The organism is Parasutterella secunda (assembly GCF_024733725.1).
Classification (GTDB): Bacteria; Pseudomonadota; Gammaproteobacteria; order Burkholderiales; family Burkholderiaceae_F; genus Aphodousia; species Aphodousia faecalis.
The window spans coordinates 57,672-173,014 of record NZ_JANRHP010000004.1 but is presented as its reverse complement, the minus strand read 5'-3'; the positions used below and the strand labels follow the sequence as shown (position 1 = coordinate 173,014).

The window sequence follows — 115,343 nt, the reverse complement described above, 5'->3', positions numbered from 1 at the left end:
GCACCGGATGCTCTCATGCAGGGCAGATGCCTGCTTGACTATTTCGAGCGGCAAGGTTGGTTATAAATAACGATTTTTTCTCTCTTTTGTGTTCATTGATATGGTTTCCGATACAATCAAAAAACAAGAAGTGATGGCCGAAAACCCGTTGATGATGAAGCCTGCGACAATCGAACAAGATGAGTCGCTTGAGGCGGCTGTTCTTCGTAATTTGCAAAGTTACTTCAAAACGCTCAACGGGATGCGTCCGCAGCACGAACTCTATCCTATGGTTATTCAAGCGGTGGAAAAGCCCTTGCTTGAATTTGTGATGAAACGCACGGGACACAATAAATGTGCGGCGGCGCAGCTTCTCGGCATAAACAGAAACACGTTGCACAAGAAGCTACAGTTTTACAAGCTCATCTGATGGCTGAGGATGGGCCGGAAGGTTTTGTTTTTTCGTTTTTTAACTTTTAAGGACAGCAATTATGCGTAAACAAGCTTTGTTGAGTGTGTCTGATAAGACCGGAGTCGTGGAGTTCGCTCGCGAACTCGCCGCTTTGGGTTATCACCTGCTCTCCACGGGCGGTACCGCCAAACTGATCGCTCAGGCAGGAATCGAAGTTCAGGAAGTGGCCGATTACACAGGTTTCCCTGAAATGCTTGACGGTCGTGTCAAAACACTCAATCCGAAGATCCACGCGGGTATTTTGGCTCGCCGCCCCGATCCGGCTCATATGAAAGCTTTGGCTGACCACAACATTGATCCGATTGACATCATTGTTGTGAACCTCTATCCGTTTGAGGCAACGATCGCTAAACCCGATTGCACATTCGAAGAAGCCATTGAAAATATCGATATCGGTGGTCCGACCATGATCCGCGCTGCGGCTAAAAACCATGAAAGCGTGGCAGTCGTTGTGGATCCGGCCGATTACTCCTCAGTGTTGGAAGAATTAAAGCAAAAGGGCGAAGTGACGGCCGAAACCCGTTTGCGTTTAGCAAAGAAAGTGTTCTGCCACACCGCTCGCTATGATGCCATGATTTCCAACTACCTCACGGCCTTGGACGAAGACAAGCAAAAGAAGGATTTCCCGGAAAGCTTCACTCGTCAATTCGTGAAGGTTCAGGACATGCGTTACGGTGAAAATCCTCACCAAAAGGCGGCTTTCTACCGTGAAGTGCATGTAGGTAAAGGCCTTTTGGCAAGCTACAAACAATTGCACGGCAAGGCTTTGTCCTACAACAATATTGCCGACAGCGATGCGGCTTGGGAAGCTGTTCGCCAATTTGCAGAACCCGCTTGCGTCATTATCAAGCACGCCAATCCTTGCGGTGTAGCTGTGGGTGCTGATAGCGCTGAAGCTTATGCCAAGGCCTTTAAGACAGACTCAAAGAGCGCTTTCGGTGGTATTTTGGCATTCAATACGCCGGTAACGGCCGCTTGTGCTGAAATGATTTCCAAGCAATTTGCCGAAGTGATCATGGCGCCTGCTTTTGATGCCGACGCTTTGACTATTCTCGAAAAGAAACCCAATTTGCGTCTTTTGACGATTGAAATGGGTGACGATCACAATGACTTTGACTTCAAGCGCGTGGGCGGCGGCCTTCTCGTGCAAACGCCGGACTTGCAAGTGGTCTCTGAAGAGGCTTTGCGCGTGGTAACGAAGAAGCAGCCCACGGCTCAACAGCTCAAGGACATGCTCTTTGCCTGGCGTGTGGCCAAGTTTGTGAAGTCCAACACGATTGTCTTTGCCAAAGACGGCATGACGATGGGTGTGGGTGCCGGTCAGATGAGCCGTGTGGACTCTGCCCGAATCGCTTCCATTAAGGCCGAAGAAGCCGGATTAAGTTTGAAGGATACGGCAGTCGCGAGCGATGCCTTCTTCCCGTTTAGAGACGGTTTGGATGTCGTGGTGGATGCCGGTGCAAGCTGTGTGATTCAACCGGGCGGTTCGATCCGCGACCAAGAAGTCATTGACGCTGCCGACGAACGCGGCATCGTTATGGTCTTTACCGGTGAACGTCACTTCCGCCACTAATTCGGCTGTTTGGTTACGTCAATCGTAACCAATCGAAAAAAAGGGCGCCAATCGCTCAGACTGGCGCCTCTTTTGCTTTAAAATCAAAGCACTTTAGTTGACTTTTTGTGATATCCGTTTTAAGGGATTGATCATGCAGATTAACCGTCGAACGTTGCTTGCCGCTGGTGCCGGTTTGGTGTCCGGGGCAAGTTTGCCCGCTTGGGCTCAGCTTCGCATTGAAATTACGGGGGTGGGTGCCAATCAAATGCCGATTGCCATCCCCCAATTTCAGGGAACCAATAACGCACCGTTGGACTTGTCAACGGTTGTCACCGCGGACCTCGAAAGAAGCGGATCCTTTCGCGCACTCAAAGTAATGGGTGAGTTGCCGGCCGAGGATATCGAAAAGCCTCGTGCTAAATTCTGGCGCACGATGGGAGCGACCGCACTGGTTATGGGCACTATCGAAAAGTTGCCCGATACTCGCTATCGCGTCAATTACAGGCTGTTTGGTACGGTTGAGGACAAAGTGATTGACGAAAAGCAGTTTGTGGTCAGTAGCGGCGATCTGCGTTTGACGGCTCACCGTATTGCGGACGCTGCTTATGAGCGGCTCACTGGTGAGTCAGGCATTTTCGCTTCGCGCTTGGCCTACGTTTTGCAAAGGGGACCCGCGTCATACGAATTGGTTGTCAGCGACAGTGACGGCGCCAATCCACAGACTGCGCTCAAGAGTAATCAGTCCATTATTTCTCCGATGTGGTCTCCCAACGGACTGCTGCTCACCTATGTGTCCTTTGAAGCCAATAAGCCCGTTATTTATTTGCATGATGTTCGATCCGGAGAGCGCCGCTTAATCGCCAGTTTCAAGGGCAATAATTCGGCTCCGGCTTTTAGCCCTGACGGCAAGACAATGGCTGTGGCCTTGTCTATGGGCGGCGGCACGCACATCTACCTTATGAGTACAAACGGTACGAATGTCAGACGTTTCACCAATAGTCAGGGCATTGATACCGAACCGGTTTTCAGTCCCGACGGTCAATACGTCTATTTCACATCTGACCGCGGCGGCTCGCCTCAGATCTACCGTCAGGCTGTGGCGGGAGGCGCTGCTGAACGAATCACCTATAGTGCCGAGTACGCCATTAGTCCAGCCATCAGTCCCAAGGGAGATAAACTCGCCTTCATCTCCCGCTTCAATGGGGCTTTCCGTGTGACGTTGTTGGATTTGCTGACAGGGACACAGTTGGTTTTGACCGATACGATGCGTGATGAGTCTCCCACCTTTGCTCCGAATGGCAAGATTTTGGTTTATGCCACCGAAGAAGGCGGACGCGGCGTGTTGGCAACGGTAAGCCTTGACGGTCGCGTCAGGACGCGCCTTACCGGTCCCAACGGTGATATCCGAGAACCCTCTTGGGGACCGCTTTTACAGTAAAACTTAATTTTTAGTTATTGGATGGAGTTTTAAATGCAATTGAAAAGCAAAATTTTGTTGGTCAGTTTAGGTCTGGCCGGTGCTCTTTTAACCGGTTGCTCGTCCGTAGATTTAAACCCCAACGGTCCTGATGCTCAGTACGCCGGCGACCCGTTTTCTAACCCCAATTCGCCTTTGAGCCAACAGAGCATCTATTTTGCCTTTGACAGTTACACCGTGCCGGCTGAATCACAAGCAATGATTGAAGCTCACGCTCAGTATCTTGCTACACACCCGAGCGCAACGGTCGTTTTGGAAGGCAACACGGACGAACGAGGCGGTCGTGAATACAACTTGGCCCTTGGTCAAAAAAGAAGCGACAGCGTTGAAAATCGCCTGCAACTTTTAGGCGTTCCTTCGGATCGCATGGAAAGCGTGAGTTTCGGTAAAGAACGTCCGCGTGCCATGGGTCACGATGAAGAGTCTTATCAACAAAATCGTCGTGTCGATATTATCTATCGCACCAAATAAGAATTTGTTTGAGACAGGCGCCCGTTGATCGGGCGCGCTCTGTTTTCGGTCCGATTAGAAATTAAGGATAGTATGCGTCAAACTTTATTGGCAGTCATGATGTTGGCCGTGGCCGCTCAAACGGGAACGGCTTGGGCCTTCGCCGATGATGAAGCAAGAACGGCCATTTTGGAATTGCGTGAACAATTAAAGGCCAGCCAGCGTGCACAGGTTGATTTGATGGGACAGGTTGAAGCCCTTCGAGCGGAAAACCAGCGCATGATCGGTCAAATGCAGGAGCTCACCCGTCAGGTTGAAACGATGGATAAGCGGTTGGTGGAGGTGGAGCCGGCCCGTGTTGAATTAAACGGTCGGGTCATTAGCGTGAAGCCTGCCGAGCGTCGAGACTTTGAAAAGGCGGTGGAACTTTTCAGAAATCGTGATTTTTCCAATTGCCTGAAAGCCTTGAATACCTTTAAAAAGACGTGGCCAAAGTCTGCCTATATGGCCGACGTGGATTACTGGCGCGCAAGCTCCTACTATGCGCTCAACAATTTCAAGAGCACGATCACGGTAACCAATAATTTGTACCGGGTTTATCCGAGCTCGCCTAAAGCCCCCGAAGCTTTATTGCTGAAGGCTTCCGCGGAATTAAGTGACGGCGCGATTGATGAGGCTAAAAAGACTCTCAATACCCTGATCAAACGTTATCCGAAATCGGACTCTGCCAAAACCGCTAAGAGCCGTTTGGCACAAATTGAAAAACTTGGTTGACAAGAAAAGTCTAAAATTAAGCTTTGTATTTTCCTGAGGAGTAATCCTCGTTTTTTCTTTTGAGATACTTGAAAATGACTTGCTCTCGCTGCGGACAGGATATCCTGCGTAATCCGCTTCAAAATCGCGGTTCGGCTTTCACCGAAGAAGAAAGAGACCAAATGGGTATTCGGGGCCTCTTGCCCTCCCGAGTGGAAACGCTTGAAGAACAGGCTCGCCGTTCGGTGGCCTTCATGCGCACCTTCCCCTTGCCCATCCAACGTTATTTCTACCTCGATGCTCTGCACAATACCAATGAAACGCTTTTCTTCAAAGTGGTGTGCGATAACATCGAAGAGGTGATGCCGATTATCTACACGCCGACGGTTGGTGAAGCGTGCCAGAAATTCAGCCACAATTTCCTGCAAGCCAGAGGGCTTTTCATTTCCATCAAAGACAAGGGCCAAATTCTTAAGATTTTGGATAACGTCAAGCAAGATGATGTCGAAGTCATCGTTGTGACCGATGGCCAGCGTATTTTGGGTTTGGGTGACCAAGGCGTCAACGGCATGGGCATTCCGGTCGGCAAGCTTGCGCTTTACACGGCTTGTGCCGGTGTTGCTCCGGAAAAAACATTGCCGGTGATGATTGATGTTGGCACCAATAACCCTGCCTATCTAGCCGATCCCCTTTATATGGGCTTACGTCAGGAACGTGTGGCCGGTGCCTGCTATGACGAATTGATTGATGAATTTATGATGGCCGCACGCAAGCGTTGGCCCAATGTGCTCATTCAGTTTGAAGACTTCGGCAACGCTAACGCTTTCCGTTTACTCGGGCGTTGGAAGGATAAGAGCCTGTGTTTTAACGACGATATTCAAGGGACAGCCTGTGTGGCCTTGACCGGCTTTTATTCCGCTTTGCGTGTAACGGGCGGTAAGTTAGCCGATCAACGAGTGCTTTTCTTAGGAGCGGGCGAAGCCGCAACCGGTATTGCCAATCTGATTGCTGAAGCTATTGCTGATGAAGAAGGCATTTCTATCGAAGAAGCTCGCACGCGTTGCTTCCTCTTTGACTCCAAGGGGTTGGTCGTTGCGCAAAGAACCGGCTTGTCTGCTCACAAGCGTCAATTCGCTCACGATGCTCAGCCCGCAGAAAGTTTCCTGCAAGCCATTCAGCAGTTGCGTCCGACCGCCATCGTTGGTGTGGCCGCTCAGCAAAATGCCTTTAACTCCATGGTGATTGGTGAAATGAGTGCTATTAACGAACGTCCGATCGTCTTCGCACTCTCTAATCCGACCTCTAAGGCTGAATGCACGGCCGAGATGGCTTACCAATTCTCTGATGGTCGAGCTCTCTTCGCTTCGGGCTCTCCCTTTGACACAGTGAACTACAACGGTCAAACCTTTGTGCCGCGTCAAGGTAATAATTCCTACGTGTTCCCGGCTTTGGGGCGCGCTGCCACGTTTGTGAAGGCAAAGACGATGCCTACGGGCATGTTCTTGGCCGCTGCTCGTAAGTTGGCAGAACTTGTCAGCGAAGACGATCTCAAGCGCGGCAGTCTCTATCCGTCACTCAATGACATTCGCCCGATTTCTGAGGCAATTGCTGTTGCGGTGGCTGAATACGCGTTTGAAAAGGGACTTGCCGGCATCGAAAAACCGCAAGATTTGCATGCTGCGATTAAAGCGAGCATGTACACGCCCGCTTACTAAGCTGCTTATAGGCTGCTGATATCGGGGCGGGGATAAATCCCCGCCTCCTATTTTCAATAGAATCGCTGTGAATCCGAACGCTCTGATTGACGTCGCCCCCGAATTAATCCCTGATACAACTCCGGCCGTTGAGGACGTGGTGGCGGTTGCTCGCCTAAAAGGTGAGCCGTTACTGCATTTTCCGGATGATTTGTACATTCCGCCTGAAGCTTTGCGGCTTTTTTTGGAGTCATTTGAGGGACCGTTTGACTTACTGCTGTATCTGATCCGCAAACAACGCTTGGACTTAAATGAAATTTCAGTGGCTGCGGTGACAGATCAATACATGGAGTATGTTGAGCAAATCCGCGCTCAGAATATGGAATTGGCAAGCGATTATCTCGTTATGGCGGCCGATCTCATGATGATTAAAAGCAGGCTTCTTTTGCCGGTGCCGGTGAGTGACGATGATGAAGAAGAGGAGGATCCAACCGCTCGCATTTTAAGAGAAGTCGCTGAATACGAAAAAATCCAAGTCGCCGCTCAATTACTCAACGCTTTGCCAACCATGGGTGATGGTTTCTGGCGTGGTTACGTCGCCATTGAGGAAGATGAGGCGCCGGAACCGGAGGTTTTACCGCAGGAATTGGCAAGAGTCTGGTTAAGCGTTGTTAAGAATGCCAATTTAAAAATCAATCACACTGTATCGCGACAGGAGCTCTCAATTCATGAATTTATGTCGGCGATTATTAAGCGGGTCGAGCAAGAGCGATTTGTCAGTTTTGATGAACTGGTGCAAGATCACGGCACAATGCAGGAAAGAGTTGTGAGTTTCTTAGCTATTCTTGAACTCTCTCGTGAAGGCTTGATTTCTATCACTCAGGCTGCGCCCTATGCGCCGATCTATTGTGCGAAGAAATTTTTGAGTTTGTCTTCGCAAGAAGGTGAAAACGTAGCCTAACTCAATATTTTTTTCAAAATTTAATTCTCTGTTCATACAAATTCATTAAACTGTAAAAAATCAATTTTTTTTATAAGGAAACAAGACGTTATGGAATGGTTGACCGAGCTGATTACAACGATGCACTGGGGTGCCGTGGCTCAGATCATCATGATTGATATTTTGTTGGGGGGTGACAACGCGGTGGTAATTGCCTTAGCTTGCCGCAATTTGGATCCGCATCAACGTCGACAGGGAATTTTCTGGGGTGTATTTGGCGCGATCGCCTTGCGTGTCATCCTGATTACTTGTGCCGTTTATCTCCTGCAGTTGCCGCTTTTGAAAGTGGTGGCCGGTCTCCTTTTGATTTGGATTGGTGTGAAATTGCTGATTCCTCACGATGAGGAAGATAAGCACATCGAAGCAAGCACAAAAGTGCTCTCCGCAATTAAGACGATCATTGTGGCCGACCTTGTGATGAGTATCGATAATGTGATCGGCATTGCCGGTGCCGCCCAAGCGGCTCATGAACATCATCAAACGTTATTGATTATTTTCGGTTTGATTGTCAGTGTGCCTTTTATTGTGTTCGGCAGCCAGATTATCTTGAAGGTGTTTGACCGTTTCCCAATCATCATAACCTTGGGCGGAGCCCTTTTAGGTTGGATCGGCGGCGGTTTGGTTGTAAGTGATATCTTCATGGTTGAACACATTCCGCAAACGAATGCTGTTCATTATGGGGCTTGTATTATCGGAGCCGCGCTAGTAGTACTTCTGGCCAGAATGTGGGTGAAGCGGCAAAAAGCTAAAAAGGCAGCTGGTTAAAAACTTCACCACCTAAAATAAAAACGATCTATCGGTGCACGGCTGATAGATCGCTTTGCTTTAAGGACTAAAAAACAGGGATCTGAGAAAGATCCCAGAAGTCTGAATTAGACGATATCTTTTAATTCTCGGCGCAGAATCTTACCGACAGCCGTCTTGGGCAAAGAGTCCACAAAGATGATTTGTTTAGGAATCTTGTAGCCGGTTAACTGTGTACGGCAATATTTCACGACGTCTTCTTTGGTGATAGATGGGTCTTTCAAAACGATAACGGCCTTCACGGTTTCACCAGATCGTTCATGAGGCACACCCACCACACCGCACTCTAAAACACCGGGCATTGAGGCGATAACGCTTTCCACTTCATTGGGATAGACGTTAAAGCCAGAGACCAAAATCATGTCTTTCTTGCGGTCCGTAATGGTGATCTTGCCGTCAGCGGCCATAAAGCCCACATCACCCGTACGAAGCCAGCCGTCTCTGAAGACGCCGGCCGTTTCCTCGGGTCTGTTCCAGTAGCCCTTCATGATTTGCGGGCCCTTCACACAAATTTCGCCGGTGTGAGAGTCAATTTCTTCAGGATTGTCACACAATCCTAAATCCTTAAAGCCATCGCCGCGAATGCTCACTTCAGTATTAGGAAGGGGATAACCCACAGAACCGTCCCAGGGAGCATCGGGTAAATTGCCGCAGACACCAGGGGAAGCTTCCGTTAGGCCGTAGGCTTCCAAAATGCCGACGCCGGTGGTTTGCTTCCAGCGTTCGGCGACCACTTTCTGAATTTGCGTGCCGCCCGCAACCGCCATCTTCAATCGAGAGAAATCGACGGAAGCGAACTCGGGATTGTTCAAGAGGGCGTTATAGAGGGTGTTGACACCCGTATAAACGGAAAACTTCCAGTGTTTGCATTCATTAACCAATCCTTTGATATCGCGGGGATTGGTGATCAGAACACTGCGTGCCGTCCAATTGAGGAAAGCCAGTGTCGCCGTGAAGGCAAAGATGTGATATAGCGGCAGAGCGCACATGGCCACTTCTTCACATTCCTTAAAGGAAACACTGATCCAGCTGCCGGTTTGTTCAACGTTGGCCAGAACATTTCGGTGCGTGAGCATGGCACCTTTGGATACGCCGGTTGTGCCGCCCGTGTACTGTAAAAGCGCAACATCTTCATTGGAGAGTTCGACCGGCGTGAAGCCTTTGCCGTGTCCAATTGACAATGCGTCACGGAAACTGACTGCACCGGGAAGGTTCCACTCAGGGACCATCTTTTTAACGTACTTCACAGCAGCGTTGACGATGGTGCGTTTCATGAAGGGGAACAAGTCACCGACCTGTGTGGTGATGATGTGCTTGACCGGTGTACGAGACAGAACTCTTTCAAGAGTCTTTGCAAAGTTTTCAATGATAATGATGGCTTTGGCGCCGGAGTCTTTCAATTGATGTTCGAGTTCTCGCGCTGTGTACAGCGGATTGACATTCACAACAATGAAGCCTGCTCGCAAAATGGCAAATAGAGCTACCGGGTACTGTAAAAGGTTAGGCATCATCACGGCAATTCGATCGCCTTTTTGCATGTCGGGCAGCGATTGGAGGTAGCCAGCCAGATCAAAGGAAAGCGCTTGAGCCTCTTTGGTCGTGAGGGTAACGCCCATATTTGTGAACGCAGGGGCATTGGGATGCTTTTCGGCAATACCGTCAAGCAGAGCAGGAATATTGGCGACGCGATCCGGATTAATTTGTGCGGGAACGCCTTTAGGATATTTCGCGAGCCATGGGAAATCGGTCATTGTTGTAAATCCTGTTTTCTTATACACAAACCATTATTGTAAACAAAAGAAGTCGCCCTCAGAGGGGCGACTTTTGATGATTTTGCGTCTTGTGACAAGAAAGTGACTATGCAAGCGTCAAGCAATGACGGGCATAGCTCTTAACATCTTCCCAATCCGTGTAGTCAATCACTGCATCCATGGAGGTCGGTCCCTTTGTCATCTTCATGATGAGTTGAATCATCTTGGCATCAAGCCAACCCCAGTTCGGATAGTCCACCTTACCGGCGATGCATTTGACATCGCGGGGTTTCCAGGGAGAGTTTTGCAGGAACTTTTGCATGTAGCGGTTGCCTTCGGGCGTCGCTTTAATCGGGGTGCGAGCGACCACAGAGACGTTAAAGAAGCTGTGGGGCTTGGCATCGAGTTCATTTTTGTGTTTGGCAAGGAAGCTGTAGAACACTTTGGGGTAGGTACCGTACAACACGGGGCAACCCACAATAAAGAGATCGTACTTGTCCCATTGCACGCCTTCACGGTCGGCTTCCATAACACTCATCATGTCGGCTTGGTTACCTTCGGCGATAACCGTTTCCCAAATACGGCGGGCGACACGAGCCGTATGTCCGCTTCGGCTGTGATAGAGCACGAGCACAGATTTCATTTTTTTCTCCTATTCTCCCGTCCGAGTTCTTTTTAGGCGGGAAAAACACAAATACAAAGCTTAAAGAGAGAAGCGATAAGTGAAGAGCGAAGATTTTATCGTTTTCCCTGTTTTTCAGTCTTTACCCTTAATTCTTTCGGGTACGTCGGCCATTGTAGTGCAGAAATATTGCTTCAATCTTAAAGCCATTATTTAGCCGATAAGACTTTCAGCCAACCGATGAGCTCTTGCGGGTGATGCGCAACAAGGTGGGTATGCCACTCATCAATTGGGAAGTCTTGTCTGAGGTAACCCCAAGTAGCCGCGGCAAAAGGCATTCCTAGGGTTTGAGCAACTTTGGAGTCGCGGATGTCATCGCCAACGTAGGGCGTTTCTTGCGGTAAGGCGCGCATTTTATTTAAGGCGACCAACATGTTGTCGGGATGGGGTTTGAGTTTTCCGGTTTCATCCCCACTAATAATGACGCAGGCTCGATCGTATAAGCCCAGCTTTTTCATGATGGGAATGGTGAAATTGCTGAATTTATTGGTGACGACACCCCATTGCCAACCGGCTTGTTCTATTTCTTCGAGTGTTTGTTCGATGCCATCAAAGCAGCAAACTTTTTCTGCACAGTGATTTTGGTAGTCCGACAAAAATCGTTCTTTGAGTTCAGGAAAGCGAGGATCTTGGTCAGTAATGTCAAAGCCAATCTTAAGAAGCCCTCTTGCTCCAGAGCCCGCGTATTCTCTGAGTACGTTGTAAGGAAGAGGGGCCAGATTTTCCGATCGACGGATACGGTTTAAGGAGGCGCAAAGATCAGGGGCACTATCAACAAGTGTGCCGTCCAAGTCAAACAAAACCAGAGGCATTATTTATCCCATTTCAAGACGTTCACTAAAAAAGGCGCTCCAAAGCGGAGCGCCTTTTAATTCAAATCAATGAGACTGTCTCATTAATTATTGAGCGCGAGTGCCGACCACTTCAACGACAGCGCGGCGGTTCGGAGCCAAGCAGGCAACCAAATCAGCCTTAGAGCCGGTGTCTTCGCAGGTCACGACAGGATCAGCGGAGGCCTTACCTTCGGTTTGGATCTTGTCAGCCGGAACGCCTTGGGCGACCATGTAGGACTTAACGGCAGCAGCGCGGCGTTCGCTCAACGTTTGGTTGAAGGAAGCCGGGCCCGTCACGTCGGTGTAACCGGTAGCCATCACGACGTCAACGTTCAAGCCGGACATACGAGCGACCAATTCGTTGAGCATCTTGACGCCTTCGGGCTTAACCTTGGCGGAGTTCAAGTCAAAGAGCGTATCAGCAGCCAAAACGATCTTGCCGCTGTTGGCGATGTCAGCGTCGCATTCGATGCCTTCGGCAAGAGCAGGCGTCCAGAAGCCGGTACGCCAGCAGAGGTCGTAGTTGCTCATCACGGTTTGACCGGTCGTGGACTTAACATACGGGAAAACGTCGGCAGCGCTGGCCATGCCACTCGTAGCGAGCAAAGCGGCCAAGGCGGCGCTCAAAGCTAATGTTTTTTTCATAATTATTTTCTCCAATTGGATTTACTGCGGTAAACAACAGACGACCGCACACGTCCGGCTCATATCCCACCGCCCTCGCGAGTGGCCTTTTGGGGACACTTACCTAAACTAAATTCTATTCTGCCACGTTTTTGTTATTTTCTGTGCATTTTCTCGACTCAAAGGTCGGAGACCTTCCTGTTGTTGCTTTTTGACAACAATTTTGCCATTAACCCAAACGTGACTGATATCTTCGCGTCCCGCGCTATATAAAAGCTGCGAGGCGGGATCGAAAACGGGCAGCGCATCAATGTTGCCGAGGTCAACGGCTATTAAATCAGCGTCTTTGCCTTTTTCGAGCGAACCGATCCGGTCATCCCAGCCCAAAGCTTTAGCGCCTCCCATGGTAGCCGCATAAAGCATATCGGCCACTTTCATTTGAGTGGTGTCCTGGCATACGGCTTTGCCCAACATAGCCGCCAGACGTGTTTCGCCTAAAAGGTCCACCTTGTCATTGCTGGCAACTCCGTCAGTGCCCATCGAAACATTGATGCCGAGAGCCATCATTTTGGCAACAGGAGAAAAGCCGCTTGCTAATTTCAAATTTGAACACGGGCAGTGCACGACGCTTGCTCGGGCGCGGGCAAGAAGTTCTAATTCAGCATCATCGGCACAAACCGTATGCACGGAAATAAATCGTTCATCCAATAGTCCCAAATTTTGAAGGCGCTGCAACGGGCGGACGCCATATTGCTTGAGTGAACCTTCAATTTCGGTCTGTGTTTCGTCCACATGCATGTGGATTCGTGCGTTATGTTTGTGAGCTAAATCACGCACTTTAATGAGCGCATCATCATCGACCGTGTAGGGTGCGTGAGGACCAACGGTTACTCTGACATTGGGATCGTTGGCAAAACGCTCGAAAAGCGCTTCGGCACACTGGATGTATTCATCCGTGTTTTTCGCCATGGCCGAAGGAAAGCCGATCACAATTCCGGAGACGGAACACTTAATTCCGGCTTCAGTAAGACCGCGGGCAACATCCTCACTGAAAAAATAGTGGTCGCTTGCGCACGTGATACCGGATTCAACCATTTCGGCCCCGGCAATAAGAGAGCCTTCATAGCAAAATTCAGGACTCATGAGTTTGCCTTCGGCTGGCCAAATTTTTGTTTGAAGCCAATCCATTAAGGGAAGATCCGCGCCCATTCCTCGCAATAAGTGCATGGGAGCGTGTGTATGGGCGTTTACAAAACCAGGTAAAACAATGTGATCCGGCAAGCGGACGATTTCTTTGGCTTCGATCCCTTGAGTTTCTTCGGTAGGAACAACCGCCACAATTTTTCCTTCGTCAATCAGAACACTGTGACGGGTCAAGAGTGCGCCTTTGGGGGCCATGGGCATTACCCAGCCCGCTTCGATGATGGTGTGAACGTGCATAAACAGCCTTTTCTAACCTATAGATGTCGTACGACGAATTGTATGTCAGACTGACAAAATCTGTCCTTTTTGCCGTTTTTCGTTATTTTGAACATTTTGACGTTGCCTAACCCATTGAAAATAAAAAGAAAAATAACTCTTTCGATACAGGCATTTTTGAGAAAATCCTGATAAAATCAACAGGTTAAAAATTTCAAACGATGGATAGTTAATCGATGTCTGATAACGAAGATATTAAGAATAACGAAGAGAACGTAACTGCCGAAGAATCGAACGATTCCAACATTCCGGGCTCCATGCTCAATATTGCACAAGAGTTATTACCGGTTTCTTTGGAAACCGAAATGAAGCGTGCTTATTTGGATTACGCAATGAGCGTGATTGTGGGCCGCGCTTTGCCGGACGTTCGGGACGGTTTGAAGCCCGTTCACCGTCGCGTGCTTTACGCGATGGAGCAAATGGGTAACACTTACTCTCGTCCCACCAAGAAATCTGCTCGTGTTGTCGGTGATGTGATCGGTAAATATCACCCTCATGGTGATACAGCCGCCTACGATACGATTGTTCGTCTGGCTCAACCGTTCTCGCTTCGCTATCCGCTGGTTTACGGTCAGGGTAACTTCGGTAGTCTTGACGGTGACTCGGCCGCGGCCATGCGTTACACCGAAGTCAAGCTTCAAAAGCTTGCCGGCGAAATGCTCGCCGACATTCGCAAAGACACGGTTGACTTTATTCCTAACTACGACAATACCGAAAAAGAACCTACGGTTTTGCCGACCCGCTTGCCGCACTTACTCATTAATGGCAGCGCGGGTATTGCTGTTGGTATGGCCACCAATATTCCACCGCACAATTTGCGTGAATCGATTGACGCCTGCGTGCATTTACTCAATCACCCGGATGCCACGGTTGATGATCTGATTAAATTCGTGCCGGCTCCGGACTTTCCCACCGGGGGCATCATCTTCGGTCTCAAGGGAGTGATTGAAGGTTATCGTACGGGTCGTGGTCGTGTTCTTATGCGTGCAAAAACGCACTATGAAGAATTTGATCATGGACGTCGCACACGCATTGTGGTCGATGAAATCCCGTATCAGGTCAATAAGCGAGTCTTAGTTGAAAGCATCGCTCACCTCATCAACGATAAGAGAATCGAAGGTATCTCCGATTTACGCGATGAAACCGACAAGGACGGCGTGCGTGTAGTGATAGATCTGAAGGCAGGAGTTGTGGCCGATGTGGTTTTAAATAACCTCTATAAGCTCACTCAGCTTCAAGATTCCTTTGGCATCAACATGGTGGCCTTGGTTGACGGTCAGCCGCAGTTGCTTAACCTTAAGCAAATTATTGAAGCTTTCCTTATGCATCGCCGCGAAGTGGTGACTCGTCGTTGTCTGTTCGATTTGCGTGAAAATCGCGCACGCGGTCACGTTTTGGAAGGTTTGGCGGTCGCTTTAGCCAATATTGATGAATTTTTAGCCATTATTCGTGCAGCTCCAACGCCGGACGTCGCCAAAGCCGGCTTAATGGGCCGCGGTTGGAACTCTGCCTTGGTCGGTGAGTTGCTTGACCGGGCCGGCGAACATAAAAATGATTATCGACCCGAAGGGCTTGATCCGCTCTACGGACGTCGTCCCGATGGTTTGTACTATTTAAGTGAAACCCAGGCCGATAATATTTTGCAGATGCGTCTGCAGCGCTTAACGGGTCTGGAACAAGACAAGATCATTCAAGAATATAAGAGCGTTGTGGATATCATCGCTGATCTTCTGGATATTCTTGATAAACCGGATCGTGTTCGTCAGATCATTGAAGACGACTTAATCGAAATTAAGAATGAATATGGTGATGACCGCCGTTCAGAAATCGATCCGACCGGTGATCCCAATTTCAACCCGCGTGATTTAATTCCGCGCCGTGAAATGGTGGTGACCATGACACGTGACGGCTACATTAAGAGCCAACAGCTCTCTGACTACCAGGCTCAGCGCCGCGGCGGTCAAGGTAAGAAGGCGGCGACGATGAAAGAAGGCGATATGATTGATCAGCTCTTTATCGCCAATTCGCATGACCGAATTCTTTGCTTCTCCGACTTCGGTCGTATGTATTGCTTGGATGTGTATGCGTTGCCTGAAGGCTCAAGAACCTCCAAAGGACGGCCGATCATTAACTCGGTTCCGTTGTCTGAAGGTGAACGCATTACGGTTGTGCTGCCCATCGAAGATTTTGATGACAAGCATTACGTCTTTATGGCCACGGCCAACGGTGTGGTCAAAAAGACGCGTTTGAAGGATTTTGCCAATGTGCGCCGCTCCGGCATTAATGCTGCAGGGCTTGATGATGGCGATCACCTGATCGGCGTGGCGATCACCGATGGTGAGCACGATGTCATGCTCTTTTCCGATGCGGGTAAGGCCGTTCGTTTCAGCGAAGCCGATGTTCGTCCGATGGGGCGTGGTGCCCGAGGAGTCAAGGGCATGGCGCTTGAAGACGGACAGAAAGTGATTGCCATGCTCGTGGCAGACAGCGAAGAGCAGACCGTCTTGACGGCCACCGAAAATGGTTTCGGTAAGCGCACGCTGGTGAGTGAATACACTCGTCATGGTCGCGGCACCAAGGGCATGATTGCTATTCAAACCAGTGACCGAAACGGCAAAGTGGTGGCAGCGACGCTTGTTAATGACGCCGATGAAGTCATGCTCTTGACTCAAAAAGGCAAGATTGTTCGCACTCCCGTTTCGGATATCTCTGTTTTGAAACGGGCTACACAGGGTGTGACACTTATTGGCTTGAAGGATGACAGCTTGGTTGCTGTTCAGCGTATTGCGGAAGAAGATGTTGAGGAAGAAAAGTCCGAAGAAGCCCAAGAGGCTGCTAAGGCTCCTGCGTCTTCCGAAGCAGATCCTGTCCAATCCATTTAATAAATGATTGATGGGCCCGACCGAAAGGCGGGCCCTTTTATGCAAAATGATTCCAGTAATTACGATTGATGGGCCGACAGCTTCAGGTAAAGGAACCGTGGCGGCCAGGGTGGCTCGAGCTCTGGGTTTTCATTACCTCGATAGCGGCGCTCTTTACAGACTTTGCGCCTATAAAGCCTTAAAGGAAAAAATTGACTTGACCGATGAGTCAGCCTTGGCTCAGACGGCTGCCAATTTGGCTCCCTTGTTCGAAGACGGAAAGATCTATTTAGATCGTGAAGACGTAACCGACAAGATTCGAGCCGAAGAAGTCGGAGTGGCCGCTAGCAAAGTTGCCTCTTTGCCGGCAGTGCGCCAAGCGCTTTTGGATGTGCAAAAACGGGCTCGTCGCCTTCCTGGTTTAGTCGCCGATGGGCGCGACATGGGCAGCGTGATTTTCCCGGATGCACCGCTTAAAGTTTTTTTAACGGCAAGTGCTCAAGCACGTGCGCAAAGACGCTTTAATCAGTTGAAAGAAAAAGGAATTGTTGCTAATATCGACACCCTTACCCGGGATCTAGAGGAGCGGGATCGGCGCGATATGCAACGTGCTGTGAGTCCTCTTGCGCCCGCAAAAGATGCCAAAATCCTCGATTCGTCAGAATTGACGATTGAAGCAACGGTGGGACAGGTGCTGCAGTGGTACCGGTCTCTTACCAAATAGGTTGGTTCTTGCAGCCAACCGCCCGGCAAACCGGCAATGGGGCCGGCCCGGTTTTTTAACCCGGTGCATTTTCCACTTACTGGAAGAGCACTGTATTTTTAAATTAACTCATGTCTGAAAATATTAACCAACCCGAGTCTTTTGCTCAGCTTTTTGAAGAAAGCTTAGCTCGTCAAGAAATGCGCCAAGGCGAAGTCATCACGGCTGAAGTAGTGCGCGTGGACTACAACTTTGTGGTCGTGAACGCTGGCTTGAAGTCCGAAGCCTATGTGCCTATCGAAGAATTCAAGGACGATCGCGGTGAAGTCACCGTGAAGCCGGGTGATTTCGTGGCTGTGGCGATTGAACAAGTCGAAAACGGCTACGGTGATACGATTTTGTCTCGCGACAAGGCCAAGCGTCTTGCCGCTTGGATGAACCTTGAAAAAGCCCTCGAATCCGGCGAACTCGTTACCGGTACGATCACGGGCAAGGTCAAGGGCGGTCTCACGGTTATGACCAACGGTATCCGTGCCTTCTTGCCGGGCTCCTTGGTTGACACCCGTCCTGTTAAGGACACCACGCCCTACGAAGGCAAGACCATGGAATTCAAGGTCATCAAGCTCGACCGCAAGCGCAACAACGTTGTTGTTTCCCGCCGTGCCGTGGTTGAAGCCAGTATGGGCGAAGAACGCGCCAAGCTCATGGATACGCTCAAGGAAGGCGCCATTGTTAAGGGTATCGTTAAGAACATTACCGACTACGGTGCCTTTGTTGATTTGGGCGGCATTGACGGCTTGTTGCACATCACCGATCTCGCCTGGCGTCGTGTTCGCCATCCGAGCGAAGTGGTTCAAGTCGGTCAAGAACTCGAAGCCAAGGTTCTCAAGTTCGATCAAGAAAAGAACCGTGTGTCTTTGGGCTTGAAGCAATTGGGTGAAGATCCTTGGATTGGTATCGCTCGCCGCTATCCGAAGGGAACGCGCTTATTCGGCAAGATCACCAACATCACCGACTACGGTGCCTTTGTTGAAATCGAAGCCGGCATCGAAGGTTTGGTGCACGTCTCCGAAATGGATTGGACCAACAAGAACGTTGATCCGAAGAAGGTTGTCCAATTGGGCGATGACGTTGAAGTGATGGTTCTCGAAATCGACGAAGAACGTCGTCGTATCTCCTTGGGTATGAAGCAATGCAAACCCAATCCTTGGGAAGAATTTGCTCAAAGCCACAAGAAGGGTGACAAGGTTACCGGCCAAATCAAGTCCATCACCGATTTCGGTGTGTTCATTGGTTTGACGGGCGGCATCGACGGTTTGGTGCACTTGTCTGACCTCTCTTGGACCGAACAAGGCGAAGAAGCTGTTCGTAAATACAAGAAGGGTGACGAAGTTCAAGCCGTTGTGCTCGGTATTGATACCGAACGTGAACGCATCAGCTTGGGCGTGAAGCAATTGAGCGGTGACCCGTTCAGCAACTTCACGAGCACGCATGAAAAGGGTTCCGTTGTTACCGGTACGGTCAAGAGCGTTGACGCCAAGGGCGCCGTGATTGACTTGGGCGATGAAACTGAAGGTTATCTGCGCGCCTCCGAAATCTCTTCCGAACGCGTTGAAGACGCTACGACGCAATTGAAGGAAGGTGATACGGTGACGGCTCAAATCATCAGCATCGACCGTAAGAACCGTAGCATCCAATTGTCTATTAAGGCTAAGGATGCCAGCGAAGCTCGCCAAGCCTTGGATCGCATGAACCAAGACGCTCAAGGTGCTTCCGGTACGACCAACTTGGGTGCCTTGTTGAAGGCTAAGCTCGAACAAAAGTAATCGGAGAAGCATGGTGGATGCCATGACGAAATCCGAGCTGATTGAACGGCTCGCAAATAAAAACGCGCGGTTGACTGCGCGTGATGTTGACGAATCCGTTAAGGCGGTTCTTGATGCGATGACTTTGGCTATGGCCACGGGCAGCCGCATTGAGATCCGCGGTTTCGGCAGTTTTTGCCTGAACTACCGCCCTGAACGCTTGGGACGCAATCCCAAGAGTGGAGAAAGCGTGGTGGTACCGGCAAAATATGTGCCGCACTTTAAAGCGGGCAAAGAGATGCGTTTGCGAGTGGACGGCGCTGTGCAAGAAGCTTAAGCGTTTCTCTACGTCAACCTAAGTTCAGATGGAGGATTCCGAAGTTTTTCGGAATCCTCTTTCCATATGTGTCAACAATTTCCTTTTATTTGTATTTCTTTTCTCTCTATTCAGATTTTTTCCTAAGTGATCATGCTTAGGAAACCTTCATAACTAGGTTAATTTCACTAGAAAGCCCGTCAATCAAGGCAAAGGCCCTTACATATAATGAAATGAGGCGTCGCTTCATGAAAGATGTCTCATTAATTGGTTGACTATTGAAAGAGTCTGTTATGTATAACTTTTTAGCTGCATTCTGTATTTGTGGTTTCATCGTGATCATCGGTGAACTTGTTTCCACTTGGACCAAAGCGTGGATTCCATCGGTATTCGTTTCAGCCTGCTTGTTGTTGGTGGGCTATTGGACCGTCATTCCCTATGATTTGGTTAAAGATTCATTCCTGACGCCCTTTGGCGCCACGTTGGGTATTTACTTGTTGATTGTTCACATGGGCACGGTCATCAGCCTGAAAACCTTGATGGAACAATGGAAAACGGTGGTGATGTGTCTTGTGGGCTTGGCGGGTATGTGTATTTTTGCCTTGCTTTTGTGCCCGCTCTTTATGGATTGGGCTTACATTGTGGCCGGTCTTCCGCCGCTCACCGGTGGTATTGTCGCCGCAACGATTATGCAGCAAGCGGCCACTGAACACGGTTTAACGTCTGCGGCTGTGTTTGCCATTACGATGTACTGTGTTCAGGGTTTTGCCGGTTATCCTTTGACCGCTATTTTCATGAAGGCTGAAGGCGCCAAGCTCTTACAAGAGTATCGTTCGGGTGAACGCGTTACCAAAGACGAGCTTTCTGCCGCAAAGAATGTGACCTCTTTGCCTTCAAGCGAACGTCGTGGTCCTTTGGCATTGCCTGATTCATTAAATAGCCCGATTGTGATGCTCACCAAGATTGGCATGGTGGCATGGTTATCCATGATGGTGGGTGGCTTCACCGGTATTAGCGGCGCTGTGTGGGCTTTGATCTTTGGTGTGGTTTTCTGCTCTTTAGGCTTTTTGGAAACCGATATTTTGCACCGTTGCAATTCCTTTAATATTTTGATGTTCGCCTTGACAATGTTCGTCTTCGAAGGACTTAAGGATTGCACGCCTGAAATGTTGACCTCCATTATTTTGCCGATGGTTGGTTTGATTGTGGTTGGCGTCTTCGGGATGGCTGTTTTCGCTTGGGTTGCTGCCAAAGTTATGAAGCTCTCCTTCCCGTTGAGTTTCTGCAATTGTTTGACCGCGCTCTATGGCTTCCCGTTTAATGCCATCATTACGGAATCGACCTGTAAGGCGATGGCTAAGACGCCTGAAGAACATGAATTCTTGATGAGCAAGATGTTCCCCTCGATGATCATTGGCGGTTTTGTCACTGTGACCATTACTTCCGTGATCTTGGCCGGCTTCTTTGTGAATCTGTTCTAATTTACTTGTCACCAAGGCGCTTGCTGGCGCCTTGGTTCATTTTGAAAGGATGACAAAATGGATATTCAAGCACTTGGTAAGAAATACCACGATTATCTCATTGAACAACGTCGTTGGTTTCACGCTTATCCTGAAGTAAGCGGACAGGAGTTCGGTACCGCCAAGCATATTCGTGAAGAGTTGGATAAGCATGGTATTCAATGGCGTGAATGTGGCATGAAGACGGGAACGCTTGCCACGATTAAGGGGGCTAAACCCGGTAAGACCATTTTGCTTCGTGGTGACATTGACGCATTAACCGTCAATGAAGAAACCGGCTATGAATTTGCCAGTAAAAATCCCGGTGTGATGCACGCCTGCGGTCACGACTGCCATATCTCCATGCTGCTTACAGCTGCTTTGATGCTCAATGACATCAAAGATGAATTGGCAGGCACCGTAGTTTGTGCTTTCCAACCTGCCGAAGAAATCGGTAAAGGCGCCTGCTCAATGATTGAAGAAGGCGCGCTCGATGGCGTGGACGCAGCGTTTGGTATGCACGTTTGGTCTGATATTCCGAGTGGAAAAATTTCTGTTCGCGAAGGCGCCACGATGGCTTCGGGTGATCGCTTTGAAGTCAATATTGAAGGCAAGGGCGGTCACGGTGCAACACCGCATTTGTGCGCAGATGCCATTGTGATGAGCGCAGCCATTGTTCAAAACCTGCAAACGGTTGTAAGCCGTGAAATTTCTCCGGTTGAAACGGCGGTTCTGACTGTGGGTACGATTGAAGGCGGTACTCGTTGGAATGTTGTTTCCGGCTCAGCGAAATTAACCGGAACCACGCGTTGCTTCAGCAACGAAGTGCGCGCTCAATTCCCCGAAGCCATGAAGCGAGTTGTGGAAGAAACGGCAAAGGCCATGCGCGGTAAAGCAACGTTGACATATGAGGAATTGGTGCCACCCACGATCAACGATGTCAAATTGGCTCAGTCCGTTCGAGCTAGCGCCAAGAAAATTTTGGGTGACGATTTCTTCTGCGACTATCCGATTACGATGGGCGGAGAAGACTTCGCTTACTATCAGCAAAAAGTGCCGGGTGTGATGGCTTTGTTTGGTGTCGGCAATCCCGCTTGTGACGCTGTTCATGCTCAACACTCTGGCTGCTACAAAGTGGACGAAGATGCTCTGATTAACGGAGCGATGACTCACGTGCAAGTGGCCTATGACTTTCTTAATAACTAAGAAAACGTTGACAAACTGATTAGACTCGAAAGCCTCGGCCTAATGGTCGGGGCTTTTGCGTCTGCGGCACGTATAATAAAAATTTCCATTGATCTAAATAAAGCAAAAGATGTTAGTTGAACGCAAAGATTTGAAAGACGCCAAACGCATCGTGGTGAAAGTGGGCAGTAGCACCATTACACACGCCAACGGTAAATGTGATTTTGCCCGCATTGATAAATTGGCTCGTGAATTGGCTGATTGGCAAAATCAAGGTAAGGAAATGATTTTGGTCACGTCAGGCGCGGTGGCCGTTGGTGTTGATCGTTTGGGGTTGCCGGAAAAGCCGAAAACGATTCCGGGTAAGCAGGCAGCGGCTGCCGTGGGTCAAGGCATTTTGATGCACACCTATGAAAAAATCTTTGCTGAATATGGGCAAGTGGTCGCTCAAGTGCTTTTGACCCGCATGGAGACAATTGACCGCCACCGTTATACCAATGCCCGAAATACATTTATGGAGTTGCTAAAACGCCGCGTCATTCCAATCGTCAATGAAAATGACGTCGTCGCACTGGATGAATTAAAAATCGGTGATAACGACAATATGAGCGCTTTGGTAGCAAGTATTGTTGATGCGGATTTGGTCATCATTTTGTCCGATGTGGATGGCCTTTATACAGCCAATCCGCAGACGCATCCCGACGCCCGATTGGTCTCTCGGGTTGAAGAGATTACGCCGGAGATTGAAGCGAGCGCCGGAGGCGCCGGCAGCTGCGTTGGCACCGGTGGCATGTTTACAAAAATTCAGGCTGCAAAAAATGCCACAACATCGGGCATTAATTTAATCATTGCTTCCGGTTCGCAAAAAGATGCCATCAGTCGCATACTCGAAGGCGAAGAGGTTGGTACGCTTTTTGTTTCCCGAGAAAATCGCTTGCAGTTCCGTAAACGCTGGCTGGCGTTCGGAGCCCGCATTATGGGAAGCGTGACGGTGGATGAAGGCTGTGAAAAAGCCATTAAAAAAGCGGGAGGCTGCAGCATCCTGCCCGTTGGTATTGTGGCCGCAGAAGGCAACTTTGAAGCCGGTAATACCGTGAGCGTTAAAAATAAAGAAGGACGTGAAATCGCCCGCGGTTTGTGTCACTATTCTTCTGAAGAACTTCAAAAAATTATTGGCTGCCAAAGTGCAGAAATTGAAAGTTTAGTGGGACACAAAGCTTTTGATGAAGTGATTCATCGAGATGATTTGGTCATTTTGAATTAGGAGACCTATCTATGAGCACGACAGAAGTATTGGTTCGTCAAAAAGCTCAGACGGCTCACAATGCGGCTGTCAGGATGGGAACGCTTCGCAGCGGACAGAAAAATAAAGCCCTGCTTGCCATGGCTGCCGCGCTTTTGAGTCATTGCGACGAGATTCTTGAAGCTAATGAAAAGGATATGCTCAACGCAAAGACCAACGGTATGCGGGAATCCATGCAGGATCGTCTTCGCTTGACGCCCGCACGCATTGAGTCAATGGCTGAAGGTTTACGGCAGGTTGCTCAGCTCAAAGATCCGATCGGAGAGGTGATTGGAGGTTCCACGCTAGCCAACGGGTTAAGTTTGACCAAAGTGCGCGTGCCTATTGGGGTTGTCGGCATTATTTACGAAGCGAGACCGAATGTTACGTCTGATGCCATTGGCTTGTGCCTGAAATCGGGTAACACGGTTGTGCTCAAGGGAGGAAGCGAAGCGCTTCATTCTAATCAGGCCATCGCCTCTATTCTTTCAGAGGCCGCTCAAAAAGAGGGGGTGCCGCAAGGCGCTATTCAGTTTATTGACGTGACAGATCGTCAGGCGGTAACCGATTTAATCCGCATGAACGGTTTAGTTGATGTCGTCATACCCAGAGGTAGCGCCCGTCTGATTCAAGCCGTTGTTCAAAACGCGACAGTGCCCGTTATTGAGACCGGTGCTGGGGTGTGCCACACTTTCGTTGATGAGTCTGCCGATTGCGATATGGCCCGCCGGATTGCTTTTAATGCAAAAGTACAAAGACCATCGGTTTGCAATGCCATGGAAACACTGCTTGTGCACGAAAAAGTAGCTGATGCGTTTTTACCCCAAATGTTGAAGGATTATTTCAGTGCGGGCGTGACGATTTTCGGTTGCGAGCAGACTCAAAAGTTTGACTCCCGAATTCAAGTCGCCACAGAAGAGGATTGGGCAACAGAGTACGGTGATTTGCGCTTATCTGTAAAAATCGTCCGTGACTTGGATGAGGCTTTAGCTCATATTGCCCGATACAGTACCCGTCACTCGGAATGTATCGTCACGCGCAATATGGAAAATGCCCGACGCTTTCAAGCGGAAGTGGATGCGGCCGTTGTTTATGTTAATGCTTCAACTCGTTTCACCGATGGCTTTGAGTTCGGCTTTGGCGCGGAAATCGGCATCAGCACCCAAAAGCTTCACGCCAGGGGTCCGATGGCTTTGCCTGAATTAACGTCCTATAAGTACTTAGTGACAGGAAACGGGCAAATCAGAGGTTAAGCGCCGATTGTATTCAATAAAACAGACGGGGAAGTGCCCAAAAGGCATATCCCCGTTTTTAAATGAAAGGCTAAAAGTTAAAGATCAATGTCGATGAGCTCGTAGTTATCCTTGCCCATGCCGAGTTCATGCATGTAGGACAACTGGCGCAAACCGTGGCGTGACTCAATTCGTTCAACAAGATCGTGGTTTTTATCTTTGCCTAACGAATAAACTAAATCCACACATGCTTGGTCGATTGCCAAAATATCTGTGGAGGCAACCATGCCAATATCAGGAATGGTGGGTTCTGCGGCGCTCAGCCCCGCGCAGTCGCAATCCACAGACATGCGGCGCATGACATTGATAAAAACAATGTGTTTGCCAAAATGGTCGCACACAGCTTTAGCAGATTCCGCCATCGTTTCCATCAGGTGTTCTTTTGCCGGCCATTCATCCCAAGGAGCATTGATATCCTTTACGGCGTGAACTTGAGCCTTCCCGATTTTGCCGTCAGCGCATCCGATGGCGATATTTTTCATGGAGCCACCGAAGCCGCCCATGGCGTGGCCCTTGAAGTGCGTAAGAACAACCATGGAGTCGTAGTTGACGATATTTTTACCCATGGATACTTCTTTAAAGTGCTTGCCGCCTTTCACAGGAAGCATGACGGTGCCGTCTTCATCCATGATGTCAACCGGACAAAAAGTCCAGCCATTGACTTCCAAGGTCTTACGATGTTTTTCAGTGGTGTCCCGATCGCCGATATAGAGCGTGTTGGTTTCAACAATGTTGCTGTTGGGAATACTTTGTTGGAACGCTTTCACCATGTCACGGGGCAAAATATTCGGACCGTTGCGCTCTCCGGTATGTAATTTGATAGCGACTTTGCCTTTTACTTCATCATTGATCAAGGCGAACAGTTTTTTGAGATGCTCGGCATCAATGTTGCGAGTAAAGAACACTTTGGCCTTTTCGCCCTTGAAGTCGGCTGTCACTTTTTTACTACCGATAACCGGCGCTTGTGTTTGGGTGGTTGCGGCGTTGGCAAGCGAACTTAAAACTGCGCCTGTCATAATACCTCCCATTGTTTTTAAAAAAGCGCTGCGGGAACATTTAAATTCAGACATAAAAACCCCCTCATCATTCAAGGATTTAACGGGAAAATTTTATCAATTCACATTCACGATACTTTGCCTAAAATCGTTTATAAATTTGCCTGCTTCTACTGTTTGAGTTGACACTATCTCTAAGAAATAGTTGTAACAACCTAGACGAATTAACTTATATTCCCCTAAAGAATTAGCTTTTCTAATCTATCTCACTTATGAGCAAATGATTCTTCATCCATAAAATAAAAAAATATTTTTATAAAAAGAGAAAAAATATGGATAAGAAAGTCGCTACAAGATACATCCCGATCGGTTTGATGCTGTTTGCTCTTTTCTTTGGCGCCGGTAATTTGATTTTCCCGGCTTCCATGGGTCAGAACGCCGGCGTTAATGTTTGGTATGCCTTAATCGGTTTTTGTATTACCGGCGTGGGTATGCCACTTTTGAGCGTGATGGCTATGGGTTACTCCGGTTGCAATGATTTGCAGGAAGCTGCCGGACGCGCTCATCCGCTCTACGGATTGTTTTTTACGATTGTGGCGTATTTGGCGATTGGTCCTTGCTTTGCTATTCCTCGTACCGGAACGGTCGCTTTCGAGATCGCCGTCAGTCCCTTCTTGGATAAAGAAAGCATCGAGTTAGGTTTGCCTATTTTCTTGGCGGTGTTTTTCTTGATTTCTTTCTGGTTGTCGGCCACGCCTCAAAAGTTGGTTGACCGCATCGGTAAACTTTTGACCCCTGCATTAGTGCTGACGATCGTTTTGTTGATTGTGCAGTCATTTGTTTCTCCTTTAGGAGAACCTCAAGCTCCAACGAAGGCCTATGCAACGCCTGTGATTGCTGCTGTTCAGGGTGTTTTGGATGGCTACAACACGTTGGATGCGATCGCCGCTTTTGTTTTCGCAACTCTTGTGATTAACGTTGTTCGCGAGGACTGCGGTTTGACCGATCGTGCAGAGATCACTAAGCAGGTCTACAAGTCCGGTATTGTGGCTGTTGCTCTGTTGGCCTTTATTTATATTTTTATCGCCAAGATTGGAGCAGAAAGTGTTCCGGCAATCGGCATGCAAACGACCGGTGCTCCGGTGTTGGCTGAGTCTGCCAAAATCCTTTTTGGTAACGCAGGTGCCATTATTTTGGCTGTCATTGTGCTTTTGGCTTGTTGGTCAACGGCCATCGGGTTGATTACTTGCTGCGCAGCCTATTTCTTGAAGTTAACGGGTCGCTTTACTTACCTCTATTGGGTGACCATTTTCTCAATCGTGTCGTTTTTGGTTGGGATGTTCGGTCTTGAAACCATCATTACCTCAACGGTTCCGGTGCTGATGTTTATTTACCCGTTGGCTGTTGTGTTGATTGTGCTTTTGTTTACTGACAAGTTCTTTAACGGCAGACAATGTGTTTATGCTTTCACCGTTGGCTTTACATTCATTATGGCTTTGATCAACGGTATGGAAACCGCCAATATCAAGTTTGAAGCATTGGAAAATGTTTTAACCACTTACTTGCCGATGCATACATTGGGATTGAGTTGGATTTGGTTTGCATTGGTCGGATACATTTTGGGTCTGTTGTGGATGAAATTTGTGCCGGCTAACAATAGCTAAACAAATACCTCCGTAAGTCTTATTGTCTTGGCCTGAAAAAGTCTCCCTCCATGTTTGATAGGCAAAGAGCCTATCAAACATGTGTGGCCAGGCCCTAATTCCAAAGAAAGAAATATTGCCGATTTGCGTCATAAATTTTCTCCGTGCGCAGATTCGCTTAAACCCGATCAACCTCAGCGAGGTCTCCGCGGGCTAACATGCGCAGCTCGTGCGTTTTCATAGTCGCATTTCATGGATTTAATTTTCGATTGTCTTGGTTGATTCTCTTTAGACTTTTAACCAAGCAAACGTATTTGAAAAGATCTAGACTCATGAAGAACGTTTATTGAAATGGGTTTGAATTAGAACCTCTATAATCCCTCTATTTACTATTTTCTCGAGGTTTCACATGTCGATTTTGATGCCGGAACCTAAAAATACTCTGCTAGGTAAGGATACAGTCTATAGTGATCAATATAACCCTGGCTTGTTGCAGCCGATTTCTCGCGCTCTAGGGCGTGATGCAATCGGAGATCATCATTTCAAAGGGGTAGATATCTGGCGTTTATATGAACTGTCATGGTTAAACAGCCAAGGCGTGCCGCAAACGGCGGTGGCTGAGTTGTTTGTGCCGGCCTCGACTCATTCAATTGTTGAATCGAAATCGTTAAAACTGTATGCTGGCTCATTCGCTATGACGCAGATGGGTAGCCAAGAGGAAGTGGCAAACCGCATGTCTGATGATCTGTCGCTTCGCTTAGGAGGCACGGTTAAGGTAAAGCTTTTCAGCATTCAGAATTATCCGGGACAGGTGAAAACGATGCCCGGGCTATCCCTTGACCATTTAACGCTTCCTGCGGGCGGTGAAATTTCAACCTATGAAACAGAACCGGGACTTCTTGAGTTTGATCCGCACTCAAGTGAAATAATTCAAAAGACTTTCTCGACAACCGTTTTTCGTTCTTTGTGTCCGGTGACCGGTCAGCCGGATTTGGCCAGTGTCATGATTAACTATAAGGGACGCGCTATTAGCCCAGAGGGTCTTTTAAAGTATCTCGTGTCGTATCGATGCCATAAGGGGTTTCACGAGCAGTGTGTTGAGCAGATTTATCACGATATGCGCACAGTTTTTCAGCCAGAATTACTCGAAGTGTACGCATGCTTTACCCGACGCGGAGGGATAGATATCAATCCGTTTCGTTCATCGGTTCGAGAGCAGCCGGACGAGGTTATTCGCGAAATGCGTCAATGAGGGTTTAAGGTGTGGAGCGCCTGCAACTTGATTGATTTCTTGCTGTCAGTCAAGAAGTTACTTGTCGGTTTTATCAGAAAGAACGTGATCTCCGTCGAAGTGCGGAATAAATTTGGCACTATCCGTGCGCCCCACTTGTATAAAACCCTTGGTGATACCAATGTTTCTCGCATGACGTACAACTTTTTGATATTCCAGTGTTGTCAGCGGACGGTTGATTTCCGGATGTCTGCAGGCTTTAAAGAGCGGCATGTATTGATTCATAATCGAAACATACACTTGGTCGCTAAAAGTTTCATGAATCCAGTCTAAACAACGGCAACTGTCGCGCCATTGCCAAGGCAAGACAAGATGCCGAATGATAAGCCCACGTCGAAGTTGTCCGGAACCGTCAAGCTCTGCCGGTCCCGTCATTTCGAACATTGCACGGATTGCCTCAGAGGCATAGTCAAAGTATTTTGAAACTCCCGAATATTTCTCACCGAGGCGATTGTCAAAATATTTAAGATCCGGAAGAAAGATGTCAATGAGTCCCGAGAGCATTCGTAGAGTCTCGGGCAGTTCATAGGCGTTGGAGTTGTAAACAATAGGCAGTGTTAAACCGCGCTCTTTTGCCGATAGTAAAGCTTCTCGGATTTGCCGCGTATAGTGACCTGGTGTGACGAGTTCAATACAGGATGCCCCGCGCTCGGCTTCTTCAAGGAAGATGTCTGTCAGACGTTGGGTCGAAATTTTGATTCCATTGCCTTTTGCACTAATTTCGTAGTTTTGACAAAAGCAGCAACGCAGATTGCAGTGTGAAAAAAAGATTGTTCCAGCGCCTTTTTTGGCTTCAAGAATCGGCTCTTCCCATGCATGCAAACTGACGAGGGCAACTTCAATATCGTCGCTTGCTCGACAAATACTACGCTTTAAGCCTTCGGGTGTGGAGCGATCTGTGTTGCAGTGACGCGGACAAAGGTTACAGATCATATTGGTAGAAAGCCGGAAGACGGATGTCGTTGAAATATTTAACTGTTAAGGCAGGAGCACATGGTGGAGGCGGCGGGAATTGAACCCGCGTCCAGAAATCGTCCACAGCTGGATCTACATGTTTAGCTAAAACATTTAAAAAATCTTATTTCGCTTTGCGCCCTTTAGCCGGCTCTGACGAAACCAGACACTTTAAAATCTCAACACCCCCACAGTGTCCTCAGGGATGTCCAGCCTGTATGATATGAAACCACTGCCGGCGAACCGGCCCGGTCTAGAGGCAAACCGGTGTGGTCCTCGCCTTAATTAGGCGGCGAGAGCGAAACGCTTATTGTTGGCGTTTATTTTGTTTCCAGCGGATTTACAAGGTGACTGGACCTTGACATGCACCAAGCCACTTCGTGACCCCTGTCGAAACCAGGTCGCCCCCATGTGAACTTGTCGGACTGCTAATTATGGATGATTTTTAGAAAAAATGCTGAATCTACGCTGAACCATTTGTTTTTTCTGAAAAAATACTCATCAAATTACTGCGATCATCTCATTTTTGCATTACAATGCGCTTCACTTTTGTTTGACAACAAAGTGTTTCAAACGATTAATCGTTTTTATTTTTAATAAATCGTGCCAATTTAAACGGCGCAAGGAATTATGGCAAAAGAAGATCTAATTGAAATGAGCGGTGTGGTGCTTGAAGTTTTGCCCGACGCTCGCTACCGCGTAAAGCTTGATAATGGCCATGAACTGGTTGCTTACACGAACGGAAAAATGCGTAAGCACCACATTCGTATTTTGGCCGGTGATAAAGTCTCTTTGGAACTGTCCCCTTATGATTTAACAAAGGGACGCATCACGTTCCGTCACATTGAAGGTCGCCCGGCTGCAGCGCCTGCCGCTGGCGCCAATAATCGCCGCCGTTAATACTCCAACAGTTTGTTGTATTGCTAAGGACGCCTGAGGGATTCGGGCGTCCTTTGTTTGCGTGTACAATCATCGCAATACAACTTCTTTACCTGATCGCACATTATGGAATTCGAGCTTTGGTATCTGATCGTTGTGCCCGTCTTGTTTGTTGCGGGGTGGTGGTTTAGGGGTCTAGACCAACGACAACGCGAGAAAGAACATGAACCCGCAACCTATTACAAAGGAATCAATCTGCTGTTGAACGATCAGCCCGATAAGGCCATTGATGCGTTCATTGAAGTGGTCCGATTAGATCCTGAAACCATTGAATTGCATCATGCGTTAGGCAATTTATTTAGCCGCCGAGGCGAGTTCGATCGTGCTGTCCGTATCCATAATCACTTGCTCAATCGGGAAGATTTGCCGGAACACGAACGTTCATTAGCTTTATTTGAGTTAGGCAATGATTATCTTAAAGCGGGGATTTACGATCGTGCCGAAGACAGCTTCCAACGTCTTTTAAAAGAACCCGAATACCATTTGGATGCGTTGCGTGCACTTTTGAAAATTTATTGCACCGAAAAAGAGTGGGAAAAGGCAATTGATGTTGCCAATACGTTGGAAAAGCAAGCTGGTGAAAACCATCAAGTGGAGATGGGGCATTTCCATTGTGAGCTTGCTGCGCTAGCTATGCGCGCCAAACAGTACGATCAGGCCCGTGAAGCGTTACAAAAGGCTCTGCAAGTTGATCGCCATAGTGTTCGTGCTCTCATCATGCTAGGTAACTTGGCCATGTTAAACAATGATCCTCAAACGGCGCTTTTACACTGGTCAAAGGTGGAAACGGTTTCGCCCGATTATTTACCCTTGGTCATGGTGCCGATGGCTCAAGCCTATGAAGCGTCTGGCCAACACGAGCAGGCTATGAATTTGGTCCATCGCGCTCTGGAAGATCACTCCAGCGTGGAAACTCTTTCGATTGCCTTGGACTTAATTGTTAAAAGTGAAGGGGAGCAGGCGGCTCAAAAGTTCCTCAAAGAGGAGCTTGTTCGTCACCCGACATTGTGGACGTATGAGAAGCTTGCAGAGCTTCGCTTAAAAGATCATCCGCAAGACTCGGAGCTTCAATTATTAATCTCATTGTTAAAGCCTTACGTGAGCAGACCCGGACGCTATCGCTGCTCTCATTGCGGCTTTAAGGCTAAAGGTTTCCAATGGCTTTGCCCGGGTTGTTCTTCTTGGGGCAGCTACTCTCCCAAGCGGGAAGAAGAAAGTTAAGAAAAAGAAGTCCGAAGGTACAAAATCAAATCTTCGGACTTTTTTGTAATTATTTACATTTTTAAAGGCTTCTCGTCACACTCTTTCGGGCAACATTGCGTACACTTCACTTTCATGTAATGCCTTTATTTCTAGGGAAATTCAATGTTTAAACGAATCGGTTTGTTCATCTTGACCAACTTGGCTATTTTGGTGATGTTGTCCATCATCCTGAACCTGGTGAGCTGGTTCTTTGGTGTGGACTTCTCACAAATTGCGGGTGCCGGTCAGAATTATGTTTCACTTTTGATTTTTGCTGCAATTATCGGTTTTTCGGGCTCAATCATCAGTTTGTTGATGAGTAAGACGATTGCCAAAAATTCGATGGGAGTCCAGCTGATTGATGTTGATCATCCTCGCAATGAAGTAGAACGCTGGTTGGTTGAAACGGTCGCTAAGCTTGCCAAAATTAAGGGCGTGGCGATGCCCGAGGTCGGCCTTTATCACGGAGAACCCAATGCATTTGCAACCGGTCCTTCGAAGAATAATTCCCTGGTTGCCGTGTCCGACGGATTGTTGGCCAGTATGAACAAAGAAGAGGTCGAAGCTGTTTTAGGACACGAAATGAGCCACGTGGCCAATGGTGACATGGTTACGATGACTTTGATGCAAGGCGTCATTAACACGTTTGTTGTGTTCCTTTCTCGAGTAATTGGCAACATTGTTGATCGTGGCATTTTGCGCAATGAAAGTGATGCGCCGGGCGCAGGCTACTACATTACAAGCCTTGTGTTGGATATGGTTTTGGGACTTTTGGGCTCGATGTTGGTGGCCGCTTTCTCGCGCTACCGCGAATACAGGGCCGATGCCGGTGCCGCTCAAGCGCTAGGCTCTCCCGCTCCTATGATTAACGCTTTGGCTCGTTTAGGCGGAATGCAAACCTCAGAGTTGCCGGGCAATGTGAAGGGTTTCGGTATCAGCGGAGGAATGGGTTCTTTGTTTGCAACGCACCCGCCGATTGAAGCACGCATCAAAGCGCTTCGTGAACTTCAAAACTGATTTAAGTATAAGAAAGCTCAAGGCCTGCCAAAACGGTGGGCCTTTTGTTTTTTAAGCTTGGGAATTAAAAAAGGGGAAGAAGTTGATGGGGTGGGAAATGGGACTCGAACCCACGACAACCGGAATCACAATCCGGGACTCTACCAACTGAGCTATTCCCACCATCAAACTTTTGGCCCGCCCGACAGGATTCGAACCTGTGACCCTCGGCTTAGAAGGCCGATGCTCTATCCAGCTGAGCTACGGGCGGCTCGACAACTGTCGAAACGTGGTCGGGGCGAAGGGATTCGAACCCCCGACATCCTGCTCCCAAAGCAGGCGCGCTACCGGACTGCGCTACGCCCCGCCTCAAGTGCGAATCAGCATTATGCAGGAAAAAATAATGAAACGCAATAGTAAAGAGCATTTTTGAATCAAGAAAATCCAAATTGCTACAATCCACGAACCAAAATTGGATTCAGTCAGAAGGAGCAGATGTTGTGAAATGGTTATGCGCAGGGCATGAATTAGATACAAAAGTTCCCCTAATTATGGGAATTGTCAATGTAACGCCTGATTCATTTTCCGATGGCGGAAACTACGCTACGGAAAAACAGGCGGTGGCTCACGGGTTGGCGCTCTTACGTGAAGGGGCTGATATCCTTGATATCGGCGGTGAATCGACAAGGCCTGGTGCGGCCCCTGTTAGTGAGGTAGAGGAACTGGATCGGGTTATGCCTGTTGTGCAAGAACTGGCAAAAAGCGGAGCCATTATTTCTGTGGATACCAGTAAAGCCGTGGTGATGAAGGAGGCAATCAAGGCAGGGGCACACATCATTAATGATATTCGTGCACTGCAGGAGCCCGGAGCTTTGGAGGCGGTGGCAGAGACTGATGCAGGTGTCTGTTTGATGCATATGCAAGGGGCACCAGCGACTATGCAAAATAACCCCAACTATCGTCATTTGATTGAAGAGGTCGAGCAATTTCTAATTCAACAGGCTCTACGGGCAGAAAAGGCCGGAATTGCTCGGGAAAGAATTTGTTTGGACTACGGTTTCGGCTTTGGGAAAACAGTAGAGCAAAATTTTGAGTTATTGGCTCATACGGATTATTTTGCTCGTCTTCCTTACCCCATTTTGGTCGGCCTATCCCGAAAATCCAGCATAGGCGCTGTGACCGGGCGAGGTGTGCATGACCGATTGGTAGGATCGGTAACCGGCGCTTTATTGGCTGCGCAGCGCGGTGCTTCCATCGTTAGGGTTCACGATGTGGCAGCAACGCGTGATGCGTTTAAAATTTGGCTTATGACAGAAAATCAAAGCCATAAGGATTGATGTTATGACTCGTAAGTATTTTGGTACCGACGGTGTGAGAGGTCGTGTCGGTGAAACGCCTATCACGCCGGATTTTGTGATGAAGTTAGGACAGGCGGCCGGTCGCGTTCTGAGACGTCGTATTGATGGTCGTCGTCATGTTCGCGTTGTGATCGGCAAAGATACGCGTGTTTCTGGGTACATGTTGGAAGCCGCGCTTCAAGCCGGGTTCTCAAGTGCAGGCGTTGACGTGGTGTTGTGCGGTCCGATTCCGACCCCTGCGATTGCCTATTTGACCCGTGCTCAAAGGGCTGATGCCGGGGTGGTGATCAGCGCCAGCCACAACCCTTACCATGACAACGGTATTAAATTCTTTTCTGAGTCGGGGACAAAACTTCCTGATGAAGTGGAATTGGAAATCGAAGAAGAGTTGGACAAGGGCTTTTCCTGTGTGGACAGCCGCGAACTGGGTAAGGCTTGGCGGCTTGAAGATGCTTCGGGTCGATACATCGAATTTTGTAAATCCACGATTGACAGCACAGTCAATTTAAAAGGGTTGCGCATTTTAGTGGATTGCGCAAACGGTGCCGCCTACCATGTGGCGCCTGCGGTTTACCATGAGTTGGGGGCAGATGTCTTTACGGTGGGTGATAGCCCGGATGGCTTTAATATCAACGATGGCGTTGGCGCAACGCACACGGAATCCCTATCAAAGAAAGTATTCGAACGTGGCTGTGATGTCGGTATCGCTTTGGATGGTGATGCGGATCGTTTAATCATGGCCGATGCCAACGGTCATGTATACAACGGAGACGAACTGCTTTATGTGATGGTTCGTGACCGCATGATGCATGAAAAAGTGTTGGGTGTTGTTGGCACGTTAATGACAAACTACGCACTCGAGAAGCGTTTCGCAGAGTTGGGAGTTGATTTTGTTCGTGCAAAGGTCGGTGACCGTTACGTTCTGGAACAGTTGAAAGCGCGAGATGGTTGGCTTTTCGGCGGAGAAACATCCGGTCATCTGTTGGTCTTGGATTGTCAGACAACAGGTGATGGGATTGTCAGCAGCCTGCAGATTTTGGCGGCCATGAAACGTCAAGGAAAGACTCTTGCAGAGTTGACAGAAGATCTGAAGCTTTTGCCGCAGGTATTGATCAATAAACGAATCGAAAAGGGGTTTGATTGGAAATCCCATCAACCCATGAAAGAGGCGGTAGCTAAGGCCGAAGAAAAACTCAGTGGTCGCGGACGTGTTTTGATTCGGCCGTCGGGAACAGAGCCGCTTTTGCGAGTGATGGTCGAAGCCGATGATAAGGTGTTAGCTCAAACACTGGCACAATCCATCGCTGATACGCTTTGATTGAAATTGCAAGTTTCCTTACTATGAAAGGGCCGCGTTTTGCGGCCCTTTGTCAGAGGATCAGTTCATCAACCAATTCAAAAGAGGCGGAGCGATCATAGGGGCTGCAAAAGCAGTGATGATGCCTGCCAATCCCATTGCTAGCCCAGAGAATGCGCCTGCTTTGTCGCTGATCTGAAAGGCTCTGGAAGTGCCCATTCCGTGAGCGGATACGCCCAATGAGAAGCCTTTTACGTAATCTTTTTTAATACGAAAGAGCTTAAAAAGAGGTGAGGCTAATAATGAGCCGACAATACCTGTTAACACCACGATGCCGGCAGTAAATTCAGCGATGCCTCCCATTTTTTCGGAAATCCCCATAGCAATCGGCGTGGTCACGCTCTTAGGAGCCATGGACATAATGCTCTCAAAAGAAGCGTCAAAAAGAACTCCCAGCAAAACAGTTGACACAACACCGGTAATGCAGCCAACAACTACCCCGATTAAAAGTGGAGCCCAAAGCTTGGCAAGTCGGCGGCGTTGATCAAACAGTGGAACAGCAAGCGCTACAGTAGCCGGACCCAAAAGGAAATGAACAAATTGGGCGCCGGCAAAGAATGTTTCGTAGTGGGTATCGGTGGAAAATAAAATCCCCAACAAAATAGCTACTGCGATTACAAACGGTGAAAGCAGCGTGATGTAACCGCTTTTTTGGTAGACCCAAATGCCAATCTGATAAGCCACCAGCGTTAGACAGAGCCAGAGGACGGGGTTTTGGGCGAGATGTTGCCAAAGTAAGTCAATCGTCATCATCAACTCCCAGCAATTTGGCGCTCCATTGAATGGCAAGAGCGGTTACAACCATGGTGATGGCAGTACCGATGACCAAAATGGCTGCAATAGCAACCCATTCAGAGGAAATTCGATCCCAGTGTCTGACAATTCCTACTCCGGCGGGCACAAACAAAAGAGCCAAATGCGCCAGGAGTACAGAGGCGGTCAAACGAACCCGCTCAATCAAATCATCTTTGATTAGAAAACCAATGAGCAGAAAAATCATCCCGAGTACAGGTCCAGGTATGGGCCAGCCGAATCCATAGGATAGAGCTTCGCCGATTAACTGCAGCATTAGGAATAAGGCGATAGAAATTAACATAAAAACAGACCAGAAAATGGGAGGTCGAATTTTGTCACCATCAAAGAAAAAAATCTATGAAAAGTTGCTTACAAATGCTTAAAAATAGTCTGGTTTATCCTGATTCCAATACGGAAAGGAGAGGACGAGAATAATTTTGATTGGTTTGATCAAAGTCTATTGCCGAATGGAGGTTGTCTATGCGAAAAACTCGTTGTGCATTTGCCGTCGGACTTGCATTGGCTGCTGGTGTTGCGTACGCCGTGGTGCCACAGGTGAGCTCCGATGTGAAAAACGCTACTGAAACGATTTATAAAGATCCGGTGATGCAAAAGATGCTTACGGAACTCACGAGTGACGAAAACGCGCAGTTCCGCTTCAATACGCATATGGAAGTGGCCCGTATTGCTTCACCATCGCGTTCTGAAATGCGTCGTGCAGAAGAGTTGGCTCGCCGAATGGTTGAAGAGTGGGGATTTGATAAAAAAGACATCATGACAACGCCCGAAGGCATCATTAAGGGCGCAGGTATTCAAAAAGTAGACGGATTGCCGGTCTACAACGTCTGTGTGCGAATCCCGGGTACTTATTCTCAAGAAAAAGGAGCTCAAAGCTATAAGGGCCAATTCCCGAAGGTGTTGCTTGAAGGCCATACGGATACCGTGAATCCGGCCAAGTTGCCTCCGAAGAGCAATCCGTATATGCCGGTGAAATTGCAAAAGGCTTCAGAAGCAATTGTTTCTACGCCTGAAGCATTAGCGGCGATTAAAGATGAATTGCATTTCGATAAGAACGGCAAAATTATTCAGGACGAAAATTACAAGAAGGCCTACAAACGTTATGCCAGCCTAGAAGATGCTCAAAAGAAGGGCGGCTATCGTATTTATGTTCCGGGTTTTGCCGATGCCATGGGTAACACGACCGGTGTGATGACCGCCGCCATCATGATGAAAAAGTACAACATCAAGCCCGTCTACGATATTTGGGTTTGCGGTACAACCGGTGAAGAAGGCAAGGGCAATCTTTGCGGTATGAAGCAACTCTACGGTTATAACCAAGATACAGGCAAGGGCAATAACGCCTTGAACTTTGTGGCCAATTTCGGTGCCGACTCGACACGTCCGGGTTCCGGCACGCTCAACTACTTAGGCAGTTATCGTTTCGAAGTGAAATACACGGAACCGGCAGGCTATAAGCAAGGCGGCGCCGAAGCTCCGAGCGCTTTGATGGCGATGACTCGGTCAATTGCCAAGATTGCCGACGTGAAGTCACCTTGGGATTTGGATAAAAAGGCTGAAAGAACAACCTATACGGTGGGTCTTGCAAGCTGTGATGCCGCCGCTGCCGGTGAGCGCTCTCGTTCCTGCACGTTGATGGTGGATATGCGTTCGCCGACGCAAGGACCGTTAAGTGCTATTCGTGCTCAGATTGAACCGACATTTAAGGCTGCCTTGGATGAAGAAAATGCCAAATACGGTCTCAAGAGCGGAGACAAGAAGGCTGTGAAGATGGAATTGGTGTGGTTTGGCGACCGTCCGGCTCACCAACGCAAGAATTTCAACGACATCGCTACTCAGATTTATTGGCAAACCGCTCAAACCGTTGGTATTGACAAGATTAAGGAACTCAAGACCAATGCTTCGAGCTTAAACGATAACGTTCCGGCAGCAGTTGGCGTGCCGACGGTGAACTTTAATGTTCATACGGTTGCAGCAAGCGGCGGCGGACATACGTTTAATGAATGGGGTATTCCGGGTAATGCTCAGGATGAAGGCAAGCGCATCTTCCGTATGATTTTGATGGGCTTGACGGCTGCCGGTTATCACACAAGTACGGGTGATGTGGTTAAACCTACGGCCGATCCGATCGGTGCTCGTACGACTGAAGAGATGTATTAATGAGGGAACATCGGGAGAACATTATGAAAGGAAAATTAATTGTTGCTTTGCTGGGTTCTTTTGCCGCTTCGGTGGCAATGGCCGATGTTTCGAGTGTGCTGACGGTGGATATTCAAGGTCCCGGTGGTCACAGTAATGGCGCATACGGCAATACGAATGCCGTGCATGCGGGTGCTCGTGCCATCATGGAAATTGAAAAAGCAATTCCGTCTCAAAAACAGTGCGTGGTGTCCGGTTTTTCCGGTGGCGTCTCTGTTAACGCCATTGCCGCTGACGGTCATTTCAAAGTTTCTCTGAATGCTAAGGATGAGAAGGAAATGACTCAACTTAAGCAAAAAGTGGAAGCGGCCGTGAAGAAAGGCGTGGATGCGGAAAATGCTTTCCGTTCTGTCAAACCCGGTCAATTGACCGGTGGCGTTCCGGCAGAAGTTCGCTACACCATTAAGTAATTATCTTTGAAGTCTTTGCCGCCCTTTGGTGGGCGGCATTTTTATACTTAAAAAGAATCAAAAAATGAGCTACTAATTAATATAGATCAATAAATTTAAGTAATGTTAATTGATTAATATATTTAAATAATAAATAATATTCGTATCAAAAAATGATACGGAGATAAAAATGAAAAAATATTTATGGTTGGCGGATTTGATGGCGCAAACAGTTTTTTCAGTTTGTTTTACGCTTTTGAGTATTGGTGGAGTTCTGACACTGTTGGGAACGATTTGATTGGCGGCGAGGAAAAACAAAAGCCGGCGAGAACGCCGGCTTTTGTTTGGACCAAAGAAGTCTTTAGGACTTGAACGTTTTTCGTTAAGGAGACACAAATAAACGCTCATTGAGCTGGGAGAGATTCTTCCAAACTTGAGTTACCACCCCTTTTTGGCCCTCGTTGTTCAGAAGATCGCTCAAAACTTCTTACTTGAGTCGAACTTTATCGCAGAAATCTTGCGTGAAGCTTACGATTCAGTAAAAAGGTTTGTAATGTGTATATTAATGATAATGATTCTCAATTGCAAGTGTTTTTGAAGAATTTTTCTTATTTTCTAATGTCTCTGTTCGAGGACTTTTGAGAAAGGAAAACAAAGTGCGAAAAATTCGGTAAGATACGAGTTCTTTTAATTTTTTTGGCCGGTAAAGCCATGTATGAACACGAATTATTACTATCTGATTTTGATTTCGATCTCCCTCAAGATCGCATTGCTCAATTCCCTTTGAAAGATCGTTCTGCTAGCCGTCTTTTGCACGTTATGCCCGATCGTTTGGAAGATTGGCATTTCAGGGACATCGTTAATTTACTTCGACCGGATGACTTGTTGGTGATGAATAACACCAAAGTCATTAAGGCCCGCTTGCTTGGGAAGAAAGAAACGGGTGGCGCCGTTGAGGTTCTTATCGAGAGAATCACCGGAGAAAACACCGCTATCGCGATGGCCCGCGCAAGCAAAAGCCCCAAAGCCGGTACCTATTTGGTATTTGAAGCAGAAGGCAAAGAAGAACGAGTTGAGGTAACGGGGCGAGAAGGTGAGTTTTTTGCGCTTCGTTTTGAGCACCCTGTTTTGGAGGTGTTGGACTTTTTTGGAAAAGTCCCTCTTCCTCCCTACATTGAGCACGCCGCCGATAAAAGCGATGAGCAGCGTTATCAAACGGTTTATGCGAAAACGCCTGGGGCTGTCGCCGCTCCTACTGCCGGTCTTCACTTTACCGAAGAGGTTATCGAGGCGCTTAAGAAAAAAGGGATTCAAATTGTTTTTGTGACTCTGCATGTCGGGGCAGGAACCTTTCAACCCGTTCGCGTTGAAAAGCTCTCAGAGCACGTAATGCACTCGGAGTGGTACACCATTAGCGAGGAGACAGCAAAAGCCGTCAATCAGGCTAAAAAGGAAGGCAGGCGGGTTGTTTCGGTGGGAACAACCAGTTTAAGAGCACTTGAAAGCGCCGCGGTGCAAAAAGGTGTTCTTCAAGCCGGCGCTCGGGATACCCGACTTTTTATTAAGCCTGGGTATGAGTTCAAAATCATTGACGCGCTGATTACCAATTTCCATTTACCGAAATCAACTTTGTTGATGCTTGTTTCTGCATTGGCCGGTAAGGATCGAATTGACTCTGCATACCAATATGCAATCAAAGAACATTACCGATTCTTCAGTTACGGTGACGCAATGTTGTTGGAGAAGAAACCGGAGTAAATCGTGAGTCTTGAATTTACATTAAAGAAAACCAGCGGAAAAGCACGACGTGGAGAAATGAAACTGAACCACGGAGTTGTGCAAACCCCGATTTTCATGCCAGTGGGAACATACGGCACCGTAAAGGCCATGGCTCCCAATGAACTTGAGGAAATTGGTTCTCAAATTATTTTAGGCAATACTTTTCACCTCTGGCTTCGTCCGGGGTTGGATGTCATCGAAAAGCATGGCGGTTTGCACCAGTTTATGGGTTGGGATAAACCCATTTTGACCGATTCTGGCGGCTTTCAGGTTTTCTCGCTCAAAGGTCTTCGTAAGATCACCGAAGAAGGTGTGAAATTTGCTTCGCCGATTAATGGGGATAAATTGTTTCTCACCCCTGAGGTGTCCATGCAAATTCAGCGTGTGCTCAATAGCGATATCGTGATGGTATTTGACGAATGCACGCCCTATAAGATCAATGACCGTCCGGCAACCGAAGAAGAAGCAGCTAAATCCATGCGTATGTCACTGCGTTGGGCCCGTCGCAGCAAAGACGAATTTGTTCGATTGGGTAACCCGAATGCTTTATTCGGCATTGTTCAGGGTGGCATGTATGAACACCTCCGTGAAGAGTCCTTAGAAGGGCTCAAGGAAATCGGCTTTCATGGTTATGCGGTCGGTGGTCTGTCGGTCGGGGAACCGAAGGAAGAGATGCACCGGATTATGGAAAAAATTGTCTGGCAGCTTCCCGAGGACAAACCTCGCTATTTAATGGGGGTAGGTACGCCCGAGGATTTGGTGGAAGGTGTAAGCCAAGGCATTGACATGTTTGACTGTGTAATGCCTACTCGAAACGCAAGAAACGGCTGGCTCTTTACACGCTACGGCGACATTAAGATCCGCAACAGCAAATACAAAGATGACCTGCGTCCGCTGGATCCGACGTGTGACTGCTACGCCTGCAAGCATTTCTCAAGAGCTTATCTGCATCATCTGCAGAAAGTAAACGAGATCTTAGGTGCCCGACTCAACACCATTCACAATCTGCATTATTACCTGCACCTGATGCAAGAAATTCGGGATGCGCTTGATGCGGATCGTTTTGAGGAATGGAAAGCGGAATTTTACGAAAACCGCGCCCGTGGAGTGGACTAAAAAAGCGGGGAAATAGGCAAAACAATCAGTCAATTCCCCCGTATAATTAGAGGACTATTTTGTCCGAGTGGATATCGGACGTTTTTTATGGAGTAACTCATGTTTTTTATTTCTGACGCATTCGCCCAAACCGCCGCTGGCGGAGATACAGCCGGTTTGATTACGAGCTTGTTGCCGATGATTTTGATCTTCGTCGCTTTCTGGTTTTTCTTGATTCGTCCGCAGCAAAAGCGCCAAAAGGAACATGCCAAGATGGTTGACGCTCTCACCAAGGGTGATGAAGTGTTAACTGCCGGCGGCATTGCCGGTCGTGTGGTTGAAGTCCGCGATGATTACATGGTTGTGCAAATCGCTACGGTTAAGGAAGAACCCGTCACCTTAACGATGCAGCGCGTTGCTGTGCAAACCGTTTTGCCCAAGGGCACGATTAAGACCTTTTAATTTTTAGAAAAACCCCAAGATCAGTTCATCTTGGGGTTTTCATCGAACCGCCACAGAATCTTTGAATTGTGGTCGGTTCCGTAGCAGAGAGAGCGAGCCCAGCCTGTCGTTCTCTTTTTCAGTTTATTCTGGGGAATAAGACGTGAACCGTTATCCATTGTGGAAATACATCGTCATTGTTGTCGCATTGGTCATCGGTCTGATTTACACGACGCCGAACTTCTTCGGTGAATCGCCTGCAGTTCAGATTTCAAGCCAAAAGGCAACGGTGAAGGTTGATGAACAAATATACGAGCGGGTTCAAAAAGCCTTATCCGGTGCAAACATCACGCCGGACGGCATCTTCTTTGAACAAGGCGCTCAACAATCAACGATTCGAGTTCGCTTCGAGCCGACACAGGCAGAAATGCAGTTGCAGGCCAAAGAAGTGATTGAGCGTGAACTCAATCCCGATCAAGCGGATCCCTCGTTTGTGGTTGCTTTAAATTTGGTGCCTAACACACCGCAGTGGCTCTTGAGCTTACATGCTCTGCCAATGTATCTGGGTCTTGACTTGCGTGGCGGTGTTCACTTCCTGTTGGAAGTGGATATGGATGCTGCCATTGAAAAGCGTGCAGATGCCGTTGCTAGCGACTTGCGCTCTCAATTCCGCGAAGAGCGTATTCGTCACGCCGGTATTACGCGCAACGGCACTTCGTTGGAAATCGCTTTCCGCAGTCAAGAAGAACGAGACAAAGCTCGTGACCTTTTACGCAATACGCACAACGATTTGTCCTTGGACGATCGTGATGACGGTCAGATGTACCGTTTAGTTGCAACCATGACGGATGCCTCTTTGCGGGAAGTCCGCGATTATGCGTTAAAGCAGAACATTTCCACTTTGCATAATCGTATTAATGAATTGGGTGTGGCAGAACCTGTTATCGCTCAGCAGGGAGCCAACCGTATCGTGGTTCAATTGCCTGGTGTGCAAGATACGGCCAAAGCCAAGGAAATTCTAGGTCGTACGGCGACCTTGGAAATTCGCATGGTGGATGACTCTCCCGAAGCTTACGCGCAATTGGCTGCCGGGACCGTCCCGTTTGGCGATGAACGTTATCTTGATCGCGCCGGTGTGCCGATTTTGGTGAAGCGTCAAGTTGTTCTCACGGGTGATAACCTCAACGACGCTCAGCCTGGGTTCGATCAACAAACGCAAGAACCGACGGTGAACTTGACTTTGGATAGCCGCGGTGCACGTATCTTCCAGGATGTAACGCGTGACAATGTTGGTAAACGCATGGCTATTATCCTTTTTGAAAAAGGTAAAGGCGAAGTGGTTACGGCACCGGTTATTCGTCAAGAAATTGGCGGAGGACGCGTTCAGATTTCTGGTCGCATGACGGCAACGGAAGCAACGGATACGGCTTTGCTGCTTCGCGCCGGGTCGCTGGCAGCACCGATGGAAATCATTGAGGAACGATTGGTCGGTCCGAGCTTGGGTGCGGCTAACATTGAAGCCGGTTTCCGCTCAACGCTATATGGTTTTGCCGTTGTGTCAATCTTCATGATCTTGTACTACCAGGTTTTCGGCGCGGTGTCAGTATTTGCCTTGAGCTGCAACGTGATGCTTTTGGTGGCATTGCTCTCCATGCTTCAGGCAACTTTGACTTTGCCGGGTATTGCCGCTATCGCATTGACGCTCGGTATGGCTGTTGATGCCAACGTGCTGATTAACGAACGTGTTCGTGAAGAATTGCGCGAAGGACGATCGCCTCAGCAGGCAATTAGCGAAGGCTTTGAAAGAGCTTTTGCAACCATTTTGGACTCAAACGTCACAAGTTTGATTGCCGGTATTGCCCTTTTGATTTTTGGCTCCGGTCCTGTGAGAGGGTTTGCCGTTGTGCACTGCTTAGGTATTTTGACCTCTATTTTCACTTCTGTGGTTGTAAGCCGTTCTGTCATTAATTTGATCTACGGTCGTCAGAAGAAGCTCAAGAAGCTGCATGTTGGTCAAATTTGGAAACCTGAGGACTAGGAAGGAGTGAAGTATGGAGTTTTTTAGAATTCGGCGCACGATTCACTTCATGCGCTTTGACAAGATCTTCAATACGATCTCGTTCATTTCGTTCTTGATCGCGGTTTTCTTGTTGTGTACGCGCGGTTTGGCTTTCTCGATTGAATTCACCGGTGGTACCGTGATGGAGGTGACCTATCCTCAAGCGGCGCCCACGGAACAAATTCGTGAGCAAATCAAAACCTCATTAGGTGTTGAAGCGGCCGTTCAAAATTTCGGAACGGCGCGTGACGTCATGATTCGCTTGCCAATTGTTGAAGGTGAAAGTTCCGGCGAACAAGCCAAAGAAGTGATGGCTGTTTTGAATACAACTGAGCCAGAAGCCAAGATGACTCGTGTTGAATTTGTCGGTCCTCAAGTCGGTGAAGAGCTGGCGACAGACGGTTTAACTGCTTTGATCTTGGTGATTATCGGTATTGTCACTTATTTAGCTTTCCGTTTTGAATGGAAGTTCTCAGTTGCAGCCATTATCGCTAACTTGCACGACGTCATTTTGGTATTGGGTGTGTTCTCATTTTTCCAATGGGAATTCTCGCTGCCGGTGTTGGCGGCACTGTTAGCCGTGTTGGGCTACTCGGTGAACGAATCCGTGATTATTTTCGACCGTGTACGTGAGCACTTTAAGAAGATGCGCCGCATGAGTACGGTTGAGGTGATCGATTCGGCTATTACCGCGACGATGTCTCGTACGGTGATTACCCACTCATCAACCTTGGCGATGACGTTGGCCATGTTCTTCTTCGGAGGTCCGGCTTTACACTACTTCGCCTTGGCTCTTACGATCGGTATTTGTTTGGGTGTTTACTCCTCAGTGTTCGTGGCGGCAGCTATCGCCATGTACTTAGGTGTCAAGCGTGAGGACTTGGTCAAACCGGTCAAAAAAGATCAAGTTCAAGAGATGGTTCCCTAGTTTCAAACCGCTCTAATCCCATTAAAAACGGCGCGTAATGCGCCGTTTTTAATGCAGAGAAAAGGTCGGTGCTATACGCCGTACTTTTCATCTAAGGCTTTTAATTCACCCCGGAGATCCATCAAGTTCCACAGATAGTTCATCACACGTGTGTAGTCTGGATCGTCAGTCGGCATCCAAAAGCCCATGTAGTTCACTGGAGTAAGCGGTTTATCCAAGAACTGAGCGTGCAGTTGCGGATATTTCTTGGCGTAGAGCTTGGCTTCCGCATTTTCAGTGATCATGACGTCACCCTTGCCTTCGGCAATTAACTGCGGGATCTCGTAATTTTTTTCGTGCGTCAGGATCTTAGCTTTGGTTAAATTTTGCAAGACAAACTGTTCATTGGTGCCGCCCGGATTTTTAATAACCGTTACGTTCGGGTTATTGAGTTTTTCCAAAGAAGTCAGTTTGTTTTTATTTTTCTTATTAATCAAAGCCACTTTGCCAAAGGGTGCGTAGGCGGGCAAGAAATCACCGGTCACTACGCGAGCCGGAGAGCGTGTAATACCGCCTACAGCCACGTCAAACTTATTGGCGGCCATATCTTTGGCCAAATTCGACCAGCTGGAGTGCACAAATTCAACTTTCCAGCCGTACACATCGGCCATTTTTTGAACAAGTTCAATATCGTGTCCGACAAACTTCCCGTCCTCTTTCATCGAAAACGGACGGTAATCACCGGGCGTGCCGACGCGAAGGACTTTCTTTTCCATAATGTTGTCCAAACGCTCGCCGGCAAAAGAAGGAGCAACGGCGCCGAGAGCCAAAGCGCTCAAAAGGGACATAGTTAGGAGAGAACGGGAAAGATTTTTCATAGTTATCCTTTTTTTGAGGTTGGAATAATTTTTATTTTATGAGCTGGCGTTCCATAAATAGTTTTCTTTTTTTATTTCTATAAGGGGGCGGGCTTAAGGGATTTCCCGTGTTAATAGGTATAAGTTATTAACAAAAAAGGCCTGCCGAAGCAAGCCTGATTGAGTGGGAAAAACTTATTAAGGCGCTTTTTTATACAGGTCGTAAAGCACCCCTCGGATGACAGCATCTGTGGTCTGCTTACTCAACGATTCGATTGTATCGGGATCAGTCAATGGGGTTGTGTCGTATTCTTTCGGCAGTTTTTTCATTTCAGAAATCACGACATCCTTCCAAAAAGCCGGTGCTTCACTTTCTTCCCAGTATCCGCGTCCTCGGCCAAAATGAGCAACGGCTAAGTAAAGCAAAACAGCTTCCAACAAAAAGTTTTGTAAAGCGATTTTGCTCCAAGATACTCGAGTTCCATGAACGCCCTTGACTTGGTTATAGGCTAAGGCGGCACCTGCACCGCCAATGGCACCGATAACCGTACCGAGAAGCGTGCCAAGGCCCGCGCTTAATCCGCCTGTTCCGATATCGGCGGCCAAACCGGTTGCAGCTCCCGCACCGACGGCTCCGACAATAGCAGCCCCCTTAGGATTGGCCGCCGTGTTAATGGTCCAGTCTGTTTTCAGACGACGAAGGATTTCACGTTTAACGCCCGATCCTTCCAGTTGATGAGCATCAATTAGGCGCTGAGTCAACGCACAAAGGCAATCGGCCGCTCGCGCTGCCAAAGCGTTTTTAGCATCTTCAATCGGCCCGCTTTGCAGTTTCACGACCCCTAAACGTCGACCCCAATCTTTAACTTGTTCGGTAAGCGAGTAGTTGGACAACTCCTCATGATCAACGGCGAGCTGAGTCATGTAATCGGCAATCGCTTCGATGGATGTTGAGTAAACAGCACGTCTTTGTCTGCTCCAGGCCTCACGCAACGCTTCAAATGTCACTTTTTGTTCATCAGATAAGACCTCTGCGATGGCATCAAAAAGAGCAAATTCCTGAACCCAACAACGAGCAAAAGCATCCATTGGCAATACATTTTTTACGAGCGGATACTGTCCCATGTAATCCTGCCAACGCTTGAGTTCGGCCTCTTCAATATCTTGTTCGCGGGGCTTACCCATTTGGTTTAGCAACACGATGACCGGCTTGCCAATCCAAGAGAGAATTTGCATTTCAGCCGCGATGTAGGAACAAGCTTGCGGGGATTCGCTGGCGTTGACCAAATAAAGAACCACACTGCTCGTATCTCTGACATGTTTTAATGCCCGTTGATTGAGCCAAAGTGCTTTGTTAGACATACGGTCCCAGACTTCGGACATGAACCAACCAATCGGATTGGCTCTGCCTTCTAACCGTTTGGCTAAACGGACACTGTCGCCGAACCCCGGCGTATCCCACAAGACCAATTCCGAGCATCCGTCACTGGCTCTGATCAGAACGTAATCATCGTTGGTTTCGGTCACGTGTGGGCGATCGGCCACTTCGCCGATGTCTCTTCCCAGTAGAGTTCGCGCAAGAGTCGTTTTACCGATATTGGTGTGGGACACCAGGCTCAAATTGATACGCATGAGTTGTTGATCAGACATAGTTCAGTCCTAGTGGGCTTGCTGGGTCGCAAGTTTTAATTCGTCACAAGTTTGTTGATCGGGACGGATCCCGCAGTGATAAAAAACTACAGGCAAGCCAAGGCTTTCAGAAAAATTCTTCCACAATTCCTTGCGTGTATCGATCCGATCAGCAAAATCACCGAAACGTGCCATGTACGAGGACATGTCAACGAGAATAACCAATGGAGTGCTTCCCAATTTGGCTTTGATTTGTTCAAGTGCAACACCCTGGACCTCATTTTCCGGTGTTGTTGTCGCGTTCATCAGAACCCAAACTTGTTGGGATTGACTGTGAGCATCAAGCGTCAAGGGCATTTCGTCAATATCTGGATTCCAGTGATGAGTCTTTACCTCAGACAGATTAAAGCCAAGTTCCTCGGCGAAACGGTAGATACTTTCGATATTTTGAGGATTATCACTTCGGTCAGAGACTAGTAAGTCCAAAGTCATCGCTTCAGAACGCCACGTTCGCAGGATATCAGCGTAGTAACGCTCAGAAAGATCCAACGGGAAGTTCTTTTTCAGTGCATTAATTTGCAGCGTGTGTTTGAGAGCTAAAAGTAAGCGTGGAACCGCCACAAAAACCGCTAGCATAAAAATCATTCGCATCAGCCACAGACCGGCCGAAACATCCACGGCGTTGACCGATAGGCGATCAAAACGCATATTGGCAACATCAAGAATGTTGGGCATAGGGCCTAAAAAATTCGTGAAGATGCCGTATGTCAGGGCAATGATTTGGTAAACAATATCCGGGCTATTGGCAAACCACGTGCTTTCCCAACCGACCGTGTAGGCAGTGCCAACCCCTCGAAGCAAAACGCTACAGATCATTCCGAGAACAAAAAAGAGCGCGGCCAAGTGAAAAGCCCGTGCTGCGTAATGCATGACAAAAGGCTGCAGCAATGTCGTAATCGATTTTGTCAAACGGACTTGCTTAATTGTCAGAGCTTTTTCCAAAATACCCAGAGCTGATCTTAAGCCAAGAAAATCCCTTGAAGTCTTATGACGAATGCCGGATATTAGGAGCATGACATAGACGAGAATGTTCCAGAGCAACACACCGAAAAAGGGCAGCGAAAGAAGGTTGATTCTGGAACTTTCAGAAGCAAACTGGTCGGTTAACAGCCCCAAGATAAACGCAATACCTACGAGAGCGGCATTAATCCAGACCGGTGGTGTAAATCGTAATGAGGTGGGTTTTACGGCCGGATTTTTGGCCACAATCATTTTTTCAACAATGCGAGCCCTGGCGAGGAGAAAAGAAGCTGCGCTCGCATCTTCTCCTACGGCAAGTGCAGCTTGCCGTGTGGCTCTGTTGGCGTCACTGCTTTCCCAATTTAAAGTCGGTGTTTGTTCAAGCAATTTTGCTTCAGTAATGACTTCAGCATCTCTGAGGGAAAAACGCCCTTGTTCAATGTTTTTGTATGCCTCGCTCATGAATATTTATCCGCAGGTTAACTCTGTGTATTCTAATGGTTCGTGTCAGATAAAACGTACAGAAAATCAGTTAATTTAGTTTAATTGGAAAAACGTTTCCATAATTCAGACAGTTCACGAGCGCTAGCAAGAGGATCGTTTTGTCCGCAAATGGCTGAGACAACGGCAACCCCTTGAACGCCGGTTGCAGCAATTTCAGCAATATGATGGCTTTTGATGCCTCCAATAGCAACGGCAGGAACCGGGCACAATTTCATTAATTTTGCTAAACCGTCAATCCCAGTGGCCGCTTCGGCATCTGGTTTGGTTGTCGTTGAAAATACAGGTCCGACACCGACATAATCCACGACGCTTGGATCAACGGCCAACATTTGTTGCTCATTGTTGATGGAAAGACCAACAATTTTGTCCGGCCCTAGAAATTTCCGAACGATGTGAACAGGTAAATCTTTTTGTCCAACGTGGACACCGTCGGCGTTGCAAGCCAAAGCAATGTCAAGATCGTCATCAATAATAAGCGGCACCTGATAGGCATGAAGGACATCTTTTAGAGCTAAAGCACATTCGTAACGATGGCGTTTTTTCCATTGAGGCGCTCGAAGCTGAACGATGGTGGCTCCGCCTTCGATGGCCAGTTCAGCGGTTTTTACCATTCCTACTTTTTCTGTCAGCACAGGATCGAGAACCAGGTAGACAGAATAATCACAGTTTTTCTTTAACATGAGGGCTGTTTTTAAAAGTGTTTTTGCGCGATTGAATAAAGGGCGTCAAGATAGGCGGGATGAAAACTGCCTGGTCCTTGGCATTGGGCGGCCGCGGTTTCTGAGGCCCGTTTAGCCATGGCGAGTGCGGCGGCTGTTGCCATTAGAAAATTGTCGCTTTTGGCACAAAATGCCGCTACCAGAGCTGACAGCGAACACCCGGTGCCGACCACGAGAGTGCTCATGATATCGCCGCCGGTAATGCTGAAAACCTTTTGTCCGTCAGTGACAAAATCAGTTTCTCCCGTGACCGCAACAATTGTTTTGTATTTCAAGGCGAGCTCTTTGGCGCCTTCTACGGCTTGACGGCTGTCGTCTTTGCTATCGACGCCGTGTCCTCCGGCTCCTAGACCGGCCAAATTTAGGATTTCACTGGCGTTGCCCCGCACAACCGTTGGTCCGAGACTTAAAAAGTGAGCAATTTTTTCATCTCGCCATGGTAAAAGGCCGGAAGCAACAGGGTCGAGCACCCAAGGCTTGCCACAGCTCTTGGCTGCTTTAATGGCTAGTGTCATGGCAAGATTGCGGCAATCCGTCAACGTTCCTACATTAATGAGCAAGCAGTCGGCGATGGCAGCAAAATCAGCACTTTCATGTTCATCGATAATCATGGCGGGCGAGGCGCCGGCAGCTAGCAATACATCGGCTGTGATTTCCTGAACAACGTCATTAGTCATGCAGTGCACTAGCGGGTGAGTGTGTACCAAGTGCGAGCAGTATTGGTCAAAAAAACTTTTCTCAAACGGTTCAATCGTAGACATGATAAAACTCTAAAATTTAAACGCCTTGACGATACCACAACAGTATCGGGTCGGTACAATGCAAGCGAAAGAAATTTGAAACAAAAAAACACTTATGCTCGTTCATCCTCAATTTGATCCCATCGCTTTTTCTGTCGGTCCCGTCTCGGTCCACTGGTACGGCTTAATGTATTTAGTCGGCTTTGCTCTTTTTTGGTGGCTTGGAACCTATCGAGCTAAAAAAGACTCGTGGCGTCAAATGGATGCTGAAAAAGTTGAAGATTTATTATTTTTTGGAGTTTTAGGTGTAATTATCGGTGGTCGATTGGGTTATTGCCTGTTTTATCAACCGGATTTTTATTTGACGTACCCGTCTCAAATTATTCGAATTTGGGACGGCGGCATGAGTGCACATGGCGGAATACTTGGTGTGATCATTGCTATGCTTTATTTTGCAAAAACAAGATCAATTAACTTTTTCACCCTGGCTGATTTTGTAGTGCCGCTTGTGCCGTTAGGCTTACTCTTTGGAAGAATAGGCAACTTTATTAATGGTGAATTGTGGGGGCGCGTTTGCTCGCCGGAATTTGTGTTGGCAATGATTTTCCCACAAGCGGCAGACGGGTTACCCAGACACCCCTCTCAGCTCTACGAAGCGACATTAGAAGGTCTGTTGCTTTTTGTTGTTTTATGGATTTATTCAAAACGTCCGAGAACGCCTGGCAAGGTGGCCGCACTTTTTTGCCTCGGATACGGGATTTGCCGGTTTGTCGTTGAGTTCTTCAGGGAGCCGGATTCATTTTTAGGACTTCAAGCTCTGGGATTGAGTCAAGGGCAGTGGCTCTCCTTGCCCTTGATCGTAATAGGAGTCTTCGTTTGGGTGTGGGCACAAAGATCGAGTAAGCCCTAAATCTCAAGAGGTTTTTCCTGTTTGAGGATGAATTCACAGGACTCAGGCGACAGTCGCTTCATTGAGAACTCGCACCCGCAATAGAGTTGGTTGTAAAAACGGTTTAACTTTAACAGTTCACTCCGGCGCTGTTGCATTCCGCCCTTTCGCCAGTTTTTATCCCAAAATTGTGTACCGGGATAAAGTTTTTCGGCCGCCTGTCCGGCTCTGTTAATTTGTTCGAGATCCTTCCAGCGGCTGGAAGCAAGCGTAGTGGTAAAAAGTTCTATTTTTTCCTCGCTGGCGACCCTGGCGGTCTCCCGCAGTCGATAATCGAAGCAAACTTGGCATCGTCTGCCTCTTTCGGGTTCCATTTCCAGCCCCTTTATTTCTTGTCTCCACTTCGCATGATCGTAATCACCGTCAATGACACGTAAACCCAACGCTTGCGCGTAGCGTTTGAGCTCGTTTTTACGGATGATGTACTCAGAATCGGGAAAAATATTGGGATTAAAGTAAAACAGCGTTGGTTTATAGTCATTTTGCATCAGCCATTCCAAGATAGCTGATGAGCAAGGGGCACAGCAACAGTGCAGTAATACGTCAGTCATATACTCAAATTGATACGGTTTCTTTGCGGCAATTGTATACTGCACGGATTGGTTGAGGATATTTTCATATGACAACTATTGCGGAAAATATTGCCGGCGTTAGACAGCACATTCAAGCGGCATCGAACGGTCGCGAAGTGAAATTGTTGGCTGTCAGCAAAACATTTCCTGTTGAATCGATTGCAGAAGCTGTTCGAGCCGGTCAGCGATGTTTTGGGGAAAACTATGCCCAAGAAGGGTCGGCTAAAGTTGAGTTTTTCAAAGAACACTATCCGGATATTGAACTTGAGTGGCATTTTATTGGTCCCCTTCAAGCCAATAAGACTCGTTTAGTGGCCGAACATTTCCAGTGGATAGAAAGTCTCAGTCGCCTGAAAATTGCTCAAAGGCTCAATGAACAGCGGCCCGCTCACATGCCGGCAATCAATGCTCTTGTCGAAATCAATATCGATGATGAAGAAAGTAAAAGCGGAATTGCTCCGGAGGCGCTCTCTGATTTTTTAGCTTCGGTGTCGTTCTTGCCCAACATTCAGTTGCGAGGCTTGATGTGTATTCCGAAGGCGGATGCCGATGAGACGGAAAAAAGACAAACCTTTGCAAGAATGAAAAAAATTTTCGAAGACTGCCGAGCTAAAGGGTATGCATTTGACACCTTATCGATGGGAATGAGTGCAGACTACGAAGTCGCTATTGAAGAGGGCAGTACATTGGTTCGGGTGGGCTCGGCCATTTTCGGAGCCAGAAATTATTCTAAAAGTTAGGAGGATGTCATGGAAAAAAGAGTCGCAATGATCGGAGGCGGAAATATGGCTGGTGCCTTGGTGGCAGGATTGGTGGCTGCAGGTTATCCGGCTGATTTGATTGATGTTATGGATCGTAACCAGGCCAAATGCGATCGGTTGCAGAAGGACTATGGCGTCAATACACACCTAAAAGCAGGAGAATGGTTGAAAGCTGCCGAAGTTGTTGTCTTAGCCGTCAAACCTCAGGGACTTTCTCAAACGATTTCACAATGCAAAGAATTTTTTAGCGAAGGGGCGCTTTATATCTCGATTGCGGCGGGCATTCGAGTCAGTGATATTGCCAGGTGGCTAGGTAGCTTTAACCTTGTTCGCGCCATGCCGAATACGCCTGCATTGGTCAAAGCCGGTGTTGTCGGTTTGTATGTGCCCGATGCTGCGCTCGCTCAAAAAGAAATCGCCCAAAGCATCCTTTGTGTGATGGGTGAAATTATTACTGTTCAGAGCGAAGAGCAATTGGATTTGTTGTCGACGGTTTCCGGTTCTGGCCCTGCCTACGTGTTTCGCTTTATTGAGGCATTGGAAGCGGCAGCGATCAAGCGCGGCTTTGATCCAGAAAAAGCTCGTGAAATGGCGATCCTTACGGTTTTGGGGGCGGCCAAGTTGGCTGTCGCCAGTAACGATTCGCCGGCTCAGCTTCGGATAAATGTCACCAGTAAGGGCGGAACAACCGCAGAGGCATTAAGAGTTATGGATGAGCATCAATTCATGGAAATGATGGATGAAGCTGTCCAGGCCGCCTACGACAGAAGCCAAGTCCTGGCTGATGAATTAGGAAAGTCATAACAAAAAATGGCGGGCAACGATGCCCGCCATAGAATTCCGTTTAATTAACGGCGGAGACTGAACTGACTGGTGGCAGATTCAGCGTTTTACAGCCCTCGAGATTTAGACTATTAACTGCAGTTTTAATGGCTTCAATAGCCGGCATTCGATTAAAGCTTTTTCTCCAAGCAATAATGACTCGACGAGTGGGAACAGGTTTTTCAAAGCTAACCGCCTTGACAAGGTCGTCGCCGCATGTTTCTTTCAGCGCTGAACTGGGTAATACCGTAATTCCCAATCCTTGTGCGACCATATGATGAATCGTCAAAAGCGAGGAGCCTTCAACAGTTTTTTGTATGGCGGTAATGCCGTTTTTACGGGGTGTTGACTCCGGACAGGCTTCAAGAATTTGGTCTCGCAAGCAGTGTCCTTTACCTAAAAGCAAAAGTTTCCCCGAACGAACCTCATCGCGATGAATTTCAGAGCGTTGCGCCCACGGATGATCATGGGGAACGGCAACAACAAATTTCTCATCGTACAGAGGCATAAACATAAGGCCCGGCTCACTGATCGGAAGTGCCATAATGGCAACGTCAATTTCTCCGGCTCGTAGTTGTTCGAGTAGATTAGCCGTGTAATTTTCAGACAAAATCAACGGCATTTTGGGGGCCAGATGGAGCATTTTGTGAACTAAGCCCGGCATCAGATAAGGGCTGATGGTAAAGATTGCCCCCAGACGCAATGGGCCACAAAGAGGGTCTTTCCCCTGTACAGCCAACTCTTCAATACGTCTGACATCGTCCAGAACTTTTTGAGCTTGTTCGACAATACTTTCACCGACTGGCGTCAGAGAGACTTCTTGAGAACGCCGCTCAAAAATGTGTACCCCCAATTCTTCTTCCAGTTTTCTGACGGCGACAGATAATGAAGGCTGAGAAATGAAACAGGATTCAGCCGCACGTCCAAAGTGTCGCTCTCTGGCAACAGCGATAATGTATTTGAGTTCTGTGAGAGTCACTTATGCCTCCAAATAGTTTTCGTATCCGCTAAACCAACGCTTCGCATGACGGTTGGCATTCTCAGGATCATCCTTTAGCCACTGGGTGGCAAAGTCCCTGGCTGATTCCAATAGAGACGAGTCGTGTTCCAAATCGGCAAAACGCAAAAGCGGAACGCCGGATTGTTTGGCTCCCAGAAATTCTCCGGGACCTCGAATTTCCAGGTCTCTGCGGGCAATTTCAAAGCCATCGTTGCTTTCTCTGATAACTTTTAGACGCTCTCGTCCGGTATCGGACAGTTCTCCGTAGAGTAACACACAAAAACTTTTCTGGGCACCCCGTCCGACCCGTCCCCTTAATTGGTGAAGCTGAGCCAAGCCGAAACGTTCCGCATGTTCAATGACCATTAATGTGGCATTGGGTACATCCACTCCTACCTCAATAACAGTAGTAGCCACTAGTACGTCTAACTTGCCCTCTTTAAAGGACTGCATGATTTTTTGTTTGTCCTCTGCGGGCAGGGCGCCGTGGACCAGACCGACTCTAAGATTGGGCAGTTGAGTGGTGATTTCCTCGTATGTTTGAGTGGCGGCGGTTAAATCGATTTTTTCACTTTCTTCAATGAGCGGACAGACCCAATAGACTTGTCTGCCTTGCGCGACCTGCTGGTTAATCACCGACATGACTTCGTGCTTGCGATTAAGGTTGACTAATTTTGTGGTGATGGGTTGCCTACCGGCCGGTAATTCGTCAATAACGGAAACATCGAGATCGGCCAGATAGCTCATGGCCAATGTTCTGGGGATTGGCGTTGCAGATAGCATGAGCAGGTGCGGTAATCGGTTGTCCTTGGTTTGTCGGAGTGCTAAACGTTGTTGGACGCCGAAGCGATGCTGTTCATCAACGATGGCAAGCCCCAAGTTGGAAAATTGCACACTTTCTTGAATGAGGGCGTGTGTTCCGACTATCAGTTGAGCTTCTCCGGAGCGGATTGACTGAAGACTGTCATTTCGTTCTTTTGTTTTTTGTTTCCCGGCAAGCCAAACAATCTTAATGCCAAGTGGTGTTAACCATTGAGCAATTTTTTCAAAGTGTTGCTCGGCAAGAATTTCTGTCGGAGCCATTAATGCGGCTTGAAATCCCGCATCAATACAAAGTGTGGCAGCCAACGCTGCAATAACAGTTTTCCCGCTTCCGACATCCCCTTGAACCAATCGGTTCATGGGAACAATTTTTCCAAGATCCTTGCGAATTTCTTCAAACACTCTCGCTTGTGCTCGGGTGAGAGAGAAAGGTAGTTCTTCAAAAAGTTTATCCGTGACAGGATGTTGGCTGGGTGCTATTTGCGGAGCCCGATAAAGGGCTTTCAGTGCACGTGAATGCCGAAGAGCGATTTGTTGGGCGACCAACTCGTCAAATTTGAGTCGAAGCCATGCGGGATCTGTTCTTTCATCCAAAGCCGAAAGACTCGCTCCTACCGGCGGGTGGTGAATGTAGCGGAGAGCTTCAGCCAAGGGCGGCAGGTTTAGCTCTTTTAGTATTTCAAGAGGAATCAGGTCTTTAATTTCCACATCCAGCAGGGCACGGGAAATTCGCTTTCTGAGCCACGTCTGAGTGATACCCTCACCGGCCGGATAGACAGGCGTGAGTGTTGTTGGCAACGAAAGGCCGTTTAAAGCGTTGCGGATTTTTGGGTGAAGCATTTCTAACCCCAAAAAACCTTCGCGCACAGGGGCGTAAAGTCTGACCTTTTGTCCGACCGCAAGCTGCTTGCATTGAGAGGGGTAAAAATGAAGCAGTCTAACGGTAACAGTTCCACTGCCGTCGGCGACAATAGCCTGAAGTTGCTCTCCGGAAGGGCGGCGGATTCGCTCGGATCGCACAACACTGCCTTCGCATTGTTGTGTTTGACCGGGTTCTAAGCGGCCAATCGGAGTAAGGCTGGTTTCGTCCTCGTAGCGAATTGGCAAATGCAAAACATAATCCCAGTCTTTGTTAAGACCGAGTCGAGCTAACCGTTCCGATAAAGGAGCGAGTTTTTCACCTTTTTTGCGAGGATAAGACGCCAACGGCATGGCACTACCTTAATTAGATAAGGGCGATTGCTTCGACTTCAACCGCACCGCCCTTAGGTAAGGCTGCGACAGCAAAACAGCTTCGGGCGGGGAATGGGGCGCTGCAATACTCTTGCATAACAGCGTTAACAGCGGGGAAGTTCGCCATGTCAGTTAAGAAAATGGTGATTTTCATAACGTTTTGCATAGAGCCGCCAGCGGCTTCAACGATCGCTTTGACATTTTCAAAGGCTTGACGAGCTTGAGCGGTAAAGTCTTGCGGTAGTTCACCGGTTACGGGATTAATTCCCAATTGACCGGAGGTGAAAAGATTGGCGGCACCCTTGGTTGCCTGAGAATAAGGACCAATGGCTGCGGGAGCTTTATCGGTGTGGATGATTTCGTGAGCCATAACGCTCTCCTATTACTGGAAGTTAAAAATTAGTTTTTTGAAACAGCAACGCTAATTCTAACGTTTGAACGGACTGTTAAGTAAGAAAAAAGGGTACTGTTTTTTGTCAAAAAGTGAGTGGAATTTGACTTTGATCGTTATGCCTTTTCTACGTGTTTGAACAGTTTGGTGTAAACTTCGGGTTATTCCCAATGGGTGTCTGACTTCAGGCTCTCTAAACTGCACGCCAATTCGGTAGTGTCAGACGTGAGTTTGTCGATGGCACGAATGGAGAAAGATATGTTTTGTCTTTAAGCATTTTCGTTTCGGGCTTCTTATGACGACCGAGACGTTCTGTCGTGCTTAAAGACTTGACTTATTTTTGAAACGGCTGGGTCCACAACGGATTCTGTTGCGAATTGACAACTTGCGGCAGACGGGCTTGGCAGAGTATTTGTCCGTGCTTGACACGTGAGAATACATCCCCTTCAAATGCGATAAGGAAGCTGCGAAAGTGGTTGCCTTAGGCAAGAGAGAATGAGCATTCTCTTGGGTTTCCCGAGGTGGGTGATTCGGTAACAGCGGTCGAGACGAACGAGGGGAACCTTTTTAAAAAGACCCCTGCCGGTAAGGGATGGTAATCCTTAACCGGTGGCCCTCTTGGATCAAGGAGACCAAGTAATTATGAAAATCATCTACACCGACGTGCTGGTGGTTGGTGCCGGCTTGGCTGGTTTGCGTATGGCAGTTGCTGCCAAGCGTCGCGGTCAGGACACCATCATCTTGTCGCTGGTGCCGCCCAAGCGTTCTCACTCGAAGGCCGCTCAAGGTGGTATGCAAGCTTCTTTGGGTAACGTGATTAAAGGTTTGGGCGATAACGAAGACGTCCACTTTGCCGATACGGTTAAGGGTTCCGACTGGGGCTGCGACCAAGATGTCGCCCGTCTTTTCGTGAACACCTCCCCGAAGGCTGTGCGTGAATTGGCTGCCTGGGGTGTGCCCTGGAGCCGTATCACCCCGGGTGATCGTCAAGTGATCATCAACGGTGAACGCGTAACGATTACCGAACGTAAAGAAGCCGCTGGCCTTATCGGTCAACGTGACTTCGGCGGTACGAAGAAATGGCGTACTTGCTTCGTGTCTGACGGCACGGGCCATGCTATGTTGAACGCCGTGAGCGACCGCGTGATCGCTGAACACATCCCGGTTGTGGAACGTGTTGAAGCTATCGCTTTGATTCATGATGGCAAGCGCTGCTACGGTGCTGTTGTTCGTGATTTGATCACGGGCGAATTGATGGCTTATGTTTCTAAGGCTACGGCTATCGCCGCTGGCGGTGCCGGTCGTCTGTTCCGCGTGACCACGAACGCCGTGATCTGCGAAGGTACGGGCCACTCTTTGGCTTTGGAAACGGGTGTTGCCACTTTGGGTAACATGGAAGCTGTTCAGTTCCACCCGACCGGTATTTTCCCGGCTGGTATTTTGGTGACGGAAGGTTGCCGTGGTGACGGTGGCTTGTTGCGTGACGTTGATGGTCACCGCTTCATGCCCGATGTGGAACCTGAAAAGAAAGAATTGGCTTCCCGTGACGTGGTGAGCCGTCGTATGGAAGAACGTATCGCTCAAGGTAAGGGTGTGAAGAGCCGCTTCGGTGAACACATCTGGTTGGACATCACCTTGTTGGGCGAACATCACATTAAGCACAACCTCCGTGAAGTGTATGAAATCTGCCACTACTTCTTGGGTGTTGACCCGGTGAAGGAATGGATCCCTGTGCGTCCTGCTCAGCACTACACGATGGGCGGTATCCGCACGAACTACACGGGTGAAAGCCGTCAATTGAAGGGCTTGTTCGCCGCTGGCGAATGCGCCTGCTGGGATATGCACGGTTTCAACCGCTTGGGTGGTAACTCTGTGGCTGAAACGGTTGTGGCTGGTATGTTGGTTGGCGAATACATCGCTGACTTCTGTGAAAAGCCTGAAAACGTTATCGATATCCCGACGTCTATCGTCTATGACTTCATCAAGCGTGAACAAGCTAAGCTTGATCGCTTCTGCGATGGTCATGGTTCTGAAGACCCGGCCAAGTTGCGTGCTCGCATGCAAGATATCATGACTTCCAAGATCGGTATTTTCCGTCGCGGCGCCGATATGGAAAGCGCTGTCAGCGAATTGGAAGACTTGTACAAGCGTTCTTTCAACGTGTCCTGCAAACCGCATCTCGGTGCCAACACCGAATTGACGTATGCTTATCGTACGCAAAAGATGTTGCGCTTGGCATTGACGATTGCTTGCGGCGCTTCTGCTCGTACGGAATCTCGTGGTGCTCACTTCCGTGAAGACTACCCGGTTCGTGACGACAGCAAGTGGCTCAAGCGCACGTTGGCTGCTTGGAAGGACGAAAACGACACGTTGCCGACGCTCTCTTACGAAGATCTCGACGTCAACAAGATGGAATTGCCTCCGGGTTGGCGTGGCTACGGTGCCAAGAACTACATCGATCACCCGGATACGGCCAAGCGTCAAGCTGAAGTCGATGAAATCCGCGCTAAGATGGAAGCCGAAGGCGCCGATCGTTTCGCTATTCAAAACGCTTTGATGCCGTACGCTCACCTCTTGCCGAAGCGCTTGCAAGGTAAGAATGAACGTATTGATGAACCTTTGGCCTAAGGAGCTGACGAAAAATGAGTGAAAACAATACCCAAAAGCAACATCGTCTGCTCAAGATCAGCATCTTGCGTTACAACCCTGCTGATCCGGCTAGCGTGCCTCACATGCAGACGTTCGAATTGGAAGAATCCGATTCGATGACCTTGTTCATCGCTTTGAATGAAATTCGCGATAAGCAAGATCCTTCTTTGCAATTTGACTTCGTGTGCCGTGCCGGTATTTGCGGTTCTTGCGCCATGATGATCAACGGTAAGCCTGGCTTGGCCTGCCGTACGTTGACCCGCGACTTGCCGACGGAATTCACGTTGGCTCCGTTGCCGGCCTTCGAATTGATCGGTGACTTGTCCGTTAACACCGGTAAGTGGATGCGCAACATGAGCGAACGCATGGAAACATGGGTTCACTTGAAGGAAGAAGAAGTCGATATCTGCCGCAAGGAAGAACCGATGGATCCGCAATTGGCCGAAGATATTTACCTCTTGGACCGTTGCGTGGAATGCGGTTGCTGTATCGCTGGTTGCGGTACGGTTCGTATGCGCCCGGACTTCGCTGGCGGCGTCGCAATCAACAAGATTGCTCGCTTCCGTTTGGACCCGCGTGACCACCGTAACGACGCCGACTACTATGAAGTGATCGGTGACGATAGCGGCGTGTTCGGTTGCATGTCTTTGTTGGCTTGCCACGACTTCTGCCCGAAGCAATTGCCGTTGAAGACGCAAATCGCTTTCATCCGTCGTAAGATGGCTGAACAAGGTATCCGCGGCTACGATAAGGTTTTGCCGACCCCGAAGAAGGCTATTCCTATCAAGGTCGTGAAGTAATTCTCAGAACCGGAGAGAAGGTGTGAAGGATCAGAAATGGTGCTTCACACCGACTTAAAGGTTTTGAAACCCTACGAGAGGTCAATGGACCGACGATGCTCGAACCGGAGTCATCGATTGACGTCGCGTAGTTTATAAAACGGAGACGCCTCAAAAGACGCCTTCTTAATATGATTTAACGAGGAGCAAAAAAACATGTCTCGTATTGAATATGACTTCCTTGGTGGCAAGGAAATTCCTGATGATTGCTACTATGGTGTGCAAACCCTTCGTGGCAAGGAAAACTTCCATGTGACGGAAATGTCCATGGCTCAAGAACCGTTCTTCATCATTGCTTTCGCTTATGTGAAGAAGGCTGCCGCCATGGCCAACAAGGAACTCGGTACGATCCCGGCCAACGTCGCTGACGCTTTGATCTGGGCTTGCGACCAATTGATCGCTGGCAAATACCATGATCAATTCGTGACCGACTGGGTCCAAGGTGGTGCTGGTACGTCCACGAACATGAACTGCAATGAAGTCATCTGCAACTTGGCCGCTGAAAAGTTGGGTTCCAAGAAGGGTGACTACGCTTTGGTTTCTCCGAACGATCATGCTAACTTCGGTCAATCCACCAACGACACGTATCCGACCGCTTTCCACGTTGCCTTGTTGCTCCGCAGCAATGTGATGTTGAAGGCTGTTGAAGACCTCGTCGCTTCCTTCTACAAGAAGGCTGACGAATTCAAGACCGTTTTGAAGATGGGTCGTACGCACTTGCAAGACGCTGTGCCGATGACCTTGGGTCAAGAATTCCACGGCTGGGGCTTCACGATCGCCGACGAAATCAAGACGATTAAGGATGCTCAAGAACATCTTTATGTCGTGAACCTCGGTGGTACGGCTATTGGTACGACCGTGACGGCTCACCCGGATTATCCGGCCTTGGCTGTCAAGTACTTGGCTGAATTGACTGGCTTGCCGATGCGCAACAGTGAAGACTTGATCGCCGCTACCTCTGACTGCGGTGGTTACGTCGCCATCTCTAGCGCTATGAAGAGCTTGGCCGTTAAGTTGACGAAGGTTTGCAACGACTTGCGCTTGTTGGCTTCTGGTCCGCGTTGCGGCTTCCAAGAAGTGAACCTCCCGCAAATGCAACCTGGTTCTTCCATCATGCCGGGTAAGGTCAACCCTGTTGAATTGGAAGCCATGAACCAAGCAAGCTTTATCGCTATCGGTTTGGACACCACGGTCATGTTGGCTGCCTCTGCTGGCCAACTCGAATTGAACGTGATGGAACCCCCGATCACGTGGGCTTTGTTCTTCGGTATGAAGGTCATGACCAACGCCATGAACGGCATGCGTACGAAGTGCATTGACGGTATCACCGCCAACGTCGAACGCTGCAAGGACTTGGTGATGGGTTCCTTGGGCATTATCACGATCTTGAAGCCGCACTTCGGTTACAAGACCTGCTCTGAAATCGCCCACGAAGGTTACCACACTGGTAAGACCTTGCATCAACTCATCGTTGAAGAACGTAAGTTGATGACCCAAGAAGAATGGGATAAGGTTTTCAATCTGCAAAACTTGATCGCTCCGAAGTTCGAAATGTAATTTTTGAACCTAGGGAAAACCTCGTATCAAAATTTTTTGAGACGGGGTAAAGTTCTCACAGTCGCAAAGGCGGCGGAGAAATCCGCCGCCGATGCGATTGGGTTCTAGATCGGTCAAGGCTTAAACCTTCTCTGTTCTAGGAAAATAAGAAAGATAATAACTACTCCGGTTTTGGGGGTAATATGGATCTGATGTTAATTCTTCAAATTATCGTCCTTTTGGCCGCCATCTTCTTTGGCGTCCGTTTGGGCGGCATTGGTATCGGCTACGCCGGCGGTATCGGCGTGCTGGTCTTGGGTCTCGTTTGCGGCATGACGCCGGGTGCGATTCCCTGGGATGTGATCTTGATCATCATGTCCGTGATCGCTGCTATTTCTGCTATGCAATTGGCTGGCGGTCTCGACTACTTGGTTCAAATCGCTGAAAACATTCTTCGTAGCAATCCGAAGCACATTAACTACTTGGCCCCGATCGTTACCTATGTGTTGACGATCTTCGCTGGTACCGGTCACACCGCTTTCTCGATGATCCCGGTTATCGTTGAAGTGGCTAAGGAACAAAACATTAAGCCTGTGTGCCCGTTGTCTATCGCCGTGGTTTCTTCTCAAATCGCTATTACGGCTTCTCCGGTGTCCGCCGCTGTTATTTACATGACCGGCGTTCTCGAACCGTTCGGCTGGAGCTATCCTGCCTTGCTCGGTATCTGGATTGTGACGACGTTCGCTGGCTGCATGGTCACGGCTTTTGTTATGACCTTGATCCAAAATATGGATTTGAACAGCGACCCGGTTTACAAGGATCGTTTGGCTAAGGGCTTGGTTAAGGCTCCGCAAGGCGCTACGCACCATGAAATCTCCGCCTCTGCTAAGAAGTCTGTTTGGATCTTCTTGATTGGCGTTATCGCTGTTGTGTTGTACGCTTCCGCCATTTCTCCGGCTGTTGGTATCGTTGACCCGGTTATCGTTGGTCGTGACGCCGCTATTATGGGCATCATGTTGACGATCGGTACGTTGATCACCGTTATGTGCAAGATCCACGTTGACGACATCGCTTCCTGCTCCGTTTTCAAGAGCGGTATGGTTGCTTGCGTTTGCGTGTTGGGTGTTGCATGGCTCGGTAACACGTTCGTTGCTGGTCACACGAAGGAAATCACGGACTTCTCCGCTACGACCGTGGCTCAATACCCGGCTCTGTTGGCTGTGATCTTCTTCTTCGCCGCTATGTTGTTGTACAGCCAAGCTGCTACGGCTAAGGCCATTACGCCTGCTGTTGTGACGGCTTTGGGCATCACCGCTGCTAACCCGGGCGACTCCTACATGCTGGTCGCTACGTTCGCTGCTGTGTCCGCTTTGTTCGTTCTCCCGACGTACCCGACGTTGTTGGGCGCTGTTCAGATGGACGACACGGGTACAACCCGCATCGGTAAGTTCGTGTTCAACCACGCCTTCTTCCTCCCTGGCGTGTTGGCCATCGTCTTCAGCGTTGTGTTCGGTTTCGCTGCCTGCGCAGTGTTCTAATCAGAACTTTTGCTGAAAACTAAATCGGATGTCTAACATCCGATAAGATTTAAAAACGGTAAGTTGCTTCGGTAGCTTACCGTTTTCTATTGCAGCCTAACAAATAACAGTGACTGTCTTCCACATCTTGGCGAGAGTTCTGGGAAAGCAAAATCATTGTCTAAGTGGTTCAAAATTTTTAACTTAAATAGATGTTGATGCGTCTTTAAAGCAAAGACGCTGTTATAGAGAGACAAACAGAACCACAGAATGCGTCATACAGATTGTGAATATGCATTTAGCCAAAAAAGACTATTCCTGATGTTGTCTGATCACGGAATCCATGAAATCCATTTTCTGAATAATCGAGAATGTCCTTCATAAGGTTCGGGCTATCAAGAGGTCGCTTTAGATCGAGGTCTGACGAGCAAAATAATGATGCCTGTTGAAAGGACGCCTAAAGCGGTAGTAAGCCCAAATGTTTGAATGGCGGGTGTAGAGCTTAGCCCGATGAAGCAAAACGCGAAACTAGTGGCTAGGAAGGCGAACGTCGTCAGGCTAAAACTGAGGTCTTCATTGTTTTCATTAGTGTAGAAGAGCAATGAAATGGCAATGCCAAGCCCGTAAATAACTACCATGGACATGGCGCTGAACATTGTGAAAGGCATGCCAAACCAGGAAGAAAGAGAAATGGCGAATGCGACGCCAAGAAGAGACGGAACAACGATGCGCCAAGATCTTATGCCGTAGTGAAACAAGCTGACAGTAAAAGAGCAAACAACAGCCAAAACGAAAATTCCAATAAAGATGTATCGGTATTGAGCAAGAAATGTATCGGCATCTCCGACCATATCCACGAATGTGACACCGGCTAAATGTTCCGCTAAGTCGTAGAGATTTCGGATTTGAGCGTCTTGAATACCGGCTACCTGTACGATCGAACTGTACCCTTGAGGGACTTCAAGCCAGAGATGGCGCACGGATTGAGCGCTCGGCGAATCGAGCCAGTCTTCAAAACGGACATCAAGCTGAATGGGATTGGGTGCTTTCAGTGAGTAACCGAGAACAGCAGAAAGCGGCTCACGGACCCGATTAAACATATCCAACCTAAGTTTTTCAATATCTTTTTGCCGCGTATAAGAGGGGAACCACTTTGAAATGCAAGTGGTTGTCATATCGGTCTTATTCATTCCCCTCTGCACGAAACTAAGCCGTAAAGCCTCTTCGCCCATCAGAACATCTTGAGGACTGGATGCGGTCACGATAAAGAACTTATCGGTATTGGGCAGGCTCAGTAAACGGTCTACCGTTTTTTCTTCACTTTCAAGCTCTGAGGGTATAAAGGTTAAGTTTTGGATGTTTTGCGTGAAATTCAGTTGCAAAAATCCGGCCGATAAAATCACAATGAGAGTAATGCCAATGGCCGTGTAATCAGTTGGTTTATGTTGCCAATGCTTCAAAGAAAACCGAGGGAAAAATCGGCTGAAATTAAGCATTTTTTTGCTGAAGTCACTGTCAGCAATCGGTCCAGGATTGAAACTGGGGAAAATTAAAATCAGCGTTATTGCACAACCTAAAAGGCCACAGCACATAAATAGGGCGATTTGCCGAACGGCGGGGAGCGGCGCAAGATACAAAAGTGCTAGGGCCGCGCATTCAATAAAAACGATCCAAAGTAAGGGGGTAAAAATTTTGTCAAAAACTTTGATCGGAGAAAGGTGCGGATAATGGCGCTGCACTAAAAGGAAATAGCCAACGAGCATTACAACCAGACCGATTAACGCAGAAGAGCAGACAAGGGCCCAGAGTGATATGCTGCCAAACCACACGATTACACCGAAAAATCCGCATATGTAGCTCGAGATAATACTGAATAAGACGAGTAACAAAAAACGGTTAGATGGTGACCATTTACGAATCAGACCGCCTAGAAAGATAATGATGAATGTGGCAATACCCGATAGTTCTAATAAATGGGTGTGAGCCACGTTGGCACTGACATAAGGCTTGCCATGCACTAAAACCGTTGTATCAGGAACAACAGATTGGCTGATGCGTTTTAATTCATCAATTGAGCGGTTTAATTTAAAGGCAGAAAGTCCGGTCAAGTCATCAGGAGCTTCGTAAACAAAAATGGCCCACACGCGGTTATCTGCATATAGCTTTAACGTGTCACCGCTGGAAACGACTGTACTTCTCGGTAGGCGCTTCTTAGCCCAGCGATCAAAAAAGCCTAAGGGGTCGTCAGCCTTGGGAATTAAACTGGCTTGTCCGATGCCTGTAAGACTTTCTAAGGCGCGCGCCAGAAGTTCATCGTCCGATGAAGCCGCAATTGTGTGCTGATCGACCAGATTCATCAAACGGTTGGAAATTAAACGATAGAAGGAAAAGTATTCGTTGATTTCCAATCCTTCCCAATTAACCTTTTTTAGTGACGAAGGAACTTCCCATAGGCCCTTGATTTTCAGAACATTATCATCGAAAGAGGCTGCCGTGTGTTCAGGGAAACCGACCATGAAAATAAGACGGTAGTTAGCAAAGGGCGCTAAATTCTTTTGCGCCGCACTTCGCGAGTCATCAACTTGAGTGACGGGATATAAATGAGCTTGGTCGTAATCAATCCCGTTTTTGAGCAGAAAATGGGTGCAAAAACCTAGCGCGAGAAGCAACGACAATGCCCAAGTAAGAGCCAGAGCTTGCCAAGAGGCGAGAATGATTTTACGGATTGGCAAGTTCATTCTCCTGTTGGGTTGACGAAATCTCGGACAGTTTTATCTCATCAATGATGAGTGTCGTGATGTCACTGGAAAAATTTTCGACCACTATTTTTTCCGGAGTGTCCTTACCGGTTACCGAGACGTGCTTGACAATACTGCCGGTCATGTTGCTTTTGGGATAGAAATCCATTTTCCAGCTTTCCGGTTTATTTTGACTAAAAATTTGGAAGTCTAGTTCCAAGGCAGTCATGTCAGCCGAAAGCAATCCCCATAGTATTCTGTTGACAATATTGGTGGCCGAGGGTGACGTATTTTCGATCCGTTTCCCATTTAAATGGATATAGGTTTTGAAATTCTGATCGGTATAAAGCGAAGTTGTCAGAATTGGTTTGGTAGCCTTCCAAAGGAGAACGTCATCCTTCCAAAAAATAAAGAAACCCTCACATTCAAAAGGTTTGGGGACTGAAACCAATTTTTCTTTTTGAATAAAACGTCCCTCAATAACCGGCGCAATTTTGAGTCTGGAAATAATGTCAGCAGTTGATGCGCACGACAACGGTGCAACAGAGAAAAGCACTGTTGCAAGCGAAATCGTTAAAAAAGAATGAGCTGCCGACATAAGTGAGAAAAATTAATAAGCGGTCTTTACATTGTAGCGAAGAGTGGCACGCAAAAAATGAACCCGATGGACAAATAATCCACCGGGTGTTGGAAGTCTAAATGCCGGAATGTTACTGAACCGAAGTTTGTAGGGCTTCAGATTGCTCTTTCAGTGTCTGAACTTTAGCCCGTGCTGCGTCCAAATCGGCTTGAACGAATTCATCCGCGCGATTGGCTTTAGCTTCAATCATTTTCTTTTGTAACTCTAACTGAGCTTTTTTCAATTCAATATCAAGGCGTTTGGATTCAAGCTCCATCTCCCGAGCTTGATCATCATAGGCTTGCAGTTTCTTTTCACGATCAGCCTTGGCTTTTTGTGCAGCTGCCTGAGCTTTTGCTCGAGCTTGATCTGCTCTGCGTTGGATGTCGGCGGCCTTTTTTTGAGCCGCTTGACGCTCTTGTTCTTTTGCCGCATCCAAGGCCTGAATTTCAAGCTCGGCCTGATGAATCCTTGCGATTTGCTCATCCATTGACATTCCGCCAACTTGGGCTTGCGCGGTGGGAATAAGAAGAGCCATTACAGAGGCGGCAATCAAAGAATACTTCAACATATCACTACTTCTCCCTTTCTATTATTGACCGCAACCACCGGGATTGTTCGGCTGAATACGCGTTTCCGTCGGGGTGGTGGAAATCATCACGGCAAGTCCGGGTTTAAATTCGCACACACGTCCGACTTGGGCAGAACTGTAAAGTTTATTGTTGTAGCGGAAAGTTAACTGGACGCCGTCAACATAACTTGTACGATCGCCGCCAACTGCTCCGCCGGCAATATTGCCAACCGCACCGCCGGCTAAACCGCCCAAGACTCTGGAAGCCGTGTCGTGGTTGTTGTGGCTGCCGATTGCAGCTCCTGCGATAGCTCCGAGAATTGTGCCAATGGTCTTTGCATCAGAGCGATTATCTGTGTTGGATACAGCGACCTGAGCGTTACCGATTGACAAAATTTCAACGGTTCGAACTTGTTGAGCTTGGTTGACAGAAGTTGCGGCGTACGTGTCCGAACGGTAGTAACGACCATCGTTAGCACATCCTGAAAGTACTAAAGCAGCGACTGCGGCGGCAAGAGCGATTTTTTTCATAGATTCACCCAAAAAATAGATTTATTTATTACGATTTCACTTTAGCGCAATTTAATTTCGACTGCATAATTTAGCTGGACTAAAATACAACGGTTAGAAAAAAATGTAACGACCTTTTTACGGAAAGGACCATGCAGAACGTATCTATCAATACAAGCGATGAGGACGACGAAGAAGTAGGGTTGCCCGCATTGCCTCACGGCACAAAAAATTACATGACGCCTCAATGCTATCGGCGAATGCTTGACGAACGTGAACATCTGGTTCGCGTAGAGCGGCCGGAAATGGCCAATGTGGTGGCTTGGGCAGCCAGTAATGGGGATAGAAGCGAAAATGGGGATTACCTATATGGTAAGCGTCGTTTAAGAGAAATTGATCGACGTATTCGTTTTTTAAGTAAGCGTATTGATATGGCTGAAGTGGTTGATCCTGCCACGCGGCCTGCAACCGATCAAGTGTTTTTCGGGGCAACGGTTACTTATGAAGATGAAGAAGGGCAAGAGCACACCATTCGTATTGTTGGCATTGACGAAGCCGATGCCAGCGTGGGTGATGTGAGTTGGATCAGTCCGATTGCCAGAGTGTTCTTGAAGGCCCACGAAGGCGATACCGTTACTTTGCCGACCCCTTCCGGTGTACAACATCTTGAAATTGTAGAAGTTAAATACTGCTAAAACGAAAAAAAAACGTAAAAGCCTTGATTTTTTGATAAGTGCTCTATACAATGCGTTTTCTCTTCGGGGGTATAGCTCAGTTGGTAGAGCACTTGCATGGCATGCAAGGGGTCAGCGGTTCGAATCCGCTTACCTCCACCACAGTTAGATAGCGTCTCCATCGTCTAGAGGCCTAGGACACGACCCTTTCACGGTCGGTACCGGGGTTCGAATCCCCGTGGGGACGCCACTTTTCCAATGAGCAACCTTCTGGGTTGCTTTTTTGTTGCCTAAAAAAGGCCGCCTTGATGGCGGCCCGAAAAAACAAAGATTAGATACTTCTGGCAACGACAGTAATAATCACAATCGGTGAAATAATGCCGATACCTAATCGAATGGCTGTCAGTGTTGCCGAAGATAGCGGGCAGGAAGCGGTTAGCTGTTTGCGGGTTTCCGGCCAGTTAACCCAAGCGGCAACAATAGCCAATCCCAACGCCGTTAACGGCATACCAACGTTACTGGTGAGGTAGTCGAGCAAGTCAAAGACCGTTTTGCCGAAAATCTTAAAGCCTGCCAGAGGGCCGAAAGACATTGTGCAGAACACCCCGATGATCATAATCGAAATAAAAGCAACGGGAACGGCTGTACGACGGGAAACGTGCAGATCTCCCATTGCTGCAACGACGGCTTCAAAAATACTCACAGAGCTGGTGATCGCCGCCACAATCAAGCAGATATAAAAGAGAACGGCAAAGAATGTACCAAAAGGCATATGGGCAAAAACAGCGGGCATGGTGACAAAGGTCAGACCGGGGCCCGCGGTGGGTTCAAGACCAAAAGCAAATACCGGCGGCATAACCATCAAGCCGCCTAAAAGTGCAGCCAAAATACCCAGGAAGGCTACCCACGCTGTTGAATGAGGAAGATTGGCGTCTTCTGAAAGATACGAGGCATAAACAATCAAAGTACCGGCACCCACAGACAGGGAGAAGAAGCAGAAACCCATTGCGTTAAATAGCGAGTCAGCATTGAACTCATCCCAGTTGAAGCTGAACATGAATTCCACGCCTTGCCAAGCGCCGGGTAATGTGAGACCACGGATAATCAATACGATCATCAGGATAAAAAGAGTCGGCATCAGATATTTAGCCAAACGTTCAATACCGGCTTGAACGCCGAAAATAACGACACCGGCGGTCATGATCATAAAGACGATTTGGTAGAAGATGCCGAGAACGGGGTCACTGGCAAAATTGTTAAAGTGAGTACCCAATTGAGACAGGTCAGTGATAATGCCATTGCCCATGGCGGCATCAACGGCATAGGCTACGCACCAACCACCGATTGTTGAATAAAAAGTCAAAATTAGAAAACCGGTGGCAATACCGACTGTACCGAAAATACCCCAAAATTTGGATTTGCCGACACGAATCATGCTATTGATGGAAGCAGCTCGACCGGCACGTCCGACAACCATTTCAGCTAGCAGTAAGAACATCCCGAGCGTAAAGCAAAACAGAATGTAAGGAATGATGAAGGCCGAGCCGCCGTTGGTGCCTGCCATATAAGGGAATTTCCAAATAGCACCTAAGCCGACCGCAGCACCAGCACTGGCAAGAATAAAACCCAAGCGTGAAGTCCATAAATCACGAGAAGACATAGTCATATACCTTTTGCTTTGTATAAGAAAGCTTATTTTTTTAGAAATTCTTTTTCCGCAATGCTTTCTGAAACTAACGGAAACAGGATTTATTGATCTTCCTCTGTTAGGAGGACAGTAAAAACCATCCTCCCCGGCAAGATGAGGAATTTAACTGAAAAGCCCTGCGCCCGCGATCACAACAATGACGCAGGGCACGATAAATCGAATCAAGAAATGTGTCGTTACTAAAACTTTGTCATTCATGGGAGAGGTGAGAGTGAGTTGTTTCTTCATCACCGGCCATACCAGATAGCCCCCAACGATTGCGATACCCATTGCTCCGATCGGCATACCGACATTGCTGGTCAGAAAGTCAAGCAGATCAAAGAATGTTTTGCCTGCCAATTTGTAACCGGACAATGCTCCGAAACTTAACGCACAAACAACGCCTAAAAAGGATAAGGCAATCGTATTGAGCATAATGCTGTTTCTTCTCGAGACGTGGTATTCATCAACAAGAAACTGCACGCTCATCTCCAGGATGCTGATTGCACTTGTGAGTGCCGCCACCACCAAGCAGATGTAAAAGAGGATAGCAAAGCCTTGACCAAAGGGCAATTGGGCAAACACCGCAGGCATCGTGACAAAAGTCAAACCTGGGCCAGCCGCCGGGTCCAAACTGAATGCAAAAACAGCCGGCATGATCATCAGACCTCCCAATATGGAGGCGAGAACCGCTAAAAAGGAGATCCAGGCAACCGAAGTCGGAAGGTTGACCTTGTCGGATAAGTAGGAACCGTAATTCATCATGGAGCCTGAACCCAATGAAAGGGAGAAAAAGGCAAATCCCATGGCATTTAAAAGGGAGGAACCGTTGAAAGCTTCGGGATCAAACTTGAACATAAATTCGACCCCATCCCAAGCGTGAGGCAACGTCAGTCCTCTCACAATCAGGCAAAGCATAAGAATGAAGAGGGTCGGCATCAAGAGTTTAGAGATGCGTTCAATACCCTTTTCAACCCCAAAAACGATGACGCCTGCCGTTAATGCCAAAAAGGCCAGTTGCATGAAAACAGCCCGCGGGCCATTGGTGACAAAGTTATCAAAGTGGCTGCCCAGCATGGCGGTGTCAGTTATGAGTCCTTGACCGATACAGGCATCAAAGAGATAGTTTAGACACCAACCGCCAATTACCTGATAAAAGGACAGGATTAAAAAACCGGTCAATACGCTGATTTTCCCAACGCCTCCCCAGAAGGGACCGCCGAAGAGTCTTAATGCATGGGCGGCACCGCCCCGAGAAGCACGACCTAAAGCCATCTCGATCATTAAAACAATAAAACCGATGGCAATGGTCAAAACAATGTAGGGAAGAATAAATGCGGATCCGCCGTTAGTACCGGCCATATAAGGGAATTTCCAAATGGCTCCCAATCCGACTGCAGAACCGGCACTGGCTAAAATAAATCCTAAACGCGTCCCCCAAACGGAACGCTCTGAAGAAGTCGTCATCGCTTTGTTCCTTGTTAGTAGCATGAGATGGCAAGTGTCGGTATCCCGTCAGTTAAAAATGAGCCATCAAGCTTTTTTTAAATAATCAGTTGGCTATTCTAGGACAAAGAGCGAAAGAAAATTTGGTACAAAAGGCTATTTTTACGAAAAAGCCGAAAAAACTCATTTGTTTTTTCGGCTTCTGAACCCAGTTAAGACAATAACATCTCGTCCGTTACGACACCGGCACCCTTTTCAAAAAGGGCCAGTAGATCTGGAACCGTTAACTTTGATTTTTCTTCCTCTTTCACATCCACCACAACACGGCCTTGATGCATCATGATCAAGCGGTTGCCAAAACGAAGAGCATCACGCATATTGTGAGTGATCATGAGTGTGGTGAGGTGGTCGGCTTTCACCAATCGTTCTGTCAATTGGAGTACTTTTTCTGCCGTCTTGGGGTCAAGCGCTGCCGTATGTTCATCGAGCAGCAAAAGTCTAGGTTTGACAAGCGTTGCCATTAACAGCGTCAGGGCTTGTCTTTGACCTCCGGAAAGCAAGCCAACATGGGCGCTCATTCGATCTTCCAGGCCCAATCCCAATTCTCTGAGAGCTTCCTTAAATTGAGTTGTTCTTTGTGTTTGAAAACTCCACCGAAGTCCGAGTTTTTTCCCTCTCCATGAAGCAAGCGCTAAATTTTCTTCAATCATCATTTTGCTGGCGGTGCCTTTCATGGGGTCTTGGAAAACTCGGCCGATATATTGGGCCCGCTCATGTTCGGGCATTCGGGTGACATCAGTGTCATCAATTCGAATTTGCCCCTGATCAATGTAAAAAGCGCCAGCGATGGCATTTAATAACGTTGATTTCCCTGCGCCGTTTGATCCGATGACAGTGGCAAAATCACCGTCTTGGAGAGTTAGAGAAACACCCTGCAAAGCGCGTTTTTCATTAACACTGCCTGGGAAAAATGTTTTGTGAATATTGTCGATCGTGAGCATGAACTTCTCCAGGTGGTGTTAGGCGCGGCGTTGGCGTTCGAGCCATTTTTCTCGAATTAAAGGCATGGACAGAGCTAAGGCCACAAGCAGCGCGGTAAAAAGTTTCAGATCATTAGGTGGCATTCCCAGTTGCAAAACGACAGCAATGACTAAGCGGTAAACAATGGAGCCTAAAATAACGGAGATGAGACAATTCTTAAAGCTCTTTGTCCCGAAAAGCACTTCCCCAATAATGACAGAGGCTAAACCAATAACGATGGTGCCAGTACCCATGCCGACATCGGCAAAACCGTTGGATTGCGCGACGAGAGCCCCGGAGAGCGCGACTAAAGCGTTACTGATTAATAAGCCTAAAACAATCATTCGATTGGTGTTGACACCCTGTGCGCGGGCCATCTGGGAATTGCACCCTGTCGCACGGATTGCTGTGCCAATTTCTGTACCAAAAAACCAGTACATAAGACAACCAATGAACACAGCAGCAACAACGCCCACGGTCAGCATGGCAACCGTTGCGCTCATTCCGAAAGATTCTGCATAGGAGAAGATGGTATCGACGCGCAGCAGCGCAACATTGGCCTTCCCCATTACGTGCAGGTTGACGGAGTAAAGGCCAATCATGGTAAGAATCCCGGCTAAAAGGGCGGGGATTTTCAGTCGCGTTGTGAAAAAGCCCGTTACGATACCGGCCAGTGCTCCCGCGATGGCAGCTAGAAAAAAGGCAATGAGCATGCCATAGCCGTTGACAAGCGCAGTCGCTGCAACGGCAGCTCCGAGCGGAAAGCTTCCTTCAACCGACAAATCTGCAATATCAAGAACGCGAAAGGTTATGTATACACCTAGAGCCAAGAGCGCCCACAAAAGACCTTGCGCGACGGTAGGTATCAAAATATCAATCATTTTCTCTGTGTCAAACACCCCGCTGTTCTACAAAGAGCAACGGGGATATAAATATTCAATCGAATTAGTAGCGAACCAACTCTGCGTTCTTCGCGAGAGAGTCCGAAATTTTGACGCCGAGTTTTTCTGCTACGGATGCGTTGATTTTGGCCTTAAATTCTGTTTGGAAACGAATGGCCATGTTTTGCGGCTGAGCCTTGCCTTGCAATATATCAGCACCCATATCGCCCGCAATGCGGCCGAGATTGTAGTAATCCACGCCGACCGTTGCCAGGCCGCCACCCTTTAGCATACCTTCTTCACCCGTGATGATGCCGATACCGGCAGGCGTTGTGATTTTGGTGAGAACGGGCATGGCCGAAGCAATAATGTTGTCAGTCGGCACATAAATGACATCGACTTTGTCGAGCATGCTCTGGGCTGTTTGCTGGACATCATTCACGGAGGAAACAGTCAATTCCACCAACGTAAGGCCACGCTTTTGGACCTCTTCTTTTAGAATTTTTGCCTGAAATTGAGAGTTAATTTCCGAGCTGTTGTAGATTGTGCCGATACGCTTGGCATCGGGAACCAATTCAAGCATCAGTTTGACTTGTGCAGCCACGGGGTTCAAATCAGAAGAACCTGTCACATTCGTATCGGGCTTTTGGTTAGATTTAACGAGTTTAGCTACCTCAAAATCAGTAACCGCTGTCGCGACAATCGGCGTTTTATCCGTAGCATTGGCGACGACTTGAGCAGCGGGGGTAGCGATGGCAAAAATCAGGGGATATTTTTGAGTGACAAAACGCTGGGCGATATTGCCGAGGTTGGATTGATCAGCTTGAGCGTTTTGTTGGTCAAATTCCACATTTAATCCGCGAGCTTTAACGGCATCAACAATTCCGCGATTGGCTTCATCAAGAGCAGGGTGTTCAACTAACTGAACAAGACCCACGGTCGTGGAAGTTTTTGACGGGTCAGCCGGAGCACTTTTTTCTTCTCCGCAACCCGATAAAGCGATAAGACTTGCCGTGATAACGGCGGCAAGGGCAACTTTCCTGATTTTCATAGCCTATCCTTTGTTTTAGGTTCGGTCCTGCGCGAAAAATAGTCAGACAGTAAAGGGAGCGCAGTCCGATTTCTTCGGTAAGCCGACGGTTTTATTTAATCGGCGTTAGGCGCGGCCTACCACCCTTTGTAAGGTGACCGCTTCAGGTCATGTTATCACGATTGTGTTCTGAATCTGTTTTTGAATACGAAAGACCTAGGGATGTTTATTTATTTTGGAAAAAATCAGGCTGTTGAGTGAAAAACTAGGAACAAAAATAAAGATTGAAAACGGAATTGGTACCGTAGAGTTGAAAGAAGCGTTTCATTGGCCAGTGTTTTTCTCACCGGCCAATGAAGGCAAAGTTAAATTCCAGAAATAAGAACCGTGATGACGAGGATAGGTGCAAAAATAGCGATGCTCCAGCGCAAAATTGAGTAGGTTGTTTCGCTGTGCAGATGTGACTTATCCCCAGAAATGAAAGGCTTGATTTGAGACCATGCGATCCAACTGGAAAGCACAGCGATCATTAAGCCGCCAATCGGTAAGCTGATGTTGCTCGTCAAATAATCGATCCAGTCAAAAAACGTCTTTCCAAGCCACTTGGTATCTGCGAGTGGACCAAATGAAAGGGCGCTGAAAGAGCCGACAATCATCAGGCCCACTGTTGTGACAACCACGGCTTTAGGACGGCTCCATTTCCACTCGTCATGCAAGAAGGCTACATCAATTTCGAGCATTGAAACGGAACTGGTGATGGCTGCCACTAATAAGCAGGCATAAAAAGTGATGGCAAAGAAATTCCCCAAAGGCATCTGAGCAAAAATAGCCGGCATGGTGACAAAGGTCAGACCGGGACCTGCACTAGGATCCAATCCGAAAGCAAAAACCGCCGGCATAACCATCAGGGCACCGAGTAAGGAGCTGATGATGGTTAAAAAAGCAATCCAAGCGGACGAGCCAATCAGGTCGACTTTACTGTCCAAATAACTGCCGTAAGTAAGCATGCAGCCGCTGCCCAAACACAAAGAGAAGAAAGTAAAGCCCATGGTCGAGAGCAGGGCATCGAAGGTGAAGGCTTGAGGATTCCAACTGAAAAGATACTCAATGCCTTGGAATGCGCCCGGTAAAAAAAGCGAGCGCACGATAATGATCAACATCAAAATGAATAACAGTGGCATGAGAACTTTAGATAGCCGCTCAATACCGCTACTCACACCATAGGCGACCACCCAAGCTGTAATAATTAAAAAGAGTGCCTGATAACCGATGGCCAATTCTGGATCACCCGATATTGAGGCAAAGTGAGCCCCCAGTTGAGCTTGATCGGCGACGAGTCCAGCGCCTAAACAAGCGTTGACGAAATACGCGATTGTCCAACCGCCGATGGCAGAATAAAAGCTAAGAATCAAAAAACCTGTAATGACGCCCAAATAGCCGGCACGGCCCCAATTTTTGCCACCTAATTTTCTGAAAGCCGTGACAATGCAACCAGCCCCGGCACGACCAACGGTCAGTTCCGCAATCAGCAGCACCAGACCGATTGTGAATGTCAGCACAATAAAGGGGAATAAGAAAGCGGAGCCACCGTTAGAGCCTACGAGATAGGGGAATTTCCAAATTGCCCCCAACCCTACGGCCGCTCCGGCACTTGCAAGCACAAAACCTAATCGAGAACCCCATGTAGAACGATCACTCATGACACATGAACCTATGAAAACGCGCCCGGCCATCCTCGGCTCGGGCGCTTCAGAATGATGCTTAAATTGTAGCCTAAATGCCCGAAATCAAAACAATGACAACAAGTGCCGGAGCTAACAAAGAAATCGTCAGTCGTATCCAGCCGATTGTCAGAACCGAATGATGACGAATGGCAAGCATTTGTTGCTTCATAACGGGCCAAGCCTTCCATCCGGCTAAGGCTGCAATACTGAGACCACCGAGCGGCATCAGAATGTTGGAGCAGACGTAGTCGGAGAAGTCAAAAAGAGACATTCCGTTGATTTCAACCCATGCGAAAGAGCTAAATGAAAGCGCTTGAAGGCTTGCAAAAATGAAAAGTGTGATCCAGCATAACGCCGTTGCCGCCCGCCTGCGCATGCCCCATTCGTTGATAAGGTAAGCAACAACAACTTCCAGCAAGGACACGGAGCTTGTAATAGCTGCAATGAAGAGGCAGACATAAAAAGCGGCCGCCAGCACATCAGCCATTGGCATATGCTCAAAAATCATCGGAATCGTGATAAATACCAAACCGGTTCCGGCGGCCGGATCCATGCCGAAGGCAAAAACCGCGGGAATAATCATGACACCAGCTAAAAGCGCGGCTTGGGTGGATAAAAACGCTACCCATACGGAAGAGCCCGGGATGTCAGTATGAGAACTCAGGTAGGAACCGTAAGTCACCATGATGCCCGCGCCCAGAGACAGCGAAAAGAAGGTAAATCCCATGGCGTTTAGGATCGTGGCTCCGCTGACTTGTTCCCAGTTAAACGAAAATAGGAACTGCATGCCCTCCCAAGAGCCTGGCATCATTAAGGATCGGATGATGATGAAAATCATCAGGATAAACAAAAGTGGCATAAGGTATTTAGCAATTTTTTCAATACCTTTTTCAACCCCTAAGGCGACTACTGCACAAGTCGCCGTTAGGTATAGGAACATGAAAAAAACGTTTACCGTTCCGTTGCCTACCAATGCTTTGAAATGATCAGAGAGAATTTTCGGGTCACCATTGACAACATTGCCGGCAAAAGAATCAAACAAATAGGAAACGCACCAACCGCCGATGACGGAGTAATAGGTCAAAATAATGTAGGCATTTAAGACAGCGATACCGCCGACAATGCCAAAAAAGGGACCGCCTACTTTCTTTAACGCATGAACGGCAGAACCTCTGCCTGCTCGCCCCATGGCACATTCGGCCATGACCAAAACGATGCCGATCGTAAAGGTGAAAACTAAAAAGGGGACAATAAAAGCAGCTCCGCCGTTAGTGCCGGCCCAAAAAGGGAATTTCCATATGGCGCCTAAGCCAATGGCGGAACTGGCAGAGGCAAGAATGAACCCGAGACGGGAACTCCAAACGGTGTCAGCAATGCTGTTGTCAGATGCCATCGTTTTTCCTTTTTTTTCTCAATCTGATTTCTGAGGGAATGATTGCAGATCACCCATTTTAGTGGAGTGGTCAAATGAAAACGAATTTCATCTAGGCGCTTTTTACTAGACTGATTTTGTTTTCAGTTCAACGAAAAGCAACGGATAGGATTGGTCAGAAAAAGGCGATGAACGTTTACGTCCATCGCCCTTGAAATGATTAGAAGGAGGATTCAAAACGACGTTTAACGTCTTTGACATTGCTGACCTGTCGTAGGCTTCGCATCACACGCATCAGTTGAATACGATTGTCTACCTGAACAAGAAGTTGCAATTCAGGATCATTTAAGTCGTCCGGAATATTCATCCCGACAATAGACGAGCCTTCTTGTGCAACGGCTTGCGTGGCCTGCAAGATGGCCGGGCGAATATCGTTGACTTTAATATCAATCGGTACCGTGAAGTGGTGGTTAGTCGCTTCAGTCCAAGAGGCCTCTTCCCAACGTTCCGCGTTATTGTTGCGGCCTTGTTGAGCATGAATACAGGAGGCCCGGTGAACCGTGATGCCGTGTCCGGCGCGTTCAAACGCACAAATGTCATCGCCCCAGACCGGATGACAGCATCGAGCAATTTGAGCGCTTTGCCGTTTGCCGTTAACCATGACTTCGATACCATCTTCAGTTTTAGCCGGTTCTCGTTCCTCATCGGACAGGGCTTGCAGACGGTGCAGCACGACAACGAAACTGGCTTTGCCGGAGCCCACAAGGGAATAGAGCGATGCGCGAGAGTCAACATCGTGCTCTTTCATCACAGTGTTCCAAATCTCATCGGAAACACTGTCAAGAGAAAAATGGGCAGCTTCGGCCTCTTCTTCAAGGACTTTGCGTCCAATCTTGACAGCACTGTCAAAATCCAGTGAACGAAGGTATTGACGGACTTCTGCGCGAGCTTTGCCGCTTCGGACAAATCCGAGCCAACGGGGATCCGGGTGAGAAAGCGAGCTTGTTGCGATTTCCACCATGTCACCATTGGACAATTTTGTATCGATATCTCTTACTTGACCGTTAATTCGGCACTCGCGAACATGACTGCCCACGTCCGAGTGAATCTGGTAGGCAAAGTCAATCGGTGTGCAGTCTTGCGGCAAAGAGATAATTTTGCCTTTCGGAGTGAATACATAAATGCGATCGGGGAAAAGATCGGCTTTAATATTTTCGTAAAACTCGCTTGTGTCGGAAGACTTTTGCTGCAAATCCAACAGAGACTGCAACCAAGCGTGGGTGAGCGTCTGGATATCGCTTTCGCTACCGCGGTTGAGCCAGTGAGTGAGGATCCCTTGCTCGGCGATGTCATTCATCTTCTCGGTGCGGATCTGAAATTCAACCGGCGTACCCTGAGGGCCGATCACGGTGGTGTGCAAACCTTGGTATCCATTACTTTTCGGAATGGCAATAAAGTCCTTAAAGCGTGACTGAACAGGCTTGTACATCATGTGTAAAGCACCCAATGTCCGATAACAATCTTCACGGGTACTCACGATGACTCTGAAACCGTAGATATCAAAAACTTCCGAGAAGGAAAGCTTTTTGATGCGCATCTGGTTGTAAATTCCGTAGCACGTTTTTTCTCGCCCTAAAACGCGGCCTTTGATGTTGGCGCGCTCCAACATGCGCTTGGTGTCATTCAGAATTTCTTCCAAGGCGGGCCGACGATTCTTACGAGCGGCAATCAGCTCTTTATAGAGAACTTCATAGCGACGGGGATAATAGTTTTGCAGGCACAACTCCTGCAATTCACGAAAAGCGTGATTGATGCCCAAATGATGGGCCATCGGAACATAGATGTCGAGCGTTTCCTTGGCAATGCGACGGCGTTTTTCCGGGCGCATGACTCCTAGGGTTCTGAGATTGTGCAGACGGTCAGCCAGTTTAACCAGAATAACGCGCACGTCTTTGCTCATAGCCAAGAGCATTTTCTTAAAGCTTTCGGCCTGAGCAATTTCATTGGATGAAAACTTAAGCTTATCGAGTTTTGAGACACCATCAACAATTTCGGCCGTAACCGTGCCGAATTTTTTAGCCATTTCATTTTTTGAGTGACCAGTGTCTTCGAGAACATCGTGCATCAAACCGGCCTGAATGGCCGCGCAGTCCAAATGCCATTCGGCAAGAATACAAGCGACCGAGATCGGGTGAGTGATGTAAGGTTCGCCCGACTTTCGGAATTGACCCAGGTGGGCGTCATCGGCATATCGGTAAGCTTCTTTGATTTTTTCCAGATCCGACGGACTCATGTACTTTGAACACAGTTCGATGAGGGAGGCCGCCGTGGCAATGCCGGCTTTTTTTGTCGTTGTGACAAGCGGAAGCTCTGTTTGCTCTTCTTTGTGAGCGGGCGACGGAGAAGAGTTCGATTCGCCCCTTAAAACGGACTGACGAATCGAGGCGAGAATATCGGTTGAGCCGGTTTGTAAGTATTTCGGTACCATACAGCACCTCTTTTTTATTGACTCGCCTCTGCTTGCATTCGTACTTCAATAATTAGTTAAACGCGGTAAGCAGAAGTTTAGAAAACAAAAAAGCGAAGTCAGGCTCTAACCTTTACTTCGCTTTTTTCTTGGATTAAGAAATGCGCTTGAACATTTCATCCTTGGAGATTTCACCGGCGGCAATCTCACGCAAGGCGAGTACCGTGGGTTTATCCTTTGCATCCACGCGGGCAACCGCACCGGAGGACAATTGGCGAGCACGCTGAGCAGCGGCTAAAACCAATTCAAAACGATTGGTGATCTTTTTCAAGCAATCTTCAACAGTTACACGAGCCATATTTTTTTCAATAAAAAGAAAATAACCAAGTATTCCACTTAATTTAAAAGCGGAATACCCAAATGTTTGAACGTTTCACGTTCCCGCACCGCCTGAGTCTTAAAACTTAAACGCGATGCACGCACAATAGCGATCAAGTCACCCGTTGCACGATCAAAATCATCGTTAATTATAACGTAGTCGAACTCTCCCGCATGCACCATTTCGGCACCGGCCCCTGCCAAACGTCTGGCGATGACCTCATCGGAATCCGTTCCTCTTTTATTCAGGCGAGCTCGGAGTGCGTCAACCGAAGGCGGCAAAATAAAAATACCGACAACATCCGGAAAAAGCCGCTTAACTTGCAGCGCCCCTTGCCAATCGATCTCTAGCAATACATCGTGCCCTTTTTCAAGCTCTTCGGCAATCCATTTCTTTGAGGTTCCGTAGTAGTTACCATGAACATAGGCCCATTCCAGAAATGCATTGTCCTCTTTGAGTTTTTCGAAAGCTTCCACAGACACAAAGTGATATTCTCTGCCGTTTTCCTCTCCGGGACGTGGCGCTCGCGTTGTGTGTGAAATAGACAAGTGAACTGTCGGGTCAGCTTTCAAAAGCGCTGCGACAAGCGATGATTTTCCGGCTCCAGAAGGAGCGGTGACTAAAAACAAACGACCGGCTTTTTGATCTAGCATAAGTGGCCTCTTGGGTTAATCTAATAATTCTAGCGAACTTACCGCTTAAAAAGATCAAGTCCGAATGATTTTAAGAGTTCACAGGTTTCGAAAACCGGCAATCCCATAATGCCGCTGTAGGAACCTTTTATTTCCGAGATAAACGCTCCGGCTAGTCCTTGAATACCGTAGCCACCCGCTTTGTCATAGGGTTGAGCGGTTTGAACGTAAGCGGAAATCTCCTCGTGACTGAGGGTCTTAAAGCGCACTTCAGAGATGCTGACAGCTTGCTTGAGATTGTTTTCACTGGTTCCGACACAGATGGCCGTGCGGACTTCATGTACACGTCCGGAAAGACGTTCCAGAAACGAGTAGGCCTCTTGTTCATTATCGGGTTTGCCTAAGATATCCCGATCAACAATAACGGTTGTATCGGCCGACAAAAGCGGCAGCATAGGTCGGTTTTCGCGACGGATTTTTTCAAAGGCGATCAAAGCCTTTTCACGGGCTATTCGTACAACGTAATCTTCCGGAGATTCTCCGGGCAGTTGTACCTCGTCGCCTTGAAAATTGCGTAGGGTATGGTCATTGCTGGCTATAACAATAGGGTTAAAGCCGAGCTGCTCTAAAATTTCTTTTCGTCTGGGACTTTTCGAGGCCAGATACAGGGAGAGATTGGCAGACATGGTTAAAGTATCAAGCTCTGTGGTAGGGGTGGTTTGTTAGGATGCTGAAGGCGCGATAAATTTGTTCGGCCAACATCACTCGCGCCATCGCGTGAGGCAGAGTCATGGATGACAGTCTCATGAGCATTCGAGCTTGGGCTTTGAGTTCCGGATCGAGACCATCTGCGCCTCCAATGAGAAAACAAAGCGACTCGCCTGCATCTCTCCAGGTTCGGATTTTCTTTGCGAAGTCAACAGTTGTCAGATCCTTGCCGTGTTCGTCCATTGCGATGATCAGACTATTGTGAGGAATGGCCGCGCGGATGCGTTCAGCTTCGGTTTTCATGATATTGGCGGTGCTTTGACCGGAACGCAGTTCGGGTTTGACGGCTTTTACGCTTACAACCCAGTCTTTTGGGAAGCGTCCGAGATAATCTTCAACAGCGCTATCCGCCCAAGCGGGTTGACGCAGTCCGACAGCGACGATGGTGATTTTCATGATACAAAAAAGAGCAGGCTGCCCACGCAGCCTGCTACCTAATAATGCGTGTTAGTCTTCGACGATTTTAATGGTCTTTCCGCGCACAACTCGTCTGCGAGCAGTAGCCGGTTTTTCGTCGTCTTTTTCCTTCTTTTCAGAATTCAGTTTAACGTTAACCTTTTTGCCGCCCCAAACCTCTTCGAGGTTGTAGTACTCGCGCATGGCCGGCTGCAAGATATGCACAATGGCTTGACCGCAATCGACCAGCACCCATTCACCGGTATCGGTTCCTTCCATCCCAATGACTTCACCGCCCGCTTCTTTGACTTCATGGCTTACGTTATAACCTAACGCACGGGTCTGACGGTTTGAAGAACCGGTTGCGATGATTACTCGTTCAAATTCAGAGGTGAGGTGTTTTGTGTTGTAGACAACGATATCCTGCGCCTTGACATCATCAAGCGCATTGACAATAACGCGTTGTAATTTACGAATGTCCATAAAAAATCTCAAATTGGTTTAACTGATAGAAGAAATTGTATCAGTCTTTCGTTTTCTCATTTAAGTAGAGGAATTGAAATACTTTTTCAGGCAATGCGGTTTTTAAAAAGGGATTAAACCAATCATGGTGATCGATGAGTTGGCGAATTCGACTTGAATCAATATCAAGTGCCGGCATGGGGAGCATTGTGACAGATATTTTTTGATCTTCTATAAAACGGGCCACTTCTTCTGCAGCGTGGGCAGTTTTTCCATTTCGGTTGAAAACAACCAAAGAGACATAGTCAAAAATTTTTTGCCAATCTTTCCACGTATGAAAGTTACTCCATTGATCTGAACCTATCAGGTAGAAGCGCTCATCATCGGGGTATTCAGCAGCCAATTCTCGCACGGTGTCAATGGAATAAGAAAGTGTTTTTCGATCCAATTCTCTGGTATCCACAGACATCCCGGCGCGGTCAGTCAGGGCAAGGCGAAGTAGCCGGACTCTGGTTTCAGAAGGCATCAAGTCGCGACTCTCCTTTTGCCAGGGGTTGGCAGGCAACCAGCAAAGGTGGTCAAGATGAAGTGTTCGAAAAGCCTCATTGGCCAAAGCCAAGTGACCTTCATGAACAGGATTAAAGGTTCCGCCGAAAAAACCTAGCCGCATAAAGAAAAAGCGGGAAAGGAACACTTTCCCGCCATTGAAACGTTACTTCATTGCCCGATAACCGATATCGGAGCGATATTGCATTCCGTCAAAATGGACTTTTTTAACGCCATCATAGGCCACGCGAGCGGCTTCCTTGACGGTCAGTCCCAACCCAACGACGCAAAGGACGCGGCCGCCGGAAACAACGGTCAATCCATCTTGCTTTTTCGTGCCGGCATGGAAAATATGAAGGCTGTCGCCATCGGCAGGAAGCATGGTGATCTGGGCGCCTTTTTCTGGCTTTTCCGGGTAACCCTTGGCGGCACAGACAACACCTAAAGCCACCCGGTTATCCCATTGAGCTTCAACGGTGTCCAAACGACCGTCGATAGCTGCTTCGATTAGGTCAACGAAGGACGATGTGAGACGACTCATGATGGGTTGAGTTTCAGGATCACCCATACGGCAGTTAAATTCGAGGGTCTTTACGACACTGTTGCCTTCACTGTCACGGTCGATCATTAAACCGGCATAAAGGAATCCGGTAAAGGGGATGCCATCGGCAGCCATGCCGTCTACCGTCGGTCGGATGATTTCCCGCATGACTTGTTCATGAATTTGAGGAGTCACGATCGGCGCGGGGGAATAGGCTCCCATACCGCCCGTATTCGGGCCCATATCGTGGTCAAGCAAGCGTTTGTGGTCTTGGCTGGAAGCCATCGGTAAGATGTGCTGACCGTCAACCATGACGATAAAACTGGCTTCTTCGCCCTTTAAGAAATCTTCGATAACGACTCGAGCCCCAGCCGCTCCGAAAGCGTTGCCCTCAAGCATGCTGTCAATCGCTTCGTGGGCTTGTGCGAGATCCATGGCGACAATGACGCCCTTGCCAGCAGCCAAGCCATCGGCTTTGATTACGATCGGTGCTCCCTTTTTTTCAACATAGGCATGGGCAGCATCGGCATCGGTAAACGTTTCGTAGTCTGCCGTGGGCACTCCATGACGTTTCATGAATGCTTTAGCGAAATCTTTGGAACTTTCCAATTGGGCTGCTGCCTTTGTCGGCCCGAAAATCTTCAAGCCATTGGCTCGGAAATAATCGACAATCCCCGCCGCCAGAGGAGCTTCCGGACCAACCACCGTGAAGCGCACGTCATTGGTTTTGACAAAGTCTGCCAAACGAGCAATGTCGGATTCTGGTACATTGATCAGCTTTTTCGTTAAAGCCGTACCAGCATTACCAGGGGCCACATAAACCGTTTCTACACGGTCGTCTTGAGCCAAACGCCAAGCAATCGCGTGTTCGCGACCGCCACTACCGACAACGAGAATCTTCATGGGAGCTCCTCCAAAGGGGAAGTTTTAGTCTTCAAAAACAGCAGTTGTATAGACTTGTTGAACGTCGTCCAAGTCTTCCAAAGCATCAATCAAACGTTGCATACGTTCGGCATCTTCGCCGCTTAAAGACGTTTCATTTAAAGCCTTCATTGTGACTTCAGCCATTTCAGGCTTCATCCCGGCTTTTTCGAAAGCATCGTTAACGGCTTCGAAAGCTTGGGGATCACAAACCACTTCAATGCCGCCTTCTTCATCAACGATAACGTCATCGGCTCCGGCGTCAAGCGCAACGGTCATCACTTCATCTTCAGTGGCAGTGCCCGGAGCGAAGAGGAATTGACCGCAGTGTTTAAACATGAAGGAAACAGAACCTTCTGCGCCGAGGTTGCCGCCATTTTTACTCAGGATGTGGCGGACATCAGCTACCGTACGGGTGCGGTTATCTGTTGCGGCATCAATGATCAAAGCCGCGCCGCCCACGCCGTAACCTTCGTAGCGGGCTTCTTCAAATTTCACGCCTTCCAACTGGCCGGAGCCCTTCAAGATGGCGTTTTTAATGGTGTCCTTGGGCACATTGCCGGCACGGGCCTTTAAAAGAGCAAGACGCAGACGGGAGTTGCTGTCGGGGTCAGCGCCGTTGCGCGCGGCAACCATGATTTCGCGGACCAGTTTAGTCCACAAGTTGGAGCGCTTGGCGTCTTGACGGCCTTTACGGTGTTGAATATTTGCCCATTTAGAGTGTCCGGACATGGAAAATTTCCTTTCAAAAACAATCAATCAGGTTAACAAGCCTGCCCCTGTGGCAGGCAGATGTAAAGCTTAAATATTTTACTCGTCATACGCTTCTTTGTCTGCAAAACTATCTCTTTGATTTGTAGTTTTTTTCTTCACAGAAAACGGCCAGTCACGCTGTTGGGGTTTTTTCGAATATCGTCAGGCGTTCCCATTGCAACGATGCGTCCGCCAGCGTCTCCTCCGCCGGGCCCCATATCAATCAGATAATCTGCATTGCGGATAATGTCGAGATCATGCTCGATAACAATAACAGTGGCCTGGTTATTAATCAGTTGATCAAAAACTTTCATTAAAACCTGTACGTCTAAAGGGTGCAGGCCAATGGTGGGCTCATCAAACACGAAAACGGTTTGTGATTGGGGCTTACCCATCTCGCTTGCTAATTTCAGCCGCTGAGCCTCTCCTCCTGATAGACTCGGCGTTTCTTCTCCTAATGTCAAATAGCCTAACCCTAAGTTTTGTAGTATCTGCAGGCGCTGAGAAATGATTTTTTCTTGGCTAACGATTTTTAAAACATGGTTAATGTCCATCGACATCAATTCGGGCAAAGAATGCCCTTTGAAATGATTTTCTGAGCGAATTTTCTTTGCTTCATCACTGTAACGGCTGCCTTTGCAGTCTGGACAAGGTATCTCAACGTCCGGTAGAAACTGGACATCGAGACTGATGACACCCGTACCGTCACACAGAGGACAACGCAATTTGCCGGTGTTGTATGAGAAGTCGCCGGCTTTTAGCTGCGCATCTTTTGCCGCAGGCATTTTTGCATAAATTTTCCTCAACTCATCGTGTACGTTGGCATAGGTGGCCACGGTTGATCGAATGTTGATACCAATAGGCGTAGCGTCAATCAGTTTGATATTCGTAATACCAGGGGCAGAGATACTTTTTATGTGTTGAGGCAGCTTTTCTCGGTTAACAGCAGCATTTAAAGCGGGGATGAGACTTTCCAAAACCAAGGTGGTTTTCCCAGAGCCCGAGACCCCGGTGACAACGGTTAACTTTCCCTTTGGGATTTTGACTCGAAGAGGTTTGACGGTGTGAATGCTCTTCGTTTGAAGATCAATCGTTCCTAAATCAAAAAGATTTTCTTTCGAGCTCCGTTTTCGGATGAGCTGTTTGGCCTCAGGGGCGATAAAAGGACCAATTTGGGAATTCGGATTACGCGCAAGTTCGCCGATGGTGCCTTGAGAGATAATTTCCCCGCCGTCAGCCCCTGCCGTTGGCCCCATTTCAATTAACCAGTCGGCAGACTTCAGGATCTGCGTATCGTGATCAACCAAAACAACGGAATTGCCATCAGCGATTAAATCCCGCATCACGCCAATAAGTCCGGTGATATTGCTTGGGTGTAAGCCGATCGAGGGTTCGTCAAGAACGTACAAAACACCGGTCGTACGGTTTCTGACGGCACGAGCCAATTGCATTCGTTGCCGTTCTCCAGTCGATAAAGTACTGGAGGCACGGTCAAGAGACAGATAACCTAATCCCAAATCAAGTAAGCGTTTGGCGACATTTTGAAATGACTCAATGATACTGAGCGCCATGGGACGCATCGGTTCAGGTAATGAATACGGAATGTCCTTAACCCATTCACTCAATTGCGAAAGTGTCATGTGGCAGGCTTCATCTAAGGACAGCCCTTTGAGTTTGGGAGCTCTTGCCATCTCGTTTATGCGCGAGCCGTGGCAATCCGGACAAACACTTTGTTTAAGGAATTTCTCAACGCGTTTCATTCCCTTTTCGTCTTTGACTTTAGCCAGGGCGTTTTCGACCGTATAGACTGCGTTGTAATACGTAAAATCCAATTCTCCGGCTTGTTGAGTGGTTTTCGATTTATAAAGGATATGTTTTTTAATGGCCGGACCGTTATAGACAATGTCTTTTTCTTTATCGGTTAAATCTTTAAAAGGAATATCTGTCCTAACACCCATTGCCCGACAGACATCGGTCATAAGGGACCACATGAGTGAATTCCATGGAGCGACAGCCCCCTGATCGATGCTGAGCGTTTCATCGGGCACAAGCGTTGAACGATCGACAGTTTGTACAATGCCCGTTCCAGAACAGGTTCGACAAGCTCCGAGGCTATTGAAAGCGAGCTCTTCGGCTGATGGGGCAAAAAAATCAGCTCCACAAATCGGACAATGAAGTTTTTCTCCTGCAGCAACTGCTAAGGACGGAGCAACATAGTGACCGTTGGGGCAGCGGTGGTGGGCTAAACGAGAAAACATTAAACGCAGACTGTTGAGCAACTCGGAGCCTGTTCCAAATGTACTCCTGATTCCTGGAACTGCTGGTCTTTGATGAAGCGCAAGAGAGGCAGGGATATAGAGCACCTCGTCAACCTGAGCTTTGGCAGCCTGGGTCATACGCCTTCTTGTATAGGTTGAAAGAGCCTCCAAATACCGTCTGGATCCCTCTGAATACAAGACTCCCAGTGCAAGAGACGATTTCCCGGAGCCTGATACACCAGCAATACCCACAATTTTGTTGAGTGGAATATCGACATCAATATTTTTTAAATTGTGAACTCGAGCGCCGCGAACTTTGATGCAATCAACCATTTTGCCAATTCTCCTCAGACTTCATTATCGCCATGCCGATCAACACTTGCCAATATTTCAAAAAAAGCCCGCAACACCAAACGCGTTGCGGGCTAGTAAGACCTTACCGATCAGTCGGCGCTACTTCATCAAGCGCGTAAGCATTTGAGAGTAGATATTGACACCGATGTCCAAAGAATTTTCGTCAATGTCAAAGTCCGAAGTGTGATGGCCGCCCGTACGATCGGAACCTAACACAAAGTAAGCAGCCTTGCCGCCGTGAGCCTGCACGCGGCGAGCCAAAATAGTAGCGTCTTCGGAGCCTCCGAAATTGACTTCGTGCAGCACCTTATTAACGCCTTCAGTATGAGCGCAGACGTCATCGAGCATATCGACCAATTCCTTATCATTAAAGAGGTCAACGGCTTCACCCATTTTTTCGATGTGGTACTCAACAGAGAAGCTCTTGGCAACGCCTTCAACAATGTTTTTGGTTTCGCTTGCCATAAATTGGTTAATTTCACCGGTTTCACCACGAACTTCCATGACAAGTTTTGCGTTAACAGGAATAACGTTGCGGCCTTCTCCGGCGGTAATCTTGCCAACATTCACACGTGTCATGCCGGCGCCGTGACGCGGAATGCCGAGAAGTTGTGTGACACAGTGGCATGCAGCGGCCAGTGCATTTCGTCCGGCATTCGGTTCAATACCGGCGTGTGCAGGACGGCCCTTAAAGGAGATGTCGTATTTGGTTGTGCAGAGGAATCCGACAGGGCTTGTAATGATTTCACCAGACTTAGCCATCATGGCGATGTGGCTAGAGAGGAAGTAGTCGCAATCGTCCACAATGCCGCTAGCGGCAACGGCGGCGGCCCCGCGTACGCCTTCTTCTGCCGGTTGGAACACGATTTTAAGCTTTCCGTTTAACTGGTTTTTATGTTCCATGGCCCAACGAGCAATAGCCAAGCCAGTGGAGATGTGAGAGTCATGACCGCAAGCGTGCATTAATCCAGGACGCTTAGAGGCCCAGCCTTCCTTGCTAGCGCGATGTTCGTCAGAGGGATTTTCTGTGACGTTATTGCAGTCAATATCAAAGCGTAAGGCAACTGTTGGACCGGGACGCCCCGTATCCAATACGGCAACGCAGCCTGTTAATTCCTGCATTTCATCGAGCAATTCTTGGCTTACGCCGCGAGCTTTCGCTGTTTCAATGGCCTGAGCAACAAGTTTAGGATCACGTCCCAAACAATCCTTACGAGAGATAACCTTTTCTCCCATCAACACTTCATAGCCTAATTCGCGTAAGTGTTGGACAATAAAAGCCGTTGTACAGAACTCCGTCCAACCTTCTTCGGGAAATTGGTGGAGTTCACGGCGGATACTGATCAGTTGATCGTGATAAGCACATTGAGTCATAGTTTTTCTCCAATTTGAACTGCGACAGAGAGTTCACGCTCTCTGATAAGAAAAATTGTAGTCCTGAAAAAAGAGGGGAAGATTTGAATCTTCCCCTCTTTTGCGTTTAGTTAAGTTCGACTAGTTCGGACTAGACCATGAACAATGCCAAAACGAACACAGCGACCGTGCAAGGCAGAGCTGTACGCTTTGCAACGTCCATCGGGTTAGCCATAGCGATACCGGCCACAACAACCATAGCGCCAGCGATCGGGCTCATCGTACGACCCAATGCACCGGTCAAGAAGGCCAAGGCACCCAAAGCTTTAATTTCCATTCCGAATTCAGGAGCGTGCGGCGTCACAGCTTCGTTAAAGGCCATGGTAGCAGCGTCGCCAGAACCGGTGATGGTACCCATGATCCACGGACCGAGGGAACCGCCCCAACGAGCGATGTCATTGGAGTGCTTCAAGACGTCAACGAACGTATCGATCAAACCGGTAGCACGCAAGCCAGCTGCGAACACACCAGCGGCGATGATGATACCCATCACGTCAGCGTAACCCTTACCCATACCATTGAAGAATTGCTTGGAGAATTCTTGCGGGTTCGTGCGGTCAAAGGCAAAACCAACCAATAAGGTGATAACAGCACCCAAGACCATGGCTTGGGCCACACCCATCTTGATCACAGGCAACCAAACGTTACCGACAACGAGGATCGTGATCGGAACGAGCGGCATGATAGCCTTAATGGGATTAGGCTTGAAGTTGTCGTTTTTTTGAGCTTCAACGTCAACCTTTTCACCCTTGTGGTCGCCCAAGAACATGCAGACAACGAGCAAACCAACGACTAAGATCACACCGCAAAGAATGGACCACATAGCGTGGAAGGCGATGAAATCCATCACGTCGATGCCAGCCATTTCAGCAACGAACGGGTTGTGGGACGTACCCGGAGAGAGATAAGAACCGATCGTACCACCCATCACTGCAGCAGCGGCAGCGGCGGGTTTGATACCGGCACGCAACATCACAGGGATCAACGTAGAACCCACGGCAGCAGCACAACCGGCTGCAGACGGAATAGCGATGTTAATGAAGAAGGTCACAGCCGTGCAGATCGGGATCAAGAAGACGCCCAAACCGCGGATCGGAGCGGCCAAATAGTGAACGAGACTGCGGTCACATTGGGTGTAATTTGCAATGAATGCAAAACCCATTGACGAACAGATTGCCATCACCAAGGAGTTATTGGTCATGGACTTAGCAAACGAATTCAACGCACTCAACGGATCCATGGATACCAAGCAGAGCACGAAACCGGCCGTAAAGAGCACGAGACGCGTTTCCAATCGTTTGATCAAGGCATACACCGTCAAAATCGTAACGGCAATTGCCAACCATTCAAGCAACGACATGAGAAATTCCCTGTAAAAGGTTAAAAACACGAGAAAGTGCCGCTCTTAACGGCGGTTTTCTCACTGCGTTAAGTATCCTACACTTTCGCGATTCTGCCCACAGGGAAATCCCTGTAACGAAGCGCTTTCTGTGCAGAAGTTTGTAAATTTGCAGACTTGTTTGATTCAGAACAACAAAGGATGATGGCATGATTAGGGCAGATCTTCTAATTGATTGATATTAAATGACTTAATGTAAATTTAAGATTGTTTTTCGATTCGTAAAATCCCTACAATTAGACTGTTTGTTTTCTTTCTTGGAGATTCGCTATGTCAGAGTTGCAACAAAAAGGATTGGAATTCGCTAAAAAAATCTTTGACGATATTCGTGCTATGAGTGCGGACGTCCAAGGTGTTACGCGTCAGGCTTTTTCAGCCAAAGAAACTGAAGTTCTCGATTATTTAACGAAGATTGGTCAGTCTTTACAGTTGGAAATTACCCCGGATCAAGCGGGTAACGTGTGGATGACTCTGCCGGGTAAAGATCGTTCCTTGCCGGCTTTTGTCGCCGGTTCTCACGTCGACAGCGTTCCGCAAGGCGGAAACTATGACGGTTTGGCCGGTGTAACAGCGGCTCTGACAGTGGCATGGTGGATGAGACAAACGAGGTTTCAGCCTGTTCGTGACTACACCGTTTTGATGATGCGCGGTGAAGAGAGTTCCTTCTTCGGTAAAGCCTATATGGGTTCTTTGGGTATGTTGGGCAAACTGACTGCCAAAGATCTCGCTTTAAAGATTCGCGACGGTTCCTGCACATTGGCCGAAGCGATGCAATCTTGCGGTATTGATACGGAAGCTGTTTCCGGTGGAAAACCATTGGTTGATATTGATCGTATTGCGGCGTTTGTGGAACTGCATATTGAACAAGGCCCGACCCTGGACGCTCAAAAAGAAGCCCGTGCCGGTATTGTGACGGGTATTCGAGGCAACATTCGACACAAGGCTGTTCGCATTTTAGGGGAAGCCGCTCACTCAGGAGCAACGGATAAACCTTATCGACATGATGCGCTGATGGCCTTTACTGACTGGATGCAACGCGTTGACCGAGCCTGGGATCGGTGGCTGATTCAAGGTGAAGACTTGGTGTTTACCGTGGGTGTCTTGAAAATGGCTTCAAGTGCGGCCATTTCCGTTATTCCCGGAGAAGTGACCTTCTCGGTGGATATTCGTAGTTTAAGTGCAGATACGGTTAAACGCTTCCACGACTTGATGCAAAAATACGGCGAAGAAGTGGCTTCTGAAAGAGGCGTCAAGATTGAGTACGATCCCACTTTGGTGACAGCACCTTCCGGCGTTGATGCAGCATTAAGTGACAGATTGGAAACGAGCGCCAAGGCTGAGGGAATTCCATGTATGCGCTTGGCTTCCGGGGCTGGCCACGACTCGGCCGTGTTGGGTAACAACGGTATACCGGTTGCAATGATTTTTGTCGCTAACCAACTGGGTTCTCATAATCCTCATGAAGCCATGAAGATGGAAGACTTCATGCAGGGTACAGACATCTTGTGGGCCGCAGTGTCTCATTTTGATGAAAAATAGGAGCTAAAGTAAGGGAGTGCGGCGCACTCCCTTTAAGGATATGTATGACGCAAGCAGGGGAAAATAGCAGAAAAAGCTGCGTAGTGATTGTGGATGGCTCCCCGTTATTTCGGGAAGCTCTAGCGCGTCTTTTACATGCGGATGATGACTTTGGAAATGTCGCTGAAACGGGTGACAAGCAGTTGGGGATGTTTTATATCGACAGACTTCAGCCCGATTTAGTCATCGTTGATATGCATATGAAAAAAGGAGCTGCTATTGAATTGCTTCGTTATGCAAAAGCTCTTCATAATCCAGCCCGAGTCATTATGATGACCGATCGTGATGACAGTGAAGAATTGATGGCTACGGTCCAGCTTCAAGCCGAAGGGTATTTATCCAAATTGATTGAGGTTCAGGAGCTTTTGTCTCAAATCAAAAGGGTTTGTAATGGAAAGGTCGTTGTCAGCAATCGTTTGATGGCGGCCTTGACTCGTGCATTCAGGGATGATACTGGAGAAGTTGATCGGGATCTCAATTGTTTGACTAGTCGGGAAAAGGATGTATTGAAGTGCTTGTCTATTGGAATGAGTAACCAGCAAACAGGGGAGTATCTTTCGATTCAGTTAGGTACCGTCAAAGTGCACGTGAAGCACATTCTGAAGAAAATGGGCTTTGCTTCACGTACACAGGCAGCACTGTGGGCTCGTGATCGCGGCGTCACTATTTAGATCAGCGACAAAGATAAGCACGGCCAACGTGTGTGATATTTTCTAAAGAGTTATCTTCGTCCGTGGCGTTGATGGTTTCTGTGATCACAACAACATTAGCGCCTAATTCAGCAGCCTCATTTCTTAAATCATTTCTGGCTCCCAACGCTAAATTGCTATTAGATGTCCAGCTTCCCGTAAGCCAGTTTCCTTGAGAGCCAGCGACTTCTCCTTTGTAAGTGCATTGATATTGGGTAGGCAAACTTTGAACAATGACGACTTTTTGTCCCTGCGGGGTTACAGAATTGGCCATGCATCCTGTCAGAAGAGCAATCGTACAGGCGGCCATTGCTAAAAAACGAAAACGCATTTTTTATTCCTTTTAATCTAGTTTTCCGAATAGTGTACCGAATTCAAAATTGAATACCCAAAAAACAAACGCGACCCGAAGGTCGCGTTTGATGTCATTCAGTCAAAACTGAGGATTACTTCCACCAGTTGTTAACCGGTTCGTACTTAACGATCGGTTCGCCGCTTTCAACAAGGGCCTTACCGTTGCTGTAGTACGTCCACATCGTCATGGAACCGCAGGCGATCATCAAAACGACCACGCAGTACATGATCTTACGGAGGGCTTCACGGTTACCAGCGAAGACGTCCCACTTGACGCACAGACGATACAAACCGATCATGCCGTGCAATTCAGTGGCCACCAAGAAGACGAACGTCCAGAGCAAACCATTGTGATAGGTGTGAACGGAAGAAAGGTTCGGGCCAATGGCGTGCGGGTCGAGCAACATCGGGGTGACGTGCGGGAAGACCATACCGGTCAAGATCACAGCGGTCACGATTTGAACGATCCAAAGCGTGGTGTCGCGGTGAGCGATGAATTGGTATTGGCTCTTGATGTTATGGAACATACGATAGCTCGTCGGGAAGCGACGCAAAGCCATCAAAGCGTGGATGATCACCAAGAGGGTGATGGCGCCGATCAAAACGACGTGCATCCAAGCATGTTCTTCGCCATCGATCGGATAGCCGCCGGAGAAAGCGACCAAGTTCCAGAACACATCCTTGCCCAATTGAATAGAGCTCGTGAAAGCCATGTGGCAGAACAGGAACAAGCCGAGCAACAAGCCCGTAACGGATTGGGCAACGTCGCAGTAAGCCGGCCATCTGCTCTTGCGCTTGGCATTGCGCAATTCCACACCAGCGATGACTTCTTCAGACGTCGGGGTGTTGGAATACTTTTCTTGATCAGAGGTATACATCGACATGATGAAATTTAACCTTTTATTAAGAAGTTATGTCCTAAATTCAAAACGCGGTCCAAGCGCTTTGATGACGTTTAAAAACACAAACAGACAGAACGCTTCTGCGTTCCGACATGCGTATCATCCTCTCTTTTTCAGTAAAAAGGTTTGAGTTAGATCAGATGTTTTCAGCTTTTTTCAGATTAATTTAAGTTTTTATAATCAAAAATATAGGGTTAACCCTTACAAAAGTATTTCCAAACTGTAAGTTTATCCGAAAATACTAGGGTTAACCCTTAATTTTGCTGTTTGGATAATTTTTTAGAGAGTGCCGTACAAGCGGTCACCGGCATCACCTAAACCAGGAACAATATATGCCTTTTCATTTAAGTGATCATCCAAACTTGCGGTATAGACCTCGACATCGGGATGAAGCTTTTGGAAGGTTTCTACGCCTTCAGGTGCGCAAAGCAAAGACATGAAAATAATGTTTTCGCCTTTAACGCCGCGCTTTTTCAGCACTTCAACACCGTGTGCGGCAGAATATCCCGTTGCTAACATCGGATCCACTAAGAAAAATGTGCGGCCTTCTAAATCCGGCAATTTAACCAAATATTCGACCGGACGCTTATTTTCGTCTCGGTACATGCCGATGTGACCGACGCGTGCAGAAGGCATTAGCTCCAAAAATCCATCGGCCATACCTAGACCGGCACGCAAGATGGGAACAATAACTGGCTTCTTGTCAGCTAGAAATGGAGCATCAAAACGGCAAAGGGGCGTTTCAATGCTGTGGGTAGTAAGCGGCAAATTCCTCGTGACTTCGTAACCCATTAGTAAAGCGATTTCTCGAAGTAAGGCACGGAAATCCTTTGTGCAGGTGTTCTTATCGCGCATTATGCTGAGTTTGTGCTGAATCAGAGGGTGATCAACAATGTGTAAACGAGGAAAACGAGGATCGTGTTGCATGAAAAGTACTCCTTCTGAAAATCCTTCACCATCTTAGTCGTTTTCGAAAGGTTGGAAAAGTAATTTTTCAAAAATTCGTTACGATGAGGCGTTGCTCGTGATACAGTTATGAGGTTCATTAACGAAAAATTTTCGAGAACAGCCATGCATTTGAGAACCGTTTTCTTACTTTTATTGTTTGTCCTTTGTTCTGTTTTCCTTGTGGTTAACTGGGAAGGCGTCATGGCAAATGTCAATGTGAATTTGCTCTACACGGAGATACAGGCTCCCTTGGGACTCATACTATTGTTAGGACCCGGTTTGGTGATTTTGATTTGCTTGGTTTACGGCTTTGTTCAACAAGCGGCGCTTTCAATGGAATTGCGTCGTGTTAATAAACAGCTTCAGCAGGCACGAGATCTGGCTCAAAAAGCCGAGCAATCTCGTTTTGTGGAATTGAAAAATGAGATGCAAAAGCAGATTTTGGAGTTGCAAAATCAAAGTGCATCTCGCCATTCTTCTTTAATGGCAGCAGTCAATGGATTGCAATCGGCGGTGGATGAGAGTGCGCAGGAAACGGTGAATTCACTTTCCGCCAGTGTGGGAGAAGTGGAAGACCGTCTATCCCAGTTGGTTGAAATGGCTGCCGGTAAAGACATTAGTATCGGTGAAAAGAAAATAGAGGATACAACGAAGGAAAAATAAAACAAAAAATGGCGGGAAATCCCGCCATTTTTCAACGTTTTGAGACCTTTCTAACGCACCAATCGCCGAAACTCTGTATCACTTGGACAAACACAACAAGAATTAAAACAACAGTCCACATGACGTCAGGCATATATCGATTGTGACCATAACGAATACCGATGTCGCCTAATCCGCCTCCACCGATTGCTCCTGCCATGGCAGAGTAACCCACTAAGGTAACGATAGCGATCGTCACGCCGGCAACAATGCCGGGCATGGCTTCAGGAATAAGCACCTTATTGATGATTTGCATGTTGGTTGCCCCCATGGATTGGGCCGCCTCAATGAGTCCACGATCAACCTCACGAAGGCTTGTTTCAACCAAACGAGCGATAAAGGGAGCGACCCCAATTACGAGCGGCACTAATGTTGCTGTGGTGCCAATCGTTGTTCCGACAATCAAGCGGGTGAGTGGGTAAATAGCAACCAGCAAAATAATGAAGGGGGTTGAACGCACGGCATTTACAATAACACCCACAATGGCATTTGTAGCCAGCTTGGGCATTAAGCCGCCCTTATCGGTTACATGTAAAAGGACACCTAACGGGATGCCAATGATGCTGCCAAGGACACCGCTTCCAATCACCATAATGACGGTTTCAATAAAACCTTCCCCTAAAAGGGCGACAATGTCTGCATTCATACTAAGGCTACCTCTTCATACTCAACTTGGTTGTCATTTAAAAACTGTAATGCAGCCCGGTAATTTTCATAGTTGGGGCTTTCGGCCAAAATCGTGAGCATACCGAAACTGGTTCCTTTCAACTCCTCAACTTGTCCCTGCAAGATATTGAAATCAATTTCAAATCGACGGGTGATGATAGACAAAACAGGCAACGTGACTTCTGAGCCTACAAAGGTCAATCGGAGAAGTTTGGCGAAGCGGCCATTATTCACGGCGGTTTCTATACGCTCACGAACGGTGTTATAGATTCGCTGCGGCATGTCGTGAACAACGACGTCGGCAAGCATGGCGCGCGTTGTCGGGTGTTTAGGATGGCGAAATACCTCAAGTACCGTTCCGCTTTCCACAATTTCGCCTTTGTCCATGACAACCACGCGGTCGCATATCTGTTTGACTACTTCCATTTCGTGGGTAATTAGGACGATTGTGACGCCCAAGGTCTGATTAATTTTTAATAACAGATCCAATGTTGAGCGTGTTGTTTCCGGATCCAAAGCACTGGTAGCTTCGTCGGAAAGCAACACAATGGGGTCATTGGCCAGAGCTCGGGCAATGCCGACACGCTGTTTTTGACCACCGGACAATTGACGAGGATATTTGTTTTTGTGTTCAGACAAACCAACAAGGTCAATTAAATGATTAACTTTGCGGTCAATTTCTTCTTTGGGGACGTTATGCAGCTCAAGTGGCAGAGCGATGTTGTCGAATACGGTGCGAGAACTCAGCAGGTTGAAGTGCTGAAAAATCATGCCGATCTTTGAGCGAATTGTGCGCAGCTGATCAGCATTCATGTCATTGAGAGATTCGCCATTGACTCGAACGCATCCTTGCGTGGGTTTATTCAGAAAATTGATTGTTCTGACAAGAGTTGATTTACCGGCACCGGAGCGGCCGATAATGCCGAAAATTTCCCCTTTATTGATGTGAAGGGTTACATCTTTGACAGCGTGAACTGTTTTTCCGTCAGGGGTACTAAAGGCTTGAGAGAGGTGGTCGATGTCAATCATCGTATTAAACCCAAGAAGAATGAAGCGCTAAGCCTAACACAGAAAAAAGGTGCAGATACAAAAAAACTCGTCCAAAGGAACGAGTTTAAGAGATGGTGCCGGTTAGAAGACTTGAACTCCCGACCTTCGCATTACGAATGCGCTGCTCTACCAACTGAGCTAAACCGGCTTCCCATTTTCAGCCTCCCGTTTTGGGAGAAGCAGAATTATGCCGTAGTTTTTTTTATTTTGCAAATGACCCAAATCTCCCTCAAAAAGGGCTAAAGGAAAGTCTAAATTTTTTTGACCAACCTTTTAACAATGAAAAGGTATTCTTCTTTTGTTACTGGCGTAATCGACAAACGGTTTCCTTTTTGTAATACCCGCATTTGAGCGAGTTCAGGATACTTGCGAAGTTCGGAAATGCCGATTAGTTCTATAGCCTCATCAGCGCGAACGTCCACACAAACCCAGCGTGGGTTTTGACGGGAAGATTTTGGATCAAAGTAAACACTGTTTTGATCAAATTGTGTTTCATCCGGATGAGCACTGCTGGCAACATGAGCTAAGCCAGCAATACCGGGGTAAGCACATGAGGAATGATAGAAAAGTACGGAATCGCCGACAGTCATCTGATCTCGCATGAAGTTGCGAGCTTGGTAATTACGAACACCGAACCAGGGCACAGTCTGCCGAGGCATTTCCAGCACACTTTCAAATGAGCACTCTGAGGGTTCGGACTTCATCAGCCAATATTTTTTCATCGGGGTAAGACAAGGCTAGAGCAAAAGAAAAGTTCCCGATAAGGGTTGCCTTGCATCCTGAGTCCGAAGAGTCAAGATTGGTCGCCTCTGAGACGGGTTTCGGGGAAGCAACACGTGCCTCCGCACAGCCGGCCCCAAGTCCAGCAACCGGTTGGGATAAGCATTGGAACAAGGAATCTTAAAGCACTATCCGCCTACCGGGAACAAGATAATTGTCGTACAGATTGACTAAAAATACAAACAAAAAAACGGCAAATCAAAAAATATTAACCTGATCTGCCGTCGGTCAAAATTACCACTGGACAAGGCCGCTAAAGTGTGTACCTAAAATGACTACGCCAAAAATAATCCGGTACCATCCAAAGGGCTTGAAATCGTTGCTGGAAACATAACGCAAAAGCCATTTAACAACGATCAACGCGCTAATAAAAGACACAACAAAACCGATGCTAAAGCCCCAAGTCATGTCAGATGTCCAGACAAAACTGTGTTCATTGGAGACTCGTAAAAAAGTTTTCCCTAACGAGTAAACAGTGGCGCCGAAAATAGTAGGAATGGCTAAAAAGAATGAAAATTCCGTAGCGGCCTTTCTGGATAGGCCTAAGACCAAGCCACCGATAATCGTTGAGCCGGAACGGCTTGTGCCTGGAATCATAGCAATGCATTGCATACAACCGACCAGGAATGCATCTTTAATGGTCATGTCATCCATCGTTTGGACACGAGGGGCGTATGAACGTTTTGCATGTAGGTTTTCAATCCAGAAAATGATCAAACCACCCACAACAAGAGCCGTTGCGACAGTCACCGCATTAAATAACAGCCGTTCAATCATATCGGCGAAAATGACCCCTAATACGGCAGCCGGCAAAAATGCAACAACAATATTGATTGCTAATTGTTGCTCTTTTCCGGGTTTAAACAAATGGGTGAGAATATTCCAAAGTTTGACCCGATAGAACCAGCAAACTGCAAAAATAGCGCCGGCTTGAATGGCGATACTGAAAGTGTTGACTTCAGGGCCATCGAAATTGAGCAAGTCTCCGGCAATGATTAAGTGGCCAGTGGAAGAAATGGGCAGAAATTCTGTCAAGCCTTCCACGATACCAAGAATGAACGCTTTGATTTGATAAATGAGATCCATACTTAAACCGATTATTTCCGTTTAAAAACAAGGTCCCAAACACCATGGCCCAAACGTTCACCGCGAGCGTGGAATTTTGTCATCGGTCGCTCGGTGATGGGATTGGCCATAACGGGGGAGTACCCATCGTACAGATTGCTTAAAAGAGGCTCATTTTGTAAAACCTCCAGCATTTGCTCGGCGTAGTTTTCCCAGTCTGTCGCGCAGTGAATATATCCACCCGGTTTAATTCGTTGGACAAGTTCGTGGATAAACGGTTGTGCGACGAGACGACGCTTATGATGTCTGGCTTTTCTCCACGGATCAGGGAAGTAAATATGAACGCCCTGAAGACTGTCAAGAGCAATCATGTCTTTGACGACTTCAACTGCGTCATGTTGAATAATTCTTACGTTAGTGAGGGCCATTTCATCGAGCCGCTTAGCCAACGCACCGACTCCGGCGGAAAAAACTTCACAACCTAAAAAATTAACTTCCGGGTGCATCTGCGCAATAAGGGCCGTTGTCTCTCCCATACCGCAGCCAATCTCTAACACCCATGGTGCCTCGCGTCCGAAAAGTTCTGTCGGATTAATGAGTTTTTGTTCATATTCAACCGCGTATCGGGGAAGCAACTCTTCGAGCGCGCGCTTTTGAGCTTGGCTGATATGGCCGCGGCGCAGGGTAAAACTGCGGATATGTTTTTTCTTGAACGCCTCAATTTCTTCGGCGCTCAGGACTCTTCTTTCGGTCATACTAGAAAAAAACGGACTCTTGGGTCCGTTGCAATAAGAAAATTGGAGCGGATGAGGGGAATCGAACCCCCGTCATAGGCTTGGGAAGCCTCTGCTCTACCATTGAGCTACATCCGCAAAAACAGGCTTGCTATTTTACTGAAATTTCAGAAAAAATGGCGATAAATCACTAAAACGGCCTATGTCTATATAATCGCAAGGCTTTTTTCATTTTAGGATCAATATGAAGCAATTTATTTCTGATTTCCAGGCGTTTATCAGCCGTGGCAATGTTGTTGATATGGCTGTCGGTGTGATCGTCGGCGCGGCATTTACGGCTATTGTGAATTCTTTGGTTAAAGATGTGATCAATCCCATTCTCGGCGTTTTAATCGGTTCACAAGATTTCTCGAATTTTTTCTTTGTGCTTTCCATGCCGGAAAATTACACCGGCCCCATGTCCTATGACGCATTAACGAAGGCCGGTGCCGCCGTTTTTGGTTACGGTGCTTTTTTCACCGCCGTCTTTCATTTCCTCTTGATGGCTTTGGTGGTTTTCTGTTTAGTTCGTGTTGTCAATAAAGTTCGTACGGCTGCTGAGGCTAAGTTAATGGCTAAGAAAAAGGAAGAGGAGCAAGCCGCTAAGGCCGCTCCTGCTCCTATTCCAGCTGATATTGTTCTGTTACAGGAAATCCGTGATTTGCTCAAACAGCAGTCTGAAAAATAAGAAAAAAGGGGCGAGTCGCCCCTTTAGTGATCACATTGTTAGTGATTAGTAGTTTTCGGCTCGTACTTCAAAATAGCTTTGAGCATAGCCGCAAACCGGGCAAGCCTCAGGAGCCTTAACGCCCATTACAAGGTGACCGCAAATGCGGCATTCCCACATTGCCTGACCGGCCTTTTCAAAAACTTGCTTCATCTCAACGTTTTTGAGAAGTTTGCGATAGCGTTCTTCATGGGCCTTTTCAATAGCGGCAACAGCGCGGAACTTAGCAGCTAATTCGCTAAAGCCTTCTTCCTCTGCGTCTTTTGCGAAGCCGTCGTACATATCGGTCCATTCGTAATTTTCACCTTCTGCAGCAGCGCCGAGATTCTTGGCCGTATCTTGAATCCAACCCAAGGCATCGCACCACAAGCGGGCATGTTCTTGTTCATTACGAGCCGTTTGCAAGAAGATAGCGGCGATTTGTTCATAGCCTTCGCGTTTAGCTACTTCAGCAAAGTAGGTGTACTTGTTACGAGCTTGTGACTCACCAGCAAAAGCGGTCATCAAATTCTTTTCAGTCTTGGTGCCAGCCAATTGTCCGCAGGCTTTTTTGGATTCTTCGACAGGTTCGAAAAATTCAATTCCCTTCTTGCAGATAGGGCAAATGTAATCAGCGGGCAATTCACCTTCGCATTCGTGGATATAACCGCATACTTTGCAACGGTATTTCATTTTCTTTTCTCCTAAAGATGCACTACGGTCCGTGTAGTGCGTGTGTAAAAGTTTTTCGGCCAATTCCGATAATGGATGACCATAAAATTGTTCGTAGATACGCTTGATTTCTTCGTTTTCGTAGCTTGTACGGTGTGCCTTGTCAAAGCTGCTGTCACGAGCGTACAAAGCATCGATTCGCTGCTGACGAGTGAGGTCTTCTTGTCCCCAATTTAATTTGGGCTGACCGCCGCCCGAGATACAACCACCAGGGCAGGTCATCACTTCGATGAAGTGATAAGTTTTCTCACCCTTATTGATTTGATCGATAAGTTTTCCGGCGTTGGCGGTACCGTAAACTACGGCTACGTTTAGAGTCAAGTCAGCAATCCGAACACAGGCTTCTTTTACGTCTGTCAAACCTCTGACTGGTTGAAGATCATAGAATTCAGCAGGGGCCGCGTGGCCCGTCACCAGAAAGTGTGCAGTACGTAAGGCCGCTTCCATGACTCCACCGGTGTTTCCAAAAATAACGCCTGCACCGGACCCTTCTCCCATTAAGCGGTCATAGTGGGAAGGAGTGATGTCATCAAAACCAATTCCCTTAGATTGAGCCCACTCGGCTAACTCTGTTGTTGTAATAACGAAATCTGTGTCACGGATGGATTCATCTGCGTGATAGCGGCCGCTGCTATTGAACTCCTCGCGTCGGACTTCAAACTTTTTAGCAGTACAGGGAGCTAAAGCAACGTGGACGATTTTTTTGGCATCCAGTGCATTTTCACGAGCAAAATAGGTTTTAACCGTGGCCCCTTGCATACCAATCGGACTTTTTGCGCTGGAAATATTGGCAATTATTTCCGGGTGGAACGTTTCGGCATATTTAACCCAGGCGGGACAACAACTCGTAAATTGCGGCAGGGGAGCACTCTTTTTCGTGATTCTTTGCACCAATTCAGAAGCCTCTTCCATGATCGTGAGGTCTGCAGCAAAGTTGGTATCAAGCACATAGTCAGCGCCGAGTTGACGCAAAAGGCCCACCATTTTTTCTTCTTCAAAGCGACCTGCCTCAAGGCCGAAAGCTTCTGCAAGAGCCACGCGGACAGCAGGAGAAGTGGAAATGACGACAATACGTTCCGGATCATCAATAGCTTCTTGTACTTGAGAATACTCATTGCGACCTAAAAGGCTTCCGGTAGGACAGACGTTGATGCACTGGCCACAGTGAATACAGATGGCTTTATCGCCGGTTTTTGTTAAATCGTAATGACCGTGTACGCCGATATAGTCTTCGCATACTTGGCGGCACATGGAACAATTAACACATAAAGACTCATTACGAATCAATGCGGGATTATCCGGTTCGACAGCGACACGAACATCCAATGATTCATGCTTAGACATAGAATCTCCCAAACTCAAGATAGGCCAATGGGTGTAAAGGGGTTTGTTGTGAGTATAAGAATGCTGTCAACAAAAAACAATTCAAGTTGTCCGATTGAGCAATAGTTTTTATCTATGAAAAGGGCGTTTTTGATAGATAAAAACAATCAAAAACGCCTTCAGAAGAGATCATTTGTCTTTCAAGGAACGATTCTCTTTTTCCTCTTTTTTATCATCGTGTTCGTATGGACTGTTCCAAAATTTTGTGTCAGGGTTTTCTTTGCACCAACTGACAAAACCATAGATGATGATCAGAGGTAAAAGTATCCAGTTGAGCAGGAAATCCAACCAATCCATGAAAATCTCTTAACGATGGTAAGAGGTGACCAAGTCCACTTCCTCTTTTGCACCTAAGAAAACAGCAACGCGCTGGTGCAGTCCTTCCGGAGTGATATCCAAAATATCCTCTTTTCCGTTGGTGGAGCGACCGCCGGCTTGTTCCACCAACCAACTCATCGGGTTGGCTTCATACATCAGACGTAATTTTCCGGGTTTAGAAGGATCGCGGTCATCGCGCGGGTACATGAAAATACCACCTCGATTGAGGATGCGGTGAACCTCAGCAACCATTGCGGCAACCCATCGCATGTTGAAGTCTTTGCCACGCGGTCCGGTTGTGCCTGCTAGTAACTCAGTGATGTAGCGTTGCACAGGAGCTTCCCAATGACGCATATTGGAGCAGTTAATGGCAAACTCTTTGGCTTGCGGAGCAATTTCAAGTTTTTCGATGGTTTGGTAGAAATTACCGGTACCTAAATCGAGAGTGAAAAGCGTTGTTCCAAAACCGAGAGTAAAGACCAATTGAGTTTGCGGACCGTAAATGACGTAACCGGCGGCCAGTTGTTTTCTTCCGGGTTGCAGGAACTCTTCATCTTTGACGTCACGGTGAGGAGTGCCCGCCGGAAGGATAGAAAAGATGGTGCCAATTGAGACGTTGATGTCGATATTGCTCGAACCATCGAGCGGATCAAAGAGCACCAGATAAGGTCCAACATCACAATTTGCCGGTACTTGAAGCGCATGATCCATTTCTTCGCTGGCTACACCACTGACAAAACCGCTCTCAGTGCAGGCTCGACACATGATGTCGTTGGCAATAATGTCGAGTTTTTTCTGCGTTTCACCTTGAACATTTTCGCTGCCGGCTGAACCCAACACGCCGGCCAATGCCCCTTGACTGACTTTAAAGCTGATTTCTTTGCAAGTACAAGCCAAGTGATTGATCAAAGCAGTCAACCGAGGATCAACTCCATGATGCGTTTCCAAATCATGGAGGTAGAGGTCTAAAGTTTTTGCCATCTTAAAAATCCTTCTCAAAATTAATGGGTTGCATTATTGAGCGCTTTGCCAACGACCTCTTTGAGATCAGAAGACAAATTGGGTTGCGAATAAACATATTTGAGCGCACTGAACATCAGCTTAGAGCATTCCGGGGTGTATCGGCGCCAATTGTCTAGGCAGCGGGCTAAGCGACTCGAAACTTGTGGATTAATTCTGTCGAGTTTAAGTACTTGCTCAACCCAGAGTTTGTACCCGGCGCCATCCGGTCTATGGAACTCTGCCAGATTGTTTTGGCAGAATGCCAACACGAGCGAATAGACGTTGTTGGGGTTGTGTACGTTGTAGCCGGGATAACGCTCAATCAGATTTTGGACTACGTCAACGATTGGGCATTCGTCCATCGGAACAGTAGCGGTTGCTTGGAGCGTGAACCATTTATTAATCAATAACGGCTCTTTGCGCCATTCAGCTTCTGCCGCTTCCAATAGGGTAAATTTCGTTGGCGATGCGCTGTTTACGATAATTCTTAATGCATCCAGACGCTCGGTCAGGTTTTTGCTGGTTTCAAAAATTTGACGAGCCCGCAACAGCGACTTGGCATTGCCGCCTGCCAACAGTAATTCAAAGCAGAAAGCACGCATGGCCCGCTTCCCAGCCTCAGCAGCGCTCGACGAGTAAACGGGATTGGGTGCATTGTCATCAAAGACACGCATGATAACGTGTGAGAACTGTCTTCCAAGTTGTTCTCTCAGTGAACGAATAGCGGCACGAATCGCAATCGGGTTAATCATCGGCTGAGATTCGGCAATACGGGTTTCGCTGGGTAGTGTCAGCGCAATGGCTTTAAATGCCGGCGAAACGCTCTTGTCGGTCAACATGGATTCAAAGGCGTTTCTGTAGTGCGGATTGATGACCATACGCGTGCCGCGTTCAAAGTCAGCCACCATTTCGTTGATGCAAAGAAGCGATAGTTCCTCCATCGCTTGCGCGCGATTAAAGGCATCGTTGTCACATTGACTTAAAAAGACAAGCTCTTCGGGTGTGTAGTTGTAATCAACGATGATCGGAGCAGAGAAATTTCGAGCTAAAGAGGGGATGGGTTGTTCTTTAACGCCAACAAATACCCAAGTATGCTCTTCATCGGTTAGTTCTAATACGCGAGAAGTCCCCTTGGCGGTTGTTTCTTCTTGCAACTGCAATGCGATAGGCGTGCCCTTGCTGTTGAATAAAGCAATATCAAAAGGTATAAAGAAAGGTTCCTTCTTGTCCTGTCCCGGAGAAGGCGGACAAAATTGAGTCAATGTAACGGCATAGGTTGCGCTTTGAGCATCCCAGTGTGTGCGAACGCGTACATGGGGGGTTCCGGCTTGCGAATACCAACGCTTAAATTGATTCAAATTGCGCATATTGGCTTCAGCCATTGCATTAAGAAAATCTTCGCAGGTGGCGCAGCTGCCGTCGTGCTCTCTGATATAGAGATCTAGGCCTCTCTTGAATCCGTCCTTGCCTAAAAGTGTCTGAAGCATACGGATAACTTCAGCACCTTTTTCGTATACCGTGGTGGTATAGAAATTGTTGATTTCTTCATAAGATTCCGGACGAATCGGATGGGCCATGGGGCCGGCGTCTTCCGGGAATTGTCTGTCGCGCAGATAACGAACATCTTCAATGCGTTTGACTGCTCGGGCGGTGGAATCCCCCAGCATATCAGCTGCGAATTCCTGTTCACGGAAAACCGTTAAGCCTTCCTTTAAAGTGAGTTGGAACCAATCGCGACAAGTGACACGGTCACCCGTCCAATTGTGGAAATATTCGTGTCCGATAACACTTTCAATCCGAGCAAAATCACGGTCCGTTGCTACCTGCGGTGTTGCCAACACACAGCGAGAATTAAAAATGTTCAGTCCCTTATTTTCCATGGCGCCCATGGTGAAGTCATCGGTGGCGACAATCATGAAGCGTTCCAAATCAAGCTCCAGGCCAAACCGTTCTTCATCCCAAGCAATCGCGCGCTTTAAACTTTCTAAAGCGAATTCCGTTTTATCCAAATTGCGGGGTTCAACCCAAATCTGTAAAAGTGCCTTTTTTCCGTTTTTCAGTTGGAATTTTTCTTCGCGGCATTTCAAATTGCCGGCCACTAGTGCAAAGAGGTAGCTGGGTTTGGGAAACGGATCTTCCCAACAGGTGTAGTGCCAATTACCGTCCAATTCACCTTCTTCAATCAAATTACCGTTAGAAAGCAAAACAGGACAGACTGATTTCGGAGCATTGATTCTGATAGTGAATTTGGCTGAAACATCCGGTCTGTCAGGGTAGTAGGTTATCCGACGGAAACCTTCTGCCTCACACTGTGTCATAAAGTTCCCGTTTGACAGGTACAACCCCATCAACGAAGAATTAGCTTGAGGATTAATAACATTTTCGATTTCAAGCTTAATGTTTTCGGTAATACCGCGAAGCACAATGTCTCCGGTGGGTAATATCGTGTATTCGGATCTGTCCAATTCACGACCGTCAATGGCGATGCGAATTAAATCTAAATCTCGTCCATTCAGTACCAGATCATTATTGATTCGATCTTCATTGGGGCGAATCATCAAAGTACTGTGGACATGTGTTTGCTGAGGGTGAAGGTCAAACTCTAGATAAACTGAATCAACCCAGTGTGTGGGGGGAATGTAATCTTTGCGGAAAACGGTAGCCGACGCCATGCTTAAAACCTCTGAAAATCAGGACGTTTCTTGAGTACTTCAACCCAAACATTGTAAGCATTTAACAGAGATTTTTCTGCTTTCCGGTGACTTATTTTTTAACAAGAAGCGAACGCTCTGTCTAACAGAATGTGCCTAAGAACATATCCTCAGGGTTATTGAACGAATTTAGAGGAAAGTGAGTAGATTTAAGAAAATCATTGACTCTTTCTTTTGCTTATCTTCATAAAATAAAGAGCTCCTTTCTCTTTTGATGTTTAGATAGAGGAAAGCGAAATGGAGCTTCTAAACACCTGTGTTCACGATATCAATCGTTATCTCTGGGGCGTGTTTTTCCTAATTCCGTTGTTGTGCGGGACAGGCATTTTTTACACGATCCGCCTTCGTTTTGTTCAAGTTCGTTACTTCGGTTGGGCTGCGCGCTATCTGTTCGGTGGTGCTTCACTCTTTGGAAAAAAGGCGGATCAATCCGGCATGAGTTCCTTTCAAGCGTTGGCAACCGCGGTTGCTGCACAGGTTGGAACCGGAAATGTAGCCGGAACCGCTACTGCTATTGTTTCCGGTGGACCTGGCGCACTTTTTTGGTTGTGGTTGGCTGCTTTTTTCGGGATGGCCACTATTTTTGCAGAGGCTGTTTTAGCACTGACATTCCGTACTCGTGATGCTTCAGGCCATATTGTCGGTGGACCGGCTTATTACATCACATTGGGTATGGGGAAAAAGTATCGCTTCCTTTCTTACTTTTTTGCCGTAGCCATCATTATTGCTTTGGGCTGTATCGGCAATATGGTTCAGTCAAACTCCATATCGTTGGCAATGCAATCTGCTTTCGATATCCCACTTTGGGTTTCCGGAGTGGCAACGGCTGTGTTGGCCGGTTCTGTGTTTTTCGGAGGAATCGGTCGTCTAGCCTCTGTTACGGAAAAACTGGTTCCTCTGATGGCAGCCACGTATTTGATCGGTGGCTCTTTTGTCATTCTTTGTCATTGGGATCAAATACTGCCTGCGTTTGAATTAATTTTTACTGCGGCTTTTAATCCTCAAGCCGTTGGTGGCGGAGCGCTGGGTTTCACGGTGGCAAAAGCCATGCAGTTTGGGGTGGCCCGTGGTCTTTTTTCTAACGAAGCCGGTATGGGATCAACACCCCACGCTCACGCTATCGCCAAAGTAGAGCATCCAGCAGAGCAAGGACTAGTGGCTATCTTCGGAGTCTTTGCAACGGTTCTGATTGTTACTTTTACGGGCATTGTCATTTTGGTGACCGGTGTGTTGGATTATCAAAGCACCGGTATTGAGCTAACGCAGAGAGCCTACGATGTCGGTTTGGGAGATTATGGCAGAGCGTTTGTCGCCATCTGTTTATTCTTTTTTGCTTACTCAACCATTATCGGATGGTACTTTTTTGGCTCACAAAATGTTCGATTCCTATTTGGCCCTAAGGGCTTGTTTCCCTATCGATTGATTGTCTGTTTATTTATCGGGTTCGGAGCTGTTTTAAAGGTCGATCTGGTTTGGGCATTGGCAGACCTTTTCAACGGTTTGATGGTCATCCCTAACTTGATTGCTCTGTTGTGCTTGCACAAAGTTGTTGTTCGGTGTTTGGAAGACTTCGAACAAAAATTGCAGCAACAGCCGAGTAAATAAAAAAGGCCCAAACGAATCAAATTGAAAACGTTTGGGCCTAAAAGCATTAAGTAATGCGTGCTTTAAGCTCTCTTAGCCAATTCGATCGCTTTACCGATGTAGGTGGCAGGCGTCAACTGCATCAAGCGTTCCTTGGCTTCTGCAGGAATATCCAATTGAGAAACGAATTCATGGATAGTTTCCGGTGTAATACCCTTGCCTCGGGTAAGAGCCTTTAATTGTTCGTAGGGGTGCGGTACACCGTAGCGGCGCATCACGGTTTGAATGGCCTCAGCGAGCACTTCCCAAGCATGGTCCAAGTCTTCTGCTAGACGATGTTCATTGAGTTGCAGTTTGCCCAAACCGCGGGTCAAGGCGTTGTAGCCCACAAAGCAATAACCGAATGCAACCCCTAAATTGCGAAGAACCGTGGAATCCGTTAAGTCGCGCTGCCAACGGGAAATCGGCAATTTTTGTGCAAGGTGTGTCAAAAGGGCATTGGCAATCCCAAGGTTGCCTTCAGAGTTTTCGAAGTCAATGGGATTGACCTTGTGAGGCATCGTTGAAGAACCGACTTCACCTTCTTTGAGTTTTTGCTTATAAAAGCCCAAGGAGATGTAACCCCAGATGTCGCGATCCAAATCGAGCAAAATCGTATTGGCACGAACGATGGCATCAAAAAGTTGAGCCATGTAGTCATGGGGTTCAATTTGGATGGTATGCGTATTAAACGTTAACCCCAAGCGTTCTTCAACAACCTTCTTGGCAAACGCTTCCCAATCTTTTTCCGGATAAGCGATGGTATGGGCGTTGTAGTTACCGACAGCACCGTTCATTTTTGCAAGAATAGTCACCGCTTCAATGGATTCGATTGCGCGTTTTAAGCGCATGGCCACGTTGGCCCATTCTTTGCCAACAGTCGTCGGAGAGGCTGTTTGGCCGTGGGTGCGAGAAAGCATGGGAACTTCTGCCCAACGGTGGGCATTTTCAGCCAACGTTTGATGAATTGAACGCAAGAAAGTCACCAATTCCTTGCGGCCCTCGGTGAGCATCAAAGCGTGCGACGTATTGTTGATGTCTTCACTGGTACAGCCAAAGTGCACGAATTCACTGGCTCGGGCCAATTCTTCATCGTGGGAAACTTGTTCCTTAATCCAGTACTCAACCGCTTTCACATCGTGGTTGGTGGTTTTTTCAATATCCTTGATTTCTTGGCAGGACTGAACGGTGAAATTTTCCACAAGTCCGCGCAGGTAGGCCTTACCGTGGTCAGACAGGTGATTGAGTTCAGGCAGGCCGGCTTCAGACAGCGCAATCAGCCATTCCACTTCAACGCGGACACGGGCTCGCATAAAAGCAGATTCAGAGAAAATATCCCTTAACGATTCAGTTTGGCGCGCATAGCGGCCATCGAGCGGGGAAAGAGCAGTCAAAGCGGAGAGTTCCATTTGTAACGTCCTGAAAAAATGTAAAAAACACAACGGCATCATTGTATCAAATGCGCGACAGGGGTTATTTTGTGACGAGAATTGTTCTTAGAGTCAGCTTTTTGCGCCTAAAGATTACAAAATGATTAATGTACATAACAAAATCACACAGTTACCAAAGGATTGTTGCGAGTGACTCACGTACACTGCAATTGCAAGCAAAGCTAAAGTCTTACATCCCCCGGCAAAGCGAAGATTAGGCGGGGGATCTTTTTCAGATAGGGGAGAACAATATGACAAGAAAACCACTCATCATCGCTGCCGTTTTATCAGCCGGTTTAATCCCATTGAGTAGTTTTGCCTGGCACGGCGCTCCGTGTTGGGATGAACAACCCGGTCCGGGATGGCATCATCGTTATGACGGACCCCATTGTGGTTATTGGGCAGACGTCCCTCGAAGAGGTCCGCATCACAGAGTTCCGGCGCGTTTACTCGAGCAACGGGGTGTTCATACTTTTGGTATGGATCGTGAGGAAGCTCTCGATTTTATTAATGAAGTGGGAGCTGTGTTGGGAGTGTCTGCGACTCAGCAAAAAGCCTGGCAGCAGATGCAAAAAGCTTACGGGGATTTAGCGCAGGTTCGTCTTAGTCATCGTGCCGCTATTGAACCCGGTATGACCCGGCAGGCCCGGCTCGAAGCTCGAAGCGCCTTCATGAATGAACATGCGAAAGCTTTCGATGCGTATGTGAAAGCCAGAGCAGAATTGCAAAAAGTGATGGGTGAGGAAAAGATGGTCGAATTTGACCACATTGTTAACACCGGTAGTCTCTTGGAGCCGCCCGCTCCACCCAAGGCTCCTCGCCCTGCTAAGGCGCCACGTCCATGATCGTTTAACCCGCCCGGGATTTTCCCGGGTATTTTTTTGTTTGTTAAGACAAAAAAATAGTTTCAAAGAAATCAAATTGTTGTATTCAGATAGCGTCAGACTTTGAAGTAGTCACTTTTTTTTGGTATTTTTTGTCCTTCTGAGCAAAATTACTCATTTGCGACCGTATAGCCTGATTCAATCGGTCGTATACTCAGGGTAAGGCACTCATTTGATTGAGAATTTCGTTTTTTTATTTTTGTTGATATACAGATTGGGCTAGTGATATGTTTGATCAATTTACGACAGATCCCTACAGTTTTGATGAAGTTACCTCTTCGCCGATTACTCCGGTTACGCCTTCTCAAGACGTTTTGCGTTTAGGTCGTTTGTTGCCTCGTTCTATTTATCTGGGTTGCGCCAGTTGGAATTTTCCGGGTTGGAAAGGGATTGTTTGGGGCGAAACAAGTGGAGTGGAAGATTTAACCAAACGAGGTTTAACCGCCTACTGTAAGCATCCGGTGTTAAGAGCGGTTGGTATTGATTGGTCGTTTTTCGGAACACTCAATGAAATGTCTTATGCAGCAATGGCCAATCAAGTAGATGAGAATTTCCGTTTCTTGATCAAAGCCCCTCAAAGCGTAACCGATGCCGTCAAGCGTGATCCTAAGGGACGGTTCCGTTCTCTCAATCAAGACTTCCTTGATTTGCACGCAGCTATGCACGAATTTGTGTACCCTGTCATTAACGGATTGGGAGAAAATGCAGGCCCCTTGGTTTTCCAACTGTCTCCCATTCCCAGACCTTTGTTGCCCACCCAGGCAGAGTGCTACAGCTACATTGATCGAATCGCTCAGTTCTTCGCAGATCTACCGAAAGAAGTTGAGGGGGAACAACCCATTTATGCAGTTGAAGTCCGTACACTGTCTATTTATACAAAACGCCTTTTAAACGCCTTGCGTCCAAGCGGAGTGCGTCTGGTTGTGGGTGTGCATCCTTCAATGCCGGATGTCATTCGTCAAACAGCGGCTCTGCGTTACTACGAAGATCCGGAAGCTCAAGGTGAAGATTGGAAAATGAAGGGACCGCTTGTTGTTCGTTGGTCTTTGAATCCGATTCAGCGTCACGGTGTGGCAAAAATGACGTACGCCCCCTTCAATAAGATTGTGCATCCGGATCCTGCCACGCGTTCTGGAATTGTTCATTTGTTGGATATCGCACAGAAGTCCAATCAGAAGAGTTTCGTGATTACCAACAACAAGGCTGAAGGTTGCGCGCCGTTGACGATGATCGAAATTGCTCGAGATGTGGTCAATAAGCTTTCAAGTGAAAAAGACGCTCAATTAGATCCCAGAACCTTGTGAAGATCATCGATATCACTCCATTATTGACGACAGCATCGCCCGTTTATCCGGGCGATGCGCCTTTGTCGCTTGATTTTCTTCAATCCGAAAAACTTTGTGTCGGCACCTTTACGATGAGTGCTCATCTGGGGGCTCATGTGGATGCTCCCAAGCATTTGAATCGAGCCGGAGATGTTTCAACAATTGCTCCTGAAAGGCTGATTGGGCCGTGCCAAGTTATTGAAATTAAAACTTCAGGTGAAATTACGGCTGATCAACTGGCCAATGTTCACAGCTCACGAGTTTTGATAAAAACAGGATTTAAAATGCCGACGCAGTGGACGGATTCGTTTGCTTATTTAAGCGCAGAGGCCATTTGCCATTTGTTGGATCAAGGGGTGACGCTTATTGGCATTGATACACCCAGCATTGATTGCGCCGGCGATGAGAAATTCGCATCCCATGTTTTAGCTATTGACGGCGGAGCCATCATCTTGGAGAATCTGGAGCTGTCGGCAGTTCGAGCCGGAGATTATGAATTGATTGCTTTGCCTTTGAAAATTGAAGGATTGGAAGCCAGCCCCGTTCGAGCTGTGTTGATCGAAAAAAAGGAGAGTTGAAATGGGGAAAGTTTTTAAGAAAAGCTGCATGATCCGCTTTGCCCATTGTGATCCGGCAGGAATTGTTTTTCATCCGAACTTTTTTGTATTGTTTAACGGCTTGACGGAAGATTGGTTTCGCGAAGGGATGCAATTGCCCTGGGAAGATATGTCAACAAAAAATGTTCTGATTCCGGTCGTTTCGGTGCAATCGGACTTTTTTAAACCGTTTCATATTGGTGATGTTGGTGAGCTCCGTTTATGGGTAAGCCACATTGGCAACAGTTCTTTTACTGTAGAAATCGAGTTTTATAAAGGTGATGCTCTGCATGTGAAGTGTCGTGAAGTGATGGTTTGTATCGATTCCGAAAATCGAAAGTCCACGCCAATTCCTTCTACACTTCGCGAGAAGATGCAGGAATTTCTAATCGAACCTTAATTGATTCCTAATTCTTCAAAAGGCGTGGGTTGCCCCCAAAGTCGGCAAGCCACGTTTTTTCTTTGCTCATTGAGCTTACTGACATAAAAGCGTTCATGCCCCGTTCCCTGAGTATTTAGACGGCCGATTTTTCTCAAGCACTCTTTTAAATGCAGTGAGACGGCTAGGCTCGGTTCATAAATTTGAACGTCGGGGCCAACAATTTTTCGAATGCTTGTCAATAAAAATGGGTAATGAGTACAGCCTAAAACCAAGGAGTCGATATGTTCATGAATCATTGGCTCGAGGTAGCGTTGTAAGAGACCCATGGTACTTTCGGAGTCAAATTCTCCGGCTTCCACACAATCCATCAGACCGGGACAGCCGCAGGAAAATATGCTCGCGTTTTGACCAAAACGTTCTACGAGATTTTTATAGCGAGCCGACCGAGCCGTTCTTGTTGTGGAAATCATCCCGATGCGTTTGTTCTGAGAAGATAGGACTGCTGGCTTAATGGCTGGTTCCACTCCGATAATCACAGCTTCAGGGCGTTCTTTTCTGAGCGTGTCAATGGCTTCTGCCGTGGCGGTATTACAGGCGATAACCAACGCCTTGACATGCTTTTGGTTAAATAAAAAATCAGCAATTTTTTGGGCCCGCTCTACGATGAAGTCGTGGGAGCGATCACCATAGGGAGCGAAGCCACAGTCGGCTACATAGATAAAATTTTCATGCGGCAATGTCTGTCGGGCTGTCTTTAAAATGGATAGACCTCCCCAGCCGGAATCAAAAAAACCGACTGCATACTCTTCTGTCATAAGGTTGTTCCCTCCGTCTTTTTCCGTTTATTGGGACGCCAGGCACTGACTAACACGGCAAGAACGATGAGTATAGCTCCGGTAATTTCAGTGACACCGAAATATTCCCCGGCTAACCAACCGATAATGCCTGCGAAAACGGGTTCTAGGGCATAAATTAAGGTTGCACGAAGTGCTGAGACGTATTTTAGAGCCCAACCAATTCCGAATTGGACAAAACTGACAATAGCTGCCAATGCCGTTATGCAAATAAGTAAGCCGGAACACCATTGGGTAGGTCGGATCGGTTCGTGCCACAACAGTGTTGCTGAGGCAAGGGCGGCAACCGTGATGAGCTGTGTAAAGCTGAGTTGAAGCGGACGGCATCCCTTGGCAAAGTAGCTGATTGAGAGAATCTCAGCCGCACAGATCAGAGCGCTTAAAACCGTTACCCATTCACCGATTTGGCCGGAAAAACTGACTGAAAATGGGTTGGCAAAAAGGGTCATGCCGGCAAAGGCTAAAACAATAGTCACTATCGTGATAGGTTGTGGGACATTTTTAAAAACAATCCACTGCAACAGGGGAACAAAAGCGACGTAAAGCCCAGTTAAAAACGCAGATGTACTGCTCGGAATGGAATCTAATCCGATGGTTTGTAAGGTATAGACTCCGAAAATACAGCATCCGATGAAAAATCCGCCTCTCCACTCATATCTTGTGATGGCTGAAAGCTTTCCCTTGAGTAAACAAAAAACGATGAGAGAGGCGAGGATAAAGCGCAGAGCAACAATAACAATGGGATCAGCCCATTGAAGGGCAATTTGCAGCGTCAAAAAAGTCGAGCCCCACAAAAGGGTGACAAATACCAATAAA

104 protein-coding genes, 7 tRNA genes and 1 other RNA gene (2 of these 112 cut by a window edge) are annotated in these 115,343 nt (G+C 47.8%); 50 read left to right on the top strand and 62 right to left on the bottom strand.

Features of this window, described 5'->3' with window-relative positions; all coding sequences use genetic code 11:
* The 9 genes from dusB to NW199_RS05780 form a co-directional block, all read left to right on the top strand.
* Positions 1-66: the 3' end of a tRNA dihydrouridine synthase DusB gene (gene dusB, locus NW199_RS05820; RefSeq protein ID WP_258333918.1), read on the top strand. The gene continues 918 nt to the left of window position 1, outside the view; 66 of the gene's 984 nt are visible here — the last part of the coding sequence; the start codon falls outside the window, past its left edge; it ends in the stop codon at positions 64-66.
* A gap of 34 nt (positions 67-100) precedes the next feature.
* Positions 101-409, top strand: coding sequence for a helix-turn-helix domain-containing protein (locus NW199_RS05815; protein WP_022472247.1), 309 nt, complete (start codon positions 101-103; stop codon positions 407-409).
* A 61-nt stretch (positions 410-470) separates the two neighbouring features.
* A complete protein-coding gene (purH, locus tag NW199_RS05810; protein WP_258333917.1) occupies positions 471-2,024 on the top strand; it encodes a bifunctional phosphoribosylaminoimidazolecarboxamide formyltransferase/IMP cyclohydrolase in 1,554 nt (517 codons plus the stop codon).
* Between the two features lie 133 nt (positions 2,025-2,157).
* Entirely contained in the window at positions 2,158-3,444 is a 1,287-nt protein-coding gene (gene tolB / locus NW199_RS05805) for a Tol-Pal system beta propeller repeat protein TolB (protein ID WP_258333916.1), read from the top strand.
* Positions 3,445-3,477: 33 nt separating this feature from the next.
* On the top strand, positions 3,478-3,954 hold the full coding sequence (pal, locus tag NW199_RS05800; protein WP_022472244.1) for a peptidoglycan-associated lipoprotein Pal: 477 nt from the start codon (positions 3,478-3,480) through the stop codon (positions 3,952-3,954).
* A gap of 72 nt (positions 3,955-4,026) precedes the next feature.
* Positions 4,027-4,707 carry a tol-pal system protein YbgF gene (gene ybgF, locus NW199_RS05795; protein ID WP_022472243.1) on the top strand — a complete coding sequence of 227 codons (681 nt, stop codon included), beginning with the start codon at positions 4,027-4,029 and terminating at the stop codon, positions 4,705-4,707.
* Positions 4,708-4,781: 74 nt separating this feature from the next.
* On the top strand, positions 4,782-6,401 hold the full coding sequence (locus NW199_RS05790; protein WP_258333915.1) for an NAD-dependent malic enzyme: 1,620 nt from the start codon (positions 4,782-4,784) through the stop codon (positions 6,399-6,401).
* Positions 6,402-6,468: 67 nt separating this feature from the next.
* Positions 6,469-7,341, top strand: coding sequence for a segregation and condensation protein A (locus NW199_RS05785; protein WP_258333914.1), 873 nt, complete (start codon positions 6,469-6,471; stop codon positions 7,339-7,341).
* A gap of 99 nt (positions 7,342-7,440) precedes the next feature.
* Entirely contained in the window at positions 7,441-8,145 is a 705-nt protein-coding gene (locus NW199_RS05780) for a TerC family protein (RefSeq protein WP_373691799.1), read from the top strand.
* A gap of 107 nt (positions 8,146-8,252) precedes the next feature.
* Here NW199_RS05780 and NW199_RS05775 read toward each other — a convergent pair whose 3' ends face one another.
* The 5 genes from NW199_RS05775 to NW199_RS05755 all read right to left on the bottom strand — a co-directional run bounded on the left by NW199_RS05775 (position 8,253) and on the right by NW199_RS05755 (position 13,514).
* The gene (locus NW199_RS05775; protein ID WP_258333912.1) at positions 8,253-9,935 is read right to left on the bottom strand and encodes an AMP-binding protein; all 1,683 of its coding nucleotides are present in this window, start codon (positions 9,933-9,935) and stop codon (positions 8,253-8,255) included.
* A 106-nt stretch (positions 9,936-10,041) separates the two neighbouring features.
* Entirely contained in the window at positions 10,042-10,578 is a 537-nt protein-coding gene (gene hemG / locus NW199_RS05770) for a menaquinone-dependent protoporphyrinogen IX dehydrogenase (RefSeq protein ID WP_249091477.1), read from the bottom strand.
* Positions 10,579-10,766: 188 nt separating this feature from the next.
* A complete protein-coding gene (locus tag NW199_RS05765; RefSeq protein WP_258333911.1) occupies positions 10,767-11,429 on the bottom strand; it encodes an HAD family hydrolase in 663 nt (220 codons plus the stop codon).
* A gap of 87 nt (positions 11,430-11,516) precedes the next feature.
* Positions 11,517-12,095 carry an OmpA family protein gene (locus NW199_RS05760; RefSeq protein ID WP_022472839.1) on the bottom strand — a complete coding sequence of 193 codons (579 nt, stop codon included), beginning with the start codon at positions 12,093-12,095 and terminating at the stop codon, positions 11,517-11,519.
* Positions 12,096-12,203: 108 nt separating this feature from the next.
* The gene (locus tag NW199_RS05755; RefSeq protein ID WP_249091475.1) at positions 12,204-13,514 is read right to left on the bottom strand and encodes a TRZ/ATZ family hydrolase; all 1,311 of its coding nucleotides are present in this window, start codon (positions 13,512-13,514) and stop codon (positions 12,204-12,206) included.
* A gap of 296 nt (positions 13,515-13,810) precedes the next feature.
* Here NW199_RS05755 and gyrA point away from each other — a divergent pair, with 296 nt between their 5' ends.
* The 8 genes from gyrA to NW199_RS05715 all read left to right on the top strand — a co-directional run bounded on the left by gyrA (position 13,811) and on the right by NW199_RS05715 (position 24,457).
* A complete protein-coding gene (gene gyrA / locus NW199_RS05750) occupies positions 13,811-16,435 on the top strand; it encodes a DNA gyrase subunit A (protein ID WP_258333941.1) in 2,625 nt (874 codons plus the stop codon).
* A gap of 46 nt (positions 16,436-16,481) precedes the next feature.
* A complete protein-coding gene (gene cmk, locus NW199_RS05745; protein WP_258333910.1) occupies positions 16,482-17,138 on the top strand; it encodes a (d)CMP kinase in 657 nt (218 codons plus the stop codon).
* 110 nt (positions 17,139-17,248) lie between these two features.
* Entirely contained in the window at positions 17,249-18,943 is a 1,695-nt protein-coding gene (gene rpsA / locus NW199_RS05740) for a 30S ribosomal protein S1 (protein ID WP_022472801.1), read from the top strand.
* A gap of 22 nt (positions 18,944-18,965) precedes the next feature.
* Positions 18,966-19,259: an integration host factor subunit beta gene (locus NW199_RS05735; protein WP_249091769.1), complete on the top strand. Its 294-nt coding sequence runs from the start codon at positions 18,966-18,968 to the stop codon at positions 19,257-19,259.
* A 272-nt stretch (positions 19,260-19,531) separates the two neighbouring features.
* Positions 19,532-20,719: a hypothetical protein gene (locus NW199_RS05730; protein ID WP_022472799.1), complete on the top strand. Its 1,188-nt coding sequence runs from the start codon at positions 19,532-19,534 to the stop codon at positions 20,717-20,719.
* 57 nt (positions 20,720-20,776) lie between these two features.
* A complete protein-coding gene (locus NW199_RS05725) occupies positions 20,777-21,943 on the top strand; it encodes an amidohydrolase (RefSeq protein ID WP_258333909.1) in 1,167 nt (388 codons plus the stop codon).
* A 109-nt stretch (positions 21,944-22,052) separates the two neighbouring features.
* The gene (proB, locus tag NW199_RS05720; protein ID WP_258333908.1) at positions 22,053-23,186 is read left to right on the top strand and encodes a glutamate 5-kinase; all 1,134 of its coding nucleotides are present in this window, start codon (positions 22,053-22,055) and stop codon (positions 23,184-23,186) included.
* An 11-nt stretch (positions 23,187-23,197) separates the two neighbouring features.
* Complete coding sequence (locus NW199_RS05715) at positions 23,198-24,457, top strand: glutamate-5-semialdehyde dehydrogenase (RefSeq protein ID WP_258333907.1); 1,260 nt, start codon at positions 23,198-23,200, stop codon at positions 24,455-24,457.
* 77 nt (positions 24,458-24,534) lie between these two features.
* Here the strand turns inward: NW199_RS05715 and NW199_RS05710 are convergent, their stop codons facing one another.
* Complete coding sequence (locus tag NW199_RS05710; RefSeq protein ID WP_258333906.1) at positions 24,535-25,566, bottom strand: DUF362 domain-containing protein; 1,032 nt, start codon at positions 25,564-25,566, stop codon at positions 24,535-24,537.
* Between the two features lie 257 nt (positions 25,567-25,823).
* Between NW199_RS05710 and brnQ the strand changes: the two genes are divergently transcribed.
* Together brnQ and queF are read left to right on the top strand one after the other, a co-directional pair.
* On the top strand, positions 25,824-27,155 hold the full coding sequence (gene brnQ / locus NW199_RS05705; RefSeq protein ID WP_249091468.1) for a branched-chain amino acid transport system II carrier protein: 1,332 nt from the start codon (positions 25,824-25,826) through the stop codon (positions 27,153-27,155).
* A gap of 388 nt (positions 27,156-27,543) precedes the next feature.
* Positions 27,544-28,386 (top strand): NADPH-dependent 7-cyano-7-deazaguanine reductase QueF, encoded by an 843-nt coding sequence (gene queF, locus NW199_RS05700; protein ID WP_249091467.1) that lies wholly within the window; start codon positions 27,544-27,546, stop codon positions 28,384-28,386.
* 57 nt (positions 28,387-28,443) lie between these two features.
* Here queF and NW199_RS05695 read toward each other — a convergent pair whose 3' ends face one another.
* Both NW199_RS05695 and ssrA read right to left on the bottom strand, forming a co-directional pair.
* Positions 28,444-29,358, bottom strand: a complete 915-nt coding sequence (locus NW199_RS05695) for a radical SAM protein (RefSeq protein WP_258333905.1) — start codon at positions 29,356-29,358, stop codon at positions 28,444-28,446.
* A gap of 61 nt (positions 29,359-29,419) precedes the next feature.
* Positions 29,420-29,788: a transfer-messenger RNA gene (gene ssrA / locus NW199_RS05690) on the bottom strand.
* Between the two features lie 221 nt (positions 29,789-30,009).
* Between ssrA and infA the strand changes: the two genes are divergently transcribed.
* From infA to htpX, 3 genes are all read left to right on the top strand, one after another.
* On the top strand, positions 30,010-30,279 hold the full coding sequence (gene infA, locus NW199_RS05685) for a translation initiation factor IF-1 (protein WP_022472791.1): 270 nt from the start codon (positions 30,010-30,012) through the stop codon (positions 30,277-30,279).
* A 105-nt stretch (positions 30,280-30,384) separates the two neighbouring features.
* A complete protein-coding gene (gene lapB / locus NW199_RS05680; protein ID WP_022472790.1) occupies positions 30,385-31,539 on the top strand; it encodes a lipopolysaccharide assembly protein LapB in 1,155 nt (384 codons plus the stop codon).
* A gap of 144 nt (positions 31,540-31,683) precedes the next feature.
* Positions 31,684-32,577 (top strand): protease HtpX, encoded by an 894-nt coding sequence (gene htpX, locus NW199_RS05675; RefSeq protein ID WP_022472789.1) that lies wholly within the window; start codon positions 31,684-31,686, stop codon positions 32,575-32,577.
* Between the two features lie 86 nt (positions 32,578-32,663).
* Here htpX and NW199_RS05670 read toward each other — a convergent pair.
* The 3 genes from NW199_RS05670 to NW199_RS05660 form a co-directional block, all read right to left on the bottom strand.
* Positions 32,664-32,739 (bottom strand) — tRNA-His (locus NW199_RS05670).
* Positions 32,740-32,750: 11 nt separating this feature from the next.
* Positions 32,751-32,827 (bottom strand) — tRNA-Arg (locus tag NW199_RS05665).
* Between the two features lie 19 nt (positions 32,828-32,846).
* Positions 32,847-32,923, bottom strand: a tRNA-Pro gene (locus tag NW199_RS05660).
* Positions 32,924-33,107: 184 nt separating this feature from the next.
* Here NW199_RS05660 and folP point away from each other — a divergent pair.
* Both folP and glmM read left to right on the top strand, forming a co-directional pair.
* Positions 33,108-33,893 carry a dihydropteroate synthase gene (gene folP / locus NW199_RS05655; protein WP_258333940.1) on the top strand — a complete coding sequence of 262 codons (786 nt, stop codon included), beginning with the start codon at positions 33,108-33,110 and terminating at the stop codon, positions 33,891-33,893.
* A 4-nt stretch (positions 33,894-33,897) separates the two neighbouring features.
* Entirely contained in the window at positions 33,898-35,232 is a 1,335-nt protein-coding gene (glmM, locus tag NW199_RS05650) for a phosphoglucosamine mutase (protein ID WP_258333904.1), read from the top strand.
* Between the two features lie 60 nt (positions 35,233-35,292).
* On the opposite strand, the gene NW199_RS05645 is transcribed toward glmM, so the two are convergent.
* Entirely contained in the window at positions 35,293-36,021 is a 729-nt protein-coding gene (locus NW199_RS05645; RefSeq protein ID WP_309148118.1) for an LrgB family protein, read from the bottom strand.
* Positions 36,011-36,367 carry a CidA/LrgA family protein gene (locus NW199_RS05640; RefSeq protein WP_022472785.1) on the bottom strand — a complete coding sequence of 119 codons (357 nt, stop codon included), beginning with the start codon at positions 36,365-36,367 and terminating at the stop codon, positions 36,011-36,013. The genes NW199_RS05645 and NW199_RS05640 overlap by 11 nt, the downstream gene beginning before the upstream one ends.
* Positions 36,368-36,546: 179 nt before the next feature.
* On the opposite strand from NW199_RS05640, the gene NW199_RS05635 reads away from it, so the two are divergent.
* The 7 genes from NW199_RS05635 (at position 36,547) to secF (ending at position 44,974) form a co-directional block, all read left to right on the top strand.
* On the top strand, positions 36,547-38,244 hold the full coding sequence (locus NW199_RS05635; protein ID WP_249091464.1) for a zinc-binding metallopeptidase family protein: 1,698 nt from the start codon (positions 36,547-36,549) through the stop codon (positions 38,242-38,244).
* Positions 38,245-38,267: 23 nt separating this feature from the next.
* The gene (locus tag NW199_RS05630; protein ID WP_258333903.1) at positions 38,268-38,693 is read left to right on the top strand and encodes a peptidase dimerization domain-containing protein; all 426 of its coding nucleotides are present in this window, start codon (positions 38,268-38,270) and stop codon (positions 38,691-38,693) included.
* 690 nt (positions 38,694-39,383) lie between these two features.
* On the top strand, positions 39,384-40,430 hold the full coding sequence (gene queA, locus NW199_RS05625; RefSeq protein ID WP_258333902.1) for a tRNA preQ1(34) S-adenosylmethionine ribosyltransferase-isomerase QueA: 1,047 nt from the start codon (positions 39,384-39,386) through the stop codon (positions 40,428-40,430).
* A gap of 3 nt (positions 40,431-40,433) precedes the next feature.
* Complete coding sequence (gene tgt / locus NW199_RS05620; RefSeq protein WP_022472780.1) at positions 40,434-41,567, top strand: tRNA guanosine(34) transglycosylase Tgt; 1,134 nt, start codon at positions 40,434-40,436, stop codon at positions 41,565-41,567.
* A 99-nt stretch (positions 41,568-41,666) separates the two neighbouring features.
* Positions 41,667-42,008 carry a preprotein translocase subunit YajC gene (gene yajC, locus NW199_RS05615; protein ID WP_022472779.1) on the top strand — a complete coding sequence of 114 codons (342 nt, stop codon included), beginning with the start codon at positions 41,667-41,669 and terminating at the stop codon, positions 42,006-42,008.
* A 142-nt stretch (positions 42,009-42,150) separates the two neighbouring features.
* A complete protein-coding gene (secD, locus tag NW199_RS05610; RefSeq protein WP_258333901.1) occupies positions 42,151-44,025 on the top strand; it encodes a protein translocase subunit SecD in 1,875 nt (624 codons plus the stop codon).
* Between the two features lie 13 nt (positions 44,026-44,038).
* The gene (secF, locus tag NW199_RS05605; RefSeq protein WP_249091460.1) at positions 44,039-44,974 is read left to right on the top strand and encodes a protein translocase subunit SecF; all 936 of its coding nucleotides are present in this window, start codon (positions 44,039-44,041) and stop codon (positions 44,972-44,974) included.
* A gap of 71 nt (positions 44,975-45,045) precedes the next feature.
* Here secF and NW199_RS05600 read toward each other — a convergent pair whose 3' ends face one another.
* The 5 genes from NW199_RS05600 to thiM all read right to left on the bottom strand — a co-directional run bounded on the left by NW199_RS05600 (position 45,046) and on the right by thiM (position 50,443).
* Positions 45,046-45,831 (bottom strand): transporter substrate-binding domain-containing protein, encoded by a 786-nt coding sequence (locus NW199_RS05600; RefSeq protein WP_258333900.1) that lies wholly within the window; start codon positions 45,829-45,831, stop codon positions 45,046-45,048.
* A gap of 177 nt (positions 45,832-46,008) precedes the next feature.
* A complete protein-coding gene (locus NW199_RS05595; protein WP_258333899.1) occupies positions 46,009-47,460 on the bottom strand; it encodes a GTPase domain-containing protein in 1,452 nt (483 codons plus the stop codon).
* Positions 47,461-47,469: 9 nt separating this feature from the next.
* Complete coding sequence (locus NW199_RS05590; protein ID WP_258333898.1) at positions 47,470-48,921, bottom strand: DUF2868 domain-containing protein; 1,452 nt, start codon at positions 48,919-48,921, stop codon at positions 47,470-47,472.
* Between the two features lie 80 nt (positions 48,922-49,001).
* Positions 49,002-49,643 (bottom strand): thiamine phosphate synthase, encoded by a 642-nt coding sequence (gene thiE, locus NW199_RS05585; protein ID WP_258333897.1) that lies wholly within the window; start codon positions 49,641-49,643, stop codon positions 49,002-49,004.
* Between the two features lie 11 nt (positions 49,644-49,654).
* Complete coding sequence (thiM, locus tag NW199_RS05580; RefSeq protein ID WP_258333896.1) at positions 49,655-50,443, bottom strand: hydroxyethylthiazole kinase; 789 nt, start codon at positions 50,441-50,443, stop codon at positions 49,655-49,657.
* 94 nt (positions 50,444-50,537) lie between these two features.
* Between thiM and lgt the strand changes: the two genes are divergently transcribed.
* Positions 50,538-51,332, top strand: a complete 795-nt coding sequence (gene lgt / locus NW199_RS05575) for a prolipoprotein diacylglyceryl transferase (RefSeq protein WP_258333895.1) — start codon at positions 50,538-50,540, stop codon at positions 51,330-51,332.
* Here the strand turns inward: lgt and NW199_RS05570 are convergent.
* Positions 51,329-51,922, bottom strand: coding sequence for an epoxyqueuosine reductase QueH (locus tag NW199_RS05570; protein WP_258333894.1), 594 nt, complete (start codon positions 51,920-51,922; stop codon positions 51,329-51,331). The two genes, lgt and NW199_RS05570, sit on opposite strands and share 4 nt — an antisense overlap.
* Before the next feature lie 68 nt (positions 51,923-51,990).
* On the opposite strand from NW199_RS05570, the gene NW199_RS05565 reads away from it, so the two are divergent.
* Together NW199_RS05565 and proC are read left to right on the top strand one after the other, a co-directional pair.
* The gene (locus NW199_RS05565; RefSeq protein ID WP_258333893.1) at positions 51,991-52,683 is read left to right on the top strand and encodes a YggS family pyridoxal phosphate-dependent enzyme; all 693 of its coding nucleotides are present in this window, start codon (positions 51,991-51,993) and stop codon (positions 52,681-52,683) included.
* A 9-nt stretch (positions 52,684-52,692) separates the two neighbouring features.
* Positions 52,693-53,508 carry a pyrroline-5-carboxylate reductase gene (proC, locus tag NW199_RS05560; protein WP_258333892.1) on the top strand — a complete coding sequence of 272 codons (816 nt, stop codon included), beginning with the start codon at positions 52,693-52,695 and terminating at the stop codon, positions 53,506-53,508.
* 40 nt (positions 53,509-53,548) lie between these two features.
* On the opposite strand, the gene NW199_RS05555 is transcribed toward proC, so the two are convergent.
* The 3 genes from NW199_RS05555 to NW199_RS05545 are packed head-to-tail and all read right to left on the bottom strand — an operon-like array spanning position 53,549 to position 56,951.
* The gene (locus tag NW199_RS05555; RefSeq protein ID WP_258333891.1) at positions 53,549-54,505 is read right to left on the bottom strand and encodes a hydrogen peroxide-inducible genes activator; all 957 of its coding nucleotides are present in this window, start codon (positions 54,503-54,505) and stop codon (positions 53,549-53,551) included.
* A complete protein-coding gene (recG, locus tag NW199_RS05550) occupies positions 54,506-56,560 on the bottom strand; it encodes an ATP-dependent DNA helicase RecG (protein WP_258333890.1) in 2,055 nt (684 codons plus the stop codon).
* Positions 56,561-56,573: 13 nt separating this feature from the next.
* Positions 56,574-56,951, bottom strand: coding sequence for a Rid family detoxifying hydrolase (locus NW199_RS05545; RefSeq protein ID WP_258333889.1), 378 nt, complete (start codon positions 56,949-56,951; stop codon positions 56,574-56,576).
* A 663-nt stretch (positions 56,952-57,614) separates the two neighbouring features.
* On the opposite strand from NW199_RS05545, the gene NW199_RS05540 reads away from it, so the two are divergent.
* From NW199_RS05540 to NW199_RS05525, 4 genes are all read left to right on the top strand, one after another.
* Entirely contained in the window at positions 57,615-59,600 is a 1,986-nt protein-coding gene (locus NW199_RS05540) for a fumarate reductase flavoprotein subunit (RefSeq protein ID WP_258333888.1), read from the top strand.
* Positions 59,601-59,614: 14 nt separating this feature from the next.
* Positions 59,615-60,421 (top strand): fumarate reductase iron-sulfur subunit, encoded by an 807-nt coding sequence (locus NW199_RS05535; protein WP_249091447.1) that lies wholly within the window; start codon positions 59,615-59,617, stop codon positions 60,419-60,421.
* A 195-nt stretch (positions 60,422-60,616) separates the two neighbouring features.
* Complete coding sequence (locus NW199_RS05530) at positions 60,617-62,017, top strand: aspartate ammonia-lyase (protein ID WP_022472763.1); 1,401 nt, start codon at positions 60,617-60,619, stop codon at positions 62,015-62,017.
* A 182-nt stretch (positions 62,018-62,199) separates the two neighbouring features.
* The gene (locus NW199_RS05525; protein ID WP_309148117.1) at positions 62,200-63,534 is read left to right on the top strand and encodes an anaerobic C4-dicarboxylate transporter; all 1,335 of its coding nucleotides are present in this window, start codon (positions 62,200-62,202) and stop codon (positions 63,532-63,534) included.
* Positions 63,535-63,908: 374 nt separating this feature from the next.
* Here NW199_RS05525 and NW199_RS05520 read toward each other — a convergent pair whose 3' ends face one another.
* From NW199_RS05520 to NW199_RS05505, 4 genes are all read right to left on the bottom strand, one after another.
* Complete coding sequence (locus tag NW199_RS05520; protein WP_258333887.1) at positions 63,909-66,245, bottom strand: MMPL family transporter; 2,337 nt, start codon at positions 66,243-66,245, stop codon at positions 63,909-63,911.
* Positions 66,232-66,849, bottom strand: coding sequence for a LolA-like protein (locus NW199_RS05515; protein WP_022472760.1), 618 nt, complete (start codon positions 66,847-66,849; stop codon positions 66,232-66,234). Before NW199_RS05515 ends, NW199_RS05520 begins: the two co-directional genes overlap by 14 nt.
* A gap of 112 nt (positions 66,850-66,961) precedes the next feature.
* Positions 66,962-67,441 (bottom strand): DUF5384 family protein, encoded by a 480-nt coding sequence (locus NW199_RS05510; protein WP_022472759.1) that lies wholly within the window; start codon positions 67,439-67,441, stop codon positions 66,962-66,964.
* Between the two features lie 21 nt (positions 67,442-67,462).
* Positions 67,463-67,972 carry a glycine zipper 2TM domain-containing protein gene (locus tag NW199_RS05505; protein ID WP_258333886.1) on the bottom strand — a complete coding sequence of 170 codons (510 nt, stop codon included), beginning with the start codon at positions 67,970-67,972 and terminating at the stop codon, positions 67,463-67,465.
* Positions 67,973-68,103: 131 nt separating this feature from the next.
* On the opposite strand from NW199_RS05505, the gene greB reads away from it, so the two are divergent.
* The 3 genes from greB to NW199_RS05490 all read left to right on the top strand — a co-directional run bounded on the left by greB (position 68,104) and on the right by NW199_RS05490 (position 68,875).
* Positions 68,104-68,646, top strand: a complete 543-nt coding sequence (greB, locus tag NW199_RS05500) for a transcription elongation factor GreB (protein ID WP_249091445.1) — start codon at positions 68,104-68,106, stop codon at positions 68,644-68,646.
* Between the two features lie 65 nt (positions 68,647-68,711).
* Positions 68,712-68,787, top strand: a tRNA-Ala gene (locus NW199_RS05495).
* Positions 68,788-68,799: 12 nt separating this feature from the next.
* A tRNA-Glu gene (locus NW199_RS05490) sits at positions 68,800-68,875 on the top strand.
* Between the two features lie 81 nt (positions 68,876-68,956).
* Here the strand turns inward: NW199_RS05490 and NW199_RS05485 are convergent.
* The 19 genes from NW199_RS05485 to dcuC form a co-directional block, all read right to left on the bottom strand.
* On the bottom strand, positions 68,957-70,285 hold the full coding sequence (locus NW199_RS05485) for a sodium-dependent transporter (RefSeq protein ID WP_258333885.1): 1,329 nt from the start codon (positions 70,283-70,285) through the stop codon (positions 68,957-68,959).
* 150 nt (positions 70,286-70,435) lie between these two features.
* Positions 70,436-71,779 carry a sodium-dependent transporter gene (locus NW199_RS05480; protein ID WP_258333884.1) on the bottom strand — a complete coding sequence of 448 codons (1,344 nt, stop codon included), beginning with the start codon at positions 71,777-71,779 and terminating at the stop codon, positions 70,436-70,438.
* A gap of 191 nt (positions 71,780-71,970) precedes the next feature.
* On the bottom strand, positions 71,971-72,759 hold the full coding sequence (locus tag NW199_RS05475; protein WP_258333883.1) for an ABC transporter ATP-binding protein: 789 nt from the start codon (positions 72,757-72,759) through the stop codon (positions 71,971-71,973).
* An 18-nt stretch (positions 72,760-72,777) separates the two neighbouring features.
* Positions 72,778-73,659 (bottom strand): ABC transporter permease, encoded by an 882-nt coding sequence (locus tag NW199_RS05470; RefSeq protein WP_258333882.1) that lies wholly within the window; start codon positions 73,657-73,659, stop codon positions 72,778-72,780.
* Between the two features lie 64 nt (positions 73,660-73,723).
* Positions 73,724-74,710, bottom strand: a complete 987-nt coding sequence (locus NW199_RS05465; protein ID WP_258333881.1) for an ABC transporter substrate-binding protein — start codon at positions 74,708-74,710, stop codon at positions 73,724-73,726.
* A 344-nt stretch (positions 74,711-75,054) separates the two neighbouring features.
* The gene (locus NW199_RS05460) at positions 75,055-76,389 is read right to left on the bottom strand and encodes a sodium-dependent transporter (protein WP_258333880.1); all 1,335 of its coding nucleotides are present in this window, start codon (positions 76,387-76,389) and stop codon (positions 75,055-75,057) included.
* Positions 76,390-76,462: 73 nt separating this feature from the next.
* On the bottom strand, positions 76,463-77,806 hold the full coding sequence (locus NW199_RS05455) for a sodium-dependent transporter (protein ID WP_258333879.1): 1,344 nt from the start codon (positions 77,804-77,806) through the stop codon (positions 76,463-76,465).
* 199 nt (positions 77,807-78,005) lie between these two features.
* Complete coding sequence (locus tag NW199_RS05450; protein WP_258333878.1) at positions 78,006-80,273, bottom strand: RelA/SpoT family protein; 2,268 nt, start codon at positions 80,271-80,273, stop codon at positions 78,006-78,008.
* Positions 80,274-80,406: 133 nt separating this feature from the next.
* Positions 80,407-80,610 carry a DNA-directed RNA polymerase subunit omega gene (gene rpoZ, locus NW199_RS05445; RefSeq protein ID WP_258333877.1) on the bottom strand — a complete coding sequence of 68 codons (204 nt, stop codon included), beginning with the start codon at positions 80,608-80,610 and terminating at the stop codon, positions 80,407-80,409.
* A gap of 38 nt (positions 80,611-80,648) precedes the next feature.
* Positions 80,649-81,284 carry a guanylate kinase gene (gene gmk / locus NW199_RS05440; protein ID WP_022472748.1) on the bottom strand — a complete coding sequence of 212 codons (636 nt, stop codon included), beginning with the start codon at positions 81,282-81,284 and terminating at the stop codon, positions 80,649-80,651.
* A 38-nt stretch (positions 81,285-81,322) separates the two neighbouring features.
* Positions 81,323-81,949, bottom strand: coding sequence for a Maf family protein (locus NW199_RS05435; protein WP_258333876.1), 627 nt, complete (start codon positions 81,947-81,949; stop codon positions 81,323-81,325).
* 10 nt (positions 81,950-81,959) lie between these two features.
* Positions 81,960-82,427 (bottom strand): 23S rRNA (pseudouridine(1915)-N(3))-methyltransferase RlmH, encoded by a 468-nt coding sequence (rlmH, locus tag NW199_RS05430; RefSeq protein WP_258333875.1) that lies wholly within the window; start codon positions 82,425-82,427, stop codon positions 81,960-81,962.
* A gap of 51 nt (positions 82,428-82,478) precedes the next feature.
* Positions 82,479-82,910: a ribosome silencing factor gene (rsfS, locus tag NW199_RS05425; protein ID WP_258333874.1), complete on the bottom strand. Its 432-nt coding sequence runs from the start codon at positions 82,908-82,910 to the stop codon at positions 82,479-82,481.
* 40 nt (positions 82,911-82,950) lie between these two features.
* Positions 82,951-83,583: a nicotinate (nicotinamide) nucleotide adenylyltransferase gene (nadD, locus tag NW199_RS05420; RefSeq protein WP_258333873.1), complete on the bottom strand. Its 633-nt coding sequence runs from the start codon at positions 83,581-83,583 to the stop codon at positions 82,951-82,953.
* Between the two features lie 18 nt (positions 83,584-83,601).
* Positions 83,602-84,879 (bottom strand): phosphoribosylamine--glycine ligase, encoded by a 1,278-nt coding sequence (gene purD, locus NW199_RS05415; protein WP_258333872.1) that lies wholly within the window; start codon positions 84,877-84,879, stop codon positions 83,602-83,604.
* Between the two features lie 24 nt (positions 84,880-84,903).
* The gene (locus tag NW199_RS05410; RefSeq protein WP_022472742.1) at positions 84,904-85,629 is read right to left on the bottom strand and encodes a YebC/PmpR family DNA-binding transcriptional regulator; all 726 of its coding nucleotides are present in this window, start codon (positions 85,627-85,629) and stop codon (positions 84,904-84,906) included.
* A 137-nt stretch (positions 85,630-85,766) separates the two neighbouring features.
* The gene (locus tag NW199_RS05405; protein ID WP_258333871.1) at positions 85,767-88,241 is read right to left on the bottom strand and encodes an excinuclease ABC subunit UvrA; all 2,475 of its coding nucleotides are present in this window, start codon (positions 88,239-88,241) and stop codon (positions 85,767-85,769) included.
* 120 nt (positions 88,242-88,361) lie between these two features.
* Positions 88,362-89,636 carry an amidohydrolase gene (locus tag NW199_RS05400; protein WP_258333870.1) on the bottom strand — a complete coding sequence of 425 codons (1,275 nt, stop codon included), beginning with the start codon at positions 89,634-89,636 and terminating at the stop codon, positions 88,362-88,364.
* 130 nt (positions 89,637-89,766) lie between these two features.
* On the bottom strand, positions 89,767-91,035 hold the full coding sequence (dcuC, locus tag NW199_RS05395) for a C4-dicarboxylate transporter DcuC (protein ID WP_249091406.1): 1,269 nt from the start codon (positions 91,033-91,035) through the stop codon (positions 89,767-89,769).
* Positions 91,036-91,344: 309 nt separating this feature from the next.
* Here dcuC and NW199_RS05390 point away from each other — a divergent pair, with 309 nt between their 5' ends.
* Positions 91,345-92,613 (top strand): Zn-dependent hydrolase, encoded by a 1,269-nt coding sequence (locus tag NW199_RS05390; protein WP_258333869.1) that lies wholly within the window; start codon positions 91,345-91,347, stop codon positions 92,611-92,613.
* Positions 92,614-92,657: 44 nt separating this feature from the next.
* Complete coding sequence (locus tag NW199_RS05385) at positions 92,658-93,323, top strand: response regulator (RefSeq protein ID WP_022473619.1); 666 nt, start codon at positions 92,658-92,660, stop codon at positions 93,321-93,323.
* A 1-nt stretch (position 93,324) separates the two neighbouring features.
* Here NW199_RS05385 and NW199_RS05380 read toward each other — a convergent pair whose 3' ends face one another.
* The 3 genes from NW199_RS05380 to upp form a co-directional block, all read right to left on the bottom strand.
* Positions 93,325-93,672 carry a DUF4156 domain-containing protein gene (locus tag NW199_RS05380; RefSeq protein WP_022473618.1) on the bottom strand — a complete coding sequence of 116 codons (348 nt, stop codon included), beginning with the start codon at positions 93,670-93,672 and terminating at the stop codon, positions 93,325-93,327.
* A gap of 115 nt (positions 93,673-93,787) precedes the next feature.
* On the bottom strand, positions 93,788-94,579 hold the full coding sequence (locus NW199_RS05375) for a fumarate reductase cytochrome b subunit (protein ID WP_022473617.1): 792 nt from the start codon (positions 94,577-94,579) through the stop codon (positions 93,788-93,790).
* A gap of 297 nt (positions 94,580-94,876) precedes the next feature.
* On the bottom strand, positions 94,877-95,524 hold the full coding sequence (gene upp / locus NW199_RS05370; RefSeq protein ID WP_249091399.1) for a uracil phosphoribosyltransferase: 648 nt from the start codon (positions 95,522-95,524) through the stop codon (positions 94,877-94,879).
* Positions 95,525-95,668: 144 nt separating this feature from the next.
* Between upp and NW199_RS05365 the strand changes: the two genes are divergently transcribed.
* The gene (locus NW199_RS05365; protein WP_022473615.1) at positions 95,669-96,208 is read left to right on the top strand and encodes a lipopolysaccharide assembly protein LapA domain-containing protein; all 540 of its coding nucleotides are present in this window, start codon (positions 95,669-95,671) and stop codon (positions 96,206-96,208) included.
* Positions 96,209-96,239: 31 nt separating this feature from the next.
* Here the strand turns inward: NW199_RS05365 and NW199_RS05360 are convergent, their stop codons facing one another.
* The 7 genes from NW199_RS05360 to NW199_RS05330 form a co-directional block, all read right to left on the bottom strand.
* Complete coding sequence (locus NW199_RS05360; RefSeq protein WP_022473614.1) at positions 96,240-96,893, bottom strand: methionine ABC transporter permease; 654 nt, start codon at positions 96,891-96,893, stop codon at positions 96,240-96,242.
* Positions 96,890-97,942, bottom strand: coding sequence for a methionine ABC transporter ATP-binding protein (locus NW199_RS05355; RefSeq protein WP_249091397.1), 1,053 nt, complete (start codon positions 97,940-97,942; stop codon positions 96,890-96,892). Before NW199_RS05355 ends, NW199_RS05360 begins: the two co-directional genes overlap by 4 nt.
* Before the next feature lie 93 nt (positions 97,943-98,035).
* A tRNA-Thr gene (locus tag NW199_RS05350) sits at positions 98,036-98,111 on the bottom strand.
* 103 nt (positions 98,112-98,214) lie between these two features.
* Entirely contained in the window at positions 98,215-98,685 is a 471-nt protein-coding gene (locus NW199_RS05345) for an EVE domain-containing protein (protein WP_258333868.1), read from the bottom strand.
* A gap of 292 nt (positions 98,686-98,977) precedes the next feature.
* Complete coding sequence (locus NW199_RS05340; RefSeq protein WP_022473611.1) at positions 98,978-99,829, bottom strand: undecaprenyl-diphosphate phosphatase; 852 nt, start codon at positions 99,827-99,829, stop codon at positions 98,978-98,980.
* An 11-nt stretch (positions 99,830-99,840) separates the two neighbouring features.
* A complete protein-coding gene (gene trmB / locus NW199_RS05335) occupies positions 99,841-100,563 on the bottom strand; it encodes a tRNA (guanosine(46)-N7)-methyltransferase TrmB (RefSeq protein WP_249091394.1) in 723 nt (240 codons plus the stop codon).
* Between the two features lie 43 nt (positions 100,564-100,606).
* Positions 100,607-100,680, bottom strand: a tRNA-Gly gene (locus NW199_RS05330).
* A gap of 106 nt (positions 100,681-100,786) precedes the next feature.
* On the opposite strand from NW199_RS05330, the gene mscL reads away from it, so the two are divergent.
* Positions 100,787-101,269, top strand: a complete 483-nt coding sequence (gene mscL, locus NW199_RS05325) for a large conductance mechanosensitive channel protein MscL (RefSeq protein WP_022473609.1) — start codon at positions 100,787-100,789, stop codon at positions 101,267-101,269.
* A gap of 45 nt (positions 101,270-101,314) precedes the next feature.
* Here the strand turns inward: mscL and rbr are convergent, their stop codons facing one another.
* The 4 genes from rbr to pepN form a co-directional block, all read right to left on the bottom strand.
* Complete coding sequence (gene rbr / locus NW199_RS05320; protein WP_258333867.1) at positions 101,315-103,363, bottom strand: rubrerythrin; 2,049 nt, start codon at positions 103,361-103,363, stop codon at positions 101,315-101,317.
* Positions 103,364-103,531: 168 nt separating this feature from the next.
* On the bottom strand, positions 103,532-103,699 hold the full coding sequence (locus NW199_RS05315) for a hypothetical protein (protein WP_258333866.1): 168 nt from the start codon (positions 103,697-103,699) through the stop codon (positions 103,532-103,534).
* A 9-nt stretch (positions 103,700-103,708) separates the two neighbouring features.
* Positions 103,709-104,701 (bottom strand): class 1 fructose-bisphosphatase, encoded by a 993-nt coding sequence (locus NW199_RS05310; protein ID WP_022473606.1) that lies wholly within the window; start codon positions 104,699-104,701, stop codon positions 103,709-103,711.
* A 20-nt stretch (positions 104,702-104,721) separates the two neighbouring features.
* Entirely contained in the window at positions 104,722-107,394 is a 2,673-nt protein-coding gene (gene pepN, locus NW199_RS05305; RefSeq protein WP_258333865.1) for an aminopeptidase N, read from the bottom strand.
* 276 nt (positions 107,395-107,670) lie between these two features.
* Here pepN and NW199_RS05300 point away from each other — a divergent pair, with 276 nt between their 5' ends.
* Positions 107,671-109,038, top strand: coding sequence for an alanine/glycine:cation symporter family protein (locus NW199_RS05300; protein WP_022473604.1), 1,368 nt, complete (start codon positions 107,671-107,673; stop codon positions 109,036-109,038).
* 62 nt (positions 109,039-109,100) lie between these two features.
* Here NW199_RS05300 and purB read toward each other — a convergent pair whose 3' ends face one another.
* Positions 109,101-110,465 (bottom strand): adenylosuccinate lyase, encoded by a 1,365-nt coding sequence (purB, locus tag NW199_RS05295; RefSeq protein ID WP_249091386.1) that lies wholly within the window; start codon positions 110,463-110,465, stop codon positions 109,101-109,103.
* Positions 110,466-110,737: 272 nt separating this feature from the next.
* Here purB and NW199_RS05290 point away from each other — a divergent pair, with 272 nt between their 5' ends.
* The 4 genes from NW199_RS05290 (at position 110,738) to NW199_RS05275 (ending at position 113,691) form a co-directional block, all read left to right on the top strand.
* Positions 110,738-111,331 carry a hypothetical protein gene (locus NW199_RS05290; protein ID WP_258333864.1) on the top strand — a complete coding sequence of 198 codons (594 nt, stop codon included), beginning with the start codon at positions 110,738-110,740 and terminating at the stop codon, positions 111,329-111,331.
* 266 nt (positions 111,332-111,597) lie between these two features.
* The gene (locus NW199_RS05285) at positions 111,598-112,674 is read left to right on the top strand and encodes a DUF72 domain-containing protein (RefSeq protein WP_258333863.1); all 1,077 of its coding nucleotides are present in this window, start codon (positions 111,598-111,600) and stop codon (positions 112,672-112,674) included.
* A complete protein-coding gene (locus tag NW199_RS05280; RefSeq protein WP_258333862.1) occupies positions 112,671-113,273 on the top strand; it encodes a cyclase family protein in 603 nt (200 codons plus the stop codon). The genes NW199_RS05285 and NW199_RS05280 overlap by 4 nt, the downstream gene beginning before the upstream one ends.
* A gap of 1 nt (position 113,274) precedes the next feature.
* The gene (locus NW199_RS05275; protein ID WP_249091379.1) at positions 113,275-113,691 is read left to right on the top strand and encodes an acyl-CoA thioesterase; all 417 of its coding nucleotides are present in this window, start codon (positions 113,275-113,277) and stop codon (positions 113,689-113,691) included.
* Here NW199_RS05275 and murI read toward each other — a convergent pair.
* Both murI and NW199_RS05265 read right to left on the bottom strand, forming a co-directional pair.
* Entirely contained in the window at positions 113,688-114,488 is an 801-nt protein-coding gene (murI, locus tag NW199_RS05270; protein WP_258333861.1) for a glutamate racemase, read from the bottom strand. The genes NW199_RS05275 and murI overlap by 4 nt on opposite strands.
* Positions 114,485-115,343, bottom strand: partial view of a DMT family transporter gene (locus NW199_RS05265; protein WP_258333860.1) — the 3' portion only. Its footprint extends 29 nt past the window's final position; 859 of the gene's 888 nt are visible here — the last part of the coding sequence; its start codon lies beyond the right edge, outside the window — the gene reads right to left on this strand; the stop codon is at positions 114,485-114,487. The genes murI and NW199_RS05265 overlap by 4 nt, the downstream gene beginning before the upstream one ends.

Excerpts from the sequence above, each read along its gene's own strand:
- lgt (WP_258333895.1), top strand. The coding sequence starts at position 50,538 with ATGCTCGTTCATCCTCAATTTGATCCCATCGCTTTTTCTGTCGGTCCC.
- NW199_RS05360 (WP_022473614.1), bottom strand. The coding sequence starts at position 96,893 with ATGAATGCAGACATTGTCGCCCTTTTAGGGGAAGGTTTTATTGAAACC.
- NW199_RS05535 (WP_249091447.1), top strand. The coding sequence starts at position 59,615 with ATGAGTGAAAACAATACCCAAAAGCAACATCGTCTGCTCAAGATCAGC.
- greB (WP_249091445.1), top strand. The coding sequence starts at position 68,104 with ATGCAGAACGTATCTATCAATACAAGCGATGAGGACGACGAAGAAGTA.
- queA (WP_258333902.1), top strand. The coding sequence starts at position 39,384 with ATGTATGAACACGAATTATTACTATCTGATTTTGATTTCGATCTCCCT.
- NW199_RS05640 (WP_022472785.1), bottom strand. The coding sequence starts at position 36,367 with ATGTTAATTTCTATCGCCTTATTCCTAATGCTGCAGTTAATCGGCGAA.
- queF (WP_249091467.1), top strand. The coding sequence starts at position 27,544 with ATGTCGATTTTGATGCCGGAACCTAAAAATACTCTGCTAGGTAAGGAT.
- NW199_RS05645 (WP_309148118.1), bottom strand. The coding sequence starts at position 36,021 with ATGACGATTGACTTACTTTGGCAACATCTCGCCCAAAACCCCGTCCTC.
- NW199_RS05760 (WP_022472839.1), bottom strand. The coding sequence starts at position 12,095 with ATGAAAAAAACATTAGCTTTGAGCGCCGCCTTGGCCGCTTTGCTCGCT.
- secF (WP_249091460.1), top strand. The coding sequence starts at position 44,039 with ATGGAGTTTTTTAGAATTCGGCGCACGATTCACTTCATGCGCTTTGAC.
- pal (WP_022472244.1), top strand. The coding sequence starts at position 3,478 with ATGCAATTGAAAAGCAAAATTTTGTTGGTCAGTTTAGGTCTGGCCGGT.
- NW199_RS05355 (WP_249091397.1), bottom strand. The coding sequence starts at position 97,942 with ATGATTGACATCGACCACCTCTCTCAAGCCTTTAGTACCCCTGACGGA.
- recG (WP_258333890.1), bottom strand. The coding sequence starts at position 56,560 with ATGCCGTTGGCGTCTTATCCTCGCAAAAAAGGTGAAAAACTCGCTCCT.
- htpX (WP_022472789.1), top strand. The coding sequence starts at position 31,684 with ATGTTTAAACGAATCGGTTTGTTCATCTTGACCAACTTGGCTATTTTG.
- rpsA (WP_022472801.1), top strand. The coding sequence starts at position 17,249 with ATGTCTGAAAATATTAACCAACCCGAGTCTTTTGCTCAGCTTTTTGAA.
- ybgF (WP_022472243.1), top strand. The coding sequence starts at position 4,027 with ATGCGTCAAACTTTATTGGCAGTCATGATGTTGGCCGTGGCCGCTCAA.
- NW199_RS05285 (WP_258333863.1), top strand. The coding sequence starts at position 111,598 with ATGTTTGATCAATTTACGACAGATCCCTACAGTTTTGATGAAGTTACC.
- lapB (WP_022472790.1), top strand. The coding sequence starts at position 30,385 with ATGGAATTCGAGCTTTGGTATCTGATCGTTGTGCCCGTCTTGTTTGTT.
- NW199_RS05790 (WP_258333915.1), top strand. The coding sequence starts at position 4,782 with ATGACTTGCTCTCGCTGCGGACAGGATATCCTGCGTAATCCGCTTCAA.
- NW199_RS05515 (WP_022472760.1), bottom strand. The coding sequence starts at position 66,849 with ATGTCGGCAGCTCATTCTTTTTTAACGATTTCGCTTGCAACAGTGCTT.
- NW199_RS05275 (WP_249091379.1), top strand. The coding sequence starts at position 113,275 with ATGGGGAAAGTTTTTAAGAAAAGCTGCATGATCCGCTTTGCCCATTGT.
- NW199_RS05725 (WP_258333909.1), top strand. The coding sequence starts at position 20,777 with ATGGATATTCAAGCACTTGGTAAGAAATACCACGATTATCTCATTGAA.
- folP (WP_258333940.1), top strand. The coding sequence starts at position 33,108 with ATGGGAATTGTCAATGTAACGCCTGATTCATTTTCCGATGGCGGAAAC.
- NW199_RS05775 (WP_258333912.1), bottom strand. The coding sequence starts at position 9,935 with ATGACCGATTTCCCATGGCTCGCGAAATATCCTAAAGGCGTTCCCGCA.
- NW199_RS05595 (WP_258333899.1), bottom strand. The coding sequence starts at position 47,460 with ATGTCTGATCAACAACTCATGCGTATCAATTTGAGCCTGGTGTCCCAC.
- purB (WP_249091386.1), bottom strand. The coding sequence starts at position 110,465 with ATGGAACTCTCCGCTTTGACTGCTCTTTCCCCGCTCGATGGCCGCTAT.
- NW199_RS05375 (WP_022473617.1), bottom strand. The coding sequence starts at position 94,579 with ATGTCGATGTATACCTCTGATCAAGAAAAGTATTCCAACACCCCGACG.
- NW199_RS05365 (WP_022473615.1), top strand. The coding sequence starts at position 95,669 with ATGCATTTGAGAACCGTTTTCTTACTTTTATTGTTTGTCCTTTGTTCT.
- gyrA (WP_258333941.1), top strand. The coding sequence starts at position 13,811 with ATGCTCAATATTGCACAAGAGTTATTACCGGTTTCTTTGGAAACCGAA.
- brnQ (WP_249091468.1), top strand. The coding sequence starts at position 25,824 with ATGGATAAGAAAGTCGCTACAAGATACATCCCGATCGGTTTGATGCTG.
- NW199_RS05460 (WP_258333880.1), bottom strand. The coding sequence starts at position 76,389 with ATGAGTGATCGTTCTACATGGGGTTCTCGATTAGGTTTTGTGCTTGCA.
- rbr (WP_258333867.1), bottom strand. The coding sequence starts at position 103,363 with ATGTCTAAGCATGAATCATTGGATGTTCGTGTCGCTGTCGAACCGGAT.
- NW199_RS05600 (WP_258333900.1), bottom strand. The coding sequence starts at position 45,831 with ATGAAAAATCTTTCCCGTTCTCTCCTAACTATGTCCCTTTTGAGCGCT.
- NW199_RS05735 (WP_249091769.1), top strand. The coding sequence starts at position 18,966 with ATGACGAAATCCGAGCTGATTGAACGGCTCGCAAATAAAAACGCGCGG.
- glmM (WP_258333904.1), top strand. The coding sequence starts at position 33,898 with ATGACTCGTAAGTATTTTGGTACCGACGGTGTGAGAGGTCGTGTCGGT.
- NW199_RS05310 (WP_022473606.1), bottom strand. The coding sequence starts at position 104,701 with ATGGCAAAAACTTTAGACCTCTACCTCCATGATTTGGAAACGCATCAT.
- proC (WP_258333892.1), top strand. The coding sequence starts at position 52,693 with ATGGAAAAAAGAGTCGCAATGATCGGAGGCGGAAATATGGCTGGTGCC.
- NW199_RS05385 (WP_022473619.1), top strand. The coding sequence starts at position 92,658 with ATGACGCAAGCAGGGGAAAATAGCAGAAAAAGCTGCGTAGTGATTGTG.
- NW199_RS05300 (WP_022473604.1), top strand. The coding sequence starts at position 107,671 with ATGGAGCTTCTAAACACCTGTGTTCACGATATCAATCGTTATCTCTGG.
- NW199_RS05380 (WP_022473618.1), bottom strand. The coding sequence starts at position 93,672 with ATGCGTTTTCGTTTTTTAGCAATGGCCGCCTGTACGATTGCTCTTCTG.
- NW199_RS05410 (WP_022472742.1), bottom strand. The coding sequence starts at position 85,629 with ATGTCCGGACACTCTAAATGGGCAAATATTCAACACCGTAAAGGCCGT.
- NW199_RS05755 (WP_249091475.1), bottom strand. The coding sequence starts at position 13,514 with ATGCACGTTCACACCATCATCGAAGCGGGCTGGGTAATGCCCATGGCC.
- pepN (WP_258333865.1), bottom strand. The coding sequence starts at position 107,394 with ATGGCGTCGGCTACCGTTTTCCGCAAAGATTACATTCCCCCCACACAC.
- NW199_RS05340 (WP_022473611.1), bottom strand. The coding sequence starts at position 99,829 with ATGGATCTCATTTATCAAATCAAAGCGTTCATTCTTGGTATCGTGGAA.
- NW199_RS05450 (WP_258333878.1), bottom strand. The coding sequence starts at position 80,273 with ATGGTACCGAAATACTTACAAACCGGCTCAACCGATATTCTCGCCTCG.
- NW199_RS05480 (WP_258333884.1), bottom strand. The coding sequence starts at position 71,779 with ATGACGACTTCTTCAGAGCGTTCCGTTTGGGGGACGCGTTTAGGATTT.
- NW199_RS05400 (WP_258333870.1), bottom strand. The coding sequence starts at position 89,636 with ATGACTCAATGTGCTTATCACGATCAACTGATCAGTATCCGCCGTGAA.
- purD (WP_258333872.1), bottom strand. The coding sequence starts at position 84,879 with ATGAAGATTCTCGTTGTCGGTAGTGGCGGTCGCGAACACGCGATTGCT.
- proB (WP_258333908.1), top strand. The coding sequence starts at position 22,053 with ATGTTAGTTGAACGCAAAGATTTGAAAGACGCCAAACGCATCGTGGTG.
- NW199_RS05635 (WP_249091464.1), top strand. The coding sequence starts at position 36,547 with ATGCGAAAAACTCGTTGTGCATTTGCCGTCGGACTTGCATTGGCTGCT.
- NW199_RS05540 (WP_258333888.1), top strand. The coding sequence starts at position 57,615 with ATGAAAATCATCTACACCGACGTGCTGGTGGTTGGTGCCGGCTTGGCT.
- NW199_RS05290 (WP_258333864.1), top strand. The coding sequence starts at position 110,738 with ATGACAAGAAAACCACTCATCATCGCTGCCGTTTTATCAGCCGGTTTA.
- thiM (WP_258333896.1), bottom strand. The coding sequence starts at position 50,443 with ATGTCTACGATTGAACCGTTTGAGAAAAGTTTTTTTGACCAATACTGC.
- rlmH (WP_258333875.1), bottom strand. The coding sequence starts at position 82,427 with ATGAAAATCACCATCGTCGCTGTCGGACTGCGTCAACCCGCTTGGGCG.
- NW199_RS05695 (WP_258333905.1), bottom strand. The coding sequence starts at position 29,358 with ATGATCTGTAACCTTTGTCCGCGTCACTGCAACACAGATCGCTCCACA.
- NW199_RS05525 (WP_309148117.1), top strand. The coding sequence starts at position 62,200 with ATGGATCTGATGTTAATTCTTCAAATTATCGTCCTTTTGGCCGCCATC.
- NW199_RS05345 (WP_258333868.1), bottom strand. The coding sequence starts at position 98,685 with ATGAAAAAATATTGGCTGATGAAGTCCGAACCCTCAGAGTGCTCATTT.
- NW199_RS05475 (WP_258333883.1), bottom strand. The coding sequence starts at position 72,759 with ATGCTCACGATCGACAATATTCACAAAACATTTTTCCCAGGCAGTGTT.
- thiE (WP_258333897.1), bottom strand. The coding sequence starts at position 49,643 with ATGTTAAAGAAAAACTGTGATTATTCTGTCTACCTGGTTCTCGATCCT.
- NW199_RS05630 (WP_258333903.1), top strand. The coding sequence starts at position 38,268 with ATGAAAGGAAAATTAATTGTTGCTTTGCTGGGTTCTTTTGCCGCTTCG.
- upp (WP_249091399.1), bottom strand. The coding sequence starts at position 95,524 with ATGCAACACGATCCTCGTTTTCCTCGTTTACACATTGTTGATCACCCT.
- NW199_RS05765 (WP_258333911.1), bottom strand. The coding sequence starts at position 11,429 with ATGCCTCTGGTTTTGTTTGACTTGGACGGCACACTTGTTGATAGTGCC.
- NW199_RS05545 (WP_258333889.1), bottom strand. The coding sequence starts at position 56,951 with ATGGCTCACGAAATCATCCACACCGATAAAGCTCCCGCAGCCATTGGT.
- NW199_RS05485 (WP_258333885.1), bottom strand. The coding sequence starts at position 70,285 with ATGTCTTCTCGTGATTTATGGACTTCACGCTTGGGTTTTATTCTTGCC.
- NW199_RS05715 (WP_258333907.1), top strand. The coding sequence starts at position 23,198 with ATGAGCACGACAGAAGTATTGGTTCGTCAAAAAGCTCAGACGGCTCAC.
- NW199_RS05465 (WP_258333881.1), bottom strand. The coding sequence starts at position 74,710 with ATGAAAATCAGGAAAGTTGCCCTTGCCGCCGTTATCACGGCAAGTCTT.
- hemG (WP_249091477.1), bottom strand. The coding sequence starts at position 10,578 with ATGAAATCTGTGCTCGTGCTCTATCACAGCCGAAGCGGACATACGGCT.
- NW199_RS05505 (WP_258333886.1), bottom strand. The coding sequence starts at position 67,972 with ATGAAAAAAATCGCTCTTGCCGCCGCAGTCGCTGCTTTAGTACTTTCA.
- purH (WP_258333917.1), top strand. The coding sequence starts at position 471 with ATGCGTAAACAAGCTTTGTTGAGTGTGTCTGATAAGACCGGAGTCGTG.
- NW199_RS05510 (WP_022472759.1), bottom strand. The coding sequence starts at position 67,441 with ATGTTGAAGTATTCTTTGATTGCCGCCTCTGTAATGGCTCTTCTTATT.
- trmB (WP_249091394.1), bottom strand. The coding sequence starts at position 100,563 with ATGACCGAAAGAAGAGTCCTGAGCGCCGAAGAAATTGAGGCGTTCAAG.
- mscL (WP_022473609.1), top strand. The coding sequence starts at position 100,787 with ATGAAGCAATTTATTTCTGATTTCCAGGCGTTTATCAGCCGTGGCAAT.
- tolB (WP_258333916.1), top strand. The coding sequence starts at position 2,158 with ATGCAGATTAACCGTCGAACGTTGCTTGCCGCTGGTGCCGGTTTGGTG.
- NW199_RS05590 (WP_258333898.1), bottom strand. The coding sequence starts at position 48,921 with ATGAGCGAGGCATACAAAAACATTGAACAAGGGCGTTTTTCCCTCAGA.
- rpoZ (WP_258333877.1), bottom strand. The coding sequence starts at position 80,610 with ATGGCTCGTGTAACTGTTGAAGATTGCTTGAAAAAGATCACCAATCGT.
- rsfS (WP_258333874.1), bottom strand. The coding sequence starts at position 82,910 with ATGGACATTCGTAAATTACAACGCGTTATTGTCAATGCGCTTGATGAT.
- NW199_RS05470 (WP_258333882.1), bottom strand. The coding sequence starts at position 73,659 with ATGATTGATATTTTGATACCTACCGTCGCGCAAGGTCTTTTGTGGGCG.
- NW199_RS05815 (WP_022472247.1), top strand. The coding sequence starts at position 101 with ATGGTTTCCGATACAATCAAAAAACAAGAAGTGATGGCCGAAAACCCG.
- infA (WP_022472791.1), top strand. The coding sequence starts at position 30,010 with ATGGCAAAAGAAGATCTAATTGAAATGAGCGGTGTGGTGCTTGAAGTT.
- NW199_RS05405 (WP_258333871.1), bottom strand. The coding sequence starts at position 88,241 with ATGGTTGATTGCATCAAAGTTCGCGGCGCTCGAGTTCACAATTTAAAA.
- NW199_RS05730 (WP_022472799.1), top strand. The coding sequence starts at position 19,532 with ATGTATAACTTTTTAGCTGCATTCTGTATTTGTGGTTTCATCGTGATC.
- NW199_RS05530 (WP_022472763.1), top strand. The coding sequence starts at position 60,617 with ATGTCTCGTATTGAATATGACTTCCTTGGTGGCAAGGAAATTCCTGAT.
- NW199_RS05435 (WP_258333876.1), bottom strand. The coding sequence starts at position 81,949 with ATGTCTGCCAATCTCTCCCTGTATCTGGCCTCGAAAAGTCCCAGACGA.
- NW199_RS05710 (WP_258333906.1), bottom strand. The coding sequence starts at position 25,566 with ATGTCTGAATTTAAATGTTCCCGCAGCGCTTTTTTAAAAACAATGGGA.
- yajC (WP_022472779.1), top strand. The coding sequence starts at position 41,667 with ATGTTTTTTATTTCTGACGCATTCGCCCAAACCGCCGCTGGCGGAGAT.
- cmk (WP_258333910.1), top strand. The coding sequence starts at position 16,482 with ATGATTCCAGTAATTACGATTGATGGGCCGACAGCTTCAGGTAAAGGA.
- NW199_RS05390 (WP_258333869.1), top strand. The coding sequence starts at position 91,345 with ATGTCAGAGTTGCAACAAAAAGGATTGGAATTCGCTAAAAAAATCTTT.
- gmk (WP_022472748.1), bottom strand. The coding sequence starts at position 81,284 with ATGCTAGATCAAAAAGCCGGTCGTTTGTTTTTAGTCACCGCTCCTTCT.
- NW199_RS05565 (WP_258333893.1), top strand. The coding sequence starts at position 51,991 with ATGACAACTATTGCGGAAAATATTGCCGGCGTTAGACAGCACATTCAA.
- NW199_RS05570 (WP_258333894.1), bottom strand. The coding sequence starts at position 51,922 with ATGACTGACGTATTACTGCACTGTTGCTGTGCCCCTTGCTCATCAGCT.
- murI (WP_258333861.1), bottom strand. The coding sequence starts at position 114,488 with ATGACAGAAGAGTATGCAGTCGGTTTTTTTGATTCCGGCTGGGGAGGT.
- dcuC (WP_249091406.1), bottom strand. The coding sequence starts at position 91,035 with ATGTCGTTGCTTGAATGGTTGGCAATTGCCGTTACGATTTTGACGGTG.
- NW199_RS05315 (WP_258333866.1), bottom strand. The coding sequence starts at position 103,699 with ATGGATTGGTTGGATTTCCTGCTCAACTGGATACTTTTACCTCTGATC.
- NW199_RS05455 (WP_258333879.1), bottom strand. The coding sequence starts at position 77,806 with ATGGCATCTGACAACAGCATTGCTGACACCGTTTGGAGTTCCCGTCTC.